The sequence below is a fragment of the uncultured Aquimarina sp. genome (assembly GCF_947495315.1).
Taxonomy (GTDB): Bacteria; Bacteroidota; Bacteroidia; order Flavobacteriales; family Flavobacteriaceae; genus Aquimarina.
On sequence record NZ_CANLYD010000006.1, the window covers coordinates 115,343 to 230,685 of the forward strand.

General features: G+C 31.7%; 111 protein-coding genes (1 of these 111 cut by a window edge). 67 read left to right on the forward strand and 44 right to left on the reverse strand.

From position 1 onward, the window contains the following. Positions 1–169, reverse strand: the 5' end (the start) of a protein-coding gene (locus Q0910_RS12400) for a hypothetical protein (RefSeq protein WP_299216748.1). 608 nt of this gene lie to the left of the window's left edge; the window shows 169 of its 777 coding nt (coding positions 1–169); it begins with the start codon at positions 167–169; the stop codon falls past the left edge of the window. Between the two features lie 909 nt (positions 170–1,078). Here Q0910_RS12400 and Q0910_RS12405 point away from each other — a divergent pair. Beyond that, complete coding sequence (locus tag Q0910_RS12405) at positions 1,079–2,146, forward strand: methyltransferase (RefSeq protein ID WP_299216751.1); 1,068 nt, start codon at positions 1,079–1,081, stop codon at positions 2,144–2,146. A gap of 23 nt (positions 2,147–2,169) precedes the next feature. Here Q0910_RS12405 and Q0910_RS12410 read toward each other — a convergent pair whose 3' ends face one another. Then, positions 2,170–2,556, reverse strand: coding sequence for a hypothetical protein (locus Q0910_RS12410; protein ID WP_299216754.1), 387 nt, complete (start codon positions 2,554–2,556; stop codon positions 2,170–2,172). Positions 2,557–3,013: 457 nt separating this feature from the next. Here Q0910_RS12410 and Q0910_RS12415 point away from each other — a divergent pair, with 457 nt between their 5' ends. Genes Q0910_RS12415 through Q0910_RS12425 form a run of 3 tightly spaced genes read left to right on the forward strand, consistent with a single transcriptional unit; the run spans position 3,014 to position 5,583 of the window. After that, positions 3,014–3,538: a hypothetical protein gene (locus Q0910_RS12415; protein WP_299216757.1), complete on the forward strand. Its 525-nt coding sequence runs from the start codon at positions 3,014–3,016 to the stop codon at positions 3,536–3,538. Next, positions 3,539–4,981, forward strand: coding sequence for a DASS family sodium-coupled anion symporter (locus Q0910_RS12420; RefSeq protein ID WP_299216760.1), 1,443 nt, complete (start codon positions 3,539–3,541; stop codon positions 4,979–4,981). It abuts the gene before it with no gap. Between the two features lie 11 nt (positions 4,982–4,992). Beyond that, positions 4,993–5,583: a hypothetical protein gene (locus tag Q0910_RS12425; protein WP_299216763.1), complete on the forward strand. Its 591-nt coding sequence runs from the start codon at positions 4,993–4,995 to the stop codon at positions 5,581–5,583. A gap of 1 nt (position 5,584) precedes the next feature. Here Q0910_RS12425 and Q0910_RS12430 read toward each other — a convergent pair whose 3' ends face one another. From Q0910_RS12430 to aroB, 5 genes are all read right to left on the reverse strand, one after another. Beyond that, the gene (locus Q0910_RS12430; RefSeq protein WP_299216767.1) at positions 5,585–6,301 is read right to left on the reverse strand and encodes a hypothetical protein; all 717 of its coding nucleotides are present in this window, start codon (positions 6,299–6,301) and stop codon (positions 5,585–5,587) included. A gap of 171 nt (positions 6,302–6,472) precedes the next feature. After that, positions 6,473–7,063: a hypothetical protein gene (locus tag Q0910_RS12435; RefSeq protein WP_299216770.1), complete on the reverse strand. Its 591-nt coding sequence runs from the start codon at positions 7,061–7,063 to the stop codon at positions 6,473–6,475. 12 nt (positions 7,064–7,075) lie between these two features. Further along, the gene (locus tag Q0910_RS12440; protein ID WP_299216773.1) at positions 7,076–7,495 is read right to left on the reverse strand and encodes a hypothetical protein; all 420 of its coding nucleotides are present in this window, start codon (positions 7,493–7,495) and stop codon (positions 7,076–7,078) included. Beyond that, on the reverse strand, positions 7,482–8,366 hold the full coding sequence (locus Q0910_RS12445; RefSeq protein ID WP_299216776.1) for a hypothetical protein: 885 nt from the start codon (positions 8,364–8,366) through the stop codon (positions 7,482–7,484). Before Q0910_RS12445 ends, Q0910_RS12440 begins: the two co-directional genes overlap by 14 nt. 140 nt (positions 8,367–8,506) lie before the next feature. After that, positions 8,507–9,577, reverse strand: a complete 1,071-nt coding sequence (aroB, locus tag Q0910_RS12450) for a 3-dehydroquinate synthase (RefSeq protein WP_299216779.1) — start codon at positions 9,575–9,577, stop codon at positions 8,507–8,509. A 166-nt stretch (positions 9,578–9,743) separates the two neighbouring features. Between aroB and Q0910_RS12455 the strand changes: the two genes are divergently transcribed. From Q0910_RS12455 to speB, 4 genes are all read left to right on the forward strand, one after another. Continuing rightward, on the forward strand, positions 9,744–10,919 hold the full coding sequence (locus Q0910_RS12455) for a proline dehydrogenase family protein (RefSeq protein WP_299216782.1): 1,176 nt from the start codon (positions 9,744–9,746) through the stop codon (positions 10,917–10,919). 68 nt (positions 10,920–10,987) lie between these two features. Continuing rightward, positions 10,988–11,368, forward strand: coding sequence for a VOC family protein (locus tag Q0910_RS12460; protein WP_299216786.1), 381 nt, complete (start codon positions 10,988–10,990; stop codon positions 11,366–11,368). 176 nt (positions 11,369–11,544) lie between these two features. Beyond that, positions 11,545–12,117, forward strand: a complete 573-nt coding sequence (locus tag Q0910_RS12465; RefSeq protein WP_299216790.1) for a pentapeptide repeat-containing protein — start codon at positions 11,545–11,547, stop codon at positions 12,115–12,117. Positions 12,118–12,153: 36 nt separating this feature from the next. Beyond that, positions 12,154–12,930: an agmatinase gene (speB, locus tag Q0910_RS12470; RefSeq protein WP_299216793.1), complete on the forward strand. Its 777-nt coding sequence runs from the start codon at positions 12,154–12,156 to the stop codon at positions 12,928–12,930. Positions 12,931–12,933: 3 nt separating this feature from the next. Here speB and Q0910_RS12475 read toward each other — a convergent pair whose 3' ends face one another. Beyond that, positions 12,934–14,436: a PLP-dependent aminotransferase family protein gene (locus tag Q0910_RS12475; protein ID WP_299216796.1), complete on the reverse strand. Its 1,503-nt coding sequence runs from the start codon at positions 14,434–14,436 to the stop codon at positions 12,934–12,936. 73 nt (positions 14,437–14,509) lie between these two features. Here Q0910_RS12475 and Q0910_RS12480 point away from each other — a divergent pair, with 73 nt between their 5' ends. The 4 genes from Q0910_RS12480 to Q0910_RS12495 are packed head-to-tail and all read left to right on the forward strand — an operon-like array spanning position 14,510 to position 16,459. Beyond that, positions 14,510–15,175: a pyridoxamine 5'-phosphate oxidase family protein gene (locus tag Q0910_RS12480; RefSeq protein WP_299216799.1), complete on the forward strand. Its 666-nt coding sequence runs from the start codon at positions 14,510–14,512 to the stop codon at positions 15,173–15,175. Between the two features lie 2 nt (positions 15,176–15,177). Beyond that, positions 15,178–15,627 (forward strand): pyridoxamine 5'-phosphate oxidase family protein, encoded by a 450-nt coding sequence (locus Q0910_RS12485; protein ID WP_299216802.1) that lies wholly within the window; start codon positions 15,178–15,180, stop codon positions 15,625–15,627. Positions 15,628–15,645: 18 nt separating this feature from the next. Then, on the forward strand, positions 15,646–15,936 hold the full coding sequence (locus Q0910_RS12490; protein WP_299216806.1) for a DUF1272 domain-containing protein: 291 nt from the start codon (positions 15,646–15,648) through the stop codon (positions 15,934–15,936). Between the two features lie 4 nt (positions 15,937–15,940). Beyond that, complete coding sequence (locus Q0910_RS12495; RefSeq protein ID WP_299216810.1) at positions 15,941–16,459, forward strand: GNAT family N-acetyltransferase; 519 nt, start codon at positions 15,941–15,943, stop codon at positions 16,457–16,459. Here Q0910_RS12495 and Q0910_RS12500 read toward each other — a convergent pair whose 3' ends face one another. The 5 genes from Q0910_RS12500 to Q0910_RS12520 all read right to left on the reverse strand — a co-directional run bounded on the left by Q0910_RS12500 (position 16,460) and on the right by Q0910_RS12520 (position 21,430). Continuing rightward, positions 16,460–16,834 (reverse strand): hypothetical protein, encoded by a 375-nt coding sequence (locus tag Q0910_RS12500; RefSeq protein ID WP_299216812.1) that lies wholly within the window; start codon positions 16,832–16,834, stop codon positions 16,460–16,462. It abuts the gene before it with no gap. 278 nt (positions 16,835–17,112) lie between these two features. Next, a complete protein-coding gene (locus Q0910_RS12505; RefSeq protein ID WP_299216814.1) occupies positions 17,113–18,312 on the reverse strand; it encodes an alanine dehydrogenase in 1,200 nt (399 codons plus the stop codon). A 167-nt stretch (positions 18,313–18,479) separates the two neighbouring features. Then, entirely contained in the window at positions 18,480–19,010 is a 531-nt protein-coding gene (locus tag Q0910_RS12510; RefSeq protein ID WP_299216816.1) for a hypothetical protein, read from the reverse strand. 376 nt (positions 19,011–19,386) lie between these two features. Further along, positions 19,387–19,791 carry a tRNA (adenosine(37)-N6)-threonylcarbamoyltransferase complex ATPase subunit type 1 TsaE gene (gene tsaE, locus Q0910_RS12515; protein WP_299216818.1) on the reverse strand — a complete coding sequence of 135 codons (405 nt, stop codon included), beginning with the start codon at positions 19,789–19,791 and terminating at the stop codon, positions 19,387–19,389. Between the two features lie 88 nt (positions 19,792–19,879). After that, a complete protein-coding gene (locus Q0910_RS12520; RefSeq protein ID WP_299216820.1) occupies positions 19,880–21,430 on the reverse strand; it encodes a bifunctional response regulator/alkaline phosphatase family protein in 1,551 nt (516 codons plus the stop codon). 224 nt (positions 21,431–21,654) lie between these two features. On the opposite strand from Q0910_RS12520, the gene Q0910_RS12525 reads away from it, so the two are divergent. The 8 genes from Q0910_RS12525 (at position 21,655) to sucD (ending at position 29,199) form a co-directional block, all read left to right on the forward strand. Continuing rightward, positions 21,655–22,884, forward strand: coding sequence for an HD domain-containing protein (locus Q0910_RS12525; protein ID WP_299216822.1), 1,230 nt, complete (start codon positions 21,655–21,657; stop codon positions 22,882–22,884). Between the two features lie 25 nt (positions 22,885–22,909). Then, positions 22,910–23,938 carry a UDP-3-O-(3-hydroxymyristoyl)glucosamine N-acyltransferase gene (gene lpxD / locus Q0910_RS12530; protein ID WP_299216824.1) on the forward strand — a complete coding sequence of 343 codons (1,029 nt, stop codon included), beginning with the start codon at positions 22,910–22,912 and terminating at the stop codon, positions 23,936–23,938. Then, entirely contained in the window at positions 23,931–25,334 is a 1,404-nt protein-coding gene (locus Q0910_RS12535; RefSeq protein ID WP_299216826.1) for a bifunctional UDP-3-O-[3-hydroxymyristoyl] N-acetylglucosamine deacetylase/3-hydroxyacyl-ACP dehydratase, read from the forward strand. Before lpxD ends, Q0910_RS12535 begins: the two co-directional genes overlap by 8 nt. Before the next feature lie 55 nt (positions 25,335–25,389). Beyond that, positions 25,390–26,172, forward strand: a complete 783-nt coding sequence (lpxA, locus tag Q0910_RS12540; protein WP_299216829.1) for an acyl-ACP--UDP-N-acetylglucosamine O-acyltransferase — start codon at positions 25,390–25,392, stop codon at positions 26,170–26,172. Between the two features lie 45 nt (positions 26,173–26,217). Then, entirely contained in the window at positions 26,218–26,784 is a 567-nt protein-coding gene (gene efp, locus Q0910_RS12545; RefSeq protein ID WP_299216831.1) for an elongation factor P, read from the forward strand. A 34-nt stretch (positions 26,785–26,818) separates the two neighbouring features. Beyond that, positions 26,819–27,757: a UDP-3-O-(3-hydroxymyristoyl)glucosamine N-acyltransferase gene (locus tag Q0910_RS12550; RefSeq protein WP_299216833.1), complete on the forward strand. Its 939-nt coding sequence runs from the start codon at positions 26,819–26,821 to the stop codon at positions 27,755–27,757. Then, positions 27,750–28,157, forward strand: coding sequence for a nuclear transport factor 2 family protein (locus tag Q0910_RS12555; protein ID WP_299216835.1), 408 nt, complete (start codon positions 27,750–27,752; stop codon positions 28,155–28,157). Before Q0910_RS12550 ends, Q0910_RS12555 begins: the two co-directional genes overlap by 8 nt. A 169-nt stretch (positions 28,158–28,326) precedes the next feature. Then, the gene (sucD, locus tag Q0910_RS12560) at positions 28,327–29,199 is read left to right on the forward strand and encodes a succinate--CoA ligase subunit alpha (RefSeq protein WP_299216837.1); all 873 of its coding nucleotides are present in this window, start codon (positions 28,327–28,329) and stop codon (positions 29,197–29,199) included. 84 nt (positions 29,200–29,283) lie between these two features. Here the strand turns inward: sucD and Q0910_RS12565 are convergent, their stop codons facing one another. Both Q0910_RS12565 and Q0910_RS12570 read right to left on the reverse strand, forming a co-directional pair. Further along, complete coding sequence (locus Q0910_RS12565) at positions 29,284–30,081, reverse strand: tetratricopeptide repeat protein (protein ID WP_299216839.1); 798 nt, start codon at positions 30,079–30,081, stop codon at positions 29,284–29,286. Continuing rightward, on the reverse strand, positions 30,078–30,641 hold the full coding sequence (locus Q0910_RS12570) for a sigma-70 family RNA polymerase sigma factor (RefSeq protein WP_299216841.1): 564 nt from the start codon (positions 30,639–30,641) through the stop codon (positions 30,078–30,080). The genes Q0910_RS12565 and Q0910_RS12570 overlap by 4 nt, the downstream gene beginning before the upstream one ends. Positions 30,642–30,770: 129 nt before the next feature. On the opposite strand from Q0910_RS12570, the gene Q0910_RS12575 reads away from it, so the two are divergent. The 6 genes from Q0910_RS12575 (at position 30,771) to Q0910_RS12600 (ending at position 35,370) form a co-directional block, all read left to right on the forward strand. Further along, a complete protein-coding gene (locus Q0910_RS12575) occupies positions 30,771–31,157 on the forward strand; it encodes a hypothetical protein (protein WP_299216844.1) in 387 nt (128 codons plus the stop codon). Next, the gene (locus tag Q0910_RS12580; protein ID WP_299216846.1) at positions 31,157–33,898 is read left to right on the forward strand and encodes a CHAT domain-containing protein; all 2,742 of its coding nucleotides are present in this window, start codon (positions 31,157–31,159) and stop codon (positions 33,896–33,898) included. The genes Q0910_RS12575 and Q0910_RS12580 overlap by 1 nt, the downstream gene beginning before the upstream one ends. 170 nt (positions 33,899–34,068) lie before the next feature. Beyond that, positions 34,069–34,281: a hypothetical protein gene (locus Q0910_RS12585; protein ID WP_299216848.1), complete on the forward strand. Its 213-nt coding sequence runs from the start codon at positions 34,069–34,071 to the stop codon at positions 34,279–34,281. A gap of 296 nt (positions 34,282–34,577) precedes the next feature. Then, positions 34,578–34,760: a hypothetical protein gene (locus Q0910_RS12590; RefSeq protein WP_299216850.1), complete on the forward strand. Its 183-nt coding sequence runs from the start codon at positions 34,578–34,580 to the stop codon at positions 34,758–34,760. A gap of 91 nt (positions 34,761–34,851) precedes the next feature. Next, positions 34,852–35,067, forward strand: coding sequence for a hypothetical protein (locus tag Q0910_RS12595; protein WP_299216852.1), 216 nt, complete (start codon positions 34,852–34,854; stop codon positions 35,065–35,067). Positions 35,068–35,163: 96 nt separating this feature from the next. Beyond that, positions 35,164–35,370 (forward strand): hypothetical protein, encoded by a 207-nt coding sequence (locus tag Q0910_RS12600; protein WP_299216854.1) that lies wholly within the window; start codon positions 35,164–35,166, stop codon positions 35,368–35,370. 64 nt (positions 35,371–35,434) lie between these two features. Here Q0910_RS12600 and Q0910_RS12605 read toward each other — a convergent pair whose 3' ends face one another. From Q0910_RS12605 to Q0910_RS12620, 4 genes are all read right to left on the reverse strand, one after another. Beyond that, on the reverse strand, positions 35,435–37,252 hold the full coding sequence (locus tag Q0910_RS12605; protein WP_299216856.1) for a sodium:solute symporter: 1,818 nt from the start codon (positions 37,250–37,252) through the stop codon (positions 35,435–35,437). A 170-nt stretch (positions 37,253–37,422) separates the two neighbouring features. After that, complete coding sequence (locus tag Q0910_RS12610; protein ID WP_299216859.1) at positions 37,423–39,921, reverse strand: PIG-L family deacetylase; 2,499 nt, start codon at positions 39,919–39,921, stop codon at positions 37,423–37,425. Positions 39,922–40,010: 89 nt separating this feature from the next. After that, entirely contained in the window at positions 40,011–41,312 is a 1,302-nt protein-coding gene (locus Q0910_RS12615; protein WP_299216863.1) for a hypothetical protein, read from the reverse strand. A gap of 105 nt (positions 41,313–41,417) precedes the next feature. Next, positions 41,418–41,636 carry a hypothetical protein gene (locus tag Q0910_RS12620; RefSeq protein WP_299216866.1) on the reverse strand — a complete coding sequence of 73 codons (219 nt, stop codon included), beginning with the start codon at positions 41,634–41,636 and terminating at the stop codon, positions 41,418–41,420. A 113-nt stretch (positions 41,637–41,749) separates the two neighbouring features. Here Q0910_RS12620 and Q0910_RS12625 point away from each other — a divergent pair, with 113 nt between their 5' ends. Next, a complete protein-coding gene (locus tag Q0910_RS12625) occupies positions 41,750–42,109 on the forward strand; it encodes a hypothetical protein (protein WP_299216869.1) in 360 nt (119 codons plus the stop codon). A gap of 89 nt (positions 42,110–42,198) precedes the next feature. Here Q0910_RS12625 and Q0910_RS12630 read toward each other — a convergent pair whose 3' ends face one another. Continuing rightward, positions 42,199–44,370, reverse strand: a complete 2,172-nt coding sequence (locus Q0910_RS12630; RefSeq protein WP_299216872.1) for a DNA mismatch repair protein MutS — start codon at positions 44,368–44,370, stop codon at positions 42,199–42,201. 147 nt (positions 44,371–44,517) lie between these two features. Between Q0910_RS12630 and Q0910_RS12635 the strand changes: the two genes are divergently transcribed. Beyond that, on the forward strand, positions 44,518–45,183 hold the full coding sequence (locus Q0910_RS12635) for a uracil-DNA glycosylase (RefSeq protein ID WP_299216875.1): 666 nt from the start codon (positions 44,518–44,520) through the stop codon (positions 45,181–45,183). A 5-nt stretch (positions 45,184–45,188) separates the two neighbouring features. Here the strand turns inward: Q0910_RS12635 and Q0910_RS12640 are convergent, their stop codons facing one another. From Q0910_RS12640 to Q0910_RS12650, 3 genes are all read right to left on the reverse strand, one after another. Continuing rightward, positions 45,189–45,368 (reverse strand): hypothetical protein, encoded by a 180-nt coding sequence (locus Q0910_RS12640; RefSeq protein ID WP_299216879.1) that lies wholly within the window; start codon positions 45,366–45,368, stop codon positions 45,189–45,191. A 519-nt stretch (positions 45,369–45,887) separates the two neighbouring features. Next, complete coding sequence (locus Q0910_RS12645) at positions 45,888–46,478, reverse strand: hypothetical protein (protein ID WP_299216883.1); 591 nt, start codon at positions 46,476–46,478, stop codon at positions 45,888–45,890. 54 nt (positions 46,479–46,532) lie between these two features. Beyond that, a complete protein-coding gene (locus Q0910_RS12650; RefSeq protein WP_299216886.1) occupies positions 46,533–47,384 on the reverse strand; it encodes a substrate-binding domain-containing protein in 852 nt (283 codons plus the stop codon). A gap of 156 nt (positions 47,385–47,540) precedes the next feature. Here Q0910_RS12650 and Q0910_RS12655 point away from each other — a divergent pair, with 156 nt between their 5' ends. Next, the gene (locus Q0910_RS12655; protein ID WP_158597073.1) at positions 47,541–47,687 is read left to right on the forward strand and encodes a hypothetical protein; all 147 of its coding nucleotides are present in this window, start codon (positions 47,541–47,543) and stop codon (positions 47,685–47,687) included. Here Q0910_RS12655 and ppk1 read toward each other — a convergent pair. The 5 genes from ppk1 to Q0910_RS12680 are packed head-to-tail and all read right to left on the reverse strand — an operon-like array spanning position 47,667 to position 52,937. After that, on the reverse strand, positions 47,667–49,745 hold the full coding sequence (ppk1, locus tag Q0910_RS12660) for a polyphosphate kinase 1 (protein WP_299216889.1): 2,079 nt from the start codon (positions 49,743–49,745) through the stop codon (positions 47,667–47,669). The two genes, Q0910_RS12655 and ppk1, sit on opposite strands and share 21 nt — an antisense overlap. Positions 49,746–49,796: 51 nt before the next feature. Next, the gene (locus tag Q0910_RS12665; RefSeq protein ID WP_299216892.1) at positions 49,797–50,675 is read right to left on the reverse strand and encodes a nucleoside phosphorylase; all 879 of its coding nucleotides are present in this window, start codon (positions 50,673–50,675) and stop codon (positions 49,797–49,799) included. 1 nt (position 50,676) lies between these two features. Beyond that, the gene (locus Q0910_RS12670) at positions 50,677–51,615 is read right to left on the reverse strand and encodes a DUF1835 domain-containing protein (protein ID WP_299216895.1); all 939 of its coding nucleotides are present in this window, start codon (positions 51,613–51,615) and stop codon (positions 50,677–50,679) included. A 32-nt stretch (positions 51,616–51,647) separates the two neighbouring features. After that, a complete protein-coding gene (locus Q0910_RS12675; RefSeq protein WP_299216898.1) occupies positions 51,648–51,977 on the reverse strand; it encodes a translation initiation factor in 330 nt (109 codons plus the stop codon). Between the two features lie 9 nt (positions 51,978–51,986). Next, positions 51,987–52,937 (reverse strand): 2-oxoglutarate and iron-dependent oxygenase domain-containing protein, encoded by a 951-nt coding sequence (locus tag Q0910_RS12680; RefSeq protein WP_299216901.1) that lies wholly within the window; start codon positions 52,935–52,937, stop codon positions 51,987–51,989. A gap of 292 nt (positions 52,938–53,229) precedes the next feature. Between Q0910_RS12680 and Q0910_RS12685 the strand changes: the two genes are divergently transcribed. The 13 genes from Q0910_RS12685 to Q0910_RS12745 all read left to right on the forward strand — a co-directional run bounded on the left by Q0910_RS12685 (position 53,230) and on the right by Q0910_RS12745 (position 69,179). Next, a complete protein-coding gene (locus tag Q0910_RS12685) occupies positions 53,230–55,227 on the forward strand; it encodes a dehydrogenase E1 component subunit alpha/beta (RefSeq protein ID WP_299216904.1) in 1,998 nt (665 codons plus the stop codon). Positions 55,228–55,272: 45 nt separating this feature from the next. Beyond that, complete coding sequence (locus Q0910_RS12690) at positions 55,273–55,800, forward strand: hypothetical protein (protein WP_299216907.1); 528 nt, start codon at positions 55,273–55,275, stop codon at positions 55,798–55,800. A 402-nt stretch (positions 55,801–56,202) separates the two neighbouring features. Then, positions 56,203–57,201: an SDR family oxidoreductase gene (locus tag Q0910_RS12695; RefSeq protein WP_299216909.1), complete on the forward strand. Its 999-nt coding sequence runs from the start codon at positions 56,203–56,205 to the stop codon at positions 57,199–57,201. Positions 57,202–57,242: 41 nt separating this feature from the next. Continuing rightward, positions 57,243–58,523, forward strand: coding sequence for a nucleotide sugar dehydrogenase (locus tag Q0910_RS12700; RefSeq protein WP_299216912.1), 1,281 nt, complete (start codon positions 57,243–57,245; stop codon positions 58,521–58,523). A 50-nt stretch (positions 58,524–58,573) separates the two neighbouring features. Next, positions 58,574–60,115, forward strand: a complete 1,542-nt coding sequence (locus tag Q0910_RS12705) for an oligosaccharide flippase family protein (RefSeq protein ID WP_299216915.1) — start codon at positions 58,574–58,576, stop codon at positions 60,113–60,115. A 9-nt stretch (positions 60,116–60,124) separates the two neighbouring features. Then, positions 60,125–61,405, forward strand: a complete 1,281-nt coding sequence (locus Q0910_RS12710) for a hypothetical protein (protein WP_299216918.1) — start codon at positions 60,125–60,127, stop codon at positions 61,403–61,405. A 29-nt stretch (positions 61,406–61,434) separates the two neighbouring features. Next, positions 61,435–62,406 (forward strand): polysaccharide pyruvyl transferase family protein, encoded by a 972-nt coding sequence (locus tag Q0910_RS12715; RefSeq protein ID WP_299216920.1) that lies wholly within the window; start codon positions 61,435–61,437, stop codon positions 62,404–62,406. A gap of 3 nt (positions 62,407–62,409) precedes the next feature. Further along, positions 62,410–63,186, forward strand: a complete 777-nt coding sequence (locus Q0910_RS12720; RefSeq protein WP_299216924.1) for a glycosyltransferase — start codon at positions 62,410–62,412, stop codon at positions 63,184–63,186. A gap of 192 nt (positions 63,187–63,378) precedes the next feature. Further along, the gene (locus Q0910_RS12725) at positions 63,379–64,590 is read left to right on the forward strand and encodes a glycosyltransferase (protein WP_299216927.1); all 1,212 of its coding nucleotides are present in this window, start codon (positions 63,379–63,381) and stop codon (positions 64,588–64,590) included. Between the two features lie 53 nt (positions 64,591–64,643). Further along, entirely contained in the window at positions 64,644–65,738 is a 1,095-nt protein-coding gene (locus tag Q0910_RS12730) for an EpsG family protein (protein ID WP_299216930.1), read from the forward strand. 7 nt (positions 65,739–65,745) lie between these two features. Further along, positions 65,746–66,630, forward strand: coding sequence for a glycosyltransferase family A protein (locus Q0910_RS12735; protein ID WP_299216933.1), 885 nt, complete (start codon positions 65,746–65,748; stop codon positions 66,628–66,630). 6 nt (positions 66,631–66,636) lie between these two features. Next, the gene (locus Q0910_RS12740; protein ID WP_299216936.1) at positions 66,637–67,776 is read left to right on the forward strand and encodes a glycosyltransferase family 1 protein; all 1,140 of its coding nucleotides are present in this window, start codon (positions 66,637–66,639) and stop codon (positions 67,774–67,776) included. A 5-nt stretch (positions 67,777–67,781) separates the two neighbouring features. Then, positions 67,782–69,179 (forward strand): hypothetical protein, encoded by a 1,398-nt coding sequence (locus Q0910_RS12745; protein ID WP_299216939.1) that lies wholly within the window; start codon positions 67,782–67,784, stop codon positions 69,177–69,179. A gap of 70 nt (positions 69,180–69,249) precedes the next feature. Here Q0910_RS12745 and Q0910_RS12750 read toward each other — a convergent pair whose 3' ends face one another. Beyond that, the gene (locus tag Q0910_RS12750; RefSeq protein ID WP_299216942.1) at positions 69,250–71,220 is read right to left on the reverse strand and encodes a right-handed parallel beta-helix repeat-containing protein; all 1,971 of its coding nucleotides are present in this window, start codon (positions 71,218–71,220) and stop codon (positions 69,250–69,252) included. A gap of 458 nt (positions 71,221–71,678) precedes the next feature. On the opposite strand from Q0910_RS12750, the gene Q0910_RS12755 reads away from it, so the two are divergent. The 11 genes from Q0910_RS12755 to Q0910_RS12805 all read left to right on the forward strand — a co-directional run bounded on the left by Q0910_RS12755 (position 71,679) and on the right by Q0910_RS12805 (position 82,798). After that, positions 71,679–72,833, forward strand: a complete 1,155-nt coding sequence (locus tag Q0910_RS12755; protein ID WP_299216947.1) for a glycosyltransferase family 4 protein — start codon at positions 71,679–71,681, stop codon at positions 72,831–72,833. A 389-nt stretch (positions 72,834–73,222) separates the two neighbouring features. Continuing rightward, complete coding sequence (locus tag Q0910_RS12760; RefSeq protein WP_299216950.1) at positions 73,223–73,828, forward strand: sugar transferase; 606 nt, start codon at positions 73,223–73,225, stop codon at positions 73,826–73,828. Positions 73,829–73,853: 25 nt separating this feature from the next. Further along, positions 73,854–74,954, forward strand: coding sequence for a hypothetical protein (locus Q0910_RS12765; RefSeq protein WP_299216953.1), 1,101 nt, complete (start codon positions 73,854–73,856; stop codon positions 74,952–74,954). Positions 74,955–74,977: 23 nt separating this feature from the next. Further along, positions 74,978–76,474 carry an AMP-binding protein gene (locus Q0910_RS12770; RefSeq protein WP_299216956.1) on the forward strand — a complete coding sequence of 499 codons (1,497 nt, stop codon included), beginning with the start codon at positions 74,978–74,980 and terminating at the stop codon, positions 76,472–76,474. Positions 76,475–76,548: 74 nt separating this feature from the next. Then, complete coding sequence (locus tag Q0910_RS12775) at positions 76,549–76,794, forward strand: acyl carrier protein (RefSeq protein ID WP_299216959.1); 246 nt, start codon at positions 76,549–76,551, stop codon at positions 76,792–76,794. A 135-nt stretch (positions 76,795–76,929) separates the two neighbouring features. Next, positions 76,930–77,598 carry an acetyltransferase gene (locus tag Q0910_RS12780; protein ID WP_299216962.1) on the forward strand — a complete coding sequence of 223 codons (669 nt, stop codon included), beginning with the start codon at positions 76,930–76,932 and terminating at the stop codon, positions 77,596–77,598. A gap of 32 nt (positions 77,599–77,630) precedes the next feature. Beyond that, entirely contained in the window at positions 77,631–78,236 is a 606-nt protein-coding gene (locus Q0910_RS12785; RefSeq protein WP_299216966.1) for a sugar transferase, read from the forward strand. 41 nt (positions 78,237–78,277) lie between these two features. After that, positions 78,278–78,922: a NeuD/PglB/VioB family sugar acetyltransferase gene (locus Q0910_RS12790; protein WP_299216970.1), complete on the forward strand. Its 645-nt coding sequence runs from the start codon at positions 78,278–78,280 to the stop codon at positions 78,920–78,922. Between the two features lie 3 nt (positions 78,923–78,925). After that, the gene (locus Q0910_RS12795) at positions 78,926–80,497 is read left to right on the forward strand and encodes an FAD/NAD(P)-binding protein (RefSeq protein ID WP_299216974.1); all 1,572 of its coding nucleotides are present in this window, start codon (positions 78,926–78,928) and stop codon (positions 80,495–80,497) included. A gap of 55 nt (positions 80,498–80,552) precedes the next feature. Next, positions 80,553–81,644 (forward strand): GNAT family N-acetyltransferase, encoded by a 1,092-nt coding sequence (locus tag Q0910_RS12800; RefSeq protein WP_299216978.1) that lies wholly within the window; start codon positions 80,553–80,555, stop codon positions 81,642–81,644. Further along, on the forward strand, positions 81,641–82,798 hold the full coding sequence (locus Q0910_RS12805) for a GNAT family N-acetyltransferase (RefSeq protein WP_299216981.1): 1,158 nt from the start codon (positions 81,641–81,643) through the stop codon (positions 82,796–82,798). The genes Q0910_RS12800 and Q0910_RS12805 overlap by 4 nt, the downstream gene beginning before the upstream one ends. Here the strand turns inward: Q0910_RS12805 and Q0910_RS12810 are convergent, their stop codons facing one another. Continuing rightward, positions 82,799–83,770, reverse strand: coding sequence for a hypothetical protein (locus Q0910_RS12810; RefSeq protein WP_299216984.1), 972 nt, complete (start codon positions 83,768–83,770; stop codon positions 82,799–82,801). A 37-nt stretch (positions 83,771–83,807) separates the two neighbouring features. Next, the gene (locus Q0910_RS12815; protein WP_299216987.1) at positions 83,808–85,259 is read right to left on the reverse strand and encodes an MBOAT family O-acyltransferase; all 1,452 of its coding nucleotides are present in this window, start codon (positions 85,257–85,259) and stop codon (positions 83,808–83,810) included. A gap of 699 nt (positions 85,260–85,958) precedes the next feature. Between Q0910_RS12815 and Q0910_RS12820 the strand changes: the two genes are divergently transcribed. The 4 genes from Q0910_RS12820 (at position 85,959) to Q0910_RS12835 (ending at position 92,253) form a co-directional block, all read left to right on the forward strand. Further along, positions 85,959–87,092: an aminotransferase class I/II-fold pyridoxal phosphate-dependent enzyme gene (locus Q0910_RS12820; RefSeq protein ID WP_299216991.1), complete on the forward strand. Its 1,134-nt coding sequence runs from the start codon at positions 85,959–85,961 to the stop codon at positions 87,090–87,092. Continuing rightward, a complete protein-coding gene (locus Q0910_RS12825; RefSeq protein WP_299216994.1) occupies positions 87,089–89,017 on the forward strand; it encodes a nucleoside-diphosphate sugar epimerase/dehydratase in 1,929 nt (642 codons plus the stop codon). Before Q0910_RS12820 ends, Q0910_RS12825 begins: the two co-directional genes overlap by 4 nt. A gap of 85 nt (positions 89,018–89,102) precedes the next feature. Further along, entirely contained in the window at positions 89,103–89,894 is a 792-nt protein-coding gene (locus Q0910_RS12830) for a polysaccharide biosynthesis/export family protein (protein WP_299216997.1), read from the forward strand. A gap of 7 nt (positions 89,895–89,901) precedes the next feature. Continuing rightward, complete coding sequence (locus Q0910_RS12835; RefSeq protein ID WP_299217000.1) at positions 89,902–92,253, forward strand: tyrosine-protein kinase; 2,352 nt, start codon at positions 89,902–89,904, stop codon at positions 92,251–92,253. On the opposite strand, the gene Q0910_RS12840 is transcribed toward Q0910_RS12835, so the two are convergent. The 5 genes from Q0910_RS12840 to Q0910_RS12860 all read right to left on the reverse strand — a co-directional run bounded on the left by Q0910_RS12840 (position 92,250) and on the right by Q0910_RS12860 (position 96,108). Further along, on the reverse strand, positions 92,250–92,984 hold the full coding sequence (locus Q0910_RS12840) for a CpsB/CapC family capsule biosynthesis tyrosine phosphatase (protein WP_299217003.1): 735 nt from the start codon (positions 92,982–92,984) through the stop codon (positions 92,250–92,252). The two genes, Q0910_RS12835 and Q0910_RS12840, sit on opposite strands and share 4 nt — an antisense overlap. Before the next feature lie 175 nt (positions 92,985–93,159). Continuing rightward, positions 93,160–93,894, reverse strand: coding sequence for a head GIN domain-containing protein (locus Q0910_RS12845; RefSeq protein ID WP_299217006.1), 735 nt, complete (start codon positions 93,892–93,894; stop codon positions 93,160–93,162). A 21-nt stretch (positions 93,895–93,915) separates the two neighbouring features. After that, complete coding sequence (locus Q0910_RS12850; RefSeq protein WP_299217010.1) at positions 93,916–95,016, reverse strand: DUF4097 family beta strand repeat-containing protein; 1,101 nt, start codon at positions 95,014–95,016, stop codon at positions 93,916–93,918. Next, on the reverse strand, positions 94,997–95,560 hold the full coding sequence (locus Q0910_RS12855) for a hypothetical protein (protein WP_299217014.1): 564 nt from the start codon (positions 95,558–95,560) through the stop codon (positions 94,997–94,999). The genes Q0910_RS12850 and Q0910_RS12855 overlap by 20 nt, the downstream gene beginning before the upstream one ends. Next, complete coding sequence (locus tag Q0910_RS12860; RefSeq protein ID WP_299217016.1) at positions 95,557–96,108, reverse strand: sigma-70 family RNA polymerase sigma factor; 552 nt, start codon at positions 96,106–96,108, stop codon at positions 95,557–95,559. Before Q0910_RS12860 ends, Q0910_RS12855 begins: the two co-directional genes overlap by 4 nt. A gap of 218 nt (positions 96,109–96,326) precedes the next feature. Between Q0910_RS12860 and lon the strand changes: the two genes are divergently transcribed. Continuing rightward, positions 96,327–98,777: an endopeptidase La gene (lon, locus tag Q0910_RS12865; protein WP_299217019.1), complete on the forward strand. Its 2,451-nt coding sequence runs from the start codon at positions 96,327–96,329 to the stop codon at positions 98,775–98,777. Between the two features lie 927 nt (positions 98,778–99,704). After that, positions 99,705–100,937: a class I SAM-dependent rRNA methyltransferase gene (locus Q0910_RS12870; RefSeq protein WP_299217021.1), complete on the forward strand. Its 1,233-nt coding sequence runs from the start codon at positions 99,705–99,707 to the stop codon at positions 100,935–100,937. An 81-nt stretch (positions 100,938–101,018) separates the two neighbouring features. On the opposite strand, the gene Q0910_RS12875 is transcribed toward Q0910_RS12870, so the two are convergent. From Q0910_RS12875 to Q0910_RS12885, 3 genes are all read right to left on the reverse strand, one after another. After that, positions 101,019–101,426, reverse strand: a complete 408-nt coding sequence (locus Q0910_RS12875; protein ID WP_299217023.1) for a DUF2541 family protein — start codon at positions 101,424–101,426, stop codon at positions 101,019–101,021. A 157-nt stretch (positions 101,427–101,583) separates the two neighbouring features. Beyond that, positions 101,584–102,420, reverse strand: a complete 837-nt coding sequence (locus Q0910_RS12880) for a M57 family metalloprotease (protein WP_299217026.1) — start codon at positions 102,418–102,420, stop codon at positions 101,584–101,586. Between the two features lie 293 nt (positions 102,421–102,713). Continuing rightward, positions 102,714–103,160, reverse strand: coding sequence for a hypothetical protein (locus tag Q0910_RS12885; protein ID WP_299217029.1), 447 nt, complete (start codon positions 103,158–103,160; stop codon positions 102,714–102,716). Between the two features lie 239 nt (positions 103,161–103,399). Here Q0910_RS12885 and Q0910_RS12890 point away from each other — a divergent pair, with 239 nt between their 5' ends. Both Q0910_RS12890 and Q0910_RS12895 read left to right on the forward strand, forming a co-directional pair. Next, positions 103,400–103,588, forward strand: a complete 189-nt coding sequence (locus Q0910_RS12890) for a hypothetical protein (RefSeq protein WP_299217032.1) — start codon at positions 103,400–103,402, stop codon at positions 103,586–103,588. 29 nt (positions 103,589–103,617) lie between these two features. Next, positions 103,618–104,679, forward strand: a complete 1,062-nt coding sequence (locus tag Q0910_RS12895; RefSeq protein WP_299217035.1) for an MJ1255/VC2487 family glycosyltransferase — start codon at positions 103,618–103,620, stop codon at positions 104,677–104,679. A 65-nt stretch (positions 104,680–104,744) separates the two neighbouring features. Here Q0910_RS12895 and Q0910_RS12900 read toward each other — a convergent pair whose 3' ends face one another. Continuing rightward, positions 104,745–105,578 carry an OmpA family protein gene (locus Q0910_RS12900; protein ID WP_299217040.1) on the reverse strand — a complete coding sequence of 278 codons (834 nt, stop codon included), beginning with the start codon at positions 105,576–105,578 and terminating at the stop codon, positions 104,745–104,747. 342 nt (positions 105,579–105,920) lie between these two features. On the opposite strand from Q0910_RS12900, the gene Q0910_RS12905 reads away from it, so the two are divergent. Then, positions 105,921–106,886 (forward strand): M23 family metallopeptidase, encoded by a 966-nt coding sequence (locus Q0910_RS12905; RefSeq protein ID WP_299217044.1) that lies wholly within the window; start codon positions 105,921–105,923, stop codon positions 106,884–106,886. 3 nt (positions 106,887–106,889) lie between these two features. Here Q0910_RS12905 and Q0910_RS12910 read toward each other — a convergent pair whose 3' ends face one another. Continuing rightward, a complete protein-coding gene (locus tag Q0910_RS12910; RefSeq protein ID WP_299217047.1) occupies positions 106,890–108,119 on the reverse strand; it encodes a response regulator in 1,230 nt (409 codons plus the stop codon). A 197-nt stretch (positions 108,120–108,316) separates the two neighbouring features. On the opposite strand from Q0910_RS12910, the gene Q0910_RS12915 reads away from it, so the two are divergent. From Q0910_RS12915 to Q0910_RS12930, 4 genes are all read left to right on the forward strand, one after another. Beyond that, positions 108,317–108,961 carry a hypothetical protein gene (locus Q0910_RS12915; RefSeq protein WP_299217050.1) on the forward strand — a complete coding sequence of 215 codons (645 nt, stop codon included), beginning with the start codon at positions 108,317–108,319 and terminating at the stop codon, positions 108,959–108,961. Positions 108,962–109,377: 416 nt separating this feature from the next. After that, complete coding sequence (locus tag Q0910_RS12920; RefSeq protein WP_299217053.1) at positions 109,378–109,866, forward strand: sigma-70 family RNA polymerase sigma factor; 489 nt, start codon at positions 109,378–109,380, stop codon at positions 109,864–109,866. 5 nt (positions 109,867–109,871) lie between these two features. Further along, positions 109,872–110,483 carry a hypothetical protein gene (locus Q0910_RS12925; protein ID WP_299217056.1) on the forward strand — a complete coding sequence of 204 codons (612 nt, stop codon included), beginning with the start codon at positions 109,872–109,874 and terminating at the stop codon, positions 110,481–110,483. Between the two features lie 215 nt (positions 110,484–110,698). Next, complete coding sequence (locus Q0910_RS12930) at positions 110,699–111,067, forward strand: Dabb family protein (protein ID WP_299217059.1); 369 nt, start codon at positions 110,699–110,701, stop codon at positions 111,065–111,067. 21 nt (positions 111,068–111,088) lie between these two features. On the opposite strand, the gene Q0910_RS12935 is transcribed toward Q0910_RS12930, so the two are convergent. Continuing rightward, on the reverse strand, positions 111,089–111,409 hold the full coding sequence (locus Q0910_RS12935; protein WP_299217062.1) for a metalloregulator ArsR/SmtB family transcription factor: 321 nt from the start codon (positions 111,407–111,409) through the stop codon (positions 111,089–111,091). After that, a complete protein-coding gene (locus tag Q0910_RS12940; RefSeq protein ID WP_299217066.1) occupies positions 111,399–111,827 on the reverse strand; it encodes an SRPBCC domain-containing protein in 429 nt (142 codons plus the stop codon). Before Q0910_RS12940 ends, Q0910_RS12935 begins: the two co-directional genes overlap by 11 nt. Positions 111,828–112,170: 343 nt before the next feature. Here Q0910_RS12940 and Q0910_RS12945 point away from each other — a divergent pair, with 343 nt between their 5' ends. Next, positions 112,171–113,916, forward strand: a complete 1,746-nt coding sequence (locus Q0910_RS12945; RefSeq protein ID WP_299217069.1) for an amidohydrolase family protein — start codon at positions 112,171–112,173, stop codon at positions 113,914–113,916. A 2-nt stretch (positions 113,917–113,918) separates the two neighbouring features. Here Q0910_RS12945 and Q0910_RS12950 read toward each other — a convergent pair whose 3' ends face one another. After that, positions 113,919–115,289, reverse strand: coding sequence for a hypothetical protein (locus Q0910_RS12950; RefSeq protein WP_299217072.1), 1,371 nt, complete (start codon positions 115,287–115,289; stop codon positions 113,919–113,921). Positions 115,290–115,343 lie beyond the last annotated feature (54 nt).

Consider the following 115,343-nt stretch of genomic DNA (forward strand, 5'->3'; position numbering starts at 1 on the left):
GCATTTCAATTTTTAAAACTTCAATATCATCATCACCAGCAATTCCGTTACAGATTTTTGAAATATTATTTTCAATTGCCTCCTTAATAGCGTTGTCATAATCACCAATATCAATGAAATGTAGTATTAGGCTTTCAGAAACATTGTCAATTGTAGAAGTAATATTCATTGATTTGCTTTGTTTAATAAGTAGTTGCAACTAATAATAATTATGCACCAGTGCACACATATCTTATTTATAATATATACACAGCCACATTCCATAACCATATATACTATTTAATTCTCCTTACGCTAAACTACACCAACCATCAAACAATCCTTTACGGGAAACCGTAGTTGCTTTTGTTTATATACAATGATGAGATACCACTACAAGAAATTGTAGTAGTCGATTGTGTGTTGTTTACGTTATGAAAGCAGGTTTGACGACCTTACTTTCTGGGGATACTCGGGCTTCGGCTCTGCCTTCAACAGGTTAACCCTTCGGCTCCGCTCAGGGTTCGGATACCAAGGACTGAGCGTAGTCGAAGTCCGAATATAGGGAAATTTTCTTAACTGTGTTTCATAGGATACACTGTTATGGATGCTTTCTGTTTTACAGTAAATCCAAAGAATAATGCGTATTACTAGATATTACTTAGACATTGTGTATCTAATAGGGTTTTAATAAAGTATCTTTGATATAGTATTATTTATCTCTTGATATTAATTACCTCTTCGCACTACTTCAGCGAATGGTTGAGGCTTTGTTTAAAAGCTCTTATTTTGATTAATGAAACTCTAGTGGCCAACTTAATGCCTGATTGCTAGTAAGTAACTAACTATTTAATAGTGATTTTAATCTTACGCTTTGCTAATGTCATTACTCTGCAATTCGTTTCAATTCAAAAAAAATATGGCTTTGTTAAAAATGGGGGTTATCAGAACTTCAAAAAAGAGGATAAGAAACGTGTTCCTATTCATCCAGAATATCTAAAAAGACTTCCAGAACATACTCGCAGACAGTTAATTTTTATCAATTAAAGAACCGAAATGAGCACACAAGATGTTGTTTCTTAGAAAGTAATACCAATCCATGACTACAGATATTCAAATAAACAGACCAGAACCTATGGTGTCTGGAAAACAATTAGAGTTATTTAATCGCGGCACAAATGTTAAGCATACGATTAAAGCATTAGAAGCTGGTACGCCAATACTGATAACAGCGTTTTATAGCAATGGGTTATCTCTTCTTAAGGAGTTGCAGATACATCTTAAAATAAAGTTTCCAGGCACGTCTTTTAAGGAGCAACGCGAGTACCGCTTAGCATATCATACGCTATCAAATCTTGTTTTAATAGAAATTGTAGCTCATAAATTGATCGTAAAAAAATCACCGTCTATAGGTTGGTTAAAAAAGTTGTATCCCGAAACTAGTGATTTCCTATTACCCTTTCCTCAAGTTCAAGGTTTAAATAGTGCTTGGCAATGGTTCCAAAATGGAATTTCTATTCCTGTATTACGAAATAAAATACATCCTTATTACGGTACTTATTTCCCTACACGTTTTGATCATTTAATACTTTTCGACAATTGGTTAAAACGCTATAAAGGACCTAAAAAATCCGCAATAGATGTCGGTATTGGGAGCGGTGTACTTTCTTTTCAAATGGTAAAATATGGTTTTCAGAAGGTTTTTGGTACAGATACAAATCCTAATGCGATCGTTGGACTAACTGAGTTTATGACAGACACAAAATTGTCTAGAAAGATAGAATTAAGTTTTGGACATCTTTTTGGCGCTTGGGAAAAGCAGACCGAATTGATTGTTTTTAATCCACCTTGGTTACCAGAATCTCGAAATATTGATAGCAATGACGAAGCTATTTATTATAATAAAAATCTTTTTCCTGATTTTTTTTCGGAAGCAAAAAAAAGGCTATTACCAGAAGGAAAGCTGGTCATCATATTCTCTAATTTGGCTCAAATAACTAATGTTACAAAAGACCACCCAATAGAAAAGGAACTAGCTGAAGGTGGAAGATTTCAATTAGAAAAATGTTTTAAAAAAACAGTGAAAATTGCTTCTGAAAAAACAAAACGAAATCAGTACTGGCGCTCTTCTGAAGCCGTTGAACTTTGGGTGTTGATTAATAATTGATTTTTGAAATGTCGTAATGCGTTTTATTTTTTCGTCAAAGTGTATTTATCTCCATTAGATTTTGTGATTGTCAAAATATTGTTTTCTATTTTGTAATTCCATTTGTCACTTAGAATTAGAGTCCAATCAAATTCAGCAGTCCAAACACAAATATTTTCAAATTCAATTGAATTATCAGATATAGAAAAATTTCCGTTACAAATTGCAGGAAATTTTTCTACTTCACTTTCTCCAGAATAGGTTCCATCAATAAAATTTAATTCAACATTTGTAGTTTGTCCATTTCGTTCAAAAGTTCCAGTGTATTTTCCCTCTATTTTGGGTTGAATGTTATCCTCATCATTTTCTGAGCAATTTGTAAAGAATATAATACTAGATACTAAAATCAGGGTCAAGATTCTAATTTTCATATTTTAAAGTTATATTTTATAGATTCAGAAACAATGAAATGGTTGCGTCAAATGCACTACAACATTACCTAGTTAACCATATATCCTTTCTTCAATCTTATTCACTAAACTATACCAACCACCAAAGTTGCTATAGTTTATATACAATAATGAGATACTACTACAAGAATATGTAGTAGTCGATTGTGTGTTGTTTACGTTATGAAAGCAGGTTTGACGACCTTACTTTCTGGGGATACTCGGGCTTCGGCTCTGCCTTCAACAGGCTCACCCTTCGGCTACCACTTCGACAGGCTCAGTGTGACAGCTCAGGGTTCGATACCCGAGGGCTGAGCGTAGCCGAAGTCCGGATATAGGAAAGTTTTCTCAATCCAATAATTCCGAATATTAGATTTTATATGGTATCATATCGGTTAAACCGTCATACTTTTATATTTTAGCTTAAAAACAAATACCAATGATATTAGGAATAGGCTCCAGAATAAAACATCCAACATATGGATTGGGTGTAGTTACTAATGTAACAGCAAAAATGTATTGGGTAACTTTTATAGAAAATGGATTAGAAACCATTGATGTAGATGAAGATTTCGAAGTGATTGATGGAGTAGAAGATGAAGTGGATACTGTAAGTTTCTTTGAAGTAGAAAAAACCTTTAGAGAATTATTAAAGCGCTACAGTGATATCTCCGAAGTTGTTCCTATTGCTGATAAATGGAAAGGTGGTAAGATCATATTAGAGCCGGGTGATACGAATCTTGCTTCTAAAGAGATTCCGATTGATACTTTCTTTCATAAAATAGTCATGGTAAGAGATCGCATCCGTGTGATGGAACAAAAGATCAATAGCTCTAAGGTAATAGATGATCAGGATAAGGTAGATCTGCAACAATACATTACACGAATGTATGGTAGTTTAACTACATTTAATGTACTATTCAATAATAAATCTCAACAGTTCACAGGAAGTAGCAAAAAATAAATGACACCCTATCCACTGATTAAAAAAATTGGATTGATTGCAGGACCCATATTGTTTCTGGTGTTGATCAATCTTCCGATAGTATTAGTTTCTGAAATTGCTGATAAAGTAATTTCGGTGGCTATATGGATGATAGTTTGGTGGATTACAGAAGCGGTTTCTATATCGGTAACTGCTTTGATACCATTGATTTTATTCCCTTTAGTAGGAGTTTTAGATCTCAAAACAGTTTCTCAAAGTTATGGGAGTCCAATCGTATTTCTGTTTTTTGGAGGTTTCGTAATGGCTCTGGCGTTAGAAAAAGTGAATCTGCACAAACGAATTGCGTTATCGATCATTAAAATCACAGGAACAAGCCCTGATCGGGTCATTCTGGGATTTATGATTGCTACAGCTTTTATGAGTATGTGGATCAGTAATACGGCATGTACCGTAGTGATGTTACCTATCGCGTTGTCTGTTATCCAGTTATTAGTAGATGATGAAGATGGTTTTACTAAGAATGATCGAAACTTTGCCCTGAGTATTATGCTTGGTATTGCTTTTGCTGCGAATGTGGGAGGCGTAGCAACAATTATCGGAACACCGCCAAACTCTGTATTAGTCGGGTTTTTAGAAAATGAATATCAGATAGAAATCTCTTTTCTGAATTGGATGTTACTGGCATTGCCTTTTTCTTTGTTGATGATCGGAATTATTTATTTTGTGATCGTAAAATGGATATACCCCAATCGGATTGAAAGTTTTGCTGCATCCAAAGATGTGATTGATCAGGAATTAAAAAAACTAGGTAAAGTAAAGAAAACGGAACGCAGAGTACTTACTATTTTTTGTGTAGTCATATTTTTATGGATTTCCAGAACTACGATTAATGGTTTTTTTCCTGATCTTAAATTATCAGATACAGGGATTAGTATGATGGGAGCATTTGCTTTGTTTGTGATTCCTTTTAAACTTAGTAAGGGAGAGTTTACACTAATCTGGAAAGACACTGAGAAATTACCTTGGGGAATACTTATTTTATTTGGTGGAGGATTAGCGTTAGCAAGTGGTTTGTCTCACGCAGGATTGATAGAATTGGTAGCTAATATGATCGCAGCTAATCAAGGGTTAAGCTTGCTAGTAGTGACGCTATTGTTGATTGTTTTTATGCTCTTTATGACAGAGTTAATGAGTAATGTAGCATTAGTAGCAATTTTTGTTCCTGTAGTGGCAGGAATCGCTATAGGTCTCGATGTACCAATGTTACATTTATTAATACCCGTAACAATGGCGGCTAGTTGTGCATTTATGCTACCAATGGCCACACCACCGAATGCAATTGTTTTTGCCAGTGGCTACGTAAAAGTATCCGAAATGGTAAAAGCGGGATTAATTCTTAATATAATCTCTGTAATACTTTTGGTCTTGTTGTTTAAGTTTTATGTGTCAATGTTATTCTAATAGAAATTAATATGCTTAAAAATGTATTTTTCGTTTTAATTATCTTGTTTGGTATTAATGAATCAGAAGTATATAGTCAAAAAAATGGCGTTGTTCTAATTTTTAAAGATGGTACTCGATTAAAGGGTTTAGGAAAAACTCTTTCTGATGGTACAATGAAGTATAGAAAGAACAAAAAAGAAAAACCTCGTTTTATCGATTTAAAAGATGTCGAAAAGATTAAGATTTACAAGAAAGATGGAGTTTATTTTAGAGCATATAAAAAAATTAAAGGAACATCAAAGTACAAATACCTAGAATTAATAGAAGAAGGAAAATTAACTATTTATAAAAAGTTTAAAGGAGTTTTTCAACCTATAGGTAGTGATGGGCAACCTGTTTATGGATATGGAAAAAATCTAAATGATTATTATGTACAAAGAGAAGGAGAGAAAGAGGTAACTCCTTTGATATCAAGTGGATTTTTTAGTGTTAATTTTAAAAAAGTTGCTTTAGATTATTTTAAGGATTGTAACGAGCTTATCGAAAAAATCGAACAAGAAGAACTTACAAAAAATGATTTTAGTTTAATTGTTGATTTCTATAATTATGAATGCGAATGACTTATTCATTCCAAGCTCTCAGATTGGTTATCGGAATCCCAAAACCTAATAGTTTATGTTGTTGGGCTAGGTAAGCACCACTTTCTGTAGTGGTCCAATTTCCCCAGGTTGCTTCAACACCACCGATTGGTAGTAAAGAAACCCACATCTGATAGCTTTTCGGTAGGTAGTTTTGATCCACTTTCCATAAGTAAGAATCACCAGGAGTAGTGCCTCCAGAACCATAGGTGATCAGCAAGCCTTTAGATCCATCTTCGAGATTGACCAGTCTTCTGGTAACCCCTTCATCAAATAGTTTGTGTGGTGCTACTACCCAAAAAGAATCATTATTAAAATATGACAAGGCTTTCTCTAGTAGTTTATCCTTTTCTGGATTATCAATAGGCGCATTGTTTTTTGTTATTGTACTATTTATAGAGTTTAGAAGATCTAAGTTAGCTTTATAGCCTTCCCAGGTTACTTCCACTTTGCCAGATTTTTTATTCCAGAGATAATGATTTTTATTCCGAAAAGTCCATTGTATATAATCGGTATTCACATATTTATCGTGCTGTACCGCTTTTTGGATCTGCATAGCAAAATTATCAGCTTCTGCTCCCGGTGTTCCTTCAGGCATTTTTTTATGAAGTGAGAAATATAGAATAGCAATCAGAAAGATTACAATTACTACTAGGCTTGTAAAGAATATTTTGAGAAGTTTAAAGAGTCTTTTTTTCAAAGTGTTGTGATTTAATTAGGTTTAAAGATATTAAATCAAACTGATATTAAAGTGAAGTATTTTATGATAAATATAGATGATTTGCTTATCAGAAAGTGTATGGATGTATTTAAATTAGTAGGTAAATTATTGATACTCTAAAGGAACACCTTTGTATTCATGTAATTTAAATTATTTAGGTTTTATCTCAAAAACACTATATAATCCAATAGCTCCGTATTTATCAAAAGCTTCTTTTCCTTTCCACCATTTGACTTGCCTACGTCTTGTTTTTTTAAAAACTACAGAATCCTCATCGCTTAATTCAATTCTCTTTTTTAATTTCCCATTTATAGAAAACATTAACTCACTATTAGTTAGACTATCGATATAAGATTTTCTGAAATATGGTTCACAATTTTCTAATATTAAAAATTCATCTTTTGAAATTATTTTGATTTTTTTGTCACAAAATTGTTCTATTGTTAAAGCATTATCATCAGGATATTTAGAAAGCAAACAGTTTTCCGCAATAGTTTGAAATACTGAATCATTTATTTTTTTTAGTCGAAAAGTAACATCTGTAGAAGGGAATAGTCCTTTTGGAAAAGTTTTTATACGTAATTCTGTATTTTTTAAAGTAACTTCGTGATGTCGGAGAGATTCGGAAAAATAAGTTATAAATATCCCTTCATCAGTTATATCATCTTGACAGTATCCTTCGTAACCACTATTATCTAAAAGAGATAATAAAAAGAATGATAATAAATTAATACTTCGCATAGATAATTGGTTTTATTGATCTTCTAGCGGAATGCCTTTGTATTCATATAATTTAAAAAGCCGTTCTCTAAAAATAAATTCTTTATCATTTTTCCAGTAAATAGTATCATTAAACACATCAGCCATATATATTTGGGTTCTTAGGGTATCTTTTAATTCTTCTTTGGTTGGTTTCCTAAGTTTAAAATTAGGATAATATATCAAGTAGGTAGAGTCATTTAATACTTTATAATTAGGAAATGTACTATACGCATATTGTCCTTTTCCTCCTGATATAAACAAAGTGCTATCTGCTTCAAATTGAATACTATTATCAAGAACAGTTGGTTTGTTCGTATATGAGTATAAATAAAGTTTATCTACTGTGTTCCTTTGAGCAGAACAACTATTTAAAAATGAAAAAAGAAAAATTACAAGGCTAATACTTCGCATAGATAACAGGTTTTTTCTGTATAAAAACTTTGATATAGTCAAGATACGGTTTTTTCTTATCGGCAGAACCTAAACTAATATTTAAAACGTCTTCAAATCGATTTTTTTTATTCGCATTAAATACTTCTTTAGCACTGCTATGGATATCCAGTTCGTTCTGAGAGATTCTTTGATACAAACCGTCCAAAGCATAACCATCCGATACTTTGGCAATGACAGCTACTTTAATATCCTTCATTCTCTTAATCTCTACCGTTCCAAAATTTTTATCCCCTGTAAGCACTCTGTGCGCCCCTGCAAAAATTTCCTGCTCTGATAAGGATATATACATCTTTAACACTCCATCAAAGGCATACTGTCGTTTGTAGGTGGCTAATTCATCAAACACATCATAGGTTAGTCCTGTATCATATTTAATGTTACCATAGTTGTTTACCTTTATAAATTCCATTTGTCCGTTCTCGAACTGAAATGCGTGTTTTAGTTCATTAATTAATGTTCCAAGTGAGCCATCATAAAAAATAGTACTCTTATCCTTACCTTTAAATACAAATTCAGGTTGAGGTCTAATGTTAAAAGAATACGTAGTACTAGATTGCTCAATGACTTTAAATTCTTTTTGGGCATCTTTTAGCTCTTTGATACGGGCTTGCAGGTCTTTTTTATCTGCGCCATTGGCATTGGGTAACTTCGCTTCCAGTTCCTTAATCTTCTCTGCTACCTTTTTCTTTAATAATGAAAAGGTTTTTTGACTATTAGGATGAATGCGTGTAGGATAACTATTTCGAGTCAGGTGATCCAACTCAATCTGTTTTTTGGCAATGTCATTTTGGGATAGTAGGGTATTCCTAAATTCTTGTATATAGTTCATAGGTTTCAACAACTGTTGCTTTAAATCAAAACAACCACAACAAATAAACTATATTTTCCCCAATAATCAAATAGTTTTTTTTTAATATAGTATATATTGTATATACTATATTGTTCATAAGAAGTGCTCGTCTAGCATGATTACAATGATGCATAATACTCAAAAGCATCGATGATCAAATCATCAGAAACAATACAGTTATATTTTGCCTCACCAATTGTAGTAAGTAATACAAAATAGATATTTCCTTTTTCATTCTTCTTATCATGTACCAGTAGTTCCATGATCTCTTTATAATCATTAGGATCAATATCTACTTTAGGAAATGTGGCAAGAATTACCTGGCTGATTATGATAAGTTCTTCTTCCTTCAAAGATAACTGTGCTGCAGAAATAAATCCTTCCAGAATCATTCCGATGGCAATTGCTTCACCGTGCAGTAATTCAGGTTTTTCTGGATGTGTTAGATAAAAAGACTCAATAGCATGACCTAAAGTATGACCGAAGTTCAGGTATTTTCGAATGTTTTGCTCTGTTGGGTCTTCAAAAACAATTTTATTTTTAATAACCACAGAATCATAAATCAATTGATCCAAATCATCAGTAGTTAATTTAGAAAGATCACTCATTTTTTCCCAATAAGCTCTATCCTGGATCAATCCGTGTTTTAGCATTTCTGCAAAACCACTGCACATTTGATTGACAGGTAGCGTTCCCAAAAACTCGGTATCTACCAATACCATTTCGGATTCACTGATAACACCCACCATGTTTTTTAAGTTACCAAGATCTACACCGGTTTTTCCGCCAACAGAAGCGTCCACCATCGCCAATAATGAAGTTGGAACATTGATGTAACTAATACCACGTTTATAAGTACAGGCAATAAAACCACCAAGATCAGTTACGACACCACCACCAAGGTTTATGAGCAAGCTTTTTCTATCCGCTCCATATTCTGCTAATACACTCCAGATACTACTACAAGTATCGATGTTTTTATTGATTTCTCCTGGTTCAATTTCCAGAACTTCAATCTCATATTCCTTTTCTATTTTACTCATAAAATGAGCATAACAGTTCTGATAGGTATTACTATCTACTAGAATAAAGATTTTAGAATGACTAGCTTTTTCTAAATAAGCATTAAGTGCGGTATAACATTCATCGTTAAAATATACGATAGAATCTTTAGAAACAATGGGCTTCATAAAAGGTGTTTTTACAGGCGGTGAAATTAAGCAGAATTTGTAATAAAATAAACTTCCAAGTTCTATATTTGTAGATATCTTAAAACAAATAGGTAGTAGGTGATAATACTATCATTATTTTAATGAATTTACTATAATTGTTACGAATCTTTAAAATTTGCACTTAATGAAGGAACATACTTTGTTTGATAATACAGAAACCGCTTTTGCTTTAAAAAGTGATTCTGAACTCGAAAGAGCATATTTTCTTTTTAAAATGATCGCCAATGAACCTCTTGTTCGAATTGGTACTGCGGTTACAAATTTTGCATTAAAAGCTCATTTACCTGTACAAGGTCTGATTAGAGCCACAGTTTTTGATCATTTTTGTGGTGGTGTGGATGAAGAGGATTGTATACCAGTAGTAGAAAAGATGTATACTAAAGGTAGAGTTTCTTCAGTATTAGATTATTCTGTAGAAGGCAAGGAAGAAGAAGCACAGTTTGATCACGTATTGGAGAAAACAATGGAAATTTTGGACTTTGTTGATCAAAAAGAAGCGATTCCGTTTGGGGTGTTTAAGCCTACAGGTTTAGGAAGGTTTTTAGTTTGGCAGAAGAAGACAGAAGGTACTGAATTATCTGTAGAGGAAGAAAAAGAATGGAGTAGGATAGAAGAGCGTTTTGATCAGGTATGTAAAAAAGCGTATGAATGTGATGTTCCATTGTTAATTGATGGCGAAGAAAGCTGGATGCAGGATGCTGCTGATGAGTTAGTAGCTAAGATGATGGTGAAATACAATAAAGAGAAAGCAATTGTATATAATACATTACAGTTATATCGACACGACAGATTTGAATATTTGAAGAAGTTACAACAAGAAGCTAAAGAGTCTGGTTTTAAGATCGGAATGAAGATCGTACGTGGTGCGTATATGGAAAAGGAAAACGATCGCGCTGCAGAAAAAGGATACCCAACGCCAATCTGCGAAAGTAAAGCAGCTACAGATCTTAATTTTAATACTACTCTGGAGTATATATTACAAAACCTTGATGATATTTCTGTATTTATAGGAACCCATAATGAAGAGAGCTGTTATCAAGCTATCGAGTTGATGAGAAAACAACAAGTAATTAAGAGTGATCCCAGAGTTTGGTTAGGGCAGTTATATGGTATGAGTGATCATATAAGTTTTAATCTTGCAGCAGAAGGCTATAATGTAGCTAAATACCTACCTTTTGGCCCTGTAAAAGATGTAATGCCTTATCTGATTCGTAGGGCGGAAGAAAATACCTCTGTTGCCGGACAAACTACCAGAGAATTAGATTTGTTATCTAAGGAAAGAAAAAGAAGAAAGTTATAATAGTTGGCAGTTTTAAGTAAGCAGTTTTTTTCTGCTGACTGCATACTGCTAATTGCGAACCAAAAACCATGAACCTAAATCAAGTTACAGTTCCGTCGATTAATGTAGAGCAATCTATTTCTTTTTATGAGAAACTAGGTTTACGATTAATCGTAAAAGCGTTGCCTCATTATGCTCGTTTTGAATGTAAAGAAGGAAATGCTACTTTTTCTATACATCAAGTTGAAAAATTACCTGATGGAGATGGGATTTATGTATATTTTGAAACCGAACAATTAGATCAGGAAGTAGAACGATTGGTTGTAGAAGGAGTAGATTTTGATCAATTACCTATAGATCAAAGTTGGTTATGGAGAGAAGCAAGGCTTAAAGATCCTGATGGGAATCAAATCATTTTGTATTTTGCAGGAGACAATAGAAAGAATCCACCTTGGAGGGTTAAAAGTTGACATTTTATTAGTTTGAAATTCTCTACAATTAATTTCTCTATCGTAATCATAAAAACTATATGAGTTTCCTCTATTTCAAAGGGAGGAGTAAATTGAGAGAATTTGGATGAACACCCTCATCCCAACCTTCTCCCTCAAGGGAGAAGGAGTTAGTTCTTATAAGAGATTATAATAATATGAACAATCCAACAGTTAACCAAACCTTTACTGATCAAGACTTTTCTAATAAGAAACTGACTAGCAAGGAGTATGATAATTGCACTTTTACTAATTGTAATTTTACTGAAGCAGACATATCTGTGGTTACATTTTTAGAATGCAGATTTACTGATTGTAACTTTACAAAAGTAATGATGAAGCAAACAGCGTTTAGAGATGAAAGCGTTTTTGAAGATTGTAAGTTATTGGGAGCGAATTTTAGCAGTTGTAATGACTTTATGTTTTCTGTAGCGTTTAAAGGGTGTAAACTTGATTATGCATCTTTTTATGGGTTTCAGCTAAAAAACACAAGATTTGTTGATTGTAAACTTGTTGAAGCTGATTTTACGGAAGCTAATCTTACTGGATCAAGTTTTGAAAATTGTGACTTAACTAATGCAGTTTTTAAACAAACAAATGCGGAAAAGGCAGATTTTACATCTGCATTAAATTTTGACATTGATCCTGCTCAGAATAAACTGAAACAGGCTAAGTTTTCTGAAACAGGACTGATCGGTTTATTAAGAAAGTATGATTTGGTCATAAAATAGAGAATAGAATCTTAAATTATAAAGTAATATCATAAGATGAGCAAAATAGTTGTACAAGGAATACAGTTTGATGATAAGTCTTCATTTCAGAAAGGTCCAAAACTAGCTCCTCCAATAATTAGAGAAATTTTACATTGTGGATCTCTTAATTTATGTGCAGAAAATGGAGTTAGCATTGATACTCCGGCTATAGAAGATAAGGGTGATTTTGAAATTGAAAAATATTTTGATATTGAAAAAATCACAGAAAAACATTTAGATTCTTATGATAAAGTTTTTACACTTGGTGGTGATCATTCGATTACATTTCCCATTATTAAAGCATATCAGCAGAAGTATAAGAAATTTGATATTCTACAAATTGATGCGCATTCAGATCTTTATAACGATTATGAAGGAGATCAATATTCTCATGCATGTCCGTTTGCAAGAATTATGGAAAATGGATTTGCAGCCAGATTAGTTCAGGTAGGTGTCAGGACATTGAATCCACATCAAGCTGCTCAAGCTAGTAAATTCAATGTGGAGATTCATCAGATGAAAGATTATGATATATCATTAATACCAAAGTTTGAAAATCCACTGTACATTTCATTAGATATGGATGGGTTTGATCCTGCTTTCGCTCCAGGAGTATCGCATCATGAACCTGGTGGTTTAACGTCTCGACAGGTAGTTGATCTTATACAAAGTATAGAAACCGAAGTTATTGGAGCCGATATTGTAGAATATAACCCAAATAGAGATTTTCAGAATATGACCGCTTTTTTGGCAACAAAAATGATGAAAGAAATTTTAGTGAAAATGATGTGAAACTTATGTTATTTTAATGCTATTCAGAACACTTGCTAATTTTTCGATTACCTCTACAATTTCCTCCTCATTTAATGCTGCAAAACCTATTCTAAAACCATTGTGACCAGTGTTGTCATTATCATACCGTTTCCAATCATTTATGAATACTAGATTTAGTTTTCTGGTTTCTGCCATTACCAAGTCCCATTGATATGGTTTCTTTAATTGTACCCAAACTGCCATTCCGCCTTTAGGGATTTCAAAATCAAAAAAATCTCCTAGTTGTTTCTGTAATAGTTTACAGAACAAATCTCTACGTGCTTTATATATCCTTCGTACCTTATTACTATGTCTTTGTACATCGCCATTACTAATCATTCTCGCCAGCGTTTGTTCTAATAATGTATCGCCTTGTCTGTCCAGGATTCTTCTTAATCTTGCGGCTTCATCTACTGCCTCTTTTGGAGCGATGAAATAACCAATACGAAGTGCCGGAGCAATAATCTTTGTGAAACCACCAATATATATAACGTTTCCGTGTGCATCATTACTTGCTAATGGAAGGATAGGAGCATTACTGTAATGAAAATCGTAATCATAATCATCTTCTATTATTGCGAAGTTATACTGCTGTGCTAAATCTAATAAATGCATACGTCGTTCTGCTGATAAGGTAACAGTGGTAGGATGGTGATGATGAGATGTCACATATATGGCACTAATTGGTTGTTGTTTGCAGATTGTTTCGATTTCATTAGTATTGATTCCTTGCGCATCAACAGAAACACGTTTTATAACTCCACTAGCTTCGGTAAACGTATTATCGGCAGTCATGTAATTAGTTTTTCCTGTGATAATAGTTTTTTTGTCATTTAATAATAATTGGCTAGCTAGATAAATACCCATTTGACTTCCTCTGGTGATTAGGATGTTATCCACAGTTATTTTTAATCCTCTGGTTTGGTTAAGGTAAATGACTAATGCCTTACGTAAATCAATATTTCCGTATGTATCGCCATAGGTGAGTAGTTCTCTATGATGAACTTTTTTTGTGATGTTTCTATAGGCTTTAGCAATATCCTCAATCGGAGCTAGCCGGTGATCTGGGACTCCATCGTCTACTTTTAGTGCGGCTGGAATAGTTTCTATTTCTTTTCTTATAAGATGTTTCCGCTTTTTAAAATTAAAACCAGCTGTATTTTTAGTATCTGTAGTATTAGAAAAACCCCGAAGTTTTTTAGGACTAATAATCGGTAAATCCTGGCTTATAAAGGTACCTCTAGCCGGAATGCTCTCAATCCATCCTTGTGACATTAGTTCGTCATAAGCAGCGACCACTGTTTTTCGATGGACATCCAGATCTTCGGATAGTTTTCGGGATCCGGGAAGTTTTGATGAAGGAGCCAGTTTACCTGATTTAATAAATCCAATCATCTGATCACACAATTGTAAATAAAGGTGTCGATTAGAGTTTCTGTCTAAATCAATGTTACTTTTAAAAGGAAATACAACCGGACTACTCATAATGTATAAACTGGATTAGTTTAACGCGCCATAAAACTACTAATTTTGATTTAAATCAAAAAATGAATACGTAATGTCAGAATATCAGGTTACAACGCTCAATAAAGTAGTGAGAGGATCTAAAAGAGCGAATTATGATAAAGAAGAAATTAATAAAATTTTGGATGATGCTTTTTTATGCCATGTTGGATATGTTTGGCAAAATAACGCTATTGTGATTCCTACTGCTTATGGTAGAGAAGGAGATACCATCTATATCCATGGGTCACTAAAAAATAGAATGATCACTAATTTATTGGATACTGGAAGTGCTAGTATTTCGGTTACTCACCTAGATGGATTGGTTTTAGCTCGATCCGCATTTCATCATTCTGCCAACTATAGATCGGTAAACGTTTTCGGAGAAGTTCGTAAAGTAGAAGATCCAAGTGAGAAGATGAAGGCTTTAGAATGTATTCTTAATAATATGGTTCCAGGACATTGGGATAACGTTAGACATCCAAACGATAAAGAATTTAATGCTACATTAGTAATGGCAATTAAGATGGATACGGCTTCTGCAAAGGTTAGGGCAGAAGGCGTTGTAGATGAAAAAGAAGATCATAGTTTACCCATTTGGGCAGGTGTAATACCAATTAAGCAAGCAGCAAGCGATCCAGTTTTTGATGTAGATTTGGAGGATAGTATTGAAATTCCTGATGCGGTAATGAGGTATGTGGAAAAGAATAAAATAGCATAGATATGTTGACAGATGAAATAAAAAAATATATAGATAAAAGCGTATTATGTTGGTTAGCAACATCATCAAAGGATAACATTCCTAATGTGTCTCCAAAAGAAGTATTTACTTATTTTTTAGATTCAAATATCATCATTGCAAATATTGCTTCTCCACAAACGGTAAGGAATATTAGAGAAAACAATAAAGTTTGTATTAGTTTTATAGATGTCTTTGTTCAAAAGGGATATCAATTAAAAGGAGAAGCACAGATAATTATCAAAAAGGATCCTTCTTTTATTTCGATGGAATCTCTTCTTGTTGAGATTACCAAGGGGAAGTTTCCGTTTGCAACGATTACTAGTATTTCGGTTGAAGAGATAAAGCCGATAATTGCTCCTAAATACATCCTTTATCCTGAAACCACGGAAGAACAACAAATTGAAAGCGCCTTAAAATTATATCAACCTTGATAAAAAGTAATATCAGTTATGTTAGAAATAAGACCAACCTGTGAGAATTGCAACAAATCATTACCCAATGATAGTAAAGAAGCAATGATATGCACTTTTGAGTGTACGTTTTGTAAAGATTGTGTGGATTCTATTTTAGAGAATGTATGTCCTAATTGCGGAGGAGGTTTTACCAAAAGACCGACGAGACCATCTCATTTTTTAGAAAAATATCCTATAAGTACTAAGGTTATTTATAAACCTGTGGATTACGAAATTTATAAAGAACTGCAGAATAAGTTTAGACACATTGAATCCAGAGAAAGGTAATACTATGAGTGTGCACTTAAGGATAGCAACAATGAATGATGTTCATGAAATTTCTTTTTTAGGTAAAAAGACTTTCGATCAATCATTTGGACATCTTTTTGGAGACAGAAAAGATCTTACTGATTATCTTGATCGTACGTTTTCTATAGAAAAATTGAAAAGTAGTATTGTCAAGCAGCATAATATGTATTGGATAGCTTATTACGGAAATGTAGCTGTTGGCTATGCTAAAATTCAATTAGATTCATCTTCAGAGTTTATTGAATCTGTAAAAGCATGTAAGCTTCAAAAGATATATGTATTAAAAGAATATTTATCTATGGGAATAGGAGCTCAATTAAACCAGTTAATATTTGATAAGGCAATAAGTAATAACAGCGAATATATCTGGTTGTCCGTTTTAAAATCTAATGAAAGAGCAGTACGATTTTATGAAATAAATTCATATACTATTGTAGGAGAGCATCCTTTTAGTATTGGTAAAGAAGATTTTGATTTTTGGGTGATGAGTAGAAAGCTATAATTATTTAATAATTTCTAAAGCATTGACCCTCGCAATAGAATCACAATTTGCAATAAGTAGTCCAATAGTTTTTTCTTTGGCTTCACCTTCTATAAAATACGTATTACAAGAGTCTAATTCAGTATTACTCTTTCCAAAATCTACATCTCCTGATTTTAGAATGTTAGAGATATCCGCAGTATCAATACTATAATTTTGCATAGCAGCAAGTACTTCTTGAGAAAATACACGTTCCTTAATCCTGATGTTTTTTAATACGCGAGCAGTAGGAGTGTAGTCACAGGATGCTTTTTTTCCTCCAAGAAAGAAGAATAACAGAAATAATCCAATAATAAATCCAAAAAAATAAAATCCCAGTCGATGCGCTAGTTTCATGTGCTATAAAAATTCAGTGCTCAAAAGTAATGAAAGTTTCAGAGTTTCAAAGTTTTTGAATTATTATTCTGGAGAGTAAGAAAGACGAAAAGTCTCAAAGTTTAAGTTAAGAAATCATGTTTACCTCGACTAGCTAAGCATGATAATCAAGTGAAAACCGTCAGTATATTCATGGATAAAACTTTATTACAGAACGCCTTCAATAATTTTAATACTATGGTTTTATTAGGGATAGGTGTCCTTTTTTCTTTGACACTTAGTAACTTTGTAATTCCTTTTTACAAAATCAACAAATTAATATCTCGATACGATAAATCAAACCAGTCAGCAATAGACTTGCTTGTTAGAATACCGTGATAGAAATACAATCCACTTTTTAATCCACGATCAAAACGTACTGCATTTTCCATCCCTCCTTCTTCACCAATCTGCAGGATATAAGGTGTAAATATATTACTAATAGACAGTGATGATGTCTTTGCATAGCGAGACGGAATATTTGGCACACAATAATGCACTACTCCATGTTTTTCGAAAGTAGGATGATCATGTGAAGTAACTTCGCTAGTTTCAAAACAACCACCCATATCGATACTTACATCTATAACTACTGCACCGGTTTTCATACTTTCTACCATGGTATCCGATACAATAATAGGTGATCTATTTTTTCCTCTAACTGCACCGATGACAACATCACAACGTCTTAGTGCTTTTAATAAGTTTTTAGGTTGTATCGTTGAGGTATAAAGAGGTCTTCCAATATTTGTCTGGATACATCTAAGTTTAGTAATAGAGTTGTCAAACACTTTTACATTAGCTCCTAGTCCAATAGCAGAACGTGCCGCAAATTCTCCTACAGTGCCGGCACCAATAATCACTACCTCTACAGGCGGTACGCCACTTATATTGCCCATCATCAATCCAGAACCATAAGTAGCGCTACTCATTAATTCTGAAGCAATTAATACAGCTGCTGTGCCTGCTATCTCACTTAATGCACGAACTGCAGGATATGCACCATCTGCATCACGAATAAATTCAAATCCAAGAGCGGTAATTCTTTTTTTGGCGAGTTCCTGAAAATAGTCCTTAGATTGTGTTTTAAGTTGTAATGCCGAGATCAATACAGTTTGCGGATTGATATGTGTCAATTCTTCTATAGAAGGTGGTTCTACTTTCAGAATAATTGGGCATCCAAAAACTTTTTTGGTGTCGTTAGTGATTTCCGCTCCGGCTTCACTATACTCACTATCTGTAAAACTAGCTCCTAGTCCAGCGTTAGACTCTATTAATACTCTATGTCCATGAGCTGTTAGGGCAGCCACAGCATCTGGAGTAAGGCATACGCGTTTCTCTTGGTAACTCGTTTCTTTTGGGATGCCTATAAAAAGTTTTCCTTTTTTACGTGCCACTTCTATCATTTCCTCTTGTGGCAAGAGTTGCTCTTTGGTAAAAGGAGAGGTTGGTTTGCTCATTTGTGTGATCTTCTATATCTCAAATTACGAATAAAAATGGATAGTATGCAAATTAAGTAGTAGGTGAGTGAATTAGTTTGTGATTTTTTGTGAAAGTGGACAAAACATGAATACTAATATTTCTGTGTTCTCGCATTTAGATACTATCATACTAAGTATCATTCTGACTATCGAAATCTGTTCCACCAGGATTTTTTATCGGATTTATTAAAACTGTTTAATTCTGATAAATCAATCCCATGAATTTTGTCAAATATTTTTGTTCTAATTGTATATACTACACTCAAAATAATTACCGTCAATGGTATAAGATAAAAGATTTCGTTTTCATCTACAATCTGAGAATCTTCTAGTATTAATGAAATAAGCTGAAAAGAGTATAGAGCAATGGGAATTAGAATTACAGGGTACCACCAGTGTTTGCAAGTAAAAAACCAAATGATAAAAAGAGTTAACGGAATGAATTTACCGAGAACTACCCATACAAATACATTAACGCTTTCGTAATATTTACTTTGATAGGTGAAAAAAGAATTTTCCCAGATCGCTCCATCTGGGAAAATATCATTTATATAGAATAAGAATGGTACAGTTGCTATCAAAAAAACAATCAGACTACTTATTTTTAGGTACTTTAATTTTTGCTTTTGGGGCTGACATTGATTTTGAGGTTGTTGTTCCTTGCTGGGTGTTGTCATTTTGTGTGGTTGAGGTATTGGGTTTTGTCAGGTTGTTATTATCTACATCGGAGATCATGTAGGTTGCTAGGGTAAAGAAAAAACTGAAAAAGATAGTTGTTGTGATTTTCATTGTTATAGGGTTTAAAATTAGTTATACCTCAAACTTAGATGAAAATCAAGTGATTGTTCAATTCAAAAAAATTGTAATTTCGCGAGCTGTAACGAGATGTTTTTGTTACTGAAAAAAAGTAAAGCCACTACGCTATTTCTGTCAAAAACCATGTTTTTATCGATTAAGTACTAGTAAAAATCAACAATAAAAATAGTTCATTATTATTGTAAGAAAAAGAGTAACTCTGTTAAATTTTACTAAAATGGCTTTTTTAACATATTTTTACCCTAATGAAAGTACTCTTTTACCATCGTCTAGAAGGTCTATTTTTACTTTAACATAGTTTTCTGGTAATAAATTAGAAATTCTATCGGGCCATTCTATAAATATCCAGGCATCTGTATCCAGGTATTCTTCAAAACCAATATCATAAGCCTCTTCTTCATTTTGTATTCTATAAAAATCAAAATGATAAATAGTATTGTGCTCTCCTTTATACTCATTCACTAAAGAATAAGTAGGACTAGAAATTGTATCAGAGACACCTAATTGTTTACAAATTTCTTTAATTAATGTTGTTTTGCCAACACCCATTGCCGCATTAAAGAGCAAAGTTTTGTACTTAGCATTAGTGATAAGATGCTGTGCAGTTTGCGAAAGTTCGTCTAGAGTATACGTTATTTTCACTATGATATATAGTTTATATAGTATTAAGTATGCAATGACGGCATTTATAGCATTGCATACTTAATACTGTTTACTGATATGTTAACTATTACCTTGGTTTTAATACTACAAAAGGTATAATCATTTCTTCTAAAGAAACTCCTCCATGTTGGTAGGTATTTCTGTAATAACTCACATAATGATTATAGTTATTAGGATACGCAAAGAAATAATCTCCTTTGGCAAATATAAATGAACTACTCATATTTATAGAGGGTAAGTGTATTGATTTTGGATTACTTGCGGCCAGTACCTCTTTGTTTTCATAAGTAAGGCTTTTACCAGTTTTATATCTCAAATTCAGACTGGTGTTTTTATCACCGATAACTTTCGAAGGGTTTTTTACATTAATTGTTCCGTGATCTGTTGTAATTATTAATTTAAAGCCCATCTGTTGTGCTTGCTGAATCATATCCAATAGTGGCGAGTTCTTAAACCAACTCTGAGTAAGAGATCTATAAGATTTATCATTAGAAGCTAATTCTTTAATTACTTCCATTTCTGTTTTGCTATGAGATAGCATATCCACAAAATTATAAACAACCACAGTCAGATCATTATCTTTTAATCCTTTAAAATTAGCTGCAAGTGTTTTACCAGATCGTTCATTGGTTATTTTGTAATACTCATGTTTGATATCTAAACCGAGCCTTTGTAATTGTGCAGTAAGAAATTCATTTTCATACATATTCTTACCACCTTCATCGGTATCATCTAACCAAAGATCTGGATGTCTTTTTTTCATATCTGCAGGCATCAGACCAGAGAAAATAGCATTACGCGCATATTGGGTTGCAGTCGGTAGGATACTGCAATACGAAATTTCTTCTTCTTTCTTGTAGTAATTATTTACGATCGGTTCAAAAGCTTTCCATTGATCATATCTGAGATTATCAATAACGATAAATAGAGTAGGTTGGTCTTTACTGATTTCAGGAACTACTTTTTGCTTAAAAAGTGTGTGAGACATAATTGGTGTATCATCATCACCATTAAACCAATCAGGATAATTTTTATCAATAAACTTACAGAACTGAGAATTGGCTTCTACTTTCTGAGATTCCAAAATCTCAAACATACCAGTATCTTCAATATCTTCTAACTGAATTTCCCAGTATACCAACTTTTGATATAGTTCCACCCATGATGAATAAGAATTTACCATAGCCATATCCATGGCTATTTTTCTAAATTCTTGCTGATAGTTAGAAGTGGTTTTTTCGGAAACTAATCTGGAGTGGTCTAGATTCTTTTTTAGACTTAATAATATTTGATTAGGATTCACTGGTTTAATAAGGTAATCCGCAATTTTACTTCCTATTGCTTCTTCCATGATATATTCTTCCTCACTTTTAGTGATCATCACTACAGGAAGACTATCATTTTTCTCTTTTATTTCTGCTAATGTATCTATTCCCGAAAGTCCTGGCATGTTCTCATCAAGAAAAACAATATCAAAATTATTTTCTTCTAGCGTCTCTAGAGCCTCCGTGCCACTTTGGCATTTGGTGACTTCATAATTTTTCTTTTCCAGGAATAGTATATGTGGTTTTAGTAAATCAATTTCATCATCTACCCAAAGTATCTTTATATTGCTCATTATAGGCTGTTTTTTTTATGCTATTTATTTTTATAAGATGCTATATAGTTTAATAATAAAACGTTACTTCAATTATATGATCATCTTATCTGTTTTATTGACTGTTTCCTTTTTAAATTATTACAATTTACTTTCTGAAATGTTATAGACATTATATAATTCTATTGCTTAATTCGTAATTCTGAATTCATACATATATATTTGTTAGCAAAAGTAAAGTAAACTTGAAAAAAAGAAATAAACTTAAAATACTAAACGACCCAATTTACGGTTTTATTACGATACCTAATGAACTAATTTTTGATCTAATAGAGCATAGGTATTTTCAGAGGTTAAGAAGAATATCCCAGATGGGTCTTTCGTATTTAGTATATCCAGGAGCACATCATACACGTTTTCATCATGCACTAGGTTGTATGCATTTAATGCAGAATGCAGTGCGAGTCCTTCGTTTTAAAGGTGTTAGTGTTTCGTCTGAAGAAGAAGATGCTTTGTGCATTGCTATATTATTACACGATATTGGGCATGGACCTTTTTCTCATGCAATGGAACACAGCATTGTTAATGAAGTAAATCATGAGTCTATTTCTTTGATGTTTATGGAAAAAATAAACGAAGAATTTAACGGTAGTTTAACGCTTGCCATACAAATTTTTAAAGGCGAGTATCATCGTCAATTTCTTCATCAACTAATTTCTGGTCAATTGGATATGGATCGTTTAGATTATCTAAAGCGAGATAGTTTTTATACGGGCGTTGCAGAAGGAAATATCAATAGCGAACGTCTAATCACCATGCTTAATGTAGTGGATGATGAATTGGTAGTAGAAGAAAAAGGGATATATTCGGTTGAAAAGTTTTTATTAGCAAGACGTCTTATGTATTGGCAGGTATATCTGCATAAAACAAGTTTAGTCGCAGAAAATTTATTGATAAGAGTACTAAAAAGAGCGAAGGAATTAGTAGATCAGGGAAAAAAACTTAGTTCAAGCAAGGCGTTGCTATTCTTTTTAGAAAATAAGATTACAGCGGATAATTTTACAGATGATGTTTTAGAAACTTTTTCGAAATTAGATGACTATGATATCGTATCCGCAATGAAAGAATGGACTACATCTGATGATTTCGTTTTACGAAGCTTATGTAATATGATTATTGATAGGGATCTGTTAAAAATAAAAATAAAGAAGAAGACGTTTAATAAAGAAAAAATAAAAAGAAGAGTTGATGAGTTTAAAGAGAAATATAAAATTTCTGAAGAAGAAGCTCGTTATTTTGTGTTTACAGGAACGATTTCTAATCAAGCATATCATCAAAATAAACAGAATATAAATATTTTGTATAAGTCGAGTAAAATAGTTGATATTGTGAGTGCTACGGATCAATTTAATTTAAAGGCGTTGTCAAAACCTGTAACTAAATATTTTATATGTTACCCAAAGCATATAGATTAACACATTTTTTATACTTTTGTTGCTAATGATTTTTACAGCCACACAAATTGCAGGTATACTAAATGGTGAAGTCGAAGGAGATGAAACCGTCGAAGTATCAAAACTAGCAAAGATAGAGGAAGGGACTAAAGGTTCGTTAACATTCTTGTCTAACCCTAAATATACCCCATATATTTATTCTACTGATGCGTCAATTACTATAGTAGATAAAACATTTGAAGCTGAATCTAATATAAAAACTACTTTAATTAGGGTTGAAGATGCATACAAAGCATTTTCTCAGTTATTGGATTATTACAATATGGTAAAGATGAATAAGACAGGTATTGAACAACCAAGTTTTATTTCGGATACAGCAAAGTATAGTGACGATATGTATTTAGGAGCATTTTCTTATTTAGGAGATAATGTAAATATTGGTCAAAATGCTAAGATCTATCCAAATGTGTATATAGGTGATAATGTTGTTTTAGGAGATAATGTTGTTGTTTTTGCCGGGGCTAAAATATATTCTGAAACTATTATAGGTAACAACTGTGTAATTCATAGTGGAGTGATTGTTGGAGCAGATGGGTTTGGGTTTACACCAAACGAGAAAGGAGAATATAGCAAAGTACCGCAGACAGGTAATGTTATTATAGAAGATAATGTGGATGTTGGTGCTGGAACAACAATCGATAGAGCAACTTTAGGTTCCACAATTATTCGTAAAGGAGTTAAATTGGATAATCAGATTCAGATAGCACATAATGTAGAAATCGGGGAACATACTGCCATCGCTGCGCAGACCGGAATTGCGGGATCCACAAAAATTGGGAAACATTGCTTAATTGGTGGTCAAGTTGGTATTGCAGGACACCTTGTTATAGGTAATAAAGTTAGAATCCAGGCACAATCTGGTATTGGAAGAAATATAAAAGACGGAGAAGCTATACAAGGATCTCCGGCATTAGGGTACTCAGATTATAATAAATCTTATGTACATTTTAAAAATTTGCCCAAAATTGTAGATAGAGTATACAAACTTGAGAAAAAGATAAATGACAATGAGTAATTCCGTTGCAAATAAACAAAGAACGATTCAAAAAGAAGTTGAACTCAGAGGAGTGGGACTTCATACCGGAAAAGAAGTTATACTTACTTTTAAACCAGCACCTGAGAATCACGGATATGCGTTTTGTCGTGTTGATTTAGAAGGGAATCCGATTATAGAAGCAGATGCTAATTATGTAGTAAATACACAAAGAGGTACAAATCTGGAAAAGAATGGTGTAAGTATCCAGACATCCGAACATGTACTTGCTGCTTGTGTTGGCTTAGAGATTGATAATCTTTTAATAGAGCTGAATGCTTCAGAACCACCTATTATGGACGGCTCAAGTAAGTTTTTTATACAAGCTTTGGAAGAAGCAGGTATTGTAGAACAAGAAGCGGAAAGAGATGAGTATATCGTAAAAGATGTGATTTCTTATACAGATGAAGAGTCTGGAAGTGAAATTATCGTAATGCCATCCGATGAATACCAGGTGACCACTATGGTAGATTTTGGTACTAAAGTGTTGGGTACACAAAATGCATCATTAAAACATCTTTCAGAATTTAAAAAGGAAATAGCTGACGCCAGAACATTTAGTTTTTTACATGAACTGGAAATGTTACTAGAACATGGTCTAATTAAAGGAGGGGATCTGAATAATGCAATTGTATATGTAGATAAGGAGTTAAGTCCTAGTACCATGGAAAAACTAAAAGTTGCCTTCGGTAAAGATTCTATTGCTATAAAACCGAATGGAATATTGGATAATCTTACACTTCATTATCCTAACGAAGCCGCCAGGCATAAGCTCTTAGATGTAATAGGAGATCTTGCACTAATAGGAACACGTATTAGAGGGAAAATTATAGCAAATAAGCCTGGACATTACGTAAATACTCAGTTTGCTAAAAAACTTTCGAAGATTATAAAAATTGAGAAGCGTAATAAAGTTCCTCAGTTTGATCTAAATAAAGAACCTTTGATGGATATCAATAAAATTATGTCTATGCTTCCGCATAGACCACCATTTTTATTGATTGATCGCATTCTGGAAATGTCTGATAAGCATGTGGTAGGAATGAAAAATGTGACGATGAATGAACCATTTTTTGTCGGGCATTTTCCTGGAGCACCTGTTATGCCTGGAGTTATGCAGGTAGAGGCGATGGCTCAAACAGGTGGTATTTTAGCCTTAAGCACGGTTCCAGATCCGGAAAATTATCTTACTTATTTTATGAAAATAGATAAAGTAAAGTTTAAGCAACAAGTATTACCCGGAGATACTTTAATATTTAAATTAGAATTGCTTACTCCAATAAGAAGAGGAATTTGTCATATGCAAGCTTTTGCTTATGCTAATGGAAAATTAGTTACTGAAGCAGAACTTATGGCACAAATCGTAAAATCAAAATAATTATTTAGTATACTACGTAAAATTTGTTTATACTAAAAACATTAAAATCAAATCAATGAATCAGCCCTTAGCATATGTTCATCCTGGAGCAAAGATTGCAAAAAATGTAGTCATCGAACCTTTTACTACGATTCATAATAATGTGGTTATAGGAGAAGGAACCTGGATTGGTTCCAATGTTACTATTATGGAAGGAGCTCGTATTGGTAAAAATTGTAGTATTTTTCCCGGAGCTGTTATTTCTGCCACTCCGCAGGATAAAAAATTTAATGACGAGGATACTACTACCGAAATAGGAGATAATACTACTATTCGTGAGTGTGTTACTATCAATAGAGGTACTGCGGATAGAATGAAAACCAAAATTGGTAAAAACTGTTGGATAATGGCATATTGTCATATAGCTCATGATTGTATTGTAGGAGATAACTGTATATTTTCTAATAATAGTACACTGGCAGGTCATATTAATGTTGGAGATTTTGTAGTTTTAGCTGGTATGGCTGCGGTACAACAATTTTGTAGTATAGGTAATCATGCATTCGTGACAGGAGGGTCCTTAGTTCGTAAAGATGTTCCACCTTATGCTAAAGCAGCTCGTGAACCGCTTTCATATGTTGGAATAAATTCGATAGGATTGCGAAGAAGAGGCTTTTCGACAGAAAAAATAAGAGAGATACAATCTATTTACAGAATTTTGTATCAAAGCAATTATAATAATTCTCAAGCTGTAGCGATTATTGAAGCAGAGATGGAAGCTACACCGGAGCGAGACGAGGTTTTAGAGTTTATCAAGAACTCTCAGCGAGGTATTATGAAAGGATATTTCTCTAACTAAGTAATTCAAGAGATTAGATAATAGGAATAAGTAACAAAAACAACAATGGCAAGTACTAGTGATATTAGAAACGGATTGTGTATTAAGTACAATCACGATATATTTAAGATTATAGAATTTTTACATGTAAAACCAGGAAAAGGTCCTGCTTTTGTTCGTACAAAACTAAAAAGTGTAACCACTGGAAAAGTAATTGATAATACATTTTCAGCTGGACATAAAATTGATGAAGTTAGAGTAGAGACTCACAAGTTTCAGTTTCTTTATGCAGAAGGTGATACATATCATTTTATGAATACTGAAGATTATAATCAGATTACATTAGAGAAATCTTCTCTCGATGCACCAGGGTTGTTAAAAGAAGGAGCTGTGGTTACTGTGATTATAAATTCAGAAGACCAAATGCCACTTTCGGTGGAAATGCCAGCTAGTGTTATTTTAGAAGTTACTTCTACAGAACCAGGAGTAAAAGGAAATACAGCTACCAATGCTACTAAACCTGCGGTAGTTGAGACAGGAGCAGAAGTAATGGTACCTCTTTTCATAAACGAAGGTGACAAAATCAAAGTCGAAACTGAGAAAGGAACCTATAAAGAACGTATTAAAGAATAATTCAGAAATGATATTCTGAATTCTGAATTATAAAATGAAGTTTCCTCAAACACACACCCTAAAGCAAATAGCAACTATAATATCTTCAGAATTTGTTGGTATCCCAGATTTTCCAGTACTTGGAATGAACGAAATTCATGTGGTTTCTCCTGGTGATATCGTTTTTGTTGATCACCCTAAATATTATGACAAAGCTTTAGAAAGTGCAGCAACAGTTATATTAATTAATAAGAAAGTAGATTGTCCTGACGGAAAAGCTTTGCTTATTTCTGATGATCCTTTTAGAGATTTTAATATACTGACTACATATTTTAAACCTTTTGAAAAGGCTACATCTATAGTTTCAGAAACGTCCAAAATAGGAAAAAACACGATTATTCAACCCAATGCTTTTATTGGTAATAATGTAGTGATAGGTGATAATTGTTTTATTCATGCCAATGTAAGTTTGTATGATGGAACTGTTATCGGAAATAATGTGACTATACATTCAGGAACAGTATTAGGAGCAGATGCTTTTTATTATAAAAAACGACCTGAAGGCTTTGATAAACTAATTTCTGGCGGTAGAGTTGTGATAGAAGATAATGTTGATTTAGGATCTTTATGTACTATCGATAGAGGGGTTACGGGAGACACAACAATTAAAGAAGGAACCAAAATAGATAACCAGGTACATATTGGTCATGATACTGTTATCGGAAAGAAATGTTTGATTGCCTCTCAAGTTGGTATTGCCGGATGTGTAATAATAGAAGATGAAGTTACCATATGGGGGCAAGTAGGAGTAACTAGTGGAATCACTATTGGTACCAAAGCTATTGTTTCGGCACAATCAGGAGTAAGTAAATCTCTGGAAGGAAACAAAAGTTATTTTGGAACCCCTGCTGATGATTTTAGAAAAAAATATAAAGAAATTGCCGCCATCAGGCAAATACCCGAAATAATTGAAAAATTAAGGAATAATGAGTAAAATAGCAAAAGAGGTTGTTCAATCCTTTTACCAAACGGATTTGATTCATAATATAGAAGCCTTTTCTGAGTATTTACATCCAGAAGTAGAATTAAATTGGAATAGTAGTTTTGGCTACAATAAAAAAGGTTTCGATGATATTAAGACCATGTTTAAAGAGATGTCCAGATCATTCGAAACGTTTAGGTGTGAGATTAGTCATCTTTTAGAAGAGAATGGAATGGTTACTATCCGATATACTTATGTTGCTAAAACCATAGAAAGGCCTGATAAAGAAGAAGCAATAGCACATTTCATTGCAATTTGGGAACTAAAAGATGGTAAGTTATATAGAGGATATCAGATTAGTCAACAAGGAGATAATACACCGGAAAATTTAAAATCATTTTTATCTAAATAGATTTCAAAAACCAGGATAATTATTTTTATTTTTTCTAAATACTAAATAAGAAAGGTATTGGAAAATTAAAAAAACAAAAAAGAATTTTTTTTTTGTTTTTTCATTTTAACTATAGTGTTCAAAACCGTATTTTTGAAACTGCTAAAAAAATATAAAAAATCATAACGCAATGAGTGTTCTAGTAAATAAGGATTCTAAAATAATAGTTCAAGGTTTTACGGGTAGCGAAGGTACTTTTCATGCTGGTCAAATGATTGAGTATGGTACTAATGTAGTAGGAGGCGTGACTCCCGGTAAAGGTGGACAAACACATCTTGATAAACCAGTTTTTAATACTGTGCAAGACGCAGTTAAGGAGGTTGGAGCTGATACCACTATTATTTTCGTGCCACCTGCATTTGCTGCAGATGCTATTATGGAAGCTGCTGATGCAGGAATTAAAGTAATTATAACAATTACTGAAGGTATTCCTGTTGCAGATATGATTACAGCTTCTAATTATATAAAAGGAAAAGGATGTCGTTTAATCGGCCCTAACTGTCCAGGAGTAATTACTCCTGGAGAAGCAAAAGTTGGTATTATGCCAGGTTTTGTATTTAAAAAAGGTAATGTAGGTATTGTTTCTAAGTCCGGAACATTGACCTATGAGGCTGCTGATCAGGTTGTAAAACAAGGATTAGGTATTACTACCGCTATTGGTATTGGAGGAGATCCAATTATTGGAACTACTACAAAAGAAGCTGTAGAATTGTTGATCAATGATCCAGAAACAAGTTGTGTTGTAATGATTGGAGAAATTGGAGGACAATTAGAAGCTGATGCTGCTAAATGGATTAAAGAAAGTGGAACTTCTAAACCGGTAGTAGGCTTTATTGCTGGAGAAACCGCTCCTGCCGGACGTACTATGGGACATGCAGGTGCAATTGTTGGAGGAAGTGAAGATACTGCTGCTGCTAAGAAAGCGATCATGAGAGAATGTGGAATTCACGTGGTAGATTCTCCTGCAGAAATTGGTAAAAAAGTAGCTGAAGTATTAGGTTAGAACTATACTGTATTTCTCTTGTATGAGAATACAAACTTTATAAGCTAAAAAATCCATCCGCCTATGGCAGATGGATTTTTTAGCTTATAATTTATCTAAAAGCTCTGATGCTTCTTTTGATTTATAATTATTCGGGTATTTGGCTATTTCGGAAAGTAACTCCTTTGCTTTCTCAATATTATTCTGTTTTATATAAAGTAAAGCTTTGTACCATGTTCCTTTAGGAGCATCTATAAATTTACTTTCTATTAATGTATTAAAACTAATTTCAGCTTTAACAAATTGACCTAGTTCCATCTGAGAAATTCCCATATAAAGATATATGGTAGCTTTGTTTTTCTGAACAGTAGAAAGCTCTTTCTCTAAAATATCTAAGGATTGATTATATTCTCTTGCTTCAAATAATTTTTGTGCTTGGATCAGTGCTTTTTGTTCACTATTTCCTCGATCTACTAAAGAGGGTAGTTCCGATACATCTAAATAATTTGCATATAGTTCCTCTGTCGAAGTTTTAAAAGGAGAAAAAATGGTGAGACCGATAAGAAATAAAACGACTGCTATACCAGTATATAGGAACCAGGATTTACCTCTTCTGTTTTGTTTTAGTTGATACTTATAGTTTACGGTACTAATTGTATCTGTTAATATCTTAGTAGATTCACTTTTAAGCAATTCCTCGTATTCTTTAACTTCTTCGTGATTAGTATTTGTACCAATGCTCCATTCAGTATCATTTAAATTTAGAAAGAGCTGTTTTTCAAAGTTTACTTTTTCACGGAAACTTTCATCAAGCTCCATTTTTTGTAATACCTCATTTCTTTCTTTATCCGAAAGTGTATCCTTAAGAAAATTTTGAATTAGTATGTCTTCTTCTATACTCATAATTTTTTGAGTGAATTATAACGTTGATCATCTTTAATCGTATTTGATAACTTTGTTTTACATTTAAAAACACGTTGTCTTGCAACAGTTTCAGAATTATATCCCATTTTTTTAACAATTTCGGCATAGGAGCTATTGCTAAAAAACATAATCAACACTTTTTTGCAGTTTTCCGATATTAAATCAAGTTTTTCATTAAATAATTCCCATCTTTTTTGCTCTAAAATAGTTAGCGCAGTATCTCGCTCTGCAGGTACCAGTTCAATAATATCACTATTTGTTACCCTATTTTTGGAAGTATTTAATTCTCTACGCCATAAATTTTTACAAGCTGTAAACAAATATGCCTCAAAACTGCTGTTAATTTCAAACTTTTCTTTTCTGTATCGAACAGTAATTTGTATTAATGCTTTCTGAAAAATATCTTCGGCGTCTTGCTGAGTACCTTTATTCTGTAAAAGAAACTTTCTTACTCTGGGAAAGACTGCACTATAAATTTTCATGATTCCTTTAGAATCATTATTCAATAGGCTAGAGAGATAGTATTCATTTTCAATCATTAACGTAATGTGATTCCATAGTTAAACAAAATATTTATCTTCACCTGGGTAACAAAATGATCTTTTTGGTAACTAATAAGGTGAAAATATTATAATAAAAAAAGTAAGATAATGATTAGACAATTTTTTATGAATAAAGTTACAATTATTTGTACAATGATTTTTATGGTTGGCTGTAGTTCTGATTCAGTTACAAACGATACTATTATTGAAAAAACAACTGTAGAGAAACGGAGATCTTATCTAGAAATAGATGAAGATGGAAGAATGGAAATTTTAATTGTGTATGTAGAAGGCACTCCTGAAAGTGTGAAAAATGAAGTACGGGTATTGTATAGGCAATTATTGTTAATATCAGATATAGTGCAATGTGAGGAAGATGATAAAGAAACATGGAGTACAGTGGCTAGAATGCCAAATCCTCTTACTGATACTTCTAGTGATGAACCTTTACGAGAAGTAATACAACAGGTAATTTTTAATGCTAACTGTGATAATGATAATGCCAGGAATTAGTGAAATTGTATAAACTTCAATTGTCTATTCTTTTTACACTTTTTTACACAAGTGTAAATTCTCAGGATCTTTATGAATACTATGAATCTTTATGGGATCACAAAGATATTGAGATTTCGGTTATAAGAAAAAAAGTTGACAGTATCATAGGTATATATGAAAGTAATCAAGAGAATTTACGGGCTATTAAAATCACTGGTGAATTTTCAAAAAAACTATATAGAGCAAGATTATATGAAAGAGCAATTGAATATACAGAATATGAAATATCTATATATCGAAAATTAGGTATAGAGAATAATGAATATGCAAAAGCCCTATATAAATTAGGGCTTTTATATTCTAAGATTGACAAATTTGAAGAATCTTTAACTTGTTATCAAGAACTGATAACACTTAATGTAGATGGATATTCTACTGCCAGAGCATATTGCGAATTAGGAAAGTACTACCGGATAAATGGAGATTTTTTTAGATCTGATGAGTATTATATCCACGGAATTTCTGGATTGGAGACATTTGGTAATAAAAATGTGTTACTTATTAAGTACCTTAACCACGCTTTAGTCTTATTAAACATAAATACTCCAAGTAGTCTAGATAGGGCAAAGAAATTATTAGATAAAACTAATGAACTCTTTAATCAAGTACCTAAGTATTCATTAAGAGATTATAGAACTTTTAATAACTACTTTGCAAACTTTTATAGCAAGGAAGAAAGATATGATTTTGATAAAGCTAAATATTATTGTAATAGAAATTTAGATCAAGCATTTAGGGATAATGATTCTACTTTTATACATACTTCATATACTACATTAGGTTTGCTATATATAGATCATAAATTAAAAGAAAAAGATAGCATCCTCTTTTTTTTAAAAAATGGATTACGATATGCCAGAGAGCCAGAAGAAAAGTCTGTTGTCTACCATCAATTTAGTCACTTTTTTTTAGAAAACAATCATTACGATGAAGCATTGAATAACATACAAAAATCTCTGATGGAGAGTATGGATTTGAGCAGAAATATTGATGTTTTACCAGAATTGAATGATTTAAAAATTTCGAATAACCAGTATCATGTTTTACTAGCACTAATCCAAAAATCTACTATTCTTATAAAATTATATGAAGAGGAAAATAATAGAAAACATATTGAGCTAGCACTGTCCAACTTATTATCAGCGGATACATTAGTAGATATTTTGATTGATGTAAGTAAAGAAGAGGGATCAAGGTTATATTGGAGAGAAAAAGCTTCAGAAATTTATCTGAAAGGAATATTAGTTTGCGAAATACTTAAAGAAAAAGAAAAAGCTTTTTATTTCTCAGAAAAAAAGAAAGCCTTGCTTTTAATCGAAGATATCATTAAAAACATTGATAAATCAAAACTATCAGAAACAATATTAGAATTAGAAAATGATTTAGAAAAACAGATTCTAGACCTTGAAAATTTAATATCATCTAATAAAAATATTGATAACGTTAAATCATTAGAGAATAAACGTTTCACTTTAAAACAACAATACCAAAAACAAGAAGATTCTTTAAAAGCAATATTTCCGGCATATTACAAAGATCAAGAAACAATTGAGATTGTTGATCTAAAGAATGTTCAAAAAACTTTGGATGAAGACGATATCATAATATCATATATCACTAATCAGGATGAATATTATGATTCTTTTAGTGTGGTATATGCTACTTTAATTTCTAAAACACAAACGGAGATCATTAGAATTGGACAACTAAGAACATTAGAAAACCTTGTTAAAGCATATAGAAATCAATTGTCTAAGCCCTTTGAAACAGAACAGGATCGACTAATTTTTCAAGAAACAGCTTCAGAACTATATGCTTTATTAATTCCTAAAGATAAAATCTTCATGTCTTTGGATCAAAAACATTTGTTAATCATTCCAGATGGGACCTTGCAATATATTCCTTTCGAATCATTGGTAGTAGATAAAAACACAAATAGATATCTCATTGAAGATAACGAAATAAGTTATGCATACTCTATGTCGTTTTTACAACATAATGCTACCGTAAAGAGATCGCCTTCTCAAGATTTAGTAACCTTTGCTCCAGTAAGTTTTCATCATGATGATCTTGAAGATATTAGCAATAGTAGTAATGAAATAGAAGGCATCAATAAGAGTGTAGTAGGAGATAAGTATAGTAATAAAGAAGCTTCCAAGAATAATTTTTTATCTAATGCTAATGATTACAAGATAATTCACCTGGCAACACACGCTAATTTTTCTGATAATCTTCAGATAGCTTTTCATGACACTAATCTGGAATATCATGAACTATATACTTCTAAAAATCAGGCAGAATTGGTGGTGCTAAGCGCTTGTAATACGTCTTTAGGAGAAATAGCTGAAGGCGAAGGTGTAATGAGCTTGGCAAGAGGGTTTTTCTATGCTGGTGCTAATACAGTAATTTCTTCACTGTGGAATGCCAATGACAAATCTACTGCCCAGATCATGGAAAGTTTTTATAGTAATTTAGAGAATGGGCAGACCAAATCCAAAGCATTACATAATGCCAAAATTAACTATCTGAAATCAGCTTCTTTATCAGATGCATCTCCCCATTATTGGGCAACTTTTGTATTGATTGGTGACTCAGACACCAAACTATTTCCATCAAATATACTCCTGTATGGAATTCTTTTTTCTCTTCTTTTAGGGCTATTAATCACGGTTCTAGTATTTTTTCTTAAAAAAAGATGATTTTTTTGGGTAACAAAATATTGATTGTTGTAACAGGACAGTATCATTAGCAAAAGTCAACCATTTTTATTTATGAAATGTAGATAACATTTTCTGCTATTGATATAGTTGGGAGTTTTCTGAAAATCCTATTAAATAGAGTAAGAATTAATTAAAAAAATAGCATAACGATGAGTTTATTATTCAAATTTGAAACCAGAAAATTAACACGATCAGAAAAGGAAAAAATATCTGGAGGATTGGCATCTCCTGGAAGATGTCAGGCAATGATGGCTCGTTATGTTGAAAGAGAGAATGAAAATCCTGGAGAAAATGAACGATTGTGGAACAGAATTCGTAAAAATTGTCCTGCAAATTCCGGAGCCGAAATTACGAGTGCGTAAATCAAAATCTGTCTAAGGGTTTTCGCAGTTGAATTCTACGTGTCAACAAACTCTAGTTAAGATTTACTGAAGTCCACTGTGCTCTTTTTGCTTTAATAATCAGTTTAATACTTTTTTAACAATAAAACCTAGTTTTCTTGGGTAACAAAAGACTGATTATGGTAACAGGGTAGTATAATTAGTAAAAAGGATTCATTTTCTTTTATCTGATTATAGATATTCTTTCGCGAAGAATTGACATAAGCTATGAGTGTCGTTAAATGTTCATAGTATTCATCACAATTTAAATTTTAATCATGTTAAAAAACATTTCAGACTTAGGAAAAGAGTTAAAAAAGAAGGAACAAAAAAACATATTGGGAGGTAAAGCTGCTCCAGTAGAATGTTCAACACTTGCTTATGAATGCGATGCTTGTCATCCAGAAGATTATAATGCATTTAGTGCTTGTCTTAATGATTTAAGCAATGGTCAGTGTTAATGAATTATAAGTTCTTAGACTTATATATAAAATGTAAACATTCTACGCTTTTAAATATTCGTAGTCACTTAATAAAATTAAATATAAAATCATGTTAAAAAACATTTCAAACTTAGGGAAATCACTAAACAAAAACGAACAACAATCTATTACAGGAGGATTAAGACCTAATGCAGATGGTTTAGTTTGTCATCCATCATTTAGATTTACTTCTACAACTTGTCCCGGCGGAACAACCTATAACAGTACTTGGGATGCTTGCTGTTATGGTTTTCTTGTGGACGAAGCGGATCCTATCGAATTATAGGTATATGAATTAGAATCAGTAATCAGTAATAAGACATACACTATGAGTGTTACTAAATGTTTATAGTATTCATAATATTTAAAAAATATACATATCATGTTAAAAAATATTTCAAACTTAGGAAAAAAATTAAGTAAAGTAGAGCAACAGTCTGTAAAAGGAGGTATAGGAAATTGTCAGCAACGTCTGTTCAATTTAACCGCTGAACAATGCGCTGCACAAAATGGTAATTATACTACATCAGGTTATTGTGTTGTAACAATAGAAGGGTGTCAAGCCCCATTTTTATCAGAAGGACTTTAAAAGTAAACATCTAGGATAATAATAGTATAAAAAGGGAAACTTATTAATAGCTTCCCTTTTTTTGTTATTCTTGTATTTCTGGTTTAAAGATATTTGTTGGTATAAATGTTTGTAACAAAATAGCCAAAAACATCACGATTCCACATCCAAGGGCATTAAGCCAAAGAAAAGGGAGCCAATCTTGCCACCATACAAAAATAATGACAGCTTGTGTAATTAATGCCGCTATAAAAACAGCATTGCTTTTTACATACTTGATAAAAAATGCTAGCAAGAATATACCCAATACATTTCCATAAAATATTGATCCTATAATATTAACCAGTTGTATCAGGTTATCAAAGAGATTTGCAAAACAGGCGACCAGAATCGCCAATATTCCCCAAACAAGCGTAAAAAACTTAGAAGCAGTAACATAATGTTTTTCACTTTTTTCTTCTCCTATATTACGTTTATATAAATCAATCACTGTTGTCGACGCGAGGGCATTAAGTTCTGAAGCCGTGGATGACATAGCCGCAGATAATATCACAGCTAGTAATAGACCTATCAATCCTTTAGGGAGGTTGTTTAATATAAAATGAATAAAAACATAATCTTTATCATTGGTTTCTTTGTCTTTGGCTGATTCTTTATATAATGTTAATAATTCATCTTGTTTTGCTTTATATTCTTCGTTGGAAGGGGACTTATCATTATAACTAGCTATTTCTGCTGCGAGTCTATCATATTTCGTAGCGTATGCAGTATCAACAACCCTTTTTATAAAGAATTGTGTATTGAGACGATATGATCGTTCTATACTATCTAAGTTAGCTAACTCTGTTTTTAATTCAGGATTTCCGGTAGTTACTAGCTTTTTGCTTATTTCTTTTTTTCTGGAAAATAGCACATCATTCTTTCGTTCAATTTCCTTATAATCATTAGAATACTCGGATGATAATAACTTATCTACTGAGTTTTGATTGAAATTCAATGGAGATTGATTAAATTGATAGAAAACGAATACCATTATTCCTACCAAGAGTATAAAGAATTGCATTGGTATTTTTAACAGTCCATTAAATAACAATCCTAGTTGACTCTCTTTAACAGATTTACCTGATAAATAGCGTTGTACTTGACTTTGATCTGTTCCGAAATAAGAAAGCATTAAAAATGTTCCTCCTAAAATACCTGTCCAAACAGTATATCTATTACTAAGATCAAAAGAAAAATCTAACACTTTCATCTTTCCACTAGCTCCAGCAATATCTAATGCTTTTGTAAAAGTGACGTCATCAGGCAAGTAACTGATTATAAGGAAAAAAGCAATAAACATTCCTGTAAAAATAATAGCCATTTGCTGTTTTTGCGTTACACTTACTGCCTTAGTACCTCCAGAAACGGTATAAATGATGACTAATATTCCAATAACTATGTTTAGGGTTGTAAGATCCCAACCTAGCACTGCAGATAGTATAATTGCCGGAGCAAAAATTGTTATTCCTGCACCTAATCCTCTTTGTACCAAAAAGAAAAATGCAGTTATGGTACGAGTCTTAAGATCAAATCTGCTTTCTAAATATTCATAAGCGGTGTATACCTTCAATTTATGATATAGCGGAATGAAAACCATACAGATGATGATCATGGCAATGGGGAGTCCAAAATAAAACTGGACAAATCCCATTCCGCTATGAAATGCTTGTCCAGGAGTAGAAAGAAAGGTAATTGCAGATGCCTGAGTAGCCATTACGGATAGACCAATAGTCCACCATTTTGCTTCATTACCGCCACGAATATAATCCTGAACGTTTTTACTTCCTTTGGTTTTCCAAACACCGTATAATACAATGAACAATAAAGTTCCTATGAGTATGATCCAATCTATAAGTTGCATATGCTAATTATCTCTATATGTATATTTTGAAGTAAAGTATGTGCTAAATTTTCATGAAAAAGTCGTCGTAATCCAATAGAAGAAAAGTAAATATAATGCATTAGCAATTAATATAATTGTGTATAGTTTTTTCCAGACTATTTTAGTATTTGAATCTTCCATGATGGTTGTTATTTTCCTAAAGATAGCATATTTGCAAACAATCGATATGCTCCAGAAACTCCCGCAGGAAATTCTCTAAAGAAGCTTAGACCAGTATATACATAATATCCTTTACCATATTTTGCAATGAGCAAAGCTCCTTTTTTCTCAGATTCTCCTTTGTCATTTGCTGAAATGATTGGTGTGTATTCTTTAGACCATTCATTAGGGAAGTATAATCCTCGTTCTTGCACCCAACCTTCAAAATCTTTGTTAGTTATTTTATTGGGAGTGTTCAATACAGGATGATCACTTGCTAATAGCTTGACAGTTGCATTTTCATCTGTAACACGATCTCTGGATAGTTTTAATGGATAAGGACCTAAATCATCTTCTACTTTGAGTCTTCTGTTAGTATTATATTGGATAATCAAGTTTCCACCATTTTTTACATAATCTAACAGATATTTTTGTCGGAATTTCAACTCTTCTACCGTATTATATGCACGTATTCCAACAACAATAGCATCAAACGGCTGTAGTGTTTCTTCAGAAATTGATTCAGGAGTAATAGTAGTTACCTTATAGCCAATTTGTCGTAAACTTTCGGGCACTACATCTCCAGCACCTTCTATATATCCAATGTTTTGACCTTTCTTTTGGATATCCAATCGAACAACTTTTGTTTCTGAAGGTAATACTACGGTCTGAAATGGAATGTGATCATAATCAATTGTTATTACTTCATCAGAATATGTTTTTCCTTGGATATTTATTTCTGGTGAGATATAACCTTCGCTTTGATTTTGGGGAGCCGTAAGTGTAAAAATCACTGTTTTTTCTTCACCTTTTTGAGCTAAACTAAAATCAATGTTTTGCGGCGACACCTGCCAACCTTCTGGATGTTTTAAGGAAACAGTTCCTTTCAGATCAGATTCTCCAGCTTTTATAGTAACAGGAATTTGTTTTGCAGGGCCATTTGCATAAATAATCACTTTGTCTTTTATACTAGCAGAAATGGCAGGAATAATTTCAAAAGGTTTATATACTTCTCCTTTTACCGGATCGTTAGTCTTGTAAACAATATCTTTTTGATAAGGGATAATAGTACCGTTAATTTCTATATTAAATACAGCTTCGGTTTGATGTTTGGTTTCTGGTGTTCCGATCAGTTTTTGATCTGTAACATTATACATACCAAGCGTTCCTTTATTATTTAACCAATATGGAGTTGTATTCTTTGTTCCAGAAATTATTTTACCTTTCAATTCATAGTTACTTCTTTTATTATTCTCTAAAGTTGTTTCTGCATTTTCTGAAACTCCTATTGTCGAAATATCAATTGATTTTAGGCGAATTGAAGTATCACTTCGATTAATGGCTTCGATTTTAATAATTACCTCGCTATCCTTAGTAGTATAAGGTTCTGTGACAACGGCTTCTAAATAAAGACCGGTTGTTGCCGTGATAATATCTTTTATTTCCTTGGTTTTAATGGTTTTCCAATGAGTGTTTTCTAATTGTTGTATTAATTGATACGCTTTTACTAATTGATTAACAGAAGCTGAAGGATTTTTGAAGTCAAAGTTTTTTTCTACTTCATATAAGATATCACCAATAGCTTTTCCATCTTTAACTCTGTTCCAGGAAGTATCAATTCCATCAAAAAGATTGCTTTTGTCTTTAGGAAGTTCTCCTTTTATTAATTCAATATATTCAGTTTGTATTCCACGAGTTCCAGTACTTCCAAAACCTTGCGACTTGTGCTGACTTCTACTTAATGAGGCTATTTCTGTATTAGAAAGGCCTAAATCAGGATAATAAACTCCTGTGTCAAACTCTAAAAAATTAGATTTATCTGCTTTTTCAAAATTTTCTCTACTTCCGTAAAACCACCATGAAGTATTAAAGAATAGTCTTTTAGGCTGCCACGTATTTACATATTGTAATTGCTCAGGGTACACTTTTTTGTCAGCTACCATATCAAAAGCTTCTACACTGAGCATTGCAGAGGATGTATGATGTCCGTGTGTGCTTCCTGGTGTTCTATGATTAAATCTATTAATTATAACATCAGGTTGAAATTTTCTTATTGCCCAAACTACATCGTTTAGTACTTCTTTTTTGTCCCAAATAGCTAAGGTCTCATCAGGATGTTTAGAATATCCAAAATCATTAGCACGTGTAAACATTTGTTCGCCACCATCAGTATTACGAGCTGCTAATAGTTCTTGTGTTCTTATTACTCCTAGTAATTCTCTTATTTCCGGACCAATTAAATTTTGGCCACCATCGCCACGAGTAAGCGATAGATATGCAGTTCTGGCTTTTACCTGATTAGACATATAGGAAATCAGTCGTGTATTTTCATCATCAGGATGTGCAGCAACATATAAAACAGAACCTAAAAAGTTCAGTTTCTTGATTGCTTCGTGGATTTCTACAGAATTCTGTTTTTTAGGTTGTTGTGCTTCAGTTATATGTATAAACAGTGTGCTGAAAACGATTACAAAAAGTAATTTTCGCATAATATTGGATTGATACTAGTTTTGAGTGTTTCGTCAAATATAAAAAGATAAAATTCTCAGTATTTAGGTTTAAGGATACTTTAACAAGACTATTTGGATCTGTAGATTAACCCAAGTAAAGAACCTAATAAAACGGTGATAGCAATAGTCGGTTTAGGCCCAAAAACGGTTAAACCTATAAGTAAACCTATAACACCTCCTAATGCACTGGCAATAAAACGTCCACTATTTTTCTTTTTATTAATTACGTAAATCATGGATATAGAAAGTGTCATTCTGAGTGCTGCACCTACAATAGTAATGTCTACTATACTTTTCCAAAACAAGGCAGTAATATAAGCAATAACAACAGTTGTGACTGTTGCATATCGTAATGATTTTACTTTCTGATCTTCTTTTGACTTATAAACTATGTGAGAGGATACTGCAAAAATAGAGGTATCCGCCGTACTCATTAAGCCAGCAAAGAAAAGCACTAGTAATAAAGGAATCCAGGATTGATTGACTAAGTTTTGCATTGCAAATACAAATACAGTATCAGGATCCAAAGTAGTATCCTGATTATAAACATATAAACCTACAAGTAACAATAAAAATGCTATTAATAATACAGGAATAATAGCTAGTCCTAGTCCTTTTTTTAGAGATTTCACATCTTTTGCTGCATAACAAAGTTGGTATCTATCAGCTAAACCAAATACAGATAAACCTCCATACAATACGAGGCCTATAATACTTCCCAATTGTACGTTTTCATTTGTCGCAGTTCCTAAAACGGTACCAAAATCTTTTATATCTAACATCCCGAAAATTAAAATACATAAGAAACCAATAATGATAATGGACTGAATTATATCTGTAATGATAACTGCTTTGAAACCAGAGAACAAGACATAAGTTAATACTACCGAAGAGGTAATGAGTAATGCAATATCGTAAGAAAATAAATCAAAAAAGCTAATCACCTTGGCGCCTCCTGCCAGAGAGAGCAAAATCCAGAAAAACTGAACAATAATAGTAATAGAATTAGTAATTAACGAGGTAGTTTTATTTCCTGTAACAAATTCAGGTAAATCACCTTGTGTGTAGAAATTACCTTGTAATGATAATTTCTTGATTCTGGGTGCTGCCCAAAAAGCAAATAAAAGATAACCAATCACAGAGCCAATGGACATGGCAAATAATCCCCAACCAAACTTATATGCATAGCCCGTATAGGTAATTAATGTACTTACACCAATAGCTCCGGCAAATTTCGAAAATAGAATCGTCCATCCATCTCGGTTTCTTCCACCAATTAGAAAATCTTCTGTGCTGGAGGATCTTGAGATATAAACTGATAGACCAATGATTAATATGATATAAATAGATAAGTAAAGGTAAATCTCCATATGGGATGGTTTATGAGCTTCAAAAATAATTAAAAGCTTTTATAAAAAATGCTCTTCTTTTTAGTAGTTGATTTAGTAATTAGAGAAGAAGGTAAGTCAAGTTTTCTAATCCTTAGATTTCTTTTTGTAGTCTACAATGTCGGTAATATCCACGCCCATATAATCAGCAATTTTCTGTAGTCGTTCATAATCCTTTGCTAAATTTTTTCTCTTTACTACATAATCTCCTGCTTGTGGACTTACACCTAATACTTTAGAAATACCGTATACAGTTTTTGCTCCTTTACTTTTCTTAAGTAGTCTTTTTAATTTCTTGTTAATCATTGTATAACAGTGTTATATAAATTAAATATACAAATAAATTTTTAATAAAAAAATATTTGTATAATCAAAAAATAATTGTATATTCGAGTTGTACAAATCAAAACCGCTAAAAAATGAAACTCTTATTAGTAATTGCTATGCTTTGCGTAACATTTGGAAACGCCGCTTCTTTAGATTCGAATCCAATAAACGAGAAGGAAAAAAACAAAAAAGGGGATAAGAAAGAGAATGTAGAGAATAACTTAATCTCTAGAAATTTTCACTCTATTAAGAGGTGGAAAATGACCGTGGAGTATACTAATGGAGATATTATTTCTAAAACTATTGAAATCAAAGATGATTTATCATTCAGTGCAATGGAGCTAGCTTTTATAGAAGCAGAAAAATATATAAAGACTTTAAAAAAGGTAAAAACTTATAACGTATCACCTGTGTCAGGAAATTCTTTTGTGTTGCTAGCAGGAGGGAAGTAATAATCGATTGAGCTTAACCTACGAAAAAAGGCTGCTAATTATTGAATTAGCAGCCTTTTGCTGTGTTTAGTATATATATAATTTAAGTCTTATTTTTTTCGTTCCACAAACTCTAGTTGATCTATTGCAACATTTGTGGTGAAAATTCCATAATTGACGACCGCTTTTCCTTTTTCTAAAGTATCTATTGTTCCTATAGATTTTCCATCTATCATACGAACTCTGTCACCAACCTTAAGAATCATTTTTGGTTTCGACTGTTCTATTTTTTCTGCTTTCTTCTTTTCTTCCTTTTTCTTTTCTCTTATTACTTCTACTTTTTTCTCTACTTCTTTGACTATTTTTTCTTCCTTTACTTTTTTAGCCCTTCTTTGCTTAGTAGTTTGCTTTTTTCTCTTAGAGTTTTCTACTTGGACAATTTTCATGAACTCATCGATAAGTTCTCTCTTCTTTTTATTATGGAAGTATTTTTCGCTTATTTCATTTAATTTTTGACCTAAATAAATCATACGTTGATTGCTATCATAAAGTTCTTGATAGCTTTCTAACTTATGTTGTAATCGTTGATTGATTTTATCTAAACGTTCTTTTTCCTCTTCTGTTTTTAGTTCTTTTGTTTTGAGAGCAGAAGTAGTTTTCTGTAGCTTAGACCTTTCTTTTTGAAGGTTTGCAATGCTTTTGTCAAATCGAATTTTGCCTCGTTCTACTTTTTTCTTTGCCTTATTAATTAAGCTATAAGGGATTCCATTTTTTTGAGCTACCTCAAAGGTAAAAGAGCTTCCTGCTTCGCCTAGGTATAATTTAAACAATGGCTCGAGAGTTTTAGCATCGAAAAGCATATTGGCATTAGTCATATCGGGTAATTCATTAGCCAACATTTTTAGATTTGCATAATGTGTAGTGATAATTCCAAAAGATTCCCGCTCGTAAAAAACTTCTAAAAATGCTTCGGCTAGTGCTCCTCCTAATTCAGGATCACTACCTGTACCAAATTCATCTATAAGAAATAAAGTTTTATTATTACATTTCTTAAGAAAGTAATTCATATTTTTTAATCGGTAGCTATAAGTACTTAAGTGATTTTCTATAGATTGATTGTCGCCAATATCGGTCAGCACGGTGTTAAATATGCACATTCGACTATACTCATGAACAGGAATAAGCATACCGCTTTGTAACATAATTTGTAGTAAACCTACAGTCTTTAGGGTAATACTTTTTCCTCCGGCATTAGGACCGGATATTACGATAATTCGATTTCCTTTGTCTAAGGAAATCGTTTGGGGATATGTTTTTTCACCTTTTCCCTGATTGTTAAGATAGAGTAGTGGATGGTACGCATCTTTTATGGTAAGCTCTCTATCCTCAGTAATTTTTGGTAATACTGCGTTTAATTTGTTTGCATATTTGGATTTTGCCGCAATGATATCAATATCACTAAGATACTCTTGATATTGTTCTAGTAATTCTGAGAATGGTCTTATTTTATCGGTAAGCTCTTTAAGTATTTTAACGATTTCTTCTCGCTCTTCATATTGAAGGTTGCTTAGTGTTCTGCTAAACTGTAATGTTGCTTCAGGTTCAATGTAAACAATGCTTCCGGTTTTAGAGTTCCCCATTATTGAGCCTTTTACCTTGCGACGATACATTGCTTTAACCGCTAGTACTCTTCGGTTGTCCACAACACTTTCTTTGATCTCATCCAGATATCCTAAACTATTGTATTTAGTAAGATCTCTGCCAAAACTTCCGTTTAACTTTCCTTGTACTTCATTAATATCTTTTCTAAGTACACGGAGAGTAGGAGATGCATTGTCTTTAATTTCTCCAAATTTGTCGACAACTATTTCAATAAGATTGATGACTTCTTTGGTAAAAGGAACTTCAGAAGATGTTTGATACAGTATAGGGTAAAATTCTTTAAATTTTCTAAAAAAACCAAGCAAATCATTAGTTGTTAAGCTAATAGATATAATCTTTTTAAGATTGAAAGTTTCTAAGAAGGTGTTTTCAATACCTAATAACTGTAATTCTTTATCAATACTATCAAATCCATGATTTGGTATCTTAGAATCATTTAGATATGAAGATTTATACTCGAATACTTGTTGCAGTGACACGTGCAAATCTTCTTTAGTACTTAATGGAACAATCTTTAAAGCTTTTGTTTTTCCGTGGTCAGTATTGCATAAATCTTCAATATGATTAAGTACTGTGTTGAATTCTAGGTCTTTAAGTGTTTTTTCGGAAATACGGATCATGTTGTTGCCCTAATTTTTTTAGGAGATATTCTTTTTCTGTTAATTTCTTTATTATAAAACTCAATATGAGTTTACCTTTAGAAAAGTATTTGTTATAATTTTACAACGAAGCAAATGTAAACAATTGCATATTTTTATGATACTAACATGGATGTAAATATTGAGAATAGCTGGAAACAGCAACTTGAGAGTGAATTTGATAAACCATATTTTAAAGAATTAACGGGTTTTGTAAAACAAGAGTATAAGACCCAGACTTGTTTTCCTAAAGGTTCAGAGATTTTTGCTGCATTTGACTATTGTAGTTTTGATGATGTAAAAGTTGTAATAATAGGTCAAGATCCTTATCATGGTGTTGAACAGGCTAATGGATTGTGTTTTTCTGTTAATAATGGAATTACAATGCCTCCTTCTTTGATTAATATTTTTAAAGAAGTCGAATCTGATATAAATATCCCTTTTCCTTCTAATGGTAATCTAGAACATTGGGCAAGACAAGGCGTTTTATTACTAAATGCTACATTAACAGTGAGAGCGCATCAGGCAGGATCACATCAGGGTAGAGGTTGGGAAAAATTCACAGATGCTGTTATTCAATCAGTTTCTAGTAATAAAAATAATATAGTTTTCTTATTGTGGGGTGGTTTTGCTAAGAAAAAAGGTGCTAAAATTAATAGTAAGAATCATTACGTTTTAAACAGCGGTCATCCATCTCCTTTAAGCGCCAATAGAGGATATTGGTTTGGAAACAAGCACTTTAGTAAAACTAATGAATATCTTATCAAGACTAATCAATTACCTATACAATGGTAAATTAATTATGCAGCCTTTGGAATTCCTGTAGTTTTTACTTTATTAATTTCAGCATTAGCCGTAGTGGATTGAACTCTTTTTGCTTTTGCTTTTTTCTTATCAACATCAACAGATTGAATACTGAATTTTAATAAAATAAAATTGAATGCTATGAGCCCTCCAAGAATTAGTAGAAACGTTACCATAATTGATTTGTTAGTTAATTACTAGATGCAAATACCTCCAAAGGGTTGCGTACATTTTCATAATTAGTTTATTGGGGTAGGCTTGGCAAATGTACAAAATTATTTAAATCTTTTCTTGTGGATATTCCGTAATATCTATGATTTAATTATATTTCAATTATTTACCCTATTTAATTTATGTTCTGTTAAAAAAATATTAAATAATTAAACATTTGCTAAGCCTTTCCTCTTATTATATAACGTTTATGTAATCAAAAACCCTACTTCTAAAATCTAAAATCGAAAGATAAATTAGGATGAGCTAGTAAATCAGGACTGTTTTTACTGAATAAATTGTAGACAGCGTCGACCCTGAAATTAATAAAAATACAGTTTTTCAATCTTCTTTTGTCTCCTACGCCAATTCCTAAAATTGACATCCGTAAAGTCAATTTCTTGAGATATTGGGTTATTATTTCTGAAAGTATATCCAACTCTATGGTATATATATGATAATACTAACTTGATATATTTATTATATTAAAATCTATATCCTATATATAAATTTGGTCTTACAATAATTTGTGGGCTTTTTTCATTAAATAAATTTCTCCCAATACCAAATCCGATATCAAGGAAAAAACCATTTTTAGCTACAAATTTGCCACCTACAGCGAACCCTAAAGCGAAATCAGTATATTCTTCTGCGATATCTCCCGAACTTACAAAATTCCCTAAATCGTCAAAGACTACTACATAATTATCATGTTCGCCAGAAGATAACATTCCAAATGCTTCTACATAAAAACCTCTTGCCACTCTGCTTCCAAAAAAATATTTGAATTGTGTTGTGAAAGCTATTTCTTTATCAAAAATTCCATCCCTATCAATAACGTCGTCATCATTATCGACGTTATCGCTAAACCTGTAGAAAAAATCAAAACCTAAGGTAGTGTTATTCGTTAATACTCTTTCATAATCTATATCTAGAGCTCCAAATGCTATAATGTTAATTGGGTTAATGCTAATTTCATTTTTATTAATGTCTCTTGGGGGTAGATCAGATTGGTCTTGTGCAAAAGAAACTTGAAATGAGAATAAAATAATAATTGCTATTAATGTCTGTTTCATAATAATTAAGTTGTTTTCCTATTAAGCAAGATGTTAAAACATGAAAAAGGTTGCTTACATCTTAAAAATTAGTTTCTCAGTATCAACTACCTTGCCAATGATATCTAACTTAAATAATTTATCTTGAACTTCATTTAAAGTTTTCTTATCTATTAATGATTGACTCCATTCAGTGATTTGTAACCATGCGCTGATATCTTCTAGTTGTTGTTCGTATCTATGGGCTAGAGTTTTATCTATACTTGGTATTTGCTTAAAATCGGTAGTAGTAGTATTGATTATTTCTAAAATACTTTTTACTTGATCTTTCTTAGTAAGTAGAATTTCTTCTCTAACGGCTATTACGAAGCAAGGCCATGGAGTAGGGCAGTCTCCCAAACGTCGAAAAGTTTTGTTATCTACTAATGGTTTTGTTGTAAAATGTTCCCACATAAAATAATCGGCACTACCATTGGTCAATGCTTTTACAGCTCCATCAAGATTTTTTATCACTTCGAATTTTAGTAAAGAAGTATCCCATCCATTATTTTGCGCATTTACGTATGCCATCAAGTGTGATCCGGATCCATATCTACTTATTGCTGCTGAAGTGTTTTGGAGATCATTTAAATTATTGTGCTTCGAATTATATCCTACATGAATTCCCCAAATCAAAGGAGATTGGATATATGTCTGTACAATTTTTGAAGGATTACCAGCAATAATGTCTTTTACAATTCCTTCGGTAAGTATAATAGCTATATCAATATCCTTGTTTCTTAGAGCTTCGCACATGGCTCCGGTTCCTCCAGGAAAATCTTTCCATTCTAGTTGTATGTTATTTTCAAGATAAGCACCTTCTTCAATTGTTAAATGCCATGGTAAATTGAAGTGTTCAGGAACACCTCCTATTTTTATAGTATGCATGCTAGTATGATGTAAAATATATTTAAATTGTGTATTTTATCGATTATATTTGTTTTTTATCGTATAATAAGGATTATTATCATTACCTTTGAAATATAAATCTGATAATTACGACTATATTTGAAGTAATTAAAACCAAATAAAACAATATTTGCTATGAAAAAGAATTTTTTAAGAAATAAAAGTGCTCAAGTTAAAGTGGCTAAATTAAAAAACAACACCTTAGAAAACGGAATTGTGGTATTTATCGCTTTATTATTAGCAACTAATTTTTTAATAAGTTTAAAGATATTGTTTGGATAATATGTTTGTTAGAGAATGTTTTTGCGTAAGATATTCTCTTATTTGATATTGAGATTGTATGGACGGTTTATCGTCCATTTTCTTTTTATAACTATTGGTCTCTTCTGCATCTTGAATTCTAGCCTTTACATTATCCTTCAGTTGTATGTCTAAGATTATTTTTAATTCTTTTTTACAATCTTCATCTAAAATAGGCACTAAGACTTCTATGCGTTTATCTAAATTACGTGTCATCCAATCTGCGCTGCCAATATATAGTTTTTCATATCCATCATTTTCAAAATGATAAATTCTGCCGTGTTCTAAAAACCTATCAACAATACTTGTAATTTTTATGTTTTGGCTAACTCCTTGTAATTCTGGGATTAAGCAGGTAAAACCTCTTACTAATAATTCTATTTTCACACCTGTATTACTTGCATCATAAAGCTTCTGTATGATTAGTTTGTCCTCTAGACTATTTAACTTCGCCCTAATACCAGATGGTTTACCATTTTTGGCATTATCTATTTCTTTTTCAATAAGTTGTACAAAAGTTTTTCTCGTCGTGAAGGGTGATACGAGTAAATGCTTAGGTTTTGGTAAAATCATTTTCCCAGAGAGTACTTCAAAGATTTCTGATAATTCTTTATTTATCAATTTGTTAGCTGTAAATAAACCGTGGTCACAATAAATTTTGGATGTTTTGGCATTAAAATTACCAGTGCCGATATAAGCATAAGATGTTTCTTTATTATTTTCCTTACGCTTGACAAGAAGTATTTTAGAATGTACTTTAATTTTTGGGTAGCTATAAAAAACGGATGCTCCTTTTTCTTCAAAAATCTTGCCCCATTTTAAATTGTTCTTTTCGTCAAAACGTGCTTTGGCCTCTACAAATACGGTAACTTTTTTATTGTTTTCTAAGGCTTTTAATAGAGAAGTAGTAAGTTCAGATTCCTTAGCGACGCGATACAATGATATTTTTATCTCCGTAGTGTTCGGGTCCACAGCTGCTTTATTAATAAAATTTTGAACGTAATTAAAAGACATGTATGGAAAATGTACTAACTGATCTTTTTTAGAAATCACCTCAAAGTAGTCGGAGTTTTGCTCAAATTCTTTGTGTTTTATTTCTGTTACTTTAGGATAATGTAAAGAAGAATTACTAGTAGGATCTGGAAAACTAAAAAAATCACTAAAATTGTGATATTTTCCACCTGGCATCATATCGATTTTACCTAAACCTAAGAACTTACGAATCTTACTTTTAAATTCTTTAGGTAAAGCAGCATCAAACAATAAACGTGTTGGTTGACCATCATAGCGTTGTGATAGAGATTCTTTTATTTTTTCTGCTAGAACGCCTTCAAATTCGTCATCAATGTATAATTCTGCATCTCTTGATAGCTTTATTTGGAAACATCCATTTATTTTTTGATTTTCAAAAATTTGATTTAAATTAAGTCGAATAATGTCATCAAGGAATGTTATGTATGTGTTGTGATCTTTAGAAGGAAAGCAAACAAATCTTTCTAAATTATCTGAAGGTATATTAACAATTCCAAAGTGATCTTCTTCTTTGAATAGTATTAAATAGTATAATTTGTTATTCTCAAGAAATATCGAATTTTCTTTTGATAAATTGATGGTTTTAGCATTTATCAAAGGAAGAATTTTCGAAATAAAATATTCTGTAGCGTATTTATGTTGATTAAAATTATATTGATTTTGATCAATTAAATGGATATTGTGTTTTGCAAGTCTAGGAATAAGGTCCTTAAAGAAAATATCACCGAATCTTTCTTGTTGAATTTTTACTCGTTTTAGTATTTCTTTTACTTGTTTATTTGGTTTTAAGGCAAGTTTTTTTATTAGCTTTTTATCTAGTTTTTTTATTTGTCGCAATCGAGAAACTCTTACTCTAAAATACTCGTCTAGATTAGAGGAGAATATTGCTAAAAACTTTAGCCTTTCGTATAAAGGATTTGAATCGTCTTCAGCTTCTTGCAAGACACGTTCGTTAAAACTTAACCAATTTACATCCCTATCATTATAGGGGTATTTTTTTAGATCCATATTTTAAAGTTAAGCTATCTAGAATATTTTAGATTTAACTAAAGGTTAAATCTAATCAAGATAACTCACAATTTTATCTAAACTATACTTGATAAGTTTATCAACGGCTTTTTTAGGATCATTACTGAATTGTCCTGTTGCTCTATTTGCTATCATTGCATTCATAGATACAGCATGATGACCAAGAAGTTTTGCCATTCCATATATCCCAGCTGTTTCCATTTCTAAATTTGTTATCTTTTTGTCAGCATAGCTAAAGGAAGCTATTTTATCATTCAATGTAGCGTCTGATGTTGGCAATCTTAATACTCTACCTTGAGGGCCATAGAATCCAACATTTGTAATTGTAAATCCTTTGCTGGTTTGATTACTTTGCATATGTCTTCCTAGCTTCTTGTCAAAAGAAACGACATAAGGTGTTGATTTATCTTTATTCCAATCTAAATGCTTCATTAAGGGTTCAGAAATCTGTGGAAACTGAATGTCTTTACTATCATAAAAATGGAGTAGGCTATCAAACCCAATAGCAAGTTCAGAAACTATGAAACTATCGATTGGAATTTCTGATTGTATAGCTCCAGAGGTGCCAATACGAATAATGTTAAGAGAAGTATGATCTTTTTTAATTTCTCTTGTTTCGAAATCAATATTAACTAAAGCATCTAATTCATTAAAGACTATATCTATATTGTCCGTACCAATACCGGTTGATAGTACAGTCATCCTTTTACCTTGATATGTGCCGGTCTGAGTATGAAACTCTCTTTTACTGATTGTATGTTCTACAGTATCAAAATATTTAGTAACTCGTTCTACACGATCAGGATCACCGACTATTATAATGGTTTTTGCCAGATGCTCTGGTTTTAAATTTAAATGATAAATACTACCATCTTGGTTGAGAATTAATTCTGATTCGGCTATAGCCATATTATAATTTTAGTAAATTATGCGTTTCGTTATTATACAAATAATCATATTTTTTGACTCCTCCATAATACCAATCCAACGTTTGTGTGTTATAGAAATTCTTTTTTTGCTGCACAGCTAGTTTTCCTCTTTCGGATAATAAAAGTCGGTCTTTGGTTTGATCAAAAAACTGAAAAAGCCTTGCCAATACTCTCTTAATTTGCATATCACCGTATCCGTAGAATCCTTGATACTCCAATGTATAACCCATTAATTGTTTTATATTTTTGATCTCGTACGTATCGACCATTTGTAGGATGTTGTGCTCTAGCGTATTAAGACCTGTTAGCATATTTGGAAACCTTTGTAAATGTGCTCTTAAGCATATGGATAGATAATCAAAAGATGATTGTTTTTTGATTTGTCCCGCAATTTTATTTGGGTTCGATTCACAGTACAATGTCCAAACATGAGATGCTAATTCTAAATCGTTGATATCTAATGCTATTTTATCCTCAAAATGTTTTTTTAGTTGAGCATCTGATAGCTCACATAGTCCTAAGTGTTTTTTGGAATTCTCAACTCTACCACTACAAACCAGATACACAGGAGTGTCTTTGATTCCTTTTCGAAGTAATAAACTTATGGCAGCGATCATATTGATATGACAGAAAAGATCATATTCAAACCAAAGTACAATTTCATCATACTTTTCAAGATTGTTTAATTTATTTAACTGACTTATGAACTTTTCCTCGTAGTCATCATTAGCAATTCTGTAGTATTTTTTTAGAAATCCTTTACGTCTTTCAATAGCTTTGTCAGTTTCAATTCTTATGTCTGTAGGACCTTCGCAAAGCATCTCCCTCCAAATCAAAAATTCTCCATCAACAAGATTAAGCTCTTTTAGACGATCTGTTAAACTATCGCCATTGGTAATATGTAATGTTTTAGCCCCCAATTATGTATCTATTTCTAAATTATGTGACAAAATTATCCGCCAACTCTTTTTACTTTAAACCCTTTTGTCTTTAGGATATCCATTATTTTATCTCGATAATCTCCCTGAATAATAATACGTTCATCCTTAAAACTGCCTCCAACACTTAATTTTGTTTTTATTTCTTTTGCAAGTTTCTTAAAATCTTCATCAGCACCTGTATATCCCTCTAATATGGTAATCGGTTTCCCTTTTCTTTTTTCATACTTGCAGATAATTGGATCATCCTGCATCCAAATACCATCTTCTTTTTTCAGATCTTTTTCCTCTTCAATAGGTTCGTGATCAGGAAATAAGTTTTTTAATTGATCTTTTAAATCCATATATAGAAATTACTTCTTAATCAATCCAATTTCAACGAGTCGTTGATGCAGAAAATCACCAGCAGTAATATCTTCATATTGTTTAGGATTATCTTCTGTAATGCATTCTTCTAAACAATTTAATTTCATATCGCTTCTAGGATGCATAAAGAACGGAATAGAATATCTTGGTTTGCCCCACTGTTCTTTTGGCGGATTGATTACTTTATGTATAGTAGAACGTAATTTATTATTAGTATGACGTTCTAACATATCTCCTACGTTGATTACTAATTCATCTTCTTGCGGTATGGCATCAATCCATTCACCATCTTTACGCTGTACTTGTAATCCGCCAGTAGAAGCTCCCATTAATAATGTAATTAAGTTGATATCTCCATGTGCTCCAGCACGAACTGCTCCTTTTGGCTCTTCAGTAATAGGAGGATAATGGATAGGGCGTAAAATGCTATTACCATTACTAGCCCAATGATCAAAATAATACTCATCTAAACCTATGTAAATTGCTAATGCTCTAAGTACATATATTCCTGTTTTTTCGAGCATTCTATAAGCTTCCATTCCTGTAAGGTTAAAATCTTTAAGCTCTTCTACAATAACATTGGGAGGGTATTCTTCAATTAAATTAGCATCTTCGGACGGTTCTTGGCCAAAATGCCAAAATTCTTTTAGATCACCTTCTTTTTTGCCTTTAGCATGTTCTTTACCGAAGGAAATGTAACCTCTTTGGCCACCTAATCCTTCAATCTCATATTTCTGTTTGTCTTCTACGGGTAGAGCAAAAAATGCCTTTACTTCTTTATATAATTCTTCTACTAAGTTATCACTTAAAAAATGATTTTTTAACGCTACAAAACCTATTTCTTCATAGGCCTTTCCTATTTCATCAACGAACTTCTGCTTACGTGATGGATCATCAGATAAAAAATCCGAAAGATCTACACTTGGTATATTATTCATGGTTATTAATTTTCTTTAACTAAAATAAATGTATTTCATTAAATAAGCATCATGGATGATGCCTTTTTTTAAAATATCGTGGATAACTGTCAAAATAATTATTTTTTAACATATTATCACTAAAGCTTAGTAAATTTAGTTAATTCATATAATTGTTAGAGCTAAATTAACAACTACTTAATATTATTGGGTTCTGGTTGTTTTTTCTGAAATAAAAATAATTACATTTACTTTACTATTTTCCAATTTTGGAAAACCATTAATTATTAAGATATATTGATTTTTGAATTGTATGGCAGAAGAGAAATTGTTATTAGATTTTGATAAAAAAGAATATAGTAATGAACTACTTGTTTCTTTATATATCAAAATGTTAAAACCAAGGTTGATTGAAGAAAAAATGCTCATATTACTTCGTCAAGGAAAAATTTCCAAATGGTTTAGTGGTATTGGCCAAGAGGCTATTTCAGTAGGAGTGACGTCTGCATTACATAAGGATGAATATGTGTTGCCGATGCATCGTAATTTAGGTGTCTTTACTACTCGCGATATCCCATTATATAGACTTTTTAGTCAATGGCAGGGTAAGGCTAATGGTTTTACCAATGGACGAGATCGTTCATTTCATTTCGGAACACAAGAATATAGTATTGTTGGTATGATTTCACATCTAGGACCACAATTAGGAGTTGCTTGTGGAATTGCTCTTGGGAATCTTTTGAAAAAGAATAATAAAGCTACTGCTGTATTTACGGGTGAAGGAGGTACTAGTGAAGGAGACTTTCATGAAGCCTTAAATATTGCATCCGTATGGAGTTTGCCCGTGCTCTTTTGTATTGAGAATAATGGATATGGATTGTCTACACCAACAAGTGAGCAATACAATTGTAAGAATCTTGCTGATCGTGGTATAGGGTATGGTATGGAATCGCATGTTATTGATGGTAATAATGTCTTAGAAGTTTATGGTAAAGTAAATGAATTGGTAGAGAGTATACGACAAAACCCAAGGCCTGTTTTGTTAGAGTTTAAAACTTTTAGGATGCGTGGCCACGAGGAGGCGAGTGGCACAAAGTACGTTCCAGCTGATTTAATGGAATATTGGGCTTCAAAAGATCCTATAGAAAATTATAAAGAATATCTTATCGAAAATGGTATTCTTTCCGATGAAGATGATCTTCAGAAAAGATCGGCTATTAAAACAGAAATCGAAACACATTGGCAAAGAGCTAATGAAGAACAAAAGGTTCAAGTTCATTTGGATAAAGAGCTGAAAGATGTTTATAAAGCATTTGAATTTAAAGAAATTCTACCAGGCAGATCTACAAAAGAACTTCGGCTTATCGATGCAATTTCAGATAGTCTAAAAGAAGGAATGCGTAAATATAGGGATCTTGTTATTATGGGGCAGGATATTGCTGATTATGGTGGCGTTTTTAAAATTACTGATGGTTTTGTTTCAGCGTTTGGAAAAGATAGGGTTCGTAACACTCCGATTTGTGAATCAGCAGTGATTTCTGCTGCTTATGGATTATCTGTAAATAAAACAAAAGCTGTGGTCGAAATGCAGTTTGCTGATTTTGTTTCTTCTGGATTTAATCCTATTGTAAATTTATTGGCTAAATCTCATTATCGCTGGAGTCAGTCTGCGGATGTTGTTGTTAGAATGCCTTGCGGTGGTGGAGTAGGTGCCGGACCGTTTCATAGTCAGACCAATGAAGCTTGGTTTACAAAAACTCCAGGTCTAAAAGTTGTGTATCCTGCTTTTCCTTTTGATGCCAAAGGATTGTTATTAACATCTATAGAAGATCCAAATCCGGTCTTGTTCTTTGAGCATAAAGCACTGTATCGTAGTATTAGACAAGAGGTGCCAGAAGGGTATTATACTATTCCATTCGGAAAAGCCTCGTTGTTAAAAGAAGGAGATCAAATAACTGTTATAAGCTATGGCGCAGGTATACATTGGGCTTTAGAAACCTTAGAAAAGCATTCAGAAATAGAAGCAGATGTTATTGATTTAAGAACCTTGCAACCATTGGATATTGAAACAATTTTATCATCAGTTAAGAAAACTGGTAAAGCGATTATTTTGCAAGAAGATTCAATGTTTGGAGGTATAGCTTCAGATATTTCTGCATTGATTATGGAGAATTGTTTTCAATATCTAGATGCACCGGTAAAGAGAGTTGCAAGTTTAGAAACACCAATTCCTTTTGAAGTAAGCTTAGAATCTCAATATTTGGCCAAAAATAGGTTCGAAAAAGAGTTACAGGAGTTATTAGAGTTTTAGACCTTCATAGAAAATAGGTTTAAGGTAATTTTAAAATGATTTATTATGAATTTTAAACCCAGCGATTTTTTTATCGGGATCTTTGATTTATTTGCGATTCTTTTACCTGGACTGGTATTCATTCATTTATGGATCAAGGAGATATCATTTATTTTTCATTTTAATAATGTTGAAACTTCAGAGATTGCCTTGTTTTTGGTGATATCATATATAGTGGGACACTTTTTACTTAATATTAGTTACCCTTTAGATCTGTTATATTTCCAATTCCATAAAAAATCATTAGGGCGTAATAAATTTTATAAGGCTTTTTCTTTTATAAGGATGAATAATGTCTCTGCATTACAAGAATTAGAAAGAAATACTGCGCATTATAAGCTTTTTCGAAGTTTGTCTTTGGTGTTTTTTATCGAAATCATCCATGGATTTATAGGTGGTACTTTAAGTCCCTGGATCTTTATAGTTCTAACTTTACTGTCATGTTGGAGATACTGGTTCCTTAAGGAGTGGACAGAAGAATTAGCTCTAGACTTTGAAAAAACTATCAGAGAAAATATAATTAATAATAATTAATCACCTCTATATCGAATATCTTGATACATCTGTAAGAAGAGTTGAAAGTTTAAAAACACTAATTCCGTTTAGCTAATCCTAAAATTTTAACATTTCTACAAAAATAGGTCTGAAAAAGAGTTGCTGGATCTTTATGCGTATTAATACCTGTTTTTAAACTTCGAAAACGTTTTTGTTAATAAAAATGAGTAAGAATTTATATATTTGATTTACAATCGGTTATAATATTTAAATCGATGAATTGATTTTTTTATGGGATGACGGAACATAGTGAGTTTTATTAAGGGTTAAAATCCCCTTTGATATAAGTTGTGTGTTCTATTGTTTAATCTTAATTTCGCGCAGTCTATGCGATAAGCATAGCGTAGGGGATTAAAAATCAAGGGGTAATACAAAAAATTCATGAATACTAACCAATTAGAACTATTGAGTTCTTCTACTGTTTTAGTTACTGGAGCAGCAGGTTTTATCGGATCGAATCTATGTGAAGCTTTACTAGAAAAAGGGAGTAAAGTTGTAGGTTTAGATAATTTTGCTACTGGGCATAAGAAAAACTTAGCAGCGATTAGCGAAAATCCAAGTTTTACATTTATTGAGGGTGATATACGGAATCTTGAAGATTGCCATAAAGCTTGTAATGGTGTTGATTATATATTACATCAAGCGGCATTAGGATCTGTACCAAGATCCATAAATGATCCAATAACTAGTAATGATGTAAACGTAGGAGGTTTTCTTAATATGCTAGTAGCTGCTAGAGACGCTGGAGTTAAACGATTTATATATGCAGCTAGCTCCTCTACTTATGGAGATTCTAAAGCCTTACCAAAAGTAGAAGATAAGATAGGGAAGCCTTTATCACCATATGCGATTACCAAATATGTAAATGAATTATACGCAGATAATTTTAAAAGAACGTATGATTTAGATACCATTGGATTACGCTATTTTAATGTGTTTGGTCGTAAACAGGATCCTAATGGAGCATATGCGGCGGTAATTCCTAAGTTTGTAATGCAGTTTATGAAACATGAATCACCTGTAATTAATGGTGACGGATCTTATTCCAGAGATTTCACATACATAGATAATGTAATTCAGATGAACCTGAGAGCTATTATCTCTGATAATGAAAAAGCATTAAACAATGTATATAATACAGCTTTTGGCGAAAGAACTACTTTAAACGAATTAGTTACTTTACTAAAGGAATATCTTTCAGAATTTGATTCAGAAATCGCAAATGTAGATGTTAAGAAAGGCCCAGAACGTAAAGGAGATGTACCACATTCTTTAGCTTCTGTAGATAAAGCTAAAACACTTCTTGGATACGATCCAAAATTTGATATGAAATCTGGATTAAAAGAAGCTGTAAAATGGTACTGGGATAATCTAAAATAATAATATATAACCTGTATATATAATAAATAACCACAAGTAACATGCAGAATATTAAAATAGGAATCATCGGTTTAGGATATGTAGGCCTTCCTTTAGCTAGACTGTTTGCAACAAAATTTCCTGTAATTGGTTTTGACATTAACAAAAATAGAATTGAAGAATTAAGAACCGGAACAGATGCTACTTTAGAGGTTGAAGATGAAGTTCTACAATCCGTATTAAAGGACAATTCTCAAATGGATAAGGGACTATATTGCTCTGATAATTTAGAAGATATAAAAGATTGTAACTATTATGTGGTTACTGTTCCTACTCCGGTAGATAAAAATAACAGGCCTGACTTGACGCCATTATATAAGTCTAGCGAAACTGTAGGTAAAGTTTTGAAAAAAGGGGATATCGTAATTTATGAATCCACAGTATACCCAGGTGTTACTGAGGAAGAATGTATTCCGGTCTTGGAAAAAATAAGTGGATTAAAATTTAATGTTGATTTTTACGCGGGATATTCTCCAGAGCGTATTAATCCAGGAGATAAATTACATACTGTAGAAAAAATTCTAAAAGTTACAGCAGGTTCTACACCAGAGATAGGGAAAAAAGTAGATGCGCTATATGCTTCTGTAATTACAGCGGGTACTCATTTAGCTCCTACTATTAAGGTTGCTGAAGCTGCTAAGGTAATAGAAAACTCACAAAGAGACATTAATATCGCTTTTGTTAATGAATTGGCTAAGATTTTTAACTTGATGGACATTGACACTAATGAAGTGTTGAAAGCTGCAGGTACCAAATGGAATTTCTTGCCTTTTAAACCAGGTTTGGTTGGCGGACATTGTATAGGGGTTGATCCCTATTATTTAGCTCAAAGAGCACAGGAATTCGGATATCATCCTGAGATTATATTAGCAGGGCGAAGATTAAATGATAGTATGGGACAGTATGTTGCCTCAGAAGTGATCAAATTAATGGTTAATCACGATATCAAAATTAAAGGAGCTAACATTTTGGTACTTGGGATTACTTTTAAGGAAAACTGTCCGGATGTTAGAAATACGAGAGCAGTGGATGTAATAGGAAATCTAAAGGATTTTGGAACAGATATTACTATTTATGATCCTTGGGCTAATCCATCAGAAGTAAGACATGAATATGATCTGGAAACGGTAATAGAATTACCAAAATCAAAATTTGATGCTGTTGTATTAACTGTGGCGCATAAAGAGTACCTGGACATAAACCTTAAATCATTATTAAAACCAAATGGAGTTTTATATGATGTTAAGGGTATATTAGAAGAAGAAGTACATGGAAGACTGTAAGGGAAACAATCTTCATTATATAAATTAAACAACTTTTTAAACCAACCACATTGAGCCAATTAAAGAAAGGAGCTTTACTTACCTATCTGAAAATTTTCTTAGTTAATGTTATCGGAATAGTAATTACTCCCTTAATTGTTAGTTATTTAGGAAAGGATGAGTATGGAATATTTAATGCTATAGGAGCCTTGATAGGTACTATAGCGTTGCTTGATTTTGGGCTAACAAATACTGTTGTTCGCTTTGTAGCGAAGTACAGAGCAGAAAAAGATAGAGAAGGAGAAGAAAACTTTTTAGGAACTGTTAGAATATTATATACAGTAGTTTCTGCATTAGTAGTAATTTCTGGAACTGTTTTTTATTTCTTTATTGATACATATTTCACAAAATTCAATGCAGACGAGCTTAGAATTGCTAAGTTAATGTTTGTGATTTTAATTTTTAATTTAGCTATTCAACTACCCGGAATGATATTTACAGGTATTTGTAAAGGGTATGAAAAGTTTGTCTTTCCTGAGTCTGTAGGGATTATTAGGTATATACTGAGATCATTAACTGTTGTGGCTGTCTTATTCTTTGGTGGAAGAGCAATCGCATTGGTAATCGTGGATACAATTTTTAATATTCTTACCATTTCGGCATCAGCTTATTATGTCTTAGTGAAGCTTAGAGTAAGATTTAAGTTACATAAATTATCTAAAGATTTTATACTTCAGATTTTTAAATATTCCAGTTGGATTTTTCTATTTGCAATTGTTAATATGCTACAATGGAAGTCAGGTAGTTGGGTTTTAGGTGCTATAAGTGTTCCTAAAGTTTTAGGGATCTATGGAATAGGTATCGCGTTAGGAACGTATTATGGAGCCTTTTCAACAGCAATTTCCAGTGTATTTTTACCAAGAGCAACACAAATGTCGGTAAATAATGCCAGCGGAGAAGAGTTGACCGATATGATGATCAAGTTAGGAAGACTATCTTTTATTATTTTGATGTATATTTTTGGAGCTTTTATGCTGTATGGAGAACAGTTCATCAATCTTTGGGTTGGGGGAGGAGAATCATCAGGTAGCGGAAGATATAGTGTAGAAGAGTGTAGAGAAATATATAATATCGCGCTAATCATAATGATTGGATATACACTTCCTTTATTACAGGCTTTTGGTAATTCTGTGCTAGAAGCTAAAAACAAATTATCTTTTAAGGCAATTCTTTATCTTGTATTTATGGTTTTAGGTGCAGTTGCTGGTGGTTTTCTTGCTATGAAATATAGTGCTATCGGAATGATAATAGGACTCGTTGGCGCATGGATAATTGTACAAAATGTGATGAATTTCTATTATAATAATAAAATTGGTTTGAATATTATTCGGTTTTTTAAGGAGTTATTTCATAAAACACTAATCGTAGTTTTATTGGTGATTGCTATAGGTTACTTTATTAATTATATTCCTGGTGATGGATGGATTAACTTTATAATCAAAGGCATTTCGTATACCGTTGTTTTTATCTTTACAATGTATTCTATTGGTATGCTAGAATATGAAAAAGAATTATTTAGAAAACCTATAGTTTCTTTATTGAAACGAAAATAAATTAAAAGAATGGATACAGTAAAACTACATTCAATTACATATTCGGAAGAAGGTCGAAAGATCAACTATGAGTATTCTGTTGGTTCTAATATCCAGAAACTGTTTGTAGAAAATCAATCTTTTTATTCTAAGTATCAAATTGATGTTAGTGCTACACCGGCAAGTATAGCAGTAATTCCGTTTTTGTCTAATGTATTACCAATGGCATGGTTTGCAGGTTTTTCTATCGAGGTAGACGAGGTAGATGAGGACTTTTACAATGCACAGGAGAAAATTAAACAAGAATTCGCTAAGCGAGATACTTCTAATAGACTTGAAGGAACATTAATTGCTAAGAAATTAATAAAAAATTCATTAAATGGCTCTAGGTCAGCCATGCTTTTTAGTGGTGGAGTAGATGCATATGCTACCTATATTAGAATCTATAATCGAAAACCTGATTTAATTACACTTCACGGTGCAGATATCACTATAGAGGATAAAGATCAATGGAATGATTTTACTGGTTTTATCGATAATGAAGAGCTGCTTAATGATAATCATAAAGAATATATAGAAACGAACCTTAGAGATTTTTATACGTATCAAGTAGAGCTTTTATTGAAAGATATTGGATGGTGGGGAAAAGTACAACACGGATTAGCTTTGGTAGGATCAATCGCTCCTTTATCGTTTGTAAATAAATATGATTCAGTTTATATAGCATCTTCTTATACAGATCATATTGATATTGATTGGGGATCTACACCAGAGATTGATAAAAAAATAACTTGGGGTTCAGGTTTCAAAGTATTTCATGATGGTTATGAATTAAAAAGACAGGATAAAGTAGACCTAATTGCAAAATTCGCTTCAGAAAAAAAGAAAAGATTCAGACTACGAGTATGTTATTCTGAAAAAAGAACCGAATTTAACTGTAGTTATTGCGAGAAATGTTTCAGAACGATACTTGGTCTTATTTTGAACAATCAAAACCCTAATGAATATGGTTTTAAAGTTGATGGAAGTGTTTATGATAAAATTTATCAAATATTACATATAGGTTCTGGAAGCAAAGGTGTAAAATATTTTTGGTGGGAGTTGATGGAAAAAGCAAAAAGTGTGGATACTTTTTTTGTTTTCTCTGATGTAGAGACCGAGACTAAGCATATGAACGATTTTAGAAATGGAAAAGTAGATAGGCTTTTAGAAGAAAAAGTTAATAATGCTAACAAGGGAACAAACAGATTAAAGTTTATTATTAGAAATAAGTTTCCTTGGCTGCAAAAAATATATAGAAAATTTAAATAGAACAAGAACAATGTAAATTGTAGAGTTATATGAAATACGGATTACTTACATACGATGAGAATAAGCGTTTTTTTAACGTTGGAGATAATGTTCAAAGTCTAGCGGCAAAACAGTTTTTGCCCAAGGTGGATACCTATCTTAATAGAGAACAATTAGGAGATTATAAAGGAGATCCTATAAAATTAATCATGAATGGTTGGTTTACACATAATACCCATCATTGGGTCCCTTCAGAAGATATCGTTCCTCTTTTTGTCTCTTTTCATATGAATAACACCGCTGCACCGGCAATGTTAAGTGAAAAAGGGATAGCTTATTTAAAGAAACACCAACCTATAGGATGTAGAGATCAATTTACTGCGGATACCCTAAAGGCAAAAGGTATTGATGCACATTTCACTGGATGTTTAACGTTAACATTAGATTCATATAAAGTTGATGACTCTGAAAGAGGAAATGATATATATATTGTAGATCCTCTATATAGTTATCCAAGACCCGAAAGAGTATTTTATAATACGAAACAGACAATTAAAAATATACTTAATGGATCTGCCTTTCAATTAGGAAAAAAGAAAAGACACCTGAAAAATTTTGTAAGTAAGGAAGTACTTGATAGTGCAATATTTGTTAATCAAGAACCTCCATCCAATACCTATACGGATGAGCAAAAGTTTGATATGGCAGAAGAATTACTCAATAAATATGCAAAAGCAAAATTAGTTATCACTTCGAGGATTCATTGTGCATTACCTTGTCTAGCAATGGGAACACCTGTTATTTTTATTAATGGTTTTGATAGTTTTGTTGACTCTTGTCGATTTGATGGGATACTAGAATTATTTAATCGTATTGATATTGATGCAAAAACAGGAACGTTTACAAGCAATTTTGGATTGGAAGATAAGATCCAAAAGGACACTAAAATTACCAATTTGGAGAAACATCATGATTTAGCAAATCCTTTAAAAGAGATTTGTAAGAAATTCATTAACAAATAAAATATGATACCTAAAATAATACATTATTGTTGGTTAAGCGGGGATAAGTTCCCTGGCTTGATCGAAAAATGTATAGCTACCTGGAAAGAAAAGCTTCCGGAATATGAATTTATGTTATGGGATACTAATAGATTTCCTTTAGAAAATAATGAGTGGGTAAGACAAGCCTTTGAAACAAAAAAATATGCTTTTGCGGCAGATTATATTAGATTGCATGCTGTGCATAAATATGGAGGTATTTATTTAGACACAGATATCGAAGTGATCAAAAGCTACAACTCCTTATTGCATTTGCCGTATTTTGTAGGCTCAGAAGGAGGAGGTATTATAGAAGCAGGAGTTTTTGGAGCAGAAAAAGGATCTAAGTGGATTGCAGATTGTTTAAAACATTATGAAAATAGATCCTTTATTAAACAAGATGGAAGTTATGATACGCTAACATTGCCTAGAATTATGATGGGGAATATTCAAAAGAATCATTCTATAATCGAAATGGTAGATCCGGTTCCCGAAGAATTATCTTATAGTAAATCTGACTCAGAGTTATTTATGTTTCCTGAAGACTTCTTTTGTGCAAAAAACCAAGGTACAGGTATCATAGAAAAGACATCTAGAACTTTTTCGATTCATCATTTTGCAATGTCTTGGTTGCCTCAGAAGACTACTTTTTTACCAAATCTAAAAAGGAAACTGATTCGTGTTTTTGGAGTAAAATTTGTTTTGGGAGTAATAGGTTTTTTAAGATTAAAAAAAATCAAGTCAGCAGTCTCAAAAAAGTGAGATGATCTAATCTAATAAATTTATTAAAGCAGATTTTACAAAGGTTTTATTTGATTCGATTTCAAGTTAGTCTGAATTTTATGATAAAAAAGATTTTCAAGTAAAGTAAGGTATTTAAAAAAATGAAACGAGTATTCCTCTCAATATTTTTTAATATTTCAAAAGTTGCAGATAACACATTAAATTAAACTAATGAAAAGAATATTACTTATAATGCCTTATGGAAGTGTAGGAGGAATGGAACGTCTTGCCTTAACATTTTATAATCATTATAAAATGAAAGGTGATACTGTAAAAGCTATGAAAATCATAAAGTTAGATAATGATATCATTAATTTTGGAGATGATGAATTGTTTTTTAAGCCATATGATTTTAATAAAATGACCAAAGTAGAACGAATTCTATTTTATGTTAAAGCACCCTTGCTGTTAAGAAAAATAATTAAAAAAGAGAAAATCACGCATTCCATTGCATTTGGTGATATGGCTAATATTTTTAGTTCTTTAACCTTTACAAAAGAACTTAAGATAGGAAGTTTACACGCATTGAAAAGTGTAGAGCTTAAGAATAAGACTTTATTGAATAAATTGCTTAAAACTTGTTTTAATACGAGTTTTAAAAATTTCAATAAATTGGTTTGTATTAGTAATGCAATAAAACAAGATCTTATTCAAAATTGTAAGTATCGTTTAGATAATTTGGAAATAATTTATAACCCTCATGATTTACAAGAGATAAAAAATAAATCACTAGAAGAGATTACCGATAAGGAGGAACAAGAGCTTTTTTTAGGTAATGTAATTCTTTTTTTAGGTAGATTATCTCATCAGAAATCACCTTGGCATCTTATTAAATCATTTTATTTATTAGGAGAAGAAAATAAGGATACAAAGCTTGTATTTGTGGGTGACGGTGTTCAAGAAGTAATTACTTACTGTAATTATCTAATATCAAAATTAAATCTAACTGATAAAGTTGTTTTTTTAGGTAGAAAAAGCAACCCGTATAAGTATTTAGCTAAATCAAAGATGTTGGCTTTATCCTCATTGTATGAAGGAACACCAAATGTTATTGTTGAGTCTATTTGTTTAGGAATTCCAGTGGTGTCATCTAATTGTACTGGGGGGATTATTGAGTTAATGAGTACTAAAAATGTTACGATAGATAACAAAAATGTAGAAGTCGAGTCTGGAATTATAACACCAAATTTTTATAAAGGAGACTTGTCAATTCCGACAGTTGATTCTATTATTGAAGAGGAAAGACATTTTGCAAAAGGGCTATCTGAAGTTTTATTGAATAATCGGTTTAAGGAAAATCTTAATAATAATAAGAATGATTTATTAAATAAATTTGATGTTGATCAGGTTTCTGAAGCATATTTAAAACCCTTAAAGAAATAGTTTATTATTAGTAGTAGTATGATACCGTATAGGGAAATCTATTAAATGCATATATGATTGATTTTATTCCATTAGAAAATTATTTTGGGTTATACATTAACCTTTTACTTGTTGTATCATTACTATGCCTTCTTAATTCATTTGTCTTACCTGTAAATAGCGTAAAAAATCTTTTGTTTACCAATTTAGCCGGATACTCTATTTTTTTTGGAGTGATTCTATATTTGGGGCTAAGACCTATAAATGGGCATTATTTTGGAGATACTATAAATTATGCAACCCATTATTATAGGTATATTTTAGGGGGTGAAATATTATCTGATAAAGATATCTTTTTTCATGTTTTTATGAAATTTTGTGCTGGAATAGTGAATATTCATATATTCTTTGTCATTTGCATGTTTCTCTATGTATATCCGCTTTTTAGAATTTCAAAGAAACTCTTTAAAGAGTATTGGTTTTATGCTTTCTTTATGTTTGTAGTTTCATTCTCTTTTTGGACTTATGGCGTAAACGGAGTAAGAAATGGAATAGCGACTTCTTTTTTTCTATGGGGCCTGTGTTATAAAGACAAGAAAATTATAATGGCACTGTTTTTTATTCTTTCTGCCTCATTTCATAAAACAATGTTGTTGCCAATTTTCGCTTTTTTGATAACATATCTATATAACAACCCTAAATTTATTTTTGTAGGATGGTTAACTTGTATTCCTTTGTCGTTAATATTGAGCAGCGTATGGATTTCGTTTTTTAGTAGTATTGGTTTTGCAGATGATCGATTAACTGGATACTTAACTTCTGAAGCTGAATCCGGGACATTTGCCAGCACAGGGTTTAGATGGGATTTTCTATTTCATAGTGCTTTTGCAGTATTCGCTGGATGGTACTTTATCTACAAGAAGAAATTTGAAGATAAATTTTACTACCAATTGCTTAATACATATTTAATCTGTAATGGTTTTTGGATACTAATAATCAAAGCTAATTATTCGAATCGATTTGCGTATTTATCTTGGTTTATGATGGGGTTAATTATTATTTATCCATTTCTCAAAGAAAGATTTTTTGAAAATCAACATTTTATGATAGGTAAAGTTATGTTTGTTTATTTTTCTTTTACTTATTTAATGTATTACTTATATAGCTAATTATTTTATGAAAACGATCACAGTATTTACACCGGCTTATAATCGAGCTTATTGCTTGCATAAATGTTATGAGAGTCTATTGAATCAACCAAATCAAGATTTTGTTTGGCTAGTAGTGGATGATGGGTCAACTGATAATACAAAAGAATTAGTTTCATCTTGGATCCAGGAAAAAAAGATTGAAATCATATATCATTATCAAGAAAACCAAGGCATGCACGGGGCGCATAATACAGCATATAAGTTAATTGAAACTGAACTCAATGTATGTGTAGATAGTGATGATTGCCTAGGAGTAGATGCGATCAATATCATACTTAAAAACTGGCAGTTGATTAAAAATAAGAAAATTTTCGCTGGCTTAGTAGGCTTAGATGCAGATATGAAAGGGAAAATTATAGGAACCAAAATCCCAAGTACTATAAAAGAAACAACACTTTATGACCTTTATAAGAAACACGGAGTTAAAGGAGATAAGAAACTTGTTTATCGAACAGAGGTTGTGAAAAAATATCCGCCGTATCCACTCTTTGAAGGAGAGCGTTTTGTCCCACTCGGATACTTGTATCAACTAATAGATCAGGATTATAAATTATTGCCTGTAAATGAAGTCTTGTGCGAAGTGGAATATATGGAAGATGGTTCCAGCATGAATATTTTGAAACAATATAGAAGACATCCCAATGGTTTTGCCTTTTCTAGAAAAAGTAGAATGCAGCTAGACGAAAATTTTAAAGAAAAATTTAAGAATGCGATTCATTATGTTTCTAGTGCTATGTTTACTAAAAATGGATCATTTGTAACTGAGTCGCCTAAAAAATTTATAACAATTTTAGCAATTCCATTTGGGATAGCGCTAAATTTATTTATCAGGTATAAAACAAAAAAATAATTTTAAATGTCAGCAATACGAGTTTTACAAGTTTTTACGATCATGAATCGGGGAGGGGCAGAGTCCATGATTATGAATTACTATAGAAACATGGATAGGACAAAAATCCAATTTGATTTTTTAGTACATAGAAAACAATCTGCTGCATTTGATCAGGAGATTACTGATTTAGGAGGAAAGATATATCGTTTCGATCCGATTAATCCTCTTTTTCCAGGGAGTTATTATAAAAATTTAAGACTTTTTTTTAAGGAACATTCAGAATATAAAATAATACATTCTCATTTAAACACCTTTAGTTATTTTCCACTTAAAGTTGCAAAAGAATTCGGAGTCCCTTGTAGAATAGCCCACGCGCATATTGCTCTTGAAAAGATAAAATTTTCTAATATATTTTCTGGAGGTGAAGGGCTAAAAGAAACGCTAAAAAGCATAATTAAAATATGGCTTAAAAGGCGCATTCATAAACCTACAACGCATAATTTTACTTGTGGTGATAAAGCAGGGATATGGTTATTTGGCTCAGATACTAATCATACGACAATGAATAATGCTGTCGATGCAGAAAAATTTATTTTTAATGAAGAAACTCGTGCTTCATATAGAAAGGAGTTTAACTTTGAGAATCAATTAGTAATAGGGCATGTAGGTAGTTTTACAAAACAAAAAAACCATTCTTATCTATTAAAAATTTTCTCCGAATTACTTCAATCATATCCACAGTCCAAATTAATTTTAATTGGTGGTGGTCCTTTAAAAGAATCTATTAAATCAGAAGCAGTAGAACTAGGTATACAAGGTGATGTGAAGTTTCTAGGTGTTAGAGAGGATATACCGCAATTAATACAGATGCTTGATTTTTTTGTGTTTCCTTCCTTTTATGAAGGTTTACCAGTTACTTTGATAGAAGCGCAATCCGCAGGATTAAAAATAATTGCATCAGATACTATTACCGAGGAAGTACTATTAACAGATGATATTAAATTCTTATCTATTAAAGAAAACCCTTCTTTTTGGGTTAAGCCTATTTTGGATTTAAAGAATTATGAAAGGAAAAATAATCTTGATATTATTAAAGATAAAAAGTACGATATAAAACAGAATGTAAAAGAAATTGAAAAATTTTATCTACAACAGTTGAACTAGGAATTATGAGTCTACAAGAAAAAATTTATAAGAACTCTCCCTATTTTATTAAATTCTTATTATTGAACGTAAAAGGTTATTTGAATTATAAGCAAAGGTATAACGATGAGTATAAAGGATTTCTTAAAGAACATATAGATATCTGGGATGCTACCGTTGAAAAAAGCATTGATTTTCAAAAAAAAAAGCTAAGTAGTTTATTAATAGAAGTTTTCTCTTTTTCAGATTGGTATTCCTCCAAAATGAAAGCAAAAGGAATTACTTTGCAATCCATTGAAGAAAATCCTTTTGATGTATTAAAACAAATGCCCGTTTTAAGTAAAAATGAACGAAGAGAAAATGTCGACCTAATCGTTAATAAAAACCGTAAAACTGCACTTGTTGGACATACGAGCGGTACATCAGGAACTCCAATGATTGATTATATTGATAAAGAATCGATAAACATATCATTTGCTATTTGGAAAAGATTCCACAGGGTAATTGGAATTAATGATAAAATTAGACAAGTTCGTTTTTCTGGAAGGTTGATCGTAGAAACCACCTCAAAAAAACCTCCATTCTGGGTTTTCAATTACTTTGAAAAACAGCTATTAATGTCTACATATCATCTTACGGATGATAACCTTCCTCATTTTATAAAAAAGCTTAACAGTTTTAAACCGGTTTTATTAGATGGATATCCTTCTGCAATCTATATCATAAGTAGATTTATTAATAAGAACAATATCCAATTGAGTTTCATCCCGAAAGCTATAGCCGTTACAGCTGAAACCTTATATGATTATCAACGGTCAGAGATAGAAAAAGCTTTTCAATGCAAGGTTTTTAATCAATATGCCTCAAGTGAAGGAAGCCCATTTATTACAGAATGTACTGAAGGTAATCTACATTTAAATATAGATTCAGGTTTCTTTGAGTTTATAAATGTAGAAGGTAAGAAGGCTCAACCCGGTGAGATTGCAAAATTGGTTGTTACCAGTTTTATAAATTTGAAAACACCTTTAATACGTTATGACATAGGAGATACCGTTCAATTAGCGGAAGAAGGAGAAACTTGTTCCTGCGGTTGTTTGATGCCTATAATAAAAAAATTAACAGGAAGAGAAGACGATATTCTTTGGACAGAGGAAAAGGGATATGTAGGAAGAATGGATACGGCATATAAGGGGTTAAAAGGAATTATAAAAAGTCAATTAATTCAAAGAGAAACAGATAAATTAACCGTAAAGATAGTTCCGGATACTAATTTTACAACAGCAGTAGAAAAAGAATTAATAAGCAATCTTCAAAACCGCTTAGGCCAAAGTATTACAATAAAAATAGAATTGGTAGATGATATCCCGTTAGGAGCCAATGGTAAGTTTAAAACAGTAATAAGAAGTTTTACTATAGATTTATAATGAATTGAGTCTGTACTTAAATTTTAAGTACAGACTCAATTACTAATTTAGTTTACTAAAAAGGCTTTATTTAATTGCAGCTATTAGATGCTAATGTAATTTCAGCCGGATTTTCTGAATTATTTTTTATGCAGTTGTATTGAGAAGCGTCAGGTTCGGCAATATTATTATTGCTTATAACAATATTTTCATGTGTTCCATACAATCGTATACCATCACTAGCAGCTGGTTCAATTTTTTGATTATTAATAATACTGATATTAGATGAATTTCCAATTTCTATACCACCAACCACTTCATTATTTTTAAATATCACACCATTAGCGGTAGAAAAACTAACTTTTTTAGTGGTGAAAAAATTGTTTTGTTCGATATTAATCATATTATTCAAATCATCATCTTTTTGATTGAAATTAGAAAATTTAATATGAAATCCTTGTGCAGTAATGTCATTATTCATTATGTTCAAGTTATCACAAGCAGTATTAGTAAGTCCTATTCCAAAATTATTAGCACTTATTGTGTTTCCTTCAAAATCTGAATCAAATGTATCATTCATTTGTAATCCTATTTCGCAATCTCTAATTTCATTATCGTGCACATACACATCTTTGGTATCTGTCGCTATCCCAACATTATATCCTGAAATGTCATTACCCGCAATTTCGTTATCAAAAACTGTTTCTCCTTCGCCTGCAGCAAAAATTGCAAACTGTTCATCACTACCGCTATTTGCAACAAAAGTATTATTCAAAATTTTAGTTTCAGAAGCTAAGGAATACACAACTCTTGTACTTACGGTATTGTTTTGCACCGTAACTTGTTGTCCAATATGTACAGATACAAATCCAACTCTACTATTAATCTCAGTATTATTTTTAATATCGATATCAAAAGCTTTTTCATTTTCAACCAGATTACCATTTGCATCTCTTCTACGGTACGCCTCTACATTAATAGCATAACCAACTTCACCTCCGTCAGAATTTGCAGAAGGCTGGCCAGAATCAATAAAAGTATTACCTTCTATAGTCACATCTCTACCATCTGTAACAGCTAAAGCCATTCGACGATTGTTTTTGAAAAGACAATTTTTTATAGTCACTTTTGTTGTTGGTATATAATCAGGATTAAAAGAAAAACCAAGGGAATAAACATTTAATCCTCCCTTAGAGCCATTAATAAAATTAATTCCATCTAGGGTTATATTTCTTGATGCATGTATGTGAAAAAGATGTGTTCCTTCTAGGCCAACATCTTCTGGAGAGTAAACTCTTTTATCTCGATCACCATATAAATTACCTCCGCTTACAATAACATTATCCACATCTCTAACCGCCAAAATAACACCGTTTTCAATTCCCGATTCAGCCGTAAATGTTCTTAAATGAGTATTATCAGACATTTTCAAATGAAAATCAGAAGGAATGTTAACTGCTTCAACAGAGGCGTAGAAATTTTGATTAGCTGTTGTACTTGTCACCTTAGTTATTTCAAAAAATGCATCAAAAACATCTGTTTTAAATGTAGTACCGCCCATATCTTTAATACGGAACATTAATTTTTCAAACTCAGCCGTATTTTGAAGAGCGATGTCAGAAGTTGTTTGTCCTTGTACAATATTTTCCCATCTGGAAGCGGTAAACATAAATGTAGGACTTTTTAGCATTACATCTCCTTGAGTTTCCAAATCAAAATTCAAAAGTCTTCCGTCAATATATCCACCAGAGAATACAAGTGTACCGTTAAAAATATCTCCACCTTCAAAATCAAAATTGACGTTAGCGGGTAAATTAATAGTTTTTCCTTCAAGGTCCATTAAACAGTCGATGGTAACCGTAGAATTTGCAGCAATACTTAAAAGATCGAAGTCGCAAGGATTATCTGAAGTTATGTCAGTATCCTCTTCCTCTTCTTCATTGTTATCTTCTTCCTCAACTTCTTCTTCAACATCAGCAACAATTTCTTCAATACTTTCATTACTACAAGAAACGTAGGAGAAAGCTATTAAGAATAATAGGTAATATGGTAACTTTTTCATTTGGATGGGGGGTTGATTTTTAGTTTCATTTTTATTTTGATGCTTGGATAACGGATGTTTATCGACGTTATTGTGTATTACGTCGAAAAAAAATGTTAAAATTCACAAAACATAATTAATTGATATTTAAACACTTGATGTTTTGTGGTTTTACCGTAAAATAAAAGGAAACTTTATCCAAAATAACGTTGAGCTTAATATAATAAGGCATAAATTAAAAGATAGTGTGTGTGAAATATTAATATATGGGTAAATTCCCTGAAATTATCGAATGTTTATAATTATTTGTAGGTTTTCTCCTTCTTTTGTTTGTGATTATAATCTTTCAATTTAATTGTAAGCCTATAATGGAACCAATATATTGAATAAATATATGTTAAAAAAGAATTAGAATAAAAATTTTAAAAGAGGGTTATATCTATATATTTGCAACGAAAACAGATATTTTTATTAAATAAGTGAAAAATAAGGGGAAGATTATTCGCGTTACTACAGTTCCTAGATCTTTGGGAGGATTGCTTCAGGGACAACTAAAATTTATGTCACAGCATTATGATGTAATTGGTGTGTCTAGTAGAGAGGAGAATATTTTAGAGAGAGTTGCTAGACAGGAAGAAATCAAGGTGATTCCTGTAGAAATGACTCGTAAAATTACTCCAATAAAGGATTTAAAGGCAGTGTATCAATTATATAAAGTCTTTAAGAAAGAAAAGCCGGATATTGTGCATAGTCATACTCCTAAAGCGGGAACTTTATCCATGCTAGCTGCCAAAATAGCGGGAGTTCCACATCGATTACATACTATAGCAGGCTTACCGTTATTAGAAGCTAGTGGAGCGAAGAGAACATTATTGGATACCGTGGAGAAAATCACATATGCTTGTGCAACAATGATTTATCCTAATTCTTATGGTCTTAATGATATTATTTTAGAAAATAAATATACGGGCGCTAAAAAGCTTAAGGTAATTGCTAATGGAAGTTCTAATGGAATTGATACTTCTCATTTTGATCCTTCTTTATATTCAGAACAAGACAACCTAAGGTTAAGAGATGAATTAAAGATCGATAAAAATGATTTTGTGTTCGTATTTGTTGGACGATTTGTTAAGGATAAAGGGATTAATGAACTGATAACGGCATTTAAGAAGTTGAATGGTGAGTATAAAAATGCAAAACTACTTTTAGTAGGAACATATGAAAGGGAATTAGATCCGTTATTGCCTGAAACAGAAGCAGAGATTGATGATAATCCGAATATTATTTCCGTAGGATGGCAAAATGATGTACGACCATTTTTTGCAATATCGGACGCTTTAGCGTTTCCTAGTTATAGAGAAGGTTTTCCGAATGTGGTAATGCAGGCTGGTTCTATGGGATTGCCTTGTATCGTTACAGATATTAATGGATGTAATGAAATCGTTTCTGAAGGAATTAGTGGTACAATTATACCTGTAAAAAGTTCTGAAGCTCTTTATGAAGCTATGAATAAAGTTATTTCTGATAAAGAATATTGCCACCAAATATCGTTGAAATCAAGAGAGATGATTTGCGAGAAGTATGAAAGAAAACATGTTTGGAATGCTATCTTAGAAGAATATAGACAATTGTAATTGATGTTTTTTAATCTTAGATAAAAAACAACTCTTTGTTTTATTGCAAAAGCAGCTAAATAACATTGTTATTTCATGTTATATAGATTTCTCTCATATACTATGATATGTCGTTAGTGTGGTTCTTGTTTCGACAGTTAAAACAAGATGTACAGTCATTGGAATTTTATATAAATTGTTGTTAAATTAAGTTAAAAAAATAAAATATAGATTGTATATTTGCCTCCGATTCTAACCGTAGAATTATAGATATGATGATCACTGCATCCCCCTCGACAGATAAAAATCATTGTTCTATTGTGTTTTCCCCATTTTTTAAGTACAAATGTATGGCCTGGAGCATATTCCAAGGTTTTTTAGTATTGTTGTTTTTAAACTAGAAAAAAAAGGTGTATAAATATTTTTTTAAAAGAGTTCTTGATTTTAGTACAGCATTGATATTGCTTCTCATCATTGCTCCCATATTTCTCTTGCTGATTGTTTTTCTTATAATTGCGAATAATGGGAAACCTTTTTTTGTACAGAAACGACCAGGTAAATCTGAAAAAATTTTTAGCATTATTAAGTTTAAAACAATGAATGATCTGAAGGATAGTGATGGCAATTTGTTACCAGATAAGGATAGAATGACACCAGTGGGGACATTCGTAAGAAAAACCTCGCTAGATGAAATCCCTCAGTTGATAAATGTATTAAAAGGTGATATGTCTTTGATAGGCCCAAGACCATTGATTATAGAATATTTACCTGTATACAACAAAACTCAGAAAAAACGGCATAATGTAAGACCGGGAATTACAGGTTGGGCGCAAGTAAATGGAAGAAACTCAATCACCTGGAAAAAGAAATTCGAATATGATGTTTGGTATGTAGAGAATTGTAGTTTTCTAATAGATCTTAAAATATTGGGTCTTACACTAAAAAAAGTTTTGAAAAAAGAAGATGTTAATTTATCACAAGAGTTGACATCAGAATGGTTTAACGGTAGTAATTAATTAGTTTTATTTTAGTCAGAAGAGCATGAGTAAAGATTTACAAGTAATAGGCTTAACAAAAAAGATGTTAAGGGAAGCTATTGATAAAAATACCTATTGGAAAAATGATCTTGCTCCATTACCAAAGAGTAAAGCATTATGGTTAGTAGCTAATGATAGAATTAATGATGATGATTATTGTGGAGTACTAGGATATGAAGGAGACAAAATGATTTCGTTTATATTTATGTTTCCAGACTTATTAAATACAAAGGATAATAAACCAAAAAAGGTGTATTGGATGATATCTTGGTGGGTACATAAAACCTATAAAGACACTGTTTTAGGAACATATATTTACAATGAAGCAGTTAATCTAACAGGAAAACAAATATTTATTAAATCGTATGCCGAAAATGTCAATACTTTTTATGAGAAACAGCCTTTTAAAGTAATAGCATCAAGACTTAGATATACCATATTTTTTAGTCTGGATACCTCTATGTTAATTGGAAGGTTTAAGTTTTTAAAATCCTTTAAGTTTATACTGGATCAAATGGACAACTTAACCGGAGTAATTATACGATCTCTAAACAGATCTAAACTAAAAAGTAAGATAAAGGAGCTTTCATATGATTATATAAACCAATTAGATGATGAAACTTGGGAATTCGTAAAACCTCTTTGTGATAACGATTTGATTCATAAAACAAAAGCGTATGTGAATTGGCAAATTGATGCGAGTCAATACCTTCAGACTCCAGTACCTAATAAACATCCTCATACATCATTACAAACAGGTATTAGTAATAATATTTATCTTCATAATCTAAAAATACTAAAAGAAGACAAAATCATTGGTTTTTTGTCCTATGTCATAAATTATAATGAGTTTAATGTTAAATATTTTTTGGTAGAAGATGATGATGAGAATTATAATTTGTGCATAGATGCATTAATGGAAAACTTTATTAAACATCGAAAAACGTTCATATTTACTGATGACACAAAATTGTCTGATAATATCACTAAAAGATATAAGACAATTTTTACACATAAAGTTACCAAAAAAGGCTTGGCACATAATGATACAGAGATAGATTCTGAAAATTTTATGATGTTAAACCGTGATGGACATTTTTATTAAACCAATTGCATAATCAACCACAAATGGAATTCGTAAAAAAACTACAGGAATCAATAGAAAGGCATTCAGATCATAATGTATTGTGCATTAATGGTACATTTTATAGTTATAAACAGTTTGCTATAGAAATATCTAAGATTAGATCTGCTGTAGTTAATGCGATTGAAGATTTAGAAAAACTTATTGGTTTGGTTACCAATGATGATCTTCAGACCTATGCTAGTATCGTTGCACTTTGGTTAGAGGGTAAAGCATATGTTCCAGTGAATCCTGAAGTTCCATTTGAGCGGAATGCAAAAGTTTTTGAACTAACAGAAACTAAGTATGTTATAGATTCTTCAGAAAGTTCGGTATATGATGATTATCAAGTAATTCCTTCTAAAGAATTATCAAACACTGAAATCAACTTAGTTCCCAAAGAATTTTCTGGAGATCAAATAGCATATATCTTGTTTACTTCTGGCACAACTGGTTTGCCAAAAGGAGTACCTATCACATTTGATAATGTTCAGGCGTTGGTAGGAGCGATTGATGCAGAACCAACATTCAATTTGGAGCCGTCTGATCGATGTTTGCAAATGTTTGAGCTAACTTTTGATTTCTCAGTAGTTACTTATCTATTTCCTTTATTGTCAGGATCTTGTATGTATACTATTCCGAAAGGAGCGATTAAGTATTTCTATATATTTAAATTGATAAACGAAGAGAAACTTACTGTGCTTACCATGGTACCGTCTATTATAAATTATCTACGTCCTTATTTTGGAGAAATAAATGCACCGGATGTAAGATATTGTAGTTTTGGTGGTGGTGCTCTGCACAGTGAAATTGCAAAAGAGTGGAGTGATTGTTTGCCAAATTGTAAAATATTCAATTATTATGGACCTACTGAGTTTACTGTGTATAGCGGATTTTATCCGTATCATAAAGAAACTGCTACCAAGTCTCATAACGGTATCATAGCAATTGGTACTCCGCAAAAAGATACATTATATCTCGTAGTAAGTGAAAAGAATGAGGAAGTTGCTATTGGAGAAACTGGAGAATTATGCTTAGGAGGACCTCAAATAACTCCAGGATATTGGAAAAATGAAGAACGAAATGCTCAAAGCTTTTTTATAAGAGAAGAAGGCAATAAAAATGTTAGATATTATAAAACCGGAGATCTTTGTTTAAAAGATGATGAAGGGGATTTTTTATATGTGGGTAGAGCAGATTTTCAGGTAAAAATTAGAGGATATAGAGTAGAGTTAGCCGAAATAGAGTTTCACGCAAAATCCAGATCTGATAAAAAAGTGAACATGGTAGCACTGGACATTACTAATAATTTGGGTAATGCCGAGTTGGGATTAGCGATCGAATCGGAAGAGTTTGACACTGAATATATTTTTGATCACATGAAAACCGTAATGCCAAGTTATATGATTCCGATGCATGTGCGATTTATAAAGGAGTTTCCTCATAGTATCAATGGAAAAATTGACAGAAAAGAATTAAAAAAACATTTTAATATAAACTAATACCAATTGCATTTTGAATTTTTTCATAGTAAACTCAAAGTGTAAATGATATAACAACTAAAAATAACTGATAAATGAACAAAGAAGATATTTTATCTAAGGTGCGAACAGCATTCATTTCTGTATTAGAACATGAAAATTTTCAACTTTCTGATGAAACAACAGCTAATGATGTGGACGGATGGGAATCCATTACGCATATGATGATTATTACAGAAGTCGAGAAAACCTTTAGTATTAAGTTTAAGTTAATGGATCTGATGAATATGAATAATGTGGGTGACTTAGTTAATAGTATTCAATCCGAATTGGGGCAATAAAGGAACTTTGATCTAAACCTACTAGTATAGTTTTCAATGTATGATTTTATTTTTTTTGAAACTGTCTACTGATTTTTGTCATAGTATAGTGATAAACGGATTCATTTCTTTATCGGATTATCATTTTACGAACCAATGGACAAAATTGTAATTATCGGTGCCTCGGGTCATGCTAAGGTTGTTATAGAAACAGTAGAATCAAATGGAAAGTTTCAGATTTATGGGCTGATTGATTCGTTTAAACCGAAGGGAGAGAAAGTTCTTGGTTATGAAATCCTAGGGACAGAAGACCTGATAAAGGATTTAATAAAAAAAGGTATTAATAAAGGTGTCATTGCTATCGGGGATAATTGGACTAGATATCTAATGTATACCAAAATTAAAGAAATGGCTGTGGATTTTGAATTTGTGACGATTATTCATTCTAGCGCCATTATAAGTCCTAGTGTTATAATAGGAAAAGGAACGGTAATATTAGCTTCAGTAAAAGTGAATGCCTTGGTAGAAATAGGAGATGGATGTATCCTGAATACAAATGCTAGTTTTGGACACGATGGTAAACTTAATGATTTTGCAAGTATTGCTCCAGGTGTCACAGTAGGAGGTAATGTAACTGTTGGTTTTTGTTCGGCAGTATCATTAGGAGCTAATGTAATACAAGGTGTTGATATAGGTAAACATAGTATTATCGGTGCGGGATCGTTAATATTGCATGATGTAGATGATTTTAATTTAGTATATGGAGTTCCGGGCGAAGTTATTAAAACAGTAAAAAAAGGGAAGAGATATTTATCTAAATCTTAAATTAAACAAATTAGAATATAGTAATAGAATTTATGTATAATTCATTTATAAAGCGTTTTTTAGATTTCACACTTTGTTTTGTAGGCGTTCTCATTTTATCACCGATTATAATGGTACTCATTATACTATTGGCTATAGCCAATAATGGTAAACCTTTCTTTTTCCAAGCGAGACCTGGTAAAAATGGGAAGGTGTTTAAAATAGTGAAGTTCAAAAGTATGAACGATAAAAAAGATGAAAAAGGAGAATTATTACCCTTTGAAAAGAGAATTACAAAAACCGGGAAGTTTATAAGAAAGTATTCATTAGATGAAATTCCACAGCTTTTTAATGTAATAAAAGGAGATATGAGTTTAATTGGTCCAAGGCCACTTTTAGTAAAGTATTTACCTTTATATAGTGATTTTCAAAGAAAAAGACATAATGTGCGACCAGGAATTACAGGTTGGGCTCAAATAAATGGGCGGAATGCAATCTCTTGGGATGAAAAATTTAAGCTAGATGTATGGTACACAGAAAATTTAAGTTTTAAACTTGATCTTAAGATTATTTTTATGACAGCTAAGAAAGTTTTGTTTAAAGAAGATATTAATAGCGGCGAAAATGTAAATATGCCTACTTTTACAGGTAATAATTAACCAAATAGAATAAAAAACCACTAAAACTAGATTATAAGAAAGTGAAAAACGCTGTAATAATTGGTGCAGGAACACAAGGACAAGTGTATGCTTCATATCTTAAAGAAGCTGGAGTAAACATCATTGGTTTTATCGATGATAATCCAGATCTTATAGGTAAAGATGTTATTAATATACCTGTTATCGGTATGTATAAGGATCTTTTTTCGGAAGAGTTTAAAAATAAGATACAAGACGTGTATTGTCCTATTGGAGTAAATGCAGTACGAGTATCGTATTTATCTACTTTAAAAAAGGAAGGGTATAGTATACCAGGGTTTTTACACCATACTGTATCGATAGCACCCGATGTAACCATTGGCGAAGCTGTCTACATGTTAGCTGGTAATATCGTGATGCCGCATACTACTATTGGTAATTATATTATGATCAATATGGATAGTACTATTGCGCATCACGTTACTTTAGAAGATGGAGTGTTTATGTCTTCTGGTGTTAACATTGGAGCTTTAATCAATGTTAGAAAAAATGCTTATATCGGTATGGGTGTTACTGCAATGACTGGTATAAAAGAAATAGGAAAAGAAACATTAATAGGGGCAGGAACAGTTATTATTAAAGATGTTCCAGAATATACTACCGTAGTTGGTAATCCAGCTCGTGTAATAAAAACAAAACAACCATAGTTTATGGATTTTGAAAATAAAACTAACCACACAGATATCACTTTTATAGGGTCAGGTATCTCATCATCATTTACTATTTTACATTTTCTTGATCGATTAAAAACCAAATCAATAAACAAGAAAATATCAATAACTATTATTGACAAATACCCGGAATTTTATACAGGAATACCTTATGGTGTGAGATCTGGCTTTTCAGTTCTTTTAATTACATCGTTAAAGAATTTCTTACCTGAACCGGAATTAGGCAAGTTTATCAAATGGCTTAATGTAAATAAAGAATGGTTATTAGAAGAATTTAGATCTGACGGAGGTACTTTGTCTGCAGAGTGGCTTTCTAAGCACGCAGATAAGCTCAAAAACAACGAATGGGAAGACCTTTTTATTCCTCGCCGCTTTTTTGGTTGTTACATTGACCAAAAAACCAAGAATTATATTAAGGAAGCTGAGGAGAAAGGCAGTATAACGGTAAACTTTATCAATACAGAAGTGATTGATATAGATAAGACCGATAACGAGTATTCATTATCTCTTGAAAATGATCAAAAGATTGTTTCGGAGAAAATTATTCTTTCTGTAGGTTCGCTTCCTACCGTACATTTATGGAAAAAAGAAGATTTAATTGCAGATGATAATTTAATTTTTGTTAATAATCCTTATAAGCCTTGTTTAAAAGAGGTGCTTGCAAAGCTTGAAACTTTTATAGAAGATAAGCCAGAAAAAGAGTTAAATGCCTTAATTGTTGGTGCAAATGCCAGTGGGTTAGAAATGCTTTACAAGCTTAATGATCACGAAAATATTAAATCCAAAATAAATAAATTCACATTGCTTTCTACTCAGGGGTTATCACCAGACTCCATTGTTGATGAGGAAGGGAAAAAGAAATATTCACCAAAAAATTTACTTTCTCTAACGGATCATCAAAGTTTAACAGCCAAGCAAATTGCTGATGCAACATATAAAGACTTGGATTTGGCAGATGAAATTCACTTGGGAGCAGCTTCTACTGTGGATATCATCTCAAAAGCCTTTGGTTCATTGTTAAAAAAACTAGATCAGGAAGAGCTAAAAAAGTTTGCCTGTCTATATGGTAATGACATAGGAAGAAGACAGCGATGCGCCGGATATCATTATTCTAAAACAATAGAAGCTTTAAAAGAAGAAAATCGTTTTGATCATATCTCAGGGAGATTTATAGATATAAAGAAAAATTCTAATAATATGTATTTTTTAGAATATTTAGATACTAGATCAGGAACTAATAAAATTTCTGAAGATTCCGTGCAAGTAGTTTTTAACTGTATTGGAAGTACAAATTTAACAGCATCTGATATTCCGCAATTATTAAAGAAAACTATAGAAAAGAAATTATGTGTTCCTAATGAATCCAAGATTGGTTTTGAGGTAAATGAATCTTTAGAAACATCGGATAATTTACATATTGTTGGACCATTATTAGCCGGTAATATTTTTGAAGGAAAAGCTGTTTGGCACGTAGAACATTGTGGAAGGATAATATGGCTATCAAATGTTCTAGCTGATAAAATATATGATTATTTTGATCAAAGTCAGTAAGAATTATTAAGAGCATCAATCAATAAACGAAATCACTCATATTAATACATTAGCATTGGAAGGAAACTACAGAATATTAATAAAAGATCTTGACGATAGTTCGGAGGTTTTGAAATATAAGTCACTTCTTAAAAAAGAATGGAACAATAATGTCTATTATTCCATAGAACATCTTCGTCATTCTGAAAAAGATTCAGACGAATTAAGGTGTTTTTTATTTGAAAAAGATGGTGTTCCGATTATTTTAATGCCCTTTGTGTTAAGAAAGATTAAAATAAATGATAAGGAATATCCATATAATGATGTTATTAGCCCTTATGGATATAGTGGACCATTGTTTAATGATGATATTTCGTCAGAGGATCTTGCTCAATTTTGGAACCATGTAGATATTTGGTATAAGGAAAACAGCATTGTAACGGAGTTTGTTCGTTTTAGTCTTAATGAGAATCACGAAAATTATTCTGGTTCGTTGATAAAAACACTTTCTAATGTAAAAGGTCATTTATTAGGAAATTTTGAAGATCAGTGGAATGCGTTTCTTCCTAAAGTGAGAAATAATTATAGAAAAGCAGTAAACTATAATTTGGATTTTAAGGTTTTTCATAAAGATCAGATCACTAAAGATATTATCAAAATCTTTCATAATATCTATGTAGATACTATGACAAGAAATAAAGCAGATAGTATTTATTTTTTCTCGGAGACTTATTTTGAAGATCTTATATTATCTAATCTGGATAACTTTTCTATCGTTATTGTTTATTATGAGGATTTACCAATTTCTGTAGAGCTTATCATTAATTATAAAGACATAATTTTTGCATTTTTAGGTGGTACTAACGCAGAGTATTTTAGCTATAGACCAAATGATTTCTTAAGAGTAAAAGTAATAGAATGGGCTGTGGAAAATGGTAAGAAATATTATGTTCTTGGCGGCGGAATGAAAGATGGAGATGGGTTGTATAAAAATAAAAAGTCATTATTTCCTAAAGATGATGATGTAATGTTTTGTACAGGAAGAAAAATAGTAAATAAACAAGTATATAATGAATTATGCTTAGCTTCAGATAAAGAATTTGCAAATATCAAGGAAGAAGATCTGAAAAATTATTTCTTTCCGTTTTATAGATTGAACAATAGATGAAAAAAGTATATATAGATTATTTTTTCGAACTTTTTGAAAAATGTTCAATTCCAAAACTATTCTCAGAAGTACGATCATCAGAAAACGAGAAAGGGATAACCAATCCTGATTATGATAATAGTTTGGTAGAAAATCCAGATAAAGTGTATTCTGTTTTTTTTATTCCGGATTATTTAAAACCACATAGTAACAGTGGTAATTTTGTGATAAAAAAAGTAGAGCAATTTTTTAAGGGCTATGCTGTTTTTTTGGATGGCTTTACAAGTGCTGATGCCTATATCAAGCATCGTTTTAGAAGCAATGCCAAAGGAATCCGAAGAAGAATTAAACGGTTAGAATCTTGTTTTGATATTTCGTATAAGACATACTATGGAGCAATAGATGAGGAGGATTATGAGTTCTTGATGGATGCTTTAGAAAAAATGTTGGTAAGAAGATTTGAACAACGTAATGATGTAAGTCAAAGTCTTTTAAGGTGGGATCATTATAAACAGATGTATTTCTCTTTAATTAATGAAAAAAAAGCATCAATGTTTGTTGCTTTTGATAATAATCAACCCATTATTGTTTCCTTAAACCATCATTTTCAGGATCGATTATTTAGTGCGATATCTTCTTATGATATAGACTATTCTAAGTTTAGTCTAGGTAGCGTAGAGATTTATAAAAAGCTAGATTGGCTTATTGAGAACGATCATAAATCGTATGAGATGGGAATGGGGGATCTAAGCTATAAGAGAGAATGGTGTAATCACATATATAATTTTGAACATCAAATCATATATCCGAAAAAATCAGTTGTAGGGTTCTTTAAAGGAAATATTGAGTATCTAAAAGTAAAATTAAAAGAATTTGTTTTTAAAATCGCTTACGTTCGTTATAAAAAGTATAAAGCTAAACGAAAGAAAAACCCAATTACTTTTACTGAAGAGTATCAAGTTTCTCCAATAGAGGAAGCTGTATATGATAAAAAATTACCCGTTATCGATTACAATGCTAAAGAATATAAACAACTAAGAAGAATTGTCTTTGATTTTCTATATACCAGTATTGATAATGTTGCTAACGTTAAAGTGTTAGAGATTTCGAAAAAAGAAAAAACGTATGTAATTGTGGGGAAATCAAAGATGCAAAAGGTTATGTTGCAAAAGTAATTACTCTTTTATCAGTTCTTTTTCCTTAAGATATTTACTTATGGCTTTGGCAATCAAATCTCTCCCATGATTGTTCCAGTGTCTATCGTAAATTAAAGTAGTGGAATGATCACTTTCTTCAAAATATTCTGAAAAATCAATATAATTATAATCATTTTCTTCTAAATAAGATATAAAAAGATTACTGGTAATTCTCGAATCTAAAAGAAGGGTAAAACGATTTTTATCATAACCATATTTGTCAATAAGATTATTAAAATTCGCTAAATATTGATTTTCCTTTTCTTTCTTGATACGCAATATTTCCTCTTCGCTTGCATCTTGTTTTTTAGACGTAGGTTTTAGTATGTTCATTAGTCGGTAGAACAGTCTTTGAGGAGGGTCCAAAATACCAATGCTTTTGCAGTATACAAGTAGTTTACTTTTTTTAAGAAGCCTATTCACAGGAGATTCTAGCGCCAGACGACCTGTAACAACCTGATATTCTCCTCTGGTGAGGTCATTAGAGAATTTTATTCCAAGAATGATATGATCAATTGCCTCAAATTGTTCCTTGTAGGCATTGATTAGGTGTAGTTGATCCGCAAAATCATAGCCTGCATATCCATATTCATAAACTTCAATTTCTGGGATAGATTTCTCGACTTTTTTACCAATAGAGTTATAATAATTTTGATGGAACCCTTCTATAAATGAATCTCCTACAAGAGCAACTTCGATGTTATCTTTGGTTGGTGTAAACTCACGGTAGGAGTTATATCCTGAGTTGTTTATATGATATTCAGAAAAATTCTGTCTTCTGTTTCCTGTCACGGAAAAGCCATTCTGATTAGGCATCCATTTCTCTACTTTGTATTCATCCAGAATTCTGGTTGGTGTATCTTTTCCTAAATGAAAAACGCGAACTAACAATTCTAATGAAATGAGTACTAGAAAAACATATAAAGCACTTTTTAGAATAAGTTTTTTCATTTTTTTTCAGTTCCGTTTTTTGAATATCTCTTTGTTTTTAAAATTGAAAATAGATAAAAGATCTATCAATATTATCATCAAAGAAAAGGAGCATACCTAAAATTACTAAAGTATACGCTATAAATCGTACTACCCTTGATTTAAATTTAAAAGGAGATCGCTCATCTCTTCTTATTCTAAACTCGTATAGAACAAAAAGTCCTAATAATACAAAGTAATCAATCATACGATACCCTAAAGGATGTTCGTATATTTCAAAACTAAAATTATTGTATATCTGTTTTAAAAACCCGAAAGCATCAGTGATAGATTCTGATCTAAAAAATACTCTGGAAAATGTCACTAATGAAAAGGTGAGTAGTATCTGTAATATTTCCTTAATAGAAGGAAACCAACGATTCTCTGCAACAACATTATTCATATAAATTCGATTGCGTCCCATCAGGAAAACCGGAATATATAGAAGCGCGTGAATTGCTCCCCAAGCGATAAAAGTCCAATTGGCACCATGCCAAAAACCACTTACCAAAAAGATAATACAAATATTTCTTACCGATTTTAGTTTGCTAACTCGGCTTCCACCAAGGGGAATGTATACATAATGTCTAAACCAGGTCGATAATGATACATGCCATCTTTGCCAATATTCTGCGACATTTCTGGAAAAACTTGGAAACTTAAAATTAGACATTAATTCTATTCCAAATAACTTAGCAGTACCAATCGCTATATCAGAGTACCCACTAAAATCACCATATACCTGAAAACTAAATAGTGTAACGCCCAGTATCAGAGTAGAGGCAGGGTAACTTCCATAATTAGCAAAAATGTCATCCACTATGGGCGCAATTGAATCCGCGATCACCACTTTCTTGAAAAGTCCCCAGATGATTAGTTTGAGTCCTTCGGTACATTGTATATAGTTAAAACTCCTCTTAGTAGTGATTTGAGAAAGTAAATTAGAAGCTCTCTCTATTGGACCCGCAACCAATTGTGGGAAAAAACTAACAAATGTTGCAAATGAGATAAAATCCTTAGTAGGAGTAAGTCTCTTATAGTAAATGTCTAATGAATAAGACATGGTCTGGAAGGTATAAAAAGATATTCCAACAGGTAGTATGATTTGTAAGGTCCAGGAGCTTTGTAGTTTATAACCAAAAATATTAATAAGATCAACCCAGGAATCCACAAAGAAATTGTAGTATTTAAAAAAGCCTAATAGTCCTATGTTAAAAACTACACTCACCCATAACCATCTCTTTCTTTGTTTATTGGAATCGCTGCTGTAGATATATTGGCCAACGAAATAATCAACTGTAGTACTTGCTAGAATAAGAAACAAGAAACGCCAATCCCACATTCCATAAAACAAATAACTCGCACCCAGAACAAAAATATTCTGAAGCCTTAAGTTTTTGTAGAAGAAGAACCAGTATGCGATGAAGACTACTGGTAAAAAAATAAAAAAGTCTAATGAATTAAATAACATGTAAAACCATTAATATAAAATTCGAGGAGTTTATTGATTAGAAATTGATATGATACAATTCCATTATTTTTTGAAGCCTGTAAATTTTGTTTAATTAATTTAATAAATCAAGGATTATCTTATTTTTTTTAACAATTCCTTTTTAGGGATATCATTTGACTTTTATCAACAAACTTACAAGGGGGAAAACCCCCATTCATAAATAGGGTTTTCACTACCTATTTTATCAAATTTTACCAGTATCATTACAATGTCGTTCAGGAGATAGAGTTAAGTAGGAAATTACGGTAGCTCTTTTGATTAATGTTAGTTAAAAAACGTTAAAAATTATAGTTTCAGCGTAATTGATTAAACAAAACCAGGGTTTTTGTAGGTTTTTACTTGTATTAGTCGTTCAATTACATAATACTTTTCTTACGGTAAAACCCTCGTTTAATGATCTATAACGAAGTAGTTATGCTGTTAAACGCCTTTTTTAAGTATTCTATCTAAAATATTAATTTTTCTGATGATATTACATGTAACTGAACTATTTTAGCAGCGGTTAAAGCAAGTAAGAGTAAAAATACAATTTTTGGAAGTGCTACCCCCTTCTTCCTTATATTTTATTAGATTGTCATGAAAAAGAGTCGGCAATTATAACAGTTAAGTTATAGTTGTTGAGGATAAAGTATTGTTCATTAATTAATGGGGAAAATTATGAATACAGTAAAATCCAAGAGAATATGGCTTTCTTCACCACATATGGGGGGGACGGAGCAAAGCTATGTTAAACAAGCTTTTGACACTAATTGGGTTGCACCATTAGGGCCAAATGTAGATGGTTTTGAGAAGGATATCGAGAATTATTTGGGTGATAACAATTTTGTTGCTGCTCTAAGTTCTGGTACTGCGGCGTTGCACTTAGGACTCAAGCTTCTAGGAGTTTCGCGAGGAGATGAAGTATTATGTCAGAGTATGACATTTGCAGCTTCTGCTAATCCTATAGTTTATTTAGGAGCAAAACCTATATTTGTAGATAGCGAAGCGCAAACCTGGAATATCTGTCCAGAACAATTAGAATTGGCTATAAAAGATAGGATTGCGAAAGGTAAAAAGCCCAAAGCAATTATCGCTGTGCATTTATATGGTATGCCATATAATGTAGACGCCATACACAAAATAGCTTCAGAATACAAAATTCCTGTTTTAGAAGATAGTGCAGAATCATTAGGTAGTTCTTATCACGGTATTAAGTGCGGAACTTTCGGTGATATTGCGATACTTTCTTTTAATGGAAATAAAATTATTACTACCTCAGGTGGCGGAGCTTTAATAGCTAAAAATCCGGAACATAAGGAAAAAGCTATTTTTCTTGCTACTCAAGCCAGGGATAATGCTCCACATTATGAACACACTGAAATCGGCCATAATTATCGAATGAGTAATATTATAGCCGGAATCGGAAGAGGGCAGATGGAGGTTTTAGAGAAACACGTAAACAACAGAAGAAATAACTTTAATTTTTATAAAAATAACTTAAGTAACTCTGCTGAAATTAAATTTTTGGAAGAGCCAACAGGTTTTCATTCTAACAGATGGCTGACTTGTATTGAGACCACATCTTATGAACTAAGAGAAGGTCTAAGACTAGCTCTGGCAGAAGAAAACATAGAATCACGACCACTATGGAAACCCATGCATCGTCAACCTGTTTTTGCAGATTGTGATGCTTACCTCAATGGAATTTCTGACGACCTATTTGATCGAGGGCTTTGCTTACCCAGCGGGTCTAATCTTGAAAAAGAAGATTTATTTAGAATTGTATCGGTAATTAAAAATATATTGAGATGATTAAGGACTACATAATTAATAATTCACATAAGCACGCGTCTAAATGGGTTGTATTATCTATCGATATTGCAATCACTATTTTTAATTTCTTTTTGGCGTATGTAGTTAGATTTGGTATAACACTTGATTTTGATACGACTAATTTCGTTTATCAAATACCGGTAATGACGGCTTTAGCTGCCGTTAGTTTCTTGATGATAGGTTCTCATAAAGGAGTGATCAGACATACCGGTATGAGAGATGCTTATAATCTGTTTTTGGCAGTGACAGTGTTGATTTCTCTTAGTGGAGCATTAATGGTATCAAGCCGATTGTCCTTGATTCCTGAGCTTCTTAATATTCCTGTGTCTATTATATGTGTACATTACCTATTAAATATTATTAATCTAACCCTTAGTCGTTTAGTATTTAAGTATTGTTACCATTATATAAAGTCAAAACTTGGAGATTCTTCTAGAGTGATGATTTACGGAGCAGGAGATTCTGGTTTGATAACTTTGGCTGCCATTACGAATGATTCTCATAAATCAGTAACTGTAGTAGGTTTTATAGATGATAACCCACAAAAAGTGGGAAAAACAATTAATGGTATTACTGTTTATCCTTCTAAAACGATTACACAAGGGTATATTACGAAAAATAATATAACTGAGATTATTGTATCTATTCCTCATATAGATAAGCAACGCCTATCTAAAATATCTGACAACTTACTTAAGCTTTCGGTGAAGGTTAAGATTATACCGGCAATTAATGATTGGATTGATGGGAAATTAAATGTATCTCAGATCAAACAAATTCAGATAGAAGATTTATTGGATAGAGCTCCAATTGCATTAGAAAACCAAAATATTAAAAAAGAGCTTCATGATAAGGTGATTTTGATTACCGGTGCAGCAGGTTCTATTGGAAGTGAAATCGTTAGACAGGCGTCTTTTTATAGTTATAAACACTTAGTATTAGTAGATCAGGCAGAGTCGCCTTTATATGATTTACAGCAGGAGTTGTTAAGTAAAGGAGTTAGTAATTTCACGCCAATTGTTGCCGATATTAGGGATCATCAGCGTATAGAAACGATCTTCGAAAGATTTAGACCTAATATGGTATTTCATGCGGCTGCATATAAGCATGTTCCGTTAATGGAAAATAATCCTTGCGAAGCAATTAAGATCAATGTTTTAGGTACAAGAAAATTAGCAGATTTATCATCGGAGTTTGGTGTGGATAAATTTGTTTTTGTCTCTACTGATAAAGCCGTGAACCCAACAAATGTGATGGGAGCTACCAAGAGGGTTGCAGAGATGTATATAAAATGTCTACATAGAACAAGCAAGACTAAATTTATTACCACCAGATTTGGTAATGTTTTGGGATCTAACGGTTCTGTGATTCCTTTGTTTAAAAAACAGATAGATAAAGGAGGACCTCTTACTGTTACCCATAAAGATGTTACACGCTTTTTTATGACGATACCAGAAGCTTCTCAGTTAGTGATTGAAGCAGGAACGATGGGTAATGGTGGTGAGATTTTTATTTTTGATATGGGTGAATCGGTGAAAATATTCGATTTAGCCAAAAAAATGATTAGACTATCAGGGCTTAATTATCCTAATGATATTGATATAGAGATTACCGGATTAAGACCAGGCGAAAAATTGTATGAAGAGTTATTAGCGGATACAGAAAATACTTTACCGACGTATCATAAGAAAATAATGATAAGTAAGTTTGATGATGCAGATTGTCCATTGGTTATGGATAAAATTGATGATCTATGTATTATGAATTTATTCAATCAGGATCACCAAATAGTTGGAAAGTTAAAGGAAATTGTACCAGAGTTTATTTCTAAGAACTCTGCTTTTGAAAGTATCGATATCAAGAATGATGAAACTAATAATAAGAAACAAAAAGTACTAGTCTAGCCTTCTTTCTAAAATTGTTGTAATAAACAAGAATATTATCATATTTTTGTTTGTCTATTGAAATGCCCTAAAGAATTTAAAAAATATGAATTCATATAAGTTTTTACTTTTATTAGTAGTCTCAACATTTATTTTTTCCTGCAAAACACCAACTGATGTTGTGTATTTTCAGAATTCTAAAGATTTAGAAAAAATAAAGTCGACAAACTCATTTACTCCGGTTTTTAAAGTAGACGATGTTGTTAGTATTTTGGTTTCTGCTACGGATATGGATGCAGCTAGACCTTTTAATCTAATGCAAGGTGCTAGTTTACCATCTCCATCAGGAGAAATTACTGCTACAGCGAGTGTAACGAGTGGAGCAGAGCCTACATACCTTATTGATGAAGAAGGAATTATTGATTTTCCGGTACTGGGAAAATTGAAGATAGCAGGATTAACTCGAGTGCAGATCAAGGATATGCTAAAGGAAAGGTTGAAAATTTATATAAAAGATCCTATCGTTAATGTTAGGCTTAAAAACTTTAAGATTACAGTTGTAGGAGAGGTAAGCCGACCAGGATCTTTTACCATTCCTAATGAAAGAATAACTATTATAGAAGCCATTGGATTAGCAGGAGACTTAACTATAATGGGTAAAAGAGGCAATGTAATGGTGATTAGAGAAAACGACGGAGTGAACACATATCACCGCATTGATCTTACTTCTAAATCTATTTTCGATTCACCGGTTTATTATCTTGCCCAGAATGACGTATTATACATTGAACCTAATCAGGCTATGGTAAAAAGTTCTAAAGGTAGAGATAATACAATCGGAGTTGTTTTGAGTGTAGTAAGTGTAGGTCTAGCTGCATTAGCACTTATTTTAAGATAGAAAATTTATGATTTCTAATAATAATTCTGAAACAAATACCTTTGTAAAGGTTCCAAAGTCAAGTTTTAACTTTAGAGAAGAAATTCTTAAATATGTAAAAAAATGGTATTGGTTCTTACTGGGTATACTAATTTTTGGAACATTAGCCTATCTTCATATAAGGTATACGATTCCACAATACAATGTATCCGGAACGATTTTGATTTCACAGGAGGAAAGCGTTAGCGAATCAGAATTATCCGCTTTTAAAGATCTCGGATTACTTGATGATACCCAAAATAAAATCGAAAACGAGATTCAGATTATAAAATCTAGAACATTACTAACTAATGTTGTTAATAATCTGAAACTAAACGTTCAGTATTTTACAAAAGGCAGAGTGCTTGAATCAGAAAATTATCCTAAATCTTTGATAGAGATTAGTTTTTTATCGGCAGATTCTATTGTACATACCAAATCGAAAAGCTTTAGAGTACTTATTAATTCGGAAACTTCTTTTTCTTTTGTAGATAAAGAAGGAAAAAAACTAAGTGATCATTCATTTGGTAAGACTATAAATACTAGTGTAGGAGATATTGTTATTACGCCAAGCGTAGAAGGAATTGAATCTAAAAAGGGACAGGCGATCCATATTAAAATTACCCCTGTTAACATAGTTGCTCAAAGTTATAGAAATAAATTATCGGTTATAACCATAGGTAAAGGGTCTTCTATTGTTAAACTGTCGCTAAATGATCCGGTAAAAGAAAAAGCAAAGGATATCATTAATAATTTGGTAGAAGAATATAATAAATCTACCATTAAAAATAAAAAACTAACTTCTGCCAGAACCGCTGGATTTATTAATGAAAGATTAGAGCTTATTTCTGGAGATTTATCCGAGGTTGATGATGAAGCAGCGGGTTATAAGTCTAAATTTGGATTGACCAATGATGTTTCTGCTCAAACCCAGCGAGTTGCTGATATTGATTCTAGGAATATTCAGGAGATTAATAGACTAGAAACTCAATTAAGAAAAATTGAATCTACTAGACGTTTTGTTTTAAGTCAGGATGGCAAATATGATATTTTACCTTCAACTCTTGGATTTGATGATCCATCCGTAACATCAACTGTTGCGAGATATAATGGATTAATAAGTCAAAGAAAAAGGTTATTAAAGTCATCTAGTGAGCAAAATCCGGTAGTAGTAAATATAGATGAACAGATAGGTTCATTACGTCAAGGACTAATTGCTAGTTTAAATGGAGCCAAAAGTTCTATAAGTATAAGTTTGAATAGTTTAAGAACTCAGGACAAGTATTTTAGCGGACAACTATACAATGCACCATTAAGGCAAAAAGAATTAACAGCTATTGGTCGTGAGCAGGGAATTAAGGAACAATTGTATCTTTATTTATTACAAAAGCGAGAAGAGGCTGAGATTACTAGTCATATTACACTATCTAATGCACGTGTCATTGATAAGGCTTCTACTTTAGGATCCTACCCAGTTTCTCCAAATAAGAGAATGATTTATTTTGGTGCTATATTTTTAGGACTAGCACTTCCTTTTTTAACGATTTATTTACTGGATCTGTTTAATACTAAAGTAAACTCAAGGGAAGACTTGGAGAATGCACTTTCCATGCCGATCTTGGGAGCTATTCCAAAAACGAAAACTAAGAAAAGTAAAATTGTAGTTTCCAGAAACAGTAGGTCTTCTGTAGCTGAAGCTTTTAGAATTCTTAGAACTAATTTAGGGTTTTTAATGGCTGGAACACACAAAGAAACAGGTAAAGTTATATTTGTTACTTCCACGATTTCCGGAGAAGGTAAGACGTTAGTTTCATCTAATTTAGCTAAGACGTTAGCTATTTCGGGTAAAAAGATAGCATATTTGGGTACTGATTTTCGTGATCCAAAATTTCATAATTTCTTTGAACTTCCAAAAGGGAAGGATACACCAGGATTTACTAATTTTATTATGAATCAGGATATTAAACCTGAAGATGTAATATATGAACAAGGTGAAAACGATCCTCTTTTTGTGGTTCCTTCTGGAGCTATTCCTCCGAACCCTGCAGAACTTCTAATGAATGATAGAGTTAAAGAAATGTTTGAATATTTAGGTGAGCACTATGACTATATTGTGGTAGATACGGCACCTGTTAGTCTGGTGACAGATACTTTATTGATCGGTCATTTTGCAGATTTAAGTATATACATTGTACGAGAAAATTATTCAGACAAAAGAATTTTACAGGTTCCTGAAAATTTCTATAGAGAAAAACGCTTGCCTAATATGGCCGTACTGCTTAATGCTGCAGGTGATAAGGTTGGTTATGGCTATGGGTATGGTTACGGAGCAAAGGACTAACTAAAAGAACGATTCTTTTTCATTAATTCTGATATTTTAGATGCATATTTAGCAGTAAATCCCTTTTCTAAGATTTCAAACTGTTGATGATTATGTACATCAGAACCAGCAAAATCAAAAAGATCCTCCATCAGTAATTTCGTTCCCACATTTTTTACTTTTTCACCATAATATCCGGAAATAGAAAGTAAATTAAGTTGAAATAAAAAACCCGATTCTTTTAATTCGATGAATTTATTGATATCGTCTTTATAAAAAGAATAACGCTCCGGATGCGCTAGAATAGGAGTGAAACCAGCCAACTTAATTTCAAAAAGTATTTCGTTTAAATTAATAGGCGGATTAAAAGTAGACATTTCTACCAAGATATATTTTTGATATAGAGGGATAATATCTTTGTTTTTTATTCTTTTATAAAAAAGATCGTCTAACATATACTCCGCACTGGATTCTAATGTTACCTCAATATCAAGTGAGGATAATACTTTTCGCATTTCAGTATGTTTAGATATAATTACCTCTGAGGTGTTGGGCCATACATCTTGCATCACATGAGGTGTAGTAATTATTTTTTTTACACCCAGTTTTTCAAACTGTTCAATAATAAATGCAGACTGATATACGGTTTTTACTCCATCATCTATTCCAGGTAATAAATGGGAATGTATGTCTACATAACCTTTTGGCATGAATTCTTTAAGTGGAATTTCTTTTTTAGATAAAAAATGCAAAATGTCCGTTTTGTTTTGGGGTAAATTAAAGCTGTAAACCTTTAATTTGTTGATAAGTATTAACGATAACTTACTAAAAAGTTACTTACAAAAGTAAAGATTATTATACGTAAAAAAAACTGCCTAAGAAGTTAAACTCCTTAAGCAGTTTCGGATTATTGAAATATGCTCCTTTTTAGTGTTTTGTTATATCTCCGGATCCGGAAACCTTTTTATCTTCTTTTTCTGGATTCCCTTGGTAATCAATATCTCCAGAGCCAGTAACACGTGCTTTTAATGAATATGTAGATGTTAATTTAATGTCTCCGGAACCAGTTACAGATGCATCTACATTTTTTGCTTTTAAATCATAAGCTCTTACATCTCCAGAACCAGTCACATTAAACTCTAGATTTTCTGCTGATCCTTTTAATGTTAGATCCCCGCTACCAGAAACAGATCCTTCTAGTTCATTCGCTTCTACTTCTAGTCGAACATCTCCTGAACCTGAAACTCTTGTCTCAAAAGAGTCAGCTTTGATAACATCTTTAGAATAGATATCACCAGATCCAGATAAGCTTACTTTAGAAATATCTTTAAAAGGTACAGTAATGAGTATTATTTTGTTTCTACTTGGCTTAAGGTAATAGTTCTTTTCTACATAGATCTTTAATATATCACCTTCAACTTCGGTAATTATATGTTGGATTAGATTACTTTCTGCTTCAATTTTAATATTTCCTTCTGTTCCATATACTAATGCTACGTCTAGACTACCTTTTAGTTTTACCTGATCATAACTAGATAGATTTCTGGTTTTTGTTACTACGTTGCCGTTTCCTTCTACTTTTTTACCGTTTCCCCACCATTGTGCGTTTACTGATGTTATGCTGCACAATGCTAAGCCTAAAATGATTGTTACTGTTCTCATAATTGATTGAATATTTGATGATTAATTTTTTCTTAATTTCACTCCACCATAACTAGTAGAAATATTAATGGTAGCTCCACTATTTTTTTGACCTCGATACCCTTGATAATCTTTGCGGGAGTTTTCTTTACTCTTTTTCATAATACTAATGTCGTCATCAAGGTTGATACCGCCATATGATGTTTTAATGACAAAGTCAAAATTCAGACTATTGCTATACCCTATATTAACACCTGTGTAATCAGTTCTTATCGTTACATTTTTAGTTGTAGATTCTAAATTTTCAATATCAATGGAACCGTAATCGGTGTTGATATTTATACTATTACTTACGTTGCCAATATTTGTATCCAGATAGTCTCCATTCCCTTTAAATATACCGACATTTTCAACTTTTAGACTTCCGTAATCACAGTTGTAATTTAGTTCCTTAACTGACATTATCTTAGATTTGGTATAATCAGCATTGAGTAGTATTTCGCCACCTTTTTCTAAGGTGAAATCAGAATAATCAGCGTTGATTTTTCCGTTTTTCATGTATTTTATAGTACTATTATTTGTATAATCTATACTGATATTATTGTCATTACCTAATAATTCGCCAACAATGATCTGTCCATAATCACAGTTGATTTTTGCATTACCTTTAATTTTATCAACTGTAATACTGCCATAATCATTGTTAAGGTTTATGTTGTTGGTAGCAGGAACTTTTACTGTGTAATTAATCTCTAGTTTTAAATTATTTCCTCCCCAACCATCAGAAAATTTTGACCACCAGGATTTTCCATTTTTATCAAAAGTAGTTCTTGCGCTCACTAGTTGTGAAGTAGCTTCGAAAATAACATCTATACTTTCTAATTTTTTTATTACTTTTTCTTCATCATTTCCATTAACTTTTATATTAATTTCCATAACAATCCTATCCTGATCCCAAGAAGTAATATCTAGATTTCCATAGTCATTACTAATTTTTAATAAAGCATCACTGTTTACTGAAAACTCTTTTTTAATTGACTTTTCTTTGGTATACTTTCCTTTCTTTCTAACATCTCCATTTCCAAGCGATATCGCGGGAACTAGAAATAGTAAGCATATTATTTTATAGTATATTGGTTTCATTTTCTGATAATTTTAATTTGTTGACATTGTTAATTTTTTCTAATACTTCTTCTAGCAGTGAAGCACGTTTCTGAAAGTTCTTAATCATCGCGCTGATTACTCTTTTGTCATTACTGCTTTCTACTAGATCTTTTTTTAGAATTTCATAACTAGATTCTAATTTTTCCAATTGTTTCATTGCATCAGTAACTAATTCAGTTGTTTCTGCAGATGAATTTTTGTCTATTTCTTCCAGTTGAGTTTTAATTGCAACTGTAAAGAAATTTTGGGTTTCTTCCATTTGTGGAGAAACACTTGCTAAATCAGCATTCTCATTGTCCCTAAAAATAGGAGCTACCGATACCAAGCCTATGAGTATTGCAATAGAGGCGGCTATAGCCAATGGCTTGATCCAATTTCGCTTCTTAGGTTGTAATGTAACTACTTTGTTTTGATCCTGTAGTTTTTCTAGAAAGCGTATTTTATGATCAGCTGATGGTTCGTATACATCAAGTTGATTTTCCATGCGTTCAAATAATTTCTCTATTTCATCTTCGGTTTTCATGCAACTAGTAATTTTTTTCGTAAACTTTCTTTCGCGCGAGAAATAAGTGTACGACAGTTAGAATATGATATATTCAAAATTTCACAAATCTCCTCATAATCATATCCTTCTATTAAGTGTAATGATAATGCAGTGCTATAACTTTCTTTTAATTCTTTTAACGTATTTAAAACTGCATTTGCTTTAACACTAGTTAAATCTTCTCTTACAACCCCTTCTGTTTCATCTGTAAGTGCATATTCTACGGTTTCTAAAGGGACCTCACCATAAATATTACGCTTACGAGATATTGTAAGACTCGAATTAACAACTATTTTTTTTAACCAAGCTCCAAACAATTTACTATCCTCTAGCATTGATAGCTTTGTGAATGCTGTTAAGAAAGCTTCCTGCATTACGTCTTCAGCTTCTGCAGAATCTTTTATAATCCTATAGGCACTATTATACATGGCTTTATAGTATCGATTATAAATTTCCATCTGCGCTCCCTGATCACATTTGCGGCATCTTTCTACCAGTTGCTCGGTATTTAGTTTGGTTAGTGTCAAAAACTTCAGTTTACTTTATATAAAGATATGGATAGATACGTTTTGTTACAGTTTTAAAAATATTTTTTCGAAGTTTATGGCATAACAATTGAATTATCTAAGTAGAATCAACTATAAATAGCTTATTTTGTTATTGTTATTGATTCTAAAATCAGTTTTATTAAATTTTTAAAGAATGTTGTTTTGACTTAATGACAAAATGACTTTGATATATACTTATGACGAAATCCAAATTAACAACTCTTGACAGTTTGTCATTACAAGGAATAAATGAAGATGCAGAATTAATACCTTTAATGACTCCTGAAGATGAAGAGGAAATAGATAAAGAAGACTTACCCGATACACTTCCTATATTACCACTAAGAAATACGGTGTTGTTTCCTGGTGTTGTAATTCCGATTACTGCTGGGCGTGATAAATCGATTAAACTTCTTAACGAAGCTAATAATGGTAATAAAACTATTGGTGTAGTTTCTCAAAAAGAAGAAGATGTGGAAAACCCTACATCAAAAGATATAAATAAAGTAGGAGTAGTGGCTAGAATCTTAAGGGTTCTTAAGATGCCTGACGGAAATACTACAGTTATTTTACAAGGGAAAAAAAGATTTAAGATTGATGAAATCTTAGAAGAAGATCCTTACATAAGAGCGCGAGTAGTAGAAGTAAAGGAAAATAGGCCTTCTAAAGAGAATCAAGAATTTAATACAATCATTGATTCTATAAAAGAATTAGCATTAGAGATTATTAAAGAAAGCCCGAATATTCCTTCTGAAGCATCTTTTGCTATAAAGAATATAGAAAGTAATTCCTTTTTGATCAATTTTGTTTCTTCTAATCTTAATTTACCGGTTGATGAGAAACAAAAAATACTAGAAATAGATAGCATAAAAGATAGAGCGCTCGCTACACTGAAGTATATGAATCTAGAGTTTCAGAAATTGGAACTTAGAAATGATATTCAAAACAAGGTGCAGCATGATATGAGCCAACAACAGCGAGAGTATTTTCTTCATCAACAGATGAAAACTATTCAGGAAGAGCTTGGTGGAGTATCTCATGAAGATGAAATAGAAGAGATGCAGGCGCGCAGTAAGGATAAGAAGTGGGATGAAAATGTAAAGAAACATTTTGATAAAGAATTGTCCAAAATGCGTCGTATGAATCCGCAGGTAGCGGAATACTCTATTCAGAGAAATTATCTTGATCTATTTCTAGATTTGCCTTGGAATGAGTTTAGTCAGGATAAATTTGATCTTAAACGCGCAAAGAAAATTCTTGATCGCGATCATTATGGATTAGATGAAGTAAAAAAACGTATCATCGAGTATTTAGCAGTGCTAAAACTTCGTAATGATATGAAATCTCCGATATTATGTTTGTATGGACCTCCAGGAGTTGGTAAAACTTCTTTAGGAAAATCCATTGCAGAAGCATTGGGTAGAGAATATGTTCGTATTTCATTAGGAGGGTTGCGAGACGAGGCCGAGATTAGGGGGCATAGAAAAACGTATATCGGTGCAATGCCAGGTAGAATTGTTCAGAGTCTTAAAAAAGCAGGAACTAGTAATCCAGTATTTGTTCTAGATGAAATAGATAAACTCTCTGTTGGAAATCAAGGAGACCCTTCTTCTGCATTATTAGAAGTTTTAGATCCAGAACAAAACTCGGAGTTTCATGACAATTTCCTTGAAATGGGATTTGATCTTTCTAAAGTGATGTTTATAGCTACTTCTAATAGTCTTAATACAATACAACCTGCATTACGTGATCGTATGGAGATTATTAATGTAACTGGATATACGATTGAAGAAAAAGTAGAAATAGCAAAACAACATTTACTTCCAAAACAGTTGGTAGAACATGGATTGGATAAGTCACATCTTAAAATAGGGAAAGCTCAATTAGAAAAGATTGTAGAAGGTTATACTAGAGAATCAGGGGTAAGAGGCTTAGAAAAGCAGATAGCTAAAATGGTGCGATATGCTGCTAAGAACATTGCAATGGAAGATTTATACAATGTTAAGGTTAGCAATGAAGATGTTTTAGAAGTACTTGGAGTTCCTAGATTAGAGCGAGACAAATATGAAAACAATGAAGTAGCAGGTGTAGTTACAGGTTTAGCTTGGACGAGCGTAGGAGGTGATATTTTGTTTATAGAATCCATTCTTTCTAAAGGAAAAGGAAATCTTACAATTACCGGAAATTTAGGTAAAGTGATGAAAGAATCTGCCACTATTGCTATGGAATATATTAAGGCAAATGCAGACATACTGGGAATTAATCAGGATATTTTTAGTAATTATAATGTTCATATTCATGTTCCAGAAGGAGCAACTCCCAAAGATGGACCAAGTGCGGGTATAACGATGTTAACTTCATTAGTATCTTTATTCACACAAAGAAAGGTGAAAAAGAGCATCGCAATGACTGGAGAGATTACACTAAGAGGTAAAGTATTGCCAGTGGGAGGAATAAAAGAAAAAATTCTAGCTGCAAAAAGAGCCCATATCAAAGAAATTTTACTTTGTGAAGATAATAAAAGAGATATCGAAGAAATAAAATCGGAATATCTTAAAGGATTGAAATTTCATTACGTAAAAGAAATGAGTGAAGTATTAGAATTAGCATTGACTAAAAGCAAGGTTAAAAATGCTAAAAAACTATAGTCAATTGATTGATTATAGTTTTATTACAAATTTTTAAATTAAAATAGGAAAACGTTTATTTGGTTTTTTCAGAATAAATACTGAGAAATTATCCGTAGCTAACGTATTATCTAGATGATCTGTTGGGTTTTAAAAATCCAACAGATCTTTTTTTTAATTTTAAAATAGAATATGGATCTAAGTGATATAACTAGTATACTTTATTGTATATATGAATCTAATAATTAAGATCAATACCTCAATTTATGTTTTATTTTTTTTAGATACTTAAGCGCTTGAATCTATTGATTTTATTGCATGTTTCTAGTTTTTAGATAATTACTTATAAAAAAAACAGAAAAAAAGTGTAACAAAATTTATCAACGTTCGTCATATAGATGTAAACAGTAGAGAAATCAACGATATCTTTTACTAGATCAGGAAAAGTTGAATTGATACTAAAAAGGGGGTTCATCCTGATACATCTTAGGATGAGTGCTTTTTAAAATAGAGTATTATGTTTTAACCGGAAATCAAAAAACGAGATTTACTTTACTAATAATTACAAGTTCGAACAATATTTTTTTGAGCGTTTATCCTGATACTACTTGGGATGAGCGCTTTTCTTATTTTAGCGGTAAATCTACCATTTTCTTTCACTTTTTTTGAGGTTTACACACAGCTATAAGTTGTTTAAATGTCTTACTTTTAACTTATAAACCAGACTTTATTTTGAAACTCATGTTTTCTTTGACCAACGAGTATATTACACATGAAAAATCTCTTAAATCTAAAGTTAGATCTTGAACTTATGGAAAAGCGTAATGAGTGTCTTTGATAATAAGTTCACTTTCTAAAAAGTTTTGGTAGACGGGATTGTTAAAAGCAATCCCGTTTTTTTTATTATATATTCCTATAAGCTAAAAAATATCATTAATCTTGCATACTATGAATATAGTATCCGATATAAAGACCCAAAGATTAGCTATAAAGCTCAAGCCTTCTGCAGAAAAGATGGTGAAGAGGGGACATCCTTGGATTTTTGAAAACAGTATTCTTAAGCAAAATACAAAAGGAAATGCCGGTGACTTAGCTATTATATACGATCATAAAAAGAATACAATATTGGCTATAGGGTTATATGATCCACACTCTCCGATCAGGATTAAACTTATCCAGTTTAAAAAAGCAGCACAGATTAATAGTGACTGGTTTAGTAATAGAATACAAGAAGCTTATGCTGTAAGGAAGCCTTTACTAAAAACTGATACTAATAGCTATAGACTATTGTTTGGTGAGAATGATCAAATGCCTGGTTTTATAGCGGATGTTTATGATACAGTTTTGGTCATAAAATTATATTCTCATATTTGGTTTCCATACCTTAATTGGATAATTCCTCATTTAATTAAGCAATCTTGCTGCAAAACAGGTGTGGTTAGATTAAGCAGATCTTTACAAAACGTAGGAGAAACATATAACTTAGAGGATGGCAAGGTAATTTATGGAAATCTGGAAAATGAAGTGGTTGTTTTTAAGGAACATGGCGTCCTATTTTCTGCTAATGTGATTAAAGGACATAAAACGGGATACTTTCTGGATCATCGACATAATCGTAAACGAGTAGGGGATCTATCTAAAGGAAAAACAGTATTAGATGTGTTCTCATATGCTGGTGGATTTTCTATTCATGCTTTAGCTGGTGAAGCAAAAGAAGTTATAAGCTTGGATATTAGTAAGCAAGCATTAGAAATGGCGAAAGATAATGCTTCTTTAAATAAACATTCTGGAAATCATAATATTATGGTTGCAGATGCTTTTGAAGGTTTGCAGGGGTTAATTCTTCAGAAAAAGAAATTTGATATTGTGGTGATTGATCCACCATCTTTTGCGAAAAGAGAAAGTGAAATTATTAAAGCCAAAAATAGTTATGCCAGATTAGCTAAGCTTGGAGCACAATTGGTGAAAACTCAAGGGATTTTAGTTTTAGCTTCCTGTTCATCAAGAGTAGTAGCAGAAGAGTTTTTTGAAATTTGTGAAGAAAATATTTCTAATGCTGGAAGAAGGTTTAAACTATTGGATAAAACATATCACGATATTGATCATCCTATCACTTTTCCGGAAGGTGCATATCTGAAATGTGGATATTATCAACTAGACCAGAATAAAGTATATAAATAATAAATCTGAGCCAATTTGAAGTGTAATTCATTTACGTATGATGTACTTTAATCAATATTGACTCAGATTATTATATTTTTATTAATGCTTTCCAAAAACGTGAATTTTTGCACGATTTCTAGATAGGTTTTTAGTATCATAGAAAAAAGTAATATCTCTTATAATTCGTTTATTACCTTTTAGATCAATAAGTCTTGTTGCTCCACCTTTTTTAATTTTTTTTCTAACTTGAATAACTTGCTTTTCACCATTACCATATTCTACCACAATTCTATGCATGTTTAATGAACCATTAGTAACTTTTACTTTTAACTTTTTAAATACACCGTCTAGAGCAGTTACTTTTATGACATCACGATCTATCTTATAGTTTACGGTTCTAGAACCTAAATGTTCCCATTTTGCAATGTAGGATGTAAAGCTACTTCCTACTAAAAAGATAATGATTAAGAATGGTAATGCTATTTTTTGTATTTCTATATTTTTCATAGTACAGTGTTTTAATGTTTTGTAATAAGACTTGATAAACTAAAAAAGGTTTAATCATAAATACTTTTTAGTTATTTTTAAAGTGAATTTTTGGATAAAGAAAAACCACATACATTGATTGTATGTGGTTTTGAATAATTTGATTAAGTTTTACTATTTAATATAATATGTTTAAAGCTGTTTTATCCGTATCTGTAAATTCACCATCTTCATTAGGACCAAAACATGCTAGCATTAAAGAATCTGCAAATGCCGAAATGGGTGTACCAGGAATCCAGATAGCAGGTGGTTCTGCAGGTAATGGACCTGTATAACCACAACTTTGACGATTATACCAGTCTTGATGTCTTAGTCCAAGACAATGACCAATTTCATGACCTATTACATGTTCATTAACATTGGTAGTAAATGCATCTGTTCCAGAATTTATTCTTATCCATTTGTATGGTTCACCTTGAGCATTAGGAAAGCCTGCGCTTCCACCAGCAGCAGCATTGTTTACTTTATAAACTACAATGTCTGCTGGACCGAAGTTTGTGCCAAATGTTAGATTGAAATTAAGTGTATTAGGTAGCGCATTATAATTGTTAACTGCCCAGCTTAGTGCCGTTTGCATTTTTGAAGTTAACGCAAAACTACCACCAGTATACCCAAGAATATCAATGTCTCTATTAACAGGAGATACTATGTTTACATCTCTATATTGTTTGTCTCCACCATCCAAAGGTTTTAATGCTGGGTATGAGTTCAAGTCCGATACAGGAACCAAAATATCTCCAGACACAAGGTATTTATAAGTTTTTCCATCTAAATTGGTAATGTCTTCTATGGAAACATCATCAATGTTTATCCCCATACTGAATAATTTATCAAGCTGTTCTTTAGTGGGTTCTTGAACAATTCCCTGTACTTCTTCAGTAACTTCTTTTTTTTGACAAGAGAATGTAATTGCCAGGATAATTGCGCAAAGTGCAAGTAATTTAATTTTTTTCATTGTAATATATTTAGTTATGGTTAATTATCAATACTGTTTACTAAGGAGGGATATTCTGTCACTAACCTTTCAATAAAGGCAGTAATAGAAATAGTTTTAGAATAGGAACATAATTAATGTATAGAACTATACATTTTTTTATTGTTTTCAAAAGTAAGACGAAATAATAAGTAGAAAAAGGGGTGTAAAACCCTTATCATTGGGTTAATCCCCTTTATTTTTTAATTGGAACAAGAAAAGAATGGAAAATTATAAGTTTCTAATGGCAAATTTTAGTGAAAAGAATCAATGAGTCATTCAACTTTAATATAATTTTCGGACTGTGTGTGATGTCCTTTTTCGTCAACGGTGATTTGCTGATAAGAATTTTTATCCATGACGAGTTCAAATTTAAAAACTTGAGTGGTATCTACAATTTTCATCATTGGACCTGAAGCATATTCTAGTCTTTCTTCTAGTATGTTACCTTTGATCGTAAAAGATCCATATCCAAACCATTCATTGCTATCAGTAGGATCAAATCGGGTCCACATTACTTTTCCTTTACTATACATTTTTACTTGCCGATATCCATTGGTATTAAAAATAGTATCAGAAATATGGTTGTCTTCATATAAGAATTGATGCTGTAGTTCCCACACGCCCTCAAGGTTATAGACATCAATTGGGGTATTAACATAAGTGTTGTCTATTGCAGTGGTAGAAAATAAGCCGAGGAGAATTAATACAAATATTTTCATGATTGTGTAATTTAAGTTTTGAACATTAATAAGTTACAAAAATTTTGTGAGATTCGTTTGTTTTGAAATGGCTTTATAATTTCTTTGGGAGTGATTGTGAATAAGAATTTGATAACATACAAGACCCACTAATAAAAGCAGTAATCATATAAAGTAAATTTGAAACTTGATAATATAGAGGAATGGTTTTTAATATTTATAATTAAAAACATATTCTAGCTTGAAAACGAGGATATAATATGACTGAATATGTGTTATTAACTGATGATCAAACCTATTTTGTAGAATATCTTATAGGAGAATTGATTTTATCTAATAGTATCAGTGAAGCGATGAAGTTTAATGATGAACATTTAGCATTGAAATTTAAGCAAATGCTTCATAGTTCTTGTAAATTAACTACCAGTGTAAATACATATATAGGTTAATACCTGTTTTATAATTATAATTACTTAGTTTGAAAATATTATATGGAGTTCCTGGAGAGGGAATGGGACATGCAACAAGAGCAAAAGTAATTCTTACCCATTTAGCTAAAAATCACGAAATAAGAATTGTATCTAGTGATCGGGCATATCAATTTCTTCAGAAAGTATTTCCGGATCAGACGTATGAAATAAAAGGATTTCATTTTTCATATAAAGATGGAGTAGTGTCTAGATCTAAAACATCCGTGGATATAATAAAGAACGCACCGGAAAACCTAATAACAAATTTAAAAAAACACAAAGATCTCCATGATGATTTTAAACCAGATATCGTCATATCCGATTTTGAATCCTTTACATATTTATATGCTAAGTATCATAGGATTCCTATAATAAGTATAGATAATATGCAGATCATTGATCGTGGTAAAATAGATGTCAAGATACCTGAGTCAGAAAAATTGAATTACAAGATTGCAAAAGCGGTGGTAAAAGCAAAACTTCCGAATTGCAATCAATATTTGATATCCTCTTTTTTTAATACTAAAGTAAAGAAGAAGAATAGTAGTTTAATTCCGCCAATAATTAGAAAAGAAATTCTGAATGCTAAGCGAGAGATAAAGAATCATATATTAATTTATCAATCGTCTAATAGTGAAAAAACAATAATAAACCTTTTAAACAAGCTTCCTGAGGAGAATTTCTTGTTATACGGTTTTAATAAAGAACAAGTTCATAGGAATGTATCGTTGAAGAAATTTAGTGAGACTGAATTTATTGATAATTTTAGAACTGCTAAAGCCGTTTTCTGTAATGGAGGATATTCGTTTATAAGTGAAGCATTGTTCTTGAATAAGCCTATCTGTACTGTTCCCATTAAAAATCAATTTGAACAATATCTAAATAGCGCTTATATAGAAAAATTGGAATATGGAAAAATGCTTAAAGATTTTGAATTGGATGGAATACAGGATTTTTTGAATAACCTGCCGAAATTTCAAAAGAAGATAAAGGAATACCAACAGAAGGATAATAGTTTGTTATTTAATATATTAGACAATGAATTGATAAGTTTTACGAAAAAAAAATAATTATCGAAGACAAAAAAAGGGATGAGTCTAAGTACTCATCCCTTTTTGTTAGAAGTTATCTTATCTTAATTCGATGATAACATCGCAAAGAATTTGTCTAAATTTGGTAATAATACGATTCTTGTACGTCTATTAATAGCCATATTTTCTTCAGTATCATTTTCAACTAAAGGTTGGTAGCTACTTCTTCCTGATGCTATTAACTTAGCAGGATCTACATTATACTTCTTCTGTAATAATCTAGTTATAGAAGTTGCTCTTTTAACACTTAAATCCCAGTTATCTTCTAATGCAGGAGTGCTAATTGTTCTCGGATCAGTATGACCTTCGATCATAACATCAAGACTAGGCTCAGAATTAATTACCTGCGCTAGTTTTTCTAAAACATCATTCGCTTTGTTACTTACTCTATAGCTTCCGCTGTTAAATAACATTTTATCGGATATGGAAATCATAACTACCGTATTGTCTATATCGATAGAAATATCTTCATCTTCTTTCAAACTGTCATCTAAAGAACTTTTTAGATTATGAGAAACAGCAAGATTCATAGAATCTTCAAGGGTTCTAGCTCCCTGAAGCTTTTCTGGATCTACTTGAGCTAATGTTTCTTTCATCCTCTCTTTAGTGTTGTTTGAAATTACGGCAAGGTTATCAACCATTACCATTTTCTCATCATTAGATTCTCTTAATGAATTAATTTTCGAATTATAATCCGCCACTCTAGCTTCGATTTTCGCAAATTTAGATTCTAATTCTTCCTTTTCTACAGTGGTTTTCTGTAACGTACTTCGGGTATTATTTAAATCAGTCTCTAGCGCTAGATACTTCTTTTTAGATACGCAAGAGGTAGTCATTAAAGCTCCCGATAATACGATTAGTGTGAATACTTTTTTCATGGTTATTTAATTAATCTTTTATACGTAACTAAAACTACTTGTTGTGCGTTTTATTATATTTTCACCTACTAAACTTTTCATATCGAATTCTTAAAAATTGTTAAAAAAAATTGTTAAAATTAGTATACCGTACTATTTTTACGGTAAATTTATCGCTCGGTTATCATTAACAAACTGAATAATAATACTTTAATATTTTTTCTGGTATGATTGAAAAATTCTTATTCGAAATTAATTTTTTTTATGGTTGTAACGATATTAAAAATGCATCGTCTTATTATAAAACAAAATATCCTGAATCAATTTTACTTTAAATTTAAAAATTTTTGAAAGTTCATGTTTTTGAATAAAAGAAAATTATTCCTATTGGGAATTTTAGTTTGTGTTGTATCTATAAATATATCTGCACAACTAGTTGGAAATAAAGATGATAAGTTATTGTTGGGGTATAAGACGATAGTATTAGATGGCGCCATTACATACTTACCAATATATAAGGTGAATCAAGAAAGTATCATTGCCAGGATTAATTCCGATAAGATACTTGAGTCCAAAGATTTTAGCTCTGTGTATGAGGAAGACTGGAGTAATACGGTGTTTAATGTTTTTTGGCTAAAAAAATCGATAAATCCTTTCGTATTACATTTTGAGGATGAAGTTTTCTCATCACCCGTAGAACATAAAATGGTTGTTACTTCTAGATATGGTTGGAGGAGAGGTAGACCGCATCAGGGAATCGATATAGATCTTAAAACCGGTGATAATGTAAGAACATTGCTTAGCGGAAAAGTTCGATATGCCAGACGTCATGGAGGTCACGGAAGAACTGTTGTAATTCGTCACGATAATGGTTTAGAAACTGTTTATGCACATCTCTCTAAATATTTGGTAGAAGAAAATGATACAGTAGAAAAAGGTCAAATTATTGGTAAAGGAGGCGTATCAGGTAATGCCAGAGGTAGTCATCTTCACTTAGAAGTAAGATATAAGGGTAAAAGTATACATCCTGAGTATCTTTTCGAGTTTAATCAAGAGACCAAAGTTAGATCCAAAGATATTGCAGTAACCAAAAAATGGATGTCCCCAAGATCACACCGGTCTACTAGAAAAAGTAAAATTGTGGTTCAAACAAATATTGAAGAAATCACAAATGAAACACCTACTAAAAGTGTATATATAGTTAAGAGAGGAGACACTTTACATGGGATAGCAAGAAAACACGATATCGAAGTATCCGAAATATGTAAAATAAATGAAATTAGATACAACTCGGTTCTTAATGTAGGACAGGAAATAGTAATTTACTAGTTGCTAATTTCTTACGTGCTTGTGTATCATTTCTAATAAAATATTTTTATCGTAAGGTTTTAATATATAGTCATTTAAACCAGCTCGCATAATCTGTCTATTTAACTGAGTGACATCAACTGCAGTTAATGCAATGACAGGAGTTTTATCATCAAATTCTCTAATTCTTTTTGTAGTACCTATGCCGTTAAGTTTTGGCATATTGATATCCATAAGAATAATATCATAAGAATTATCTTTTGCCAACTCTATAGCATCAAAACCGTTGTCTATAGTAGTGCATTCAAAATTTTCTTTGGAAAGAATTTTATCTGCAACCAACAAATTCAATTTATTATCATCAACGATTAGCACTTTTTGCTTATCACCACTACCTGTTATTTGACTAGCTTTATCGTTAGGGTTGATTGTTTCCAGATCTACAACAAAAGCATATTCAGATCCGGCCTGAGAATTATTTTGCAATATGATTTCGCCATTTAAAGATTTAGCAAGTCTTTTAACTATAGTAGAATTAACACTAGTTCCTAGATATGATTTTTTAACATTTTCAATACCTATAAACTCTTGATATATAGATTTTTCATCTTCTTCGGAGACTTCATTTCCATCATGTGTTACCTTAAACGAAATATGATTAACATTCCCTTTTTTATTGATAAGATGAACTGAGAAAAGAACATTTCCATTCCTAGTAAACCTAAGAGCATTACTAATGAGATTCATTAATACCTGAGAAAGAATAGCGGGATTGCCATTTAGTATTTCAGGTAAATCAGGATCAAACTCTAGATCTAATGAGTTGTCACTATTTTCAATCGCATAACTAAAAGAATTTATGATGTTTTGAGTTAACTCCTTTAGGTTAAAAGGCTTTTTGATGGGTGTAATTTCTTCGGATTCTAAAACATTAATCTGAAGAACATTGTTAATGAGCGTTAATAAGTAGTCTCCGGAAAATTTTAATGATTTAAGGTTCTTATTACTTTCCAATTCCGGGTGTTCATTAACCAGAATATTCGTTAAACCCATAATTCCGTATAATGGTATTCTTAATTCCTGGCTAAGAGAAGAAATAAATTCTTGATTGATTTGAGCTTTCTTTTCGGTAGAATTAAGTAAAGAATTCAACTCATTGTTCTTGTTATTGAGTTGGTTACTCAATGCAAAACATCGATAACCTAAATAAATAATCCCTAAGACAAGTAGAATTCCGACGATGTAATAAATCATTTGAAATATTTTATGACAAAATAAGAGATATCGGATTTATCTTACAAGTTTGAAACCGTATTTTTTTGGTAAATAGAGTTTTTTTGTGTTTTTAACTTAATAAATAGCTAGTTTGGTTGAGTTTTTGATTAGTAATAATAAAAAAAAGTAAGGGATTGATTATCTTTAGCGACTATATGGATAAAGGAATAATGAGGATGAAATCTACAGTTGTATCAATATTAGCAGTTTTTTTTGTGATTTCTATGAATGCACAAATAGAAAAACCTTTATCTTCTTTAAAAGTTGATGAGAATAGTAATTTAAGTACTAGTAAATACAGTCTTTCTTCTGGTTTAACTAAGCCCAAAAATAATTTTACCTTATATAATAATCCAAAAGACTCAGTTCGATTTAACAGAACACAGAAACCTTTTGACATGACAGGAAACAATGGTCTTTTACAACCAAGTTTTAAAGTTGTTCCTAAGCACTTTCAAAAGGATAAAGAAATAAAAGAAGAATATAAGTCTGATCAATATCTGGGAGATTTTAAAAGTACTTCAGAGTATGTCTATCTTATTTATAGAGATCATCAGTCTGTAGATGGTGATTTAGTCAGGATTTTTATTAATGATGATGTGATTAAGTCTAATGTATACTTAGACGCTGTTTTCAAGGGATTTAAGATTAACCTTGTTAAAGGATTTAATAAAATAGATATACAAGCCTTAAATCAGGGAACCTCTGGTCCCAATACTGCAGAGTTTCAATTACATGATGATCAGGGAAATATAGTTACTGCTAACGAATGGAATCTGACTACTGGAGTAAAAGCCACAATTATAGTCGTTAAAGAGTAATATCTTCCTATCCTAAATCTTTTCAAATTCACGTTTCTTATTTTTCGAATTTTTATCTTTAATTAATTCTTCGCTAATCTTTATAAGGTGAACTCGATGTAAGAATTTAGTTTTAAAAAGCCGTCAGATTGAGTGGTTTTTCATAGTGAAACGGAGAAAAATTGTATCGAAATTAGGCTTTTACCTGATAATTTACTTGTCTTCGATACAATCCGCCTGAGACAGATCACTCACTGACGCAGATTTTCTTACGTCGAACTCAGGTTTATAGTAAATGTATCTTTTAGGTTTACTTCATCTTTTTTGATACTTTTTTCACACGTTAATTAGTAATGATTTCATAATATTTATTTTTTTTGAAATATTATGTGATTTTTTAAATACATCATATACTAATAAGAAAAAACAAACTCAATATGAGTAAAGAAGAGGAGTTTACTCGAATCATAAAAGATAATGAAGGTGTTATTTTTAAAATAACCACTGTGTATACAGATCGATCAGAGGATCAACAAGATTTATATCAGGAAATCGTGTACCAATTATGGAAAGCCTATGATACGTTTAGAGGAGATTCTAAAATAAGTACCTGGATGTATCGTGTAGCGCTAAATACAGCCATCACACGACTAAAGAAAGAAAAAAGAAAGGGTAGTAGGGTAGGCATCGATCAAGTAGTATTAAAACAAACAGAAAACTATAATACAGAGTTCGAGGAGAAATTAAGAATCTTATATGCTCATATTAAGATGCTTAATGATCTGGAGAAGGGGTTGATTCTATTGCTTTTAGAAGGAAAGAAGTATGAAGAAATCGCTTTGATTACAGGATTGACTCCATCCAATGTGGGAACTAGAATATCTAGAATTAAACAAAAGTTGAAAACTCAAATAGTAAAAAAATAAGGGCTATGGAACTAGAAGAAATGCAAGAAGTATGGTCTGAGATAAGTGGCCAATTAGAAAAACAAAAAAAGTTAACTGATAAAATGATAATTATGATGACACAGGAACAGTACAGAAAAAAATGGAATAGAATAGCATATCCAGAAATATTAGGTACAATTATTTGCTTTAGTGTAGCAATATTGATTTTCTTTAATATCTCTAAATTAGAAACATGGTATAACATATTATTTGGTGTTTCATCGGCTATCATCTTATTGGTTTTACCAATATTATCCTTGCGCTCTATTAATAAAATGAGTGGAATTAATTTTTATAAAAATAGTTATAAGGATACTTTAATCAAGTATACTAAAAATAAAAAACAGTTTCAATCACTTCAGAAGATCTCTTATTATTTAAGTTTTTTATTAATCTTTTTGATATTACCTGTAACCTCTAAAATTATGGGTGGAAAGGATATGTTTACAGGTATAAAGAATATTTGGCCTTTGATTATTTTCATTCCTATAGGAATTGCCTTTTTTGTCTTTTTTACCAAATGGGTGCGAAAATGTTACAGCAATAATATAAATGAAGCAGAAAGTATATTAAAAGATCTAGAAACGGAAGAATAATTTTTAAGCATGTTTTTAAAAAACCAGAGTCTAGCATTGATTCTGGTTTTTTTTTCAAATTTATACTTTATCGGGTTTATGAAATTCTACCCTTTGATTTAAAAAGAAAAATACAATGTTTTTTGTACTTTTAAGAAATAACCAACGATATTTATAAAATGAATTTCAGACTTAATATTAATAGAAAATTTCAATATTTAATTTTTAGTTGCGTAATGCTTTTCGCAATTATTTCGTGTGAAGACGCTAAATCAAATGATAATCAGTTTAATAAAAACTTTGTGCATACAGTTTATATTTGGCTTAATAACCCTGAAAACAAAGAAGATAGAAAGCTTTTCGAAGAGTCATTGTATAAGTTTCTAAAAACATCAAAATATGCAAAAACTAATTTTGTAGGAACACCAGCAGGCACCGATAGGGAAGTAGTCGACAATTCATATACCTATGCAATCGTAGTTACTTTTTCTTCTAAAGAGGAACAGGATTTATACCAAAAAGAAGAAGCACATCTTTTATTTATTAAAGAGGCCTCTTCTTTGTGGAATAAAGTACAGATATATGACGCTATAGGTTTAGATTAAAACTATTAATCGTTATATCTATCATTTCTGATCAAGATAAGTGCCTAGATTATCGATAGCGTCATCCCAGAATTGCTCATAGAACTTCAACCATTGATTAACTTCTTTTAGAGGTTTGGTGTCGGCAAAACAAAATCGTTCTCGTCCTTTAGAATTGATTTGCACTAAACCAGCATCTTCCAGCGTTTTTAGATGTTTGGTCACTCCCTGACGGCTCATATCAAACTGACTGGAGATCTGAGTAATAGGTAGCGCGGTGGCTGCCACAACCAATGCATGAAATATCTCCCTTCTAGTGGGATCTGCGATTGCCTTCAGTATTTTGGTGATTTTATCCTGCATGTACTTCTTTTGTTAAATATCCGGCTAGTTCAGTGATACAATTATCCCATCCACCATTAAAACTATTGAACATTGTTACAGCAGTATCTCCCGGATAATTAGAAATACCTGAGTGTTCTAGATATAATTTGGTTCCTCCTTCAATTTTTTCTAATTTCCACGTAACAGTAGTCTCAACATTGGTATCGGCTACCATCCAGGTATAAATAAGTGTATATGGATTCGCTTGTTTTACGGTGCCCGTAATTTGTGTACAATTCTCCTTATCGGGTGAGTTAAAGGTGTATTTATAACCAACCTCGGCTTTAAAATCTGCTGGTATAAACCAAGTAGATATTTCTTCAGCTTTAGAAATAGCATCCCAAATTTTGTCGATTGAATGTTTAAAAACGTGTTCTTTAGTGATAAGATCTTTCATTTGTATGTGAATTTATATTAATAATGCAACTATATGGTTGCAAATATAATTAATATTTTTAAATAAGCAACTAAAAAGTTGCGTAATAGAGGTGTAATATCGTTTTTAACATTTAGTGTACATAGGTAAGAAGCTTCGTTAGTTATAATCTAGTATTGATTTTTTTAAGTGAATATTTCTTAGTATTTTCATAATCCTCAATCGTCAGTTTATTTCCCCATTTTTTGTTTTAAATTTTGGAAAGTTAGATTTCTCCTAGCAGTATTAACAATGTCTAAATCTTTTTCCAAAATCTTTAAATAACTAATAACCTAAAATAACTAAACCATCAACCATCAACCATATGTCATCGCCTAACAAGAAACCAATCATAAACTGCCACGCTCATATTTTTAAAGGAGAACATGTACCTCCTTATCTTGCGAAAACTTTTGTTCCCTGGCCATTTTATCGTTTGCTTAATACTCCGCTGATATTAAAACTGTATAAGCGTAGTGTAAAAGATAATAACCGAAAATACCAGGATCCTTACGTAGAAAAAAAACGAAATAAAGTAATCAGAAGAATTAAGCTTCAGCGAAATAGATTATTGAATGGTGTTTTGTCGCTTATAGGGTTTATTATAACGTACCACGTGTTGTTTATCGTTTTTGAATGGTTATCTCTTGTTTTTAGTCCTGAAAATAACGATGTTATCAAATACGGATTACTATTGAAGGAATGGTTGGAATCTATATATCTTTTATATTCAATAAAAAATGTTTTAATTAAGATTACACTTGTTACAATATTGGTGTTGTTTTTTAAAAGTGGTAGAAATTTAATATGGTTTATTCTTCGTAAAACATTAAAGTTCTTTTCCATTTTACCAGGAAAAATGACAAAAGATTTGTTTGGTAGATATTTACTTTTGGGACGTTTTACACTATATGAACATCAAACAAGAATTTTTTCAGTAATGAAAACACAGTATCCTCCTCATTCTAAATTTATTGTATTACCGATGGATATGGAATATATGGGAGCAGGTAAATTAGATCCTAATTTTTCATATAAACATCAAATGCTGGAAATTGCTGATATTAAAGAAAGAGGAAAACATAAAGATGAAATACTTCCGTTTGTATTTGCAGAGCCTAGAAGAATACGAGAAGAAGAAGACCATCTTAAATTTACATTTGATAAAGGAAAAGTAACACTTCAGGATTGTTTTATAAAAGAGTATATAGAAGACAAAAAATTTGATGGATTTAAGATTTATCCTGCATTGGGGTATTATCCTTTTGATGAAGCGCTATTACCATTATGGAAGTATGCCGCTGATCGAGGTATTCCTATTATGACACATTGCATCAAGGGGACTATATTTTATAGAGGTATAAAGAAAAAAGAATGGGATGAGCATCCTGTTTTTAAAGAGACAATTAGATTAGAACCTCCAGCTTATGGACCTCTATTATTACCACAAATAAAAAATAAAGATTTCTCCCTAAACTTTACACATCCATTAAATTACTTGATATTATTAAAAGAAGAGTTGCTTAGGATATATGTAAGTACATGCGGTGATGAAACAAAAGAGTTATTCGGGTTTAAAGATTTGGATACAAAATTGACCTATGATCTTTCTAAACTAAAAATATGTTTTGCCCATTTTGGAGGAGAAGATCAATGGAATCGTTTCCTTGAATTCGATAGATATGGATATAGTAATGATCTGCTTAAACATCCTGATCACGGAATAGAATTTTTATATACCAAAACTGACCAAGAGAATATAAGTTGGAAAAAACTAGAGGATTGCTGGAAGTACGTAGATTGGTATTCAATCATTTGCAGTATGATGTTACAGCACGATAATGTATATGCAGATATCAGTTATATACTTCATGATGAACAGATTTTCCCATTATTACGACAAACCATCAATCATCCTAAGTTAGGAAAGAAAGTTTTGTTTGGGACTGATTTTTATGTGGTAAGAAATCATTCGGCAGAGAAGAATTTGGTTGCTACGACAACCGGTAACTTAACAGTAGAAGAGTTTGATATCATTGCACGTGATAATCCTGCTGAGTTTCTATCTTGATTTTAATCCGAGTTATCGGTAGCATACCATTTAGCGATAGTGTTTTCGGCTGGTTTAAATCTAGGAGAAAAATCTAAATTAGTAGGTGTATTTTCCTTATTTGATCTGGTATTCCATTGCCAGATATATGTTCCTGCAAACCAATCTTTATTCCACAATGTTTCATAAAGTGCCTGATAAGCTATTTGCTGGGTTTTATCAGATTTTTGTTTGGATAAAATACTCAGAGAAGATCCCCATTCCCAAGGTTTGATAGTTGCCGATGCTTCACTTTTATATCCTATTTCTGTAAATAATATTGGTTTGTTATGTTTTCTTGATAGCAATTCTAGCATTTCAACATGTGTATTCCAACCGTTTTTTACAGTATTTAAATCTGGATTTGAACCTTCGGTTAAAGGAAAGTAAGCTTGGATTCCTATATAATCCAGTTCATTCCAAAAATCGATTAATTCATATTCACCATCCCAATTTGCTGCATACGTAAGTTTTCCTTTATAGATAGTCTTAATTTCTTTGATTAGAGCCTTCCATTTTTCTGGTTGAGACATTAGAGAACTTTTCAATTCTGTTCCAATACAAAGTAGCTCTACATTGGTTTTAGTAGCCATTGTTGCATAGTGTAGCATATTTTTACGGTAAGATTCAAACCAAGTATCCCAATCAGCAGAAGAGGGTTGTTTTACATTAGATCTCCATCCAGAACTTAACCAAAGGTGTGGTTTTAGCATTATATGAATGTTTCTATCCTTAAGCTCTGTGATTGTATTTATAAATATACTGTCTCTTCGAGACCATTGACCAACTTTTTTTGGAATTCTCATTTCTAAGGTTTCCTCATCTTCCTGATCTAAAAACGGAACAACCGCCACCCATTCTATATTAGATCGAACTAGGTCATCAATAGCTGCTTTATTATTGTCATTATAATTCCAACCAAATACAGTCATTCCGCGATGTTTTCCGTCAATTTGGTATAAATCATTAGAGATACCACTATTGTTTTCTATGGATGGAATCCAGTTATACTGAAAGTCTTCTGAACTATTTTTGATGATAATAAATTTAAAAATTCCAAATAGAACCAATGCAGGAGTAAACAATCTTAAAGAGAAATGCTTTATCATCACTGTAAAACCTTTCTTTTTTTGTATTCGAATAAAATATCTGAAAACTAGAAATAATAAATAAAGTATTATAAACAAGATATGAATTGCAAAAACAAACTTTAATCTTGTTAACGTCTTCGAAAAATACTGTAAAGATTCTAAAAAAGTAAGGCCAGCCGATACTGCACCGATAACAAACAGAATTAGACTTATTAGCCAGGTGAATATATATACTTTAAAAGCTGCAAAAAGTTTATTTTTCATATACGGAATCATTACCTAATTACATTAGAATAAGAATACATCGTAATCTTACAT

What these genes read in the sequence shown, in the direction of transcription:
- Q0910_RS12490 (WP_299216806.1), top strand. Translation starts at nt 15,646, where the DNA reads ATGTTAGAAATAAGACCAACCTGTGAGAATTGCAACAAATCATTACCC.
- Q0910_RS12555 (WP_299216835.1), top strand. Translation starts at nt 27,750, where the DNA reads ATGAGTAAAATAGCAAAAGAGGTTGTTCAATCCTTTTACCAAACGGAT.
- Q0910_RS12855 (WP_299217014.1), bottom strand. Translation starts at nt 95,560, where the DNA reads ATGAAAACCGAAGATGAAATAGAGAAATTATTTGAACGCATGGAAAAT.
- Q0910_RS12435 (WP_299216770.1), bottom strand. Translation starts at nt 7,063, where the DNA reads ATGCGAAGTATTAATTTATTATCATTCTTTTTATTATCTCTTTTAGAT.
- Q0910_RS12425 (WP_299216763.1), top strand. Translation starts at nt 4,993, where the DNA reads ATGCTTAAAAATGTATTTTTCGTTTTAATTATCTTGTTTGGTATTAAT.
- Q0910_RS12535 (WP_299216826.1), top strand. Translation starts at nt 23,931, where the DNA reads ATGAGTAATTCCGTTGCAAATAAACAAAGAACGATTCAAAAAGAAGTT.
- Q0910_RS12770 (WP_299216956.1), top strand. Translation starts at nt 74,978, where the DNA reads ATGGAATTCGTAAAAAAACTACAGGAATCAATAGAAAGGCATTCAGAT.
- Q0910_RS12945 (WP_299217069.1), top strand. Translation starts at nt 112,171, where the DNA reads ATGTCATCGCCTAACAAGAAACCAATCATAAACTGCCACGCTCATATT.
- Q0910_RS12640 (WP_299216879.1), bottom strand. Translation starts at nt 45,368, where the DNA reads ATGGTAACGTTTCTACTAATTCTTGGAGGGCTCATAGCATTCAATTTT.
- Q0910_RS12475 (WP_299216796.1), bottom strand. Translation starts at nt 14,436, where the DNA reads ATGAGTAGTCCGGTTGTATTTCCTTTTAAAAGTAACATTGATTTAGAC.
- Q0910_RS12565 (WP_299216839.1), bottom strand. Translation starts at nt 30,081, where the DNA reads ATGAGTATAGAAGAAGACATACTAATTCAAAATTTTCTTAAGGATACA.
- lpxA (WP_299216829.1), top strand. Translation starts at nt 25,390, where the DNA reads ATGAATCAGCCCTTAGCATATGTTCATCCTGGAGCAAAGATTGCAAAA.
- Q0910_RS12625 (WP_299216869.1), top strand. Translation starts at nt 41,750, where the DNA reads ATGAAACTCTTATTAGTAATTGCTATGCTTTGCGTAACATTTGGAAAC.
- Q0910_RS12550 (WP_299216833.1), top strand. Translation starts at nt 26,819, where the DNA reads ATGAAGTTTCCTCAAACACACACCCTAAAGCAAATAGCAACTATAATA.
- Q0910_RS12750 (WP_299216942.1), bottom strand. Translation starts at nt 71,220, where the DNA reads ATGAAAAAGTTACCATATTACCTATTATTCTTAATAGCTTTCTCCTAC.
- Q0910_RS12745 (WP_299216939.1), top strand. Translation starts at nt 67,782, where the DNA reads ATGAGTCTACAAGAAAAAATTTATAAGAACTCTCCCTATTTTATTAAA.
- Q0910_RS12875 (WP_299217023.1), bottom strand. Translation starts at nt 101,426, where the DNA reads ATGAAAAATATAGAAATACAAAAAATAGCATTACCATTCTTAATCATT.
- efp (WP_299216831.1), top strand. Translation starts at nt 26,218, where the DNA reads ATGGCAAGTACTAGTGATATTAGAAACGGATTGTGTATTAAGTACAAT.
- Q0910_RS12420 (WP_299216760.1), top strand. Translation starts at nt 3,539, where the DNA reads ATGACACCCTATCCACTGATTAAAAAAATTGGATTGATTGCAGGACCC.
- Q0910_RS12415 (WP_299216757.1), top strand. Translation starts at nt 3,014, where the DNA reads ATGATATTAGGAATAGGCTCCAGAATAAAACATCCAACATATGGATTG.
- Q0910_RS12795 (WP_299216974.1), top strand. Translation starts at nt 78,926, where the DNA reads ATGGATTTTGAAAATAAAACTAACCACACAGATATCACTTTTATAGGG.
- Q0910_RS12735 (WP_299216933.1), top strand. Translation starts at nt 65,746, where the DNA reads ATGAAAACGATCACAGTATTTACACCGGCTTATAATCGAGCTTATTGC.
- Q0910_RS12935 (WP_299217062.1), bottom strand. Translation starts at nt 111,409, where the DNA reads ATGCAGGATAAAATCACCAAAATACTGAAGGCAATCGCAGATCCCACT.
- Q0910_RS12665 (WP_299216892.1), bottom strand. Translation starts at nt 50,675, where the DNA reads ATGGCTATAGCCGAATCAGAATTAATTCTCAACCAAGATGGTAGTATT.
- aroB (WP_299216779.1), bottom strand. Translation starts at nt 9,577, where the DNA reads ATGAAGCCCATTGTTTCTAAAGATTCTATCGTATATTTTAACGATGAA.
- Q0910_RS12930 (WP_299217059.1), top strand. Translation starts at nt 110,699, where the DNA reads ATGCTTTTCGCAATTATTTCGTGTGAAGACGCTAAATCAAATGATAAT.
- Q0910_RS12870 (WP_299217021.1), top strand. Translation starts at nt 99,705, where the DNA reads ATGAATATAGTATCCGATATAAAGACCCAAAGATTAGCTATAAAGCTC.
- Q0910_RS12850 (WP_299217010.1), bottom strand. Translation starts at nt 95,016, where the DNA reads ATGAAACCAATATACTATAAAATAATATGCTTACTATTTCTAGTTCCC.
- Q0910_RS12845 (WP_299217006.1), bottom strand. Translation starts at nt 93,894, where the DNA reads ATGAGAACAGTAACAATCATTTTAGGCTTAGCATTGTGCAGCATAACA.
- Q0910_RS12680 (WP_299216901.1), bottom strand. Translation starts at nt 52,937, where the DNA reads ATGAATAATATACCAAGTGTAGATCTTTCGGATTTTTTATCTGATGAT.
- Q0910_RS12730 (WP_299216930.1), top strand. Translation starts at nt 64,644, where the DNA reads ATGATTGATTTTATTCCATTAGAAAATTATTTTGGGTTATACATTAAC.
- Q0910_RS12695 (WP_299216909.1), top strand. Translation starts at nt 56,203, where the DNA reads ATGAATACTAACCAATTAGAACTATTGAGTTCTTCTACTGTTTTAGTT.
- Q0910_RS12610 (WP_299216859.1), bottom strand. Translation starts at nt 39,921, where the DNA reads ATGCGAAAATTACTTTTTGTAATCGTTTTCAGCACACTGTTTATACAT.
- Q0910_RS12720 (WP_299216924.1), top strand. Translation starts at nt 62,410, where the DNA reads ATGATACCTAAAATAATACATTATTGTTGGTTAAGCGGGGATAAGTTC.
- Q0910_RS12620 (WP_299216866.1), bottom strand. Translation starts at nt 41,636, where the DNA reads ATGATTAACAAGAAATTAAAAAGACTACTTAAGAAAAGTAAAGGAGCA.
- Q0910_RS12830 (WP_299216997.1), top strand. Translation starts at nt 89,103, where the DNA reads ATGAATTCATATAAGTTTTTACTTTTATTAGTAGTCTCAACATTTATT.
- Q0910_RS12740 (WP_299216936.1), top strand. Translation starts at nt 66,637, where the DNA reads ATGTCAGCAATACGAGTTTTACAAGTTTTTACGATCATGAATCGGGGA.
- Q0910_RS12885 (WP_299217029.1), bottom strand. Translation starts at nt 103,160, where the DNA reads ATGAAAATATTTGTATTAATTCTCCTCGGCTTATTTTCTACCACTGCA.
- Q0910_RS12920 (WP_299217053.1), top strand. Translation starts at nt 109,378, where the DNA reads ATGAGTAAAGAAGAGGAGTTTACTCGAATCATAAAAGATAATGAAGGT.
- Q0910_RS12510 (WP_299216816.1), bottom strand. Translation starts at nt 19,010, where the DNA reads ATGACAACACCCAGCAAGGAACAACAACCTCAAAATCAATGTCAGCCC.
- Q0910_RS12725 (WP_299216927.1), top strand. Translation starts at nt 63,379, where the DNA reads ATGAAAAGAATATTACTTATAATGCCTTATGGAAGTGTAGGAGGAATG.
- speB (WP_299216793.1), top strand. Translation starts at nt 12,154, where the DNA reads ATGAGCAAAATAGTTGTACAAGGAATACAGTTTGATGATAAGTCTTCA.
- Q0910_RS12440 (WP_299216773.1), bottom strand. Translation starts at nt 7,495, where the DNA reads ATGCGAAGTATTAGCCTTGTAATTTTTCTTTTTTCATTTTTAAATAGT.
- Q0910_RS12605 (WP_299216856.1), bottom strand. Translation starts at nt 37,252, where the DNA reads ATGCAACTTATAGATTGGATCATACTCATAGGAACTTTATTGTTCATT.
- Q0910_RS12575 (WP_299216844.1), top strand. Translation starts at nt 30,771, where the DNA reads ATGAATAAAGTTACAATTATTTGTACAATGATTTTTATGGTTGGCTGT.
- Q0910_RS12780 (WP_299216962.1), top strand. Translation starts at nt 76,930, where the DNA reads ATGGACAAAATTGTAATTATCGGTGCCTCGGGTCATGCTAAGGTTGTT.
- Q0910_RS12465 (WP_299216790.1), top strand. Translation starts at nt 11,545, where the DNA reads ATGAACAATCCAACAGTTAACCAAACCTTTACTGATCAAGACTTTTCT.
- Q0910_RS12645 (WP_299216883.1), bottom strand. Translation starts at nt 46,478, where the DNA reads ATGAAACAGACATTAATAGCAATTATTATTTTATTCTCATTTCAAGTT.
- ppk1 (WP_299216889.1), bottom strand. Translation starts at nt 49,745, where the DNA reads ATGGATCTAAAAAAATACCCCTATAATGATAGGGATGTAAATTGGTTA.
- Q0910_RS12410 (WP_299216754.1), bottom strand. Translation starts at nt 2,556, where the DNA reads ATGAAAATTAGAATCTTGACCCTGATTTTAGTATCTAGTATTATATTC.
- Q0910_RS12460 (WP_299216786.1), top strand. Translation starts at nt 10,988, where the DNA reads ATGAACCTAAATCAAGTTACAGTTCCGTCGATTAATGTAGAGCAATCT.
- Q0910_RS12520 (WP_299216820.1), bottom strand. Translation starts at nt 21,430, where the DNA reads ATGAGCAATATAAAGATACTTTGGGTAGATGATGAAATTGATTTACTA.
- Q0910_RS12405 (WP_299216751.1), top strand. Translation starts at nt 1,079, where the DNA reads ATGACTACAGATATTCAAATAAACAGACCAGAACCTATGGTGTCTGGA.
- Q0910_RS12910 (WP_299217047.1), bottom strand. Translation starts at nt 108,119, where the DNA reads ATGATTTATTACATCGTCGGAATTCTACTTGTCTTAGGGATTATTTAT.
- Q0910_RS12710 (WP_299216918.1), top strand. Translation starts at nt 60,125, where the DNA reads ATGGATACAGTAAAACTACATTCAATTACATATTCGGAAGAAGGTCGA.
- Q0910_RS12485 (WP_299216802.1), top strand. Translation starts at nt 15,178, where the DNA reads ATGTTGACAGATGAAATAAAAAAATATATAGATAAAAGCGTATTATGT.
- Q0910_RS12715 (WP_299216920.1), top strand. Translation starts at nt 61,435, where the DNA reads ATGAAATACGGATTACTTACATACGATGAGAATAAGCGTTTTTTTAAC.
- Q0910_RS12685 (WP_299216904.1), top strand. Translation starts at nt 53,230, where the DNA reads ATGGCAGAAGAGAAATTGTTATTAGATTTTGATAAAAAAGAATATAGT.
- Q0910_RS12500 (WP_299216812.1), bottom strand. Translation starts at nt 16,834, where the DNA reads ATGAAACTAGCGCATCGACTGGGATTTTATTTTTTTGGATTTATTATT.
- Q0910_RS12495 (WP_299216810.1), top strand. Translation starts at nt 15,941, where the DNA reads ATGAGTGTGCACTTAAGGATAGCAACAATGAATGATGTTCATGAAATT.
- Q0910_RS12880 (WP_299217026.1), bottom strand. Translation starts at nt 102,420, where the DNA reads ATGAAAAAAATTAAATTACTTGCACTTTGCGCAATTATCCTGGCAATT.
- Q0910_RS12480 (WP_299216799.1), top strand. Translation starts at nt 14,510, where the DNA reads ATGTCAGAATATCAGGTTACAACGCTCAATAAAGTAGTGAGAGGATCT.
- Q0910_RS12890 (WP_299217032.1), top strand. Translation starts at nt 103,400, where the DNA reads ATGACTGAATATGTGTTATTAACTGATGATCAAACCTATTTTGTAGAA.
- Q0910_RS12455 (WP_299216782.1), top strand. Translation starts at nt 9,744, where the DNA reads ATGAAGGAACATACTTTGTTTGATAATACAGAAACCGCTTTTGCTTTA.
- Q0910_RS12820 (WP_299216991.1), top strand. Translation starts at nt 85,959, where the DNA reads ATGAATACAGTAAAATCCAAGAGAATATGGCTTTCTTCACCACATATG.
- Q0910_RS12655 (WP_158597073.1), top strand. Translation starts at nt 47,541, where the DNA reads ATGAAAAAGAATTTTTTAAGAAATAAAAGTGCTCAAGTTAAAGTGGCT.
- Q0910_RS12595 (WP_299216852.1), top strand. Translation starts at nt 34,852, where the DNA reads ATGTTAAAAAACATTTCAAACTTAGGGAAATCACTAAACAAAAACGAA.
- Q0910_RS12900 (WP_299217040.1), bottom strand. Translation starts at nt 105,578, where the DNA reads ATGAAAAAAGTATTCACACTAATCGTATTATCGGGAGCTTTAATGACT.
- Q0910_RS12950 (WP_299217072.1), bottom strand. Translation starts at nt 115,289, where the DNA reads ATGAAAAATAAACTTTTTGCAGCTTTTAAAGTATATATATTCACCTGG.
- Q0910_RS12915 (WP_299217050.1), top strand. Translation starts at nt 108,317, where the DNA reads ATGAAATCTACAGTTGTATCAATATTAGCAGTTTTTTTTGTGATTTCT.
- Q0910_RS12635 (WP_299216875.1), top strand. Translation starts at nt 44,518, where the DNA reads ATGGATGTAAATATTGAGAATAGCTGGAAACAGCAACTTGAGAGTGAA.
- Q0910_RS12675 (WP_299216898.1), bottom strand. Translation starts at nt 51,977, where the DNA reads ATGGATTTAAAAGATCAATTAAAAAACTTATTTCCTGATCACGAACCT.
- Q0910_RS12650 (WP_299216886.1), bottom strand. Translation starts at nt 47,384, where the DNA reads ATGCATACTATAAAAATAGGAGGTGTTCCTGAACACTTCAATTTACCA.
- Q0910_RS12630 (WP_299216872.1), bottom strand. Translation starts at nt 44,370, where the DNA reads ATGATCCGTATTTCCGAAAAAACACTTAAAGACCTAGAATTCAACACA.
- lon (WP_299217019.1), top strand. Translation starts at nt 96,327, where the DNA reads ATGACGAAATCCAAATTAACAACTCTTGACAGTTTGTCATTACAAGGA.
- Q0910_RS12505 (WP_299216814.1), bottom strand. Translation starts at nt 18,312, where the DNA reads ATGAGCAAACCAACCTCTCCTTTTACCAAAGAGCAACTCTTGCCACAA.
- Q0910_RS12785 (WP_299216966.1), top strand. Translation starts at nt 77,631, where the DNA reads ATGTATAATTCATTTATAAAGCGTTTTTTAGATTTCACACTTTGTTTT.
- Q0910_RS12775 (WP_299216959.1), top strand. Translation starts at nt 76,549, where the DNA reads ATGAACAAAGAAGATATTTTATCTAAGGTGCGAACAGCATTCATTTCT.
- Q0910_RS12445 (WP_299216776.1), bottom strand. Translation starts at nt 8,366, where the DNA reads ATGAACTATATACAAGAATTTAGGAATACCCTACTATCCCAAAATGAC.
- Q0910_RS12690 (WP_299216907.1), top strand. Translation starts at nt 55,273, where the DNA reads ATGAATTTTAAACCCAGCGATTTTTTTATCGGGATCTTTGATTTATTT.
- Q0910_RS12825 (WP_299216994.1), top strand. Translation starts at nt 87,089, where the DNA reads ATGATTAAGGACTACATAATTAATAATTCACATAAGCACGCGTCTAAA.
- Q0910_RS12570 (WP_299216841.1), bottom strand. Translation starts at nt 30,641, where the DNA reads ATGATTGAAAATGAATACTATCTCTCTAGCCTATTGAATAATGATTCT.
- Q0910_RS12925 (WP_299217056.1), top strand. Translation starts at nt 109,872, where the DNA reads ATGGAACTAGAAGAAATGCAAGAAGTATGGTCTGAGATAAGTGGCCAA.
- Q0910_RS12600 (WP_299216854.1), top strand. Translation starts at nt 35,164, where the DNA reads ATGTTAAAAAATATTTCAAACTTAGGAAAAAAATTAAGTAAAGTAGAG.
- Q0910_RS12590 (WP_299216850.1), top strand. Translation starts at nt 34,578, where the DNA reads ATGTTAAAAAACATTTCAGACTTAGGAAAAGAGTTAAAAAAGAAGGAA.
- Q0910_RS12615 (WP_299216863.1), bottom strand. Translation starts at nt 41,312, where the DNA reads ATGGAGATTTACCTTTACTTATCTATTTATATCATATTAATCATTGGT.
- sucD (WP_299216837.1), top strand. Translation starts at nt 28,327, where the DNA reads ATGAGTGTTCTAGTAAATAAGGATTCTAAAATAATAGTTCAAGGTTTT.
- Q0910_RS12765 (WP_299216953.1), top strand. Translation starts at nt 73,854, where the DNA reads ATGAGTAAAGATTTACAAGTAATAGGCTTAACAAAAAAGATGTTAAGG.
- Q0910_RS12585 (WP_299216848.1), top strand. Translation starts at nt 34,069, where the DNA reads ATGAGTTTATTATTCAAATTTGAAACCAGAAAATTAACACGATCAGAA.
- lpxD (WP_299216824.1), top strand. Translation starts at nt 22,910, where the DNA reads ATGATTTTTACAGCCACACAAATTGCAGGTATACTAAATGGTGAAGTC.
- Q0910_RS12940 (WP_299217066.1), bottom strand. Translation starts at nt 111,827, where the DNA reads ATGAAAGATCTTATCACTAAAGAACACGTTTTTAAACATTCAATCGAC.
- Q0910_RS12835 (WP_299217000.1), top strand. Translation starts at nt 89,902, where the DNA reads ATGATTTCTAATAATAATTCTGAAACAAATACCTTTGTAAAGGTTCCA.
- Q0910_RS12805 (WP_299216981.1), top strand. Translation starts at nt 81,641, where the DNA reads ATGAAAAAAGTATATATAGATTATTTTTTCGAACTTTTTGAAAAATGT.
- Q0910_RS12810 (WP_299216984.1), bottom strand. Translation starts at nt 83,770, where the DNA reads ATGAAAAAACTTATTCTAAAAAGTGCTTTATATGTTTTTCTAGTACTC.
- Q0910_RS12700 (WP_299216912.1), top strand. Translation starts at nt 57,243, where the DNA reads ATGCAGAATATTAAAATAGGAATCATCGGTTTAGGATATGTAGGCCTT.
- Q0910_RS12815 (WP_299216987.1), bottom strand. Translation starts at nt 85,259, where the DNA reads ATGTTATTTAATTCATTAGACTTTTTTATTTTTTTACCAGTAGTCTTC.